Source organism: Paramagnetospirillum sp., from assembly GCF_058402745.1.
The window spans coordinates 53,997-165,766 of the sequence record NZ_JBZVFI010000008.1 but is presented as its reverse complement, the minus strand read 5'-3'; the positions used below and the strand labels follow the sequence as shown (position 1 = coordinate 165,766).

The following is a 111,770-nucleotide window of genomic DNA, read 5'->3' as shown; positions in this document are numbered from 1 at the left end:
TTCCGGCCTTGCTCCGGTGGCGGAATTCGGCCAGCTGGCCGTGCCGGTGCCCGCCGGATCGCGGGTCGAGCAGATGGTGGTGGCCGGCGAGCGGGTGGTGCTGCGCCTGTCCGGCGGCGGGCCGGAACGCATCCTGGTGCTCGATCCCGGCCAGGGCAAGGTGGCGGGCAGTTTCGCGCTCACCCCCGAGCCGGCTGTCCGCTAAAGGGCGGAGGAGGGGCGCATGCTGATCCTGTCGGCGGAGCAGATGGCCGACATCGCCACCGCCGCCGAGGCCGCCTGGCCGGCCGAAGGCTGCGGCCTGCTGATCGGCCGGGGCCGCCGGACCGTCACCGTCACCCGGGTGATGCACGCCGAGAATCTGCTCAGGGCGGACGGCAACGACCGCTTCGAACTGGACCCGGCGGTCCGCTTCGCCGCCGAGCGGTCGGTGCGCGGCACCCCGGAGCGGGTGGTCGGTCATTGGCACTCCCACCCCGACGGCAGCGCCCGGCCCTCGGCCACCGACCTGGCCCAGGCCTGGGAGCCCGATCTGCTCTGGCTGATCGTCGGAATCGCCGCCGACCGCCAGGGCCGCCCCCAGACCATCCAGATGCGCGCCCACCGCCTGGACCGCGACGCCGGCAAGGTATTTGCGGTCCGCCTGGAAACAGCGGAAAAAAGGGCTTGCCAGGCCGCCCGCTTTCCGACATAAAGCGGGCCTCGCGCCTCGACGTCCCCATCGTCTAGAGGCCTAGGACACCGCCCTCTCACGGCGGCAACCGGGGTTCGAATCCCCGTGGGGACGCCATTCTCTTAAAGAAAACTGGCTCTATAGATATGACGTAGCCTTGGAAATCCAAAGGCTTTGCGCGGTTTTCGCATGTCTATGTGCTGACGCGGGCCTGCCGAAAATGGGCCAAATTCTCTCTCTATAGCGGTTTTTTCTCCATACCTATTGACACGCCGATTTGTATCAACAGGTCGGTAAGTCGTTGTATTTGCGGCGATGCAAGAAATATGTTGCGGCGTGTAGTTTGGGCGGGTTGATGGGGGTGGATGGAGTCTGGTGGCGGAAGAGTGCGGGCCAGCAGCCATCGCCCGCTTTGCCAGGAATATCTCCGCTACTGGCATGACAATCTGCACACTTTATGGTAGATGCTGTTGCGGATAAATATCGCGGTGGCGACCATGTTTAACCTCTTGATGTTTAATGTTGATTGGCCGTCTGGTCGGGTCGTCATCCCCATGGCGCGGATGTTCGAGTACACCGATGACCATATTGCAGACCAATTTCGGCGCGATGGTAGCCCCCTATTGGATCGCCTGACCACACTGCCGTGCCTCTTCTGCGAAGAGGGGACGACAGATGAGCTTGCTTACGTTGGCCAGATCAACCGAACTCGAATTAGCGGCAGCGACCTGTCTCTGGAGGTCAGTTTTGACCCAGAAGTGCCGACGCTGCAAAACTGCATGATCTACGCGAATCGTGGGGAACTGGACATGCCCCGTGATTTCGAGTTTTCGCGGAACCATTGGGCCGTGAAGGAAGTAGACCTTTACCGCTTCCTGCTCAGAAATGTGCGGCCCCGCCGTCAACGCCCGACGGTGTTTCAGATTCCAGAGCACGAAAACATTGAGCCGACCCTCGCGTCGGCAATGATGCCCTTCGATGCAGGGTTCAATCCCGTGTACGACAGCATCAAGCTAGCCGCTGAAAACGTGGGTCTTCGGTGCCGACGGGCTGATGATATCTGGGAGAATGCCGCCATCATACAGGACGTAGTTGCCCTCATCGACCGATCCCGGATCGTCATCTGCGACTGCTCAGGTAGAAATCCGAACGTGTTCTACGAGGCGGGAATCGCCCATACGCTCGGGCGCGAGGTTATCCTCATTACTCAGAGCGAACACGACATTCCGTTCGACCTGCGTCACCTTCGCTACGTCCGGTATCACAACAACGGAGAAGGACGCGCAGCCCTGACTAAAGCCCTACAAAGCAGGATGCAGACGCTCCTCGGGCACTGACGAAAATCGGGCAAATATGGATGCGGACTTACCTGGGAAAGCGGAGAATTTGACAATGGAAGTGTCGCATAGAGACGTGATTGCGATCTGTCGACATCCGGGATGTGGCGAGCGCATCCATGTGTCGATCGGCCGCTACCCAGGTGGCATGAATGATCGCGGCGGTTTCGTCATCGCGTGCGATGGTTGCGGAACGAAATCCTTCATGCGTGTAGCCAACCCTCATGACGCATCTCGAGTAGTCAGCGGAGGGACGGTCGTCGGCGTCTGGGATGACGATCTCGAAAACATGGGTGACGTTCTTACTGCGCACGGCCTTTCTACCGGCGACGAACTCTCGGACAGCATGCTCGTTATACAGAGCGGTCAAAAGGACGACCATGGTATGTTCGACTTGGCGGAGCGGGCAATCTACACATGCCCCGCGTGCGGTGAGGATATTGAGAACACAGCTTATCAGGAACTCGCGCGGGCACTGAATGCCGTCAACGATGCGCTTGGGCGACACATCACCGCCTACTTGAAGGGGTACGAGACCAAAGCGGACGCTATCCGAATCACCCTTGAGGCTCGATGCGGCTGTTCTGCACACGATGTCTCGTTCGTCCATGATTACGTCGAGGCCGACGATTTCCCTAATAAGGCGTCGAAGTTCGTCCTAGCAGGGCCTGATGATACGACGCAATTGACGGACGTTGACGGCATCTATTCGCGGGACCAGTGCATCGAGATATTCAAGAAGCTTCTCTTAAGATGGCGAGCCAGAAATCAAGTCGTCATGCTGGTGGTTCCGTTCATCGGCCTGGACTATCGCGGTCGTGAAGAAGACCGGATGGACCTTTGGAATCTCGTCCTGGGGCACACGGATCCGCGCCGGACCATACTCGTCACGCGACGCGGAACCTGGAACGGCTTCCTGAAGGCGGCAGAGCACACTGGCCTGGATATCGCCACGCTTCGAAAGTTCGGCATCCTCGCGCCAATGCTGGAGCAACTTCATTCGGACGACGCATTCTTCAAGCAGCAGTCACACGCAAAGTTTTACGCCGCAATTGGTCTGGAAAAAACCGAAGTTCTGAGCGGATCATTTAACATCCATAGCGGTGGTTATGCCGAAAATTTAACTTTCAGGGCATATGAAACGGCCGATTTCGTTCGGAGATACCTGTTTCCGCTAGGCGTCACGTTCGACCTCCGCCAGATCAGGGATGAACGCCAGATTCTCAATATCCGCATCCAAGGTGAAGCAGTGGTGTCGAGTGTCTGCGAGAAGGCTGCATAGCTGACGGCTCGGACGAAGGCGATACGCAATCATACCAATATTGCGACGATCCAACTGCGTGGGGTGCCCATCAAGCGAGAGCCGGCCGCTTTCTTGTGCAATCCAATATGTGGTGGAATAACTCACGCATCCAGACTTAACCCCCGCCTCTGCTCCGTCCAGTCCACTGGAAAGGGCCCCAGCAGCGTCCGCACTGTCAGTCTCTCAGGCTGACGCCCCGCCAGAATAGCCTCAACAATATCTGGGGCCAGCAGGGTGAGCCGCAGGACGCGGCTGGCGAAGGCGCGGTCCACCCGTTCGGCCTTGGCCAGTTCATTGATCGAGGCGTGCTGCCCGGATTCCAGCATGCGTCGCCAGCGGAAGGCTCGTGCCAACGACCGGACAATAGGGTTGTCCACTGGCACCCGTGTTTCCGGGTTATAGAGGCTGCCATCGGGCAGGATGATGCGCTTGCGCCCACCGATGCGGCGGAAAGTCATGGGCACGAACACGGTGGTGGTCATGCCGCCGCCCTCCGCCCCTTGGCGGGTTTCAGTTCCCCGGCAAGCAGGGCCAACCCGTCGGTGCGCAGGCTGATATTGATGCCCTGGGGCGAGAGATCGACCCGTTCGACCAGAAGCTGGACGATGCGGGCCTGCTCGGCGGGAAACAGTTCGTCCCAAAGGGGATCAAGCTGGCCCAGAGTGGTGGCGATCTCCCGCTCGGTCATCGCCTCGCTCTCGGCGCGGACACTTTTCCATGTGCGAGCCACCACCTCCGGCGTGCGCAGCAGCGAGCGCAACTGGTCGATCACCGCGTTCTCAACCTGGGCGGCAGGAACGCGTCCCACCGGGCAGGCATCGGGGCCTTCCTTGATTACGTTCATGGTGACGTAGTAGCGGTAAAGCTTCCCGCCCTTGCGGGTATGGGCGGGCGTCATCGCCCGACCGCCAGGGGCGAAGATGAGCCCCTTCAGCAGCGCCGGGGTCTGCGCTCGGGTGCGGCTCGCGCGAGTACGCGGACTGACCTCCATCACGGCGCGGACCTTGTCCCACAGGGCCTGGTCGATGATCGCCTCGTGTTCGCCGTCATAGGACACGCCCTTGTGGACCGCCTTGCCGATATAAAGCGGATTGGCCAGCAGCTTATAGAGGCCGCCCTTATCCAGTTTCTTGCCCCGACGGGTGATGCCCTCCTCGGCCAGTTCCTTGACCAGCAGGGTGGCGGAGCCGATTCGGATGAACCGCTCGAAGATCATTCGCACGGTGGCGGCTTCATCCTCGACCACCAGCAGCTTGCGGTCGGCGCAACGGTAGCCGAACGGCACCGGCCCGCCCATCCAGATCCCCTTGCGGCGCGACGCCGCCACCTTGTCGCGGACACGTTCGCCGATCACCTCGCGCTCGAACTGGGCGAAGGACAGCAGGATATTGAGCTACTCCCCGTTGGCTGGACAGATTTCGGGGAAGTTTAAGCTACTCTCCGGGCCTGCTGATCGGTTTGGTTGATGGTGTTCCAGTAGACCACGGCAGGGGTTCTGCCGCCATGGGCGGCGTGAGGCCGTTGGTGGTTGATGTCGGCGCACCAGACCTGATTGGGCCGGTCGATCCGCAGGCCCCGCAGCAGGTAGGGATAGGTCTTGTGGCCCTTGGCGGGCTTGCTGGTATTGGGCTTCTGGTAGATCGGCATCAGGCCCATGAGCCGCATCAGCCGCCGGACGCGCTTGACGTTGACCGGATGGCCCTCGTTCTGGAGATGCCAAGCCATCTGACGGACACCATAGAACGGCGTCTCCAGGAATTGGCGGTCGATCTGCCGCATCAGGTCCAGGTTGGTCTCCGTCTCGCCCTGGGGCTCGTAATAGAACGAGGAGCGTGCAATCGACAGCAGACGGCATTGGGCGCCGATCGACAGCGCCGGGTGTTTCGGCTCGATCATGGTCCGCCTCACTTGCCGGTCCACGGCTTGAGCTTTCGAGACAAAAAATCGTTGGCCACGGCCAGCTCCCCGATCTTGGCGTGCAGGGACCGTACCGTGTCTTCGTCCACCTCGGCCTTCTTCTTGCCGCCGCGTTCGAAGATATCAGCAGCCCCGTCCAAAAGGGCCTTCTTCCATTGATGGATCATGGTCGGATGGACGCCGTAGGCGGGCGTCGTGTTGTTGGAATTAATCCGGCCTGAAGCAGTGCCGCGAGATTTATTTTCCGCCCCAGTCCCAAAGCCTCCCACCCATCTGATGCAGGCACTGGATGCGGTCAATGCCAAATTTGGTCGCGGAGCTTTGGCATTTGGGCTTTCACGGCAAGATGCTCCATGGAAGATGCGCCAGGAGAGGAAAAGCCCGTCTTATACGAGTCGGTGGGAGGATATCCCGAGGGCGTCGCTGGATGCCCGGTGCCTATGATTTCGGATCAGAGGATGTCCAGAGAACTCCACTTGGCCACATCCCTCATCCAGAGATTGATACACATGGCTAGCCGTGAGGCAGACCGAAGGCCTGTGGACTGCCCTCGGACGGCACATGTAGAAGCCCGCTCCAGGCTTTGAACGCCCCCACCTGGCAGCCCATAAAGGTAGGTCAAAACCACCCGAAGCGAAGGTAAGTTACGTTTCCCCGTCATCAGACGTGACAGAACCGGTTGCGCGGCTGTACCATCCGCCTTATAAGTCTCGCGCTCAAAAAAATCGCTTCCCAAAAATGAGAGCGAGTTTAGTACCGAGCGTAAGAGGGTCGAAAGGCTTTTCAATGGACGAGAATAAGAGCGGCTTGTCGAAGGAGCAGGTTGAGAAGATCAACCGTCCCTATGCGCATAACACCGCCCCGGCCACCGATTTTCGCCGCGTTGCCGAAGTTCTGCATAGCAATGCCGCTGGTGAGGGTGCTGCATGGGGAGCTGTTGCGCAAATGCTCTCAAAGGCACAAGATTAGTGTTCGATACTGCCGATCTTGAGGCTGTCAGAGAGGCATTCTCTGCAGCACGAAACCGTGTTGCCGAAGATTGGGGCTGCCAAATAGTGGCGGACTGGGAAATCGTCGAAGAGGTGGCCCGGAAGGCTAGCGCGCACCTTACGGCCATTCCCGGGATAGATTTCCCAAATCCTTACAAGGTGGCGGGTGCTTACGCATTCTGGCTGCGGAAGCTTAAGCCCTTTCGCGTCTTTCGCCTTGCCCATTTCGTGGAGATGATGGATGAGCACAAGATCGCTCATCCGTTTGGTAACCAAAGCCCAACCACAGCTAACCCGCTTTGGCTTTTCGTCAACGAGTTCGTGGCGATGCGCCTCGCCTACGCGATCTTAGCGGCGGATGGTATCAACCTGGAAATCAAGCCAGAGTTGGTCCATGACCTGATCGTCTCACTACGTCATCATTCGATATCCCCTAACGCCATGAGGATTATGCTGGAAAGCATGTCCTCATAACGTTGAAGGGGGCATCGCAGCACCGATATCCTGCCGGCCTGGGCCTGGGCGCACCGATAGTTGAGGGTTTCCGCCGAGCCAGCCGACGAATTACAGCCTTACCGTCTCCCACCGGAATGCATGCGTTACATTCCGGTCATTGGGCAGTTGATGTGATTAATCTCACACGGTCCGTCATGGCCGTATTGACGGCATAGGATGATGTAGATTCCATTCGGATCCCCAAAACACAAAATGCGGCCGACCAGGGTTTCCCCCCGGTCGGCCGCGTCGTGCTCAATCTGATTTGAACTATCTGCCAATCGGCGGCGCCTGCGCCAGCAATGTGCGGGTCTGCTCCGAATCCGCCGAACCGCCGAACTCGAAATCGAAGGCGGTGGCGAACTTGCCTGCCAGCAGCGTCACCACCGAGATGATGCAGCCGCCAACGGCGGTGTTGCCGTCCACATGGCCGAACACCATGAATCCAATCCCGCCGACGATGCCCGCCCCAGCCGTCACCAGCAGGACGTTGGCGCGGGTGTTGCTGCGCCCGGTTTTGATGAATTCGGTGTCGCGGGCACGGGCATTCTGGCGGTCGGCCAGGGTCGCGGTCAGGGTGGTGAGCGCACCGGCCATCTGCTGCATGCGTTCGGCATGGGCGAATGCCTGAGCCTGGGAGCGAAGCTGGAATACCAGATTGGGGTCGGTCAGCGCCTCGCGGGCCTTGTCGGGATCGTCGGTGCCGGTGATGGCGCGGACGGTGTCGGCCAGCTTGCCGACGGCCTTTTCGGCATCGTCGCCGAACAGGCTGGCGATGTCCGGCACAACGTCCAGCGCCACCTTGGCAAGCCCGACGACGGGATTGGCCGCGATGGCGGCGGCATCGCCGAGCAGATCGAGCAACTTCACGGTCAGGCCCTCCCCAAGCACGTCGCCGTGGTGGCCGACCACCTCACCGCCCTGGCCCCAGCGGGGCATGTCGTGGGTGATGGCGACCAGATCGCCGTAGGTGGGGATCATGCCCTCCAGCTCGGTGCGGAAGGTGACCAGGCGGCGGCGGTAGCGGTTGTTGGCGGCGATGTAGAGGCCTTCCCGCTGGGCATGGTCCTTGGCCGTGCAGCCGAACAGGTTGACCTTGGCCGGACTATCGCCCTGGCTGTCGGGCAGCTTGGCCGTGGTCTCGTCGGGCTTCCAGGTCCGCGACGAGAAATACTCCACCGTCACCGCGTCGGCGGTGTCCTCGCCGGGCATGACGTATTTGATCTTGAACGAGCCCTTGACGATGTTGCGCGGCCCGAACATGGCCACCGGCATGGTCTGGGGCGCATCACGGATGATGCGGACGATGCCGCCCTGCTGGATGGGCACGGCCCGGCCGCAGCGGGCAATACGGGTCAGGGCTTCCCACACCGTCATGCTGGTGTCGAACACCGCGTCGAAGGAATCGCCACGCCCTTGCCAAACGGCATCCAGGGTGGCAAGAGCCTGCAGGTCGATGCGGGCATCGGCCAGCTTGCCGCCGTACTGGGCCTTGCAGGCATCGGCGAACGCCCAGGCGATGGAACGGGTCGGCTGAGGGGCCGACCAGCCGCTGGACGGGGACCACACCGGCAGCTTGCGGGTGGCGATGACGTTGATCATGCGGCTGGAGCGCTGGGTCAGGTTGTCCGTAGCCCGCATCTTCACCGCCAGCAGGGTGACGGCGCCGAAATCGGGCTGGCCGACGAGAGTGGCCCGCAGCGCCGCCCAGCGGATTTCATGCCCGGCTCGCTCGGCGGTGTCCTTGGTATCCAGGCGCTTGAGGCGCACCTCGTAACGGCCCGGACTGACCGGATAGCGGAAGGACAGACGGATGGGGGAGTTGGTGGCGGCGGTTCGGCTTTCATTGCCCAGCACCGACCACTGGGCCAGCGGATCGCCGTTGTCGTCGATGGGGCGGGTATCGACGCGCCACTGAACCGTGCGGGCATCAAGGCTGCCGGAATCGTTAGCGTAATAGAGGCCGCGCGGCATCACCACGTCGATGCCCAGCGCCCCCGCAGAAGTGTCCACCGGGTTGGCGGTGAACGGGCCGACGAAACCGTCGGCGCCGGAGGCCACCAGATTGGGGGCTATCAGTTCCTGACCTGCCACCTCGGCGGCGGTGATCACGTCGGGGTCGAACAGCGTCACCTCGCCGCCGGGCGGCACGATTTCGGTCTGCACCTCCTCGAAGGAGGAGATGGGGGTGTCCTCGATCCGGATTTGTCCGATCTCGTATTCGCCCTGGCCGACGACGTGAAGCTGATAGAGGAACTGCTCGCCGCCCACATAATCCTGGTACGGCTCGCATGCCAGGTCGGGATAGATCAGGTGGCGGCCATAGATGACCGGGATGGGTTGGCCAAGTCGGGCCTGGTTGCCCTGGGCCTGCAGGCTGTAGGTGGGGCTGGCCGCCGGAATGGCGCCGCTGCCGCCCCAGCTCATGGAGGGGATGGAGGGCTTGGGGGCCGGGACCACGGTGTTGATCAACGCCGTGCCGGCCAGGGTGATGGCTCCCGCGCCGATGGCGGTGGCGGCTTCCATGGTCAGGCCGATGCCGGCCTCGGCGAAGGCGGAGCCGACATAGGGAGCCAGGGCCGCGCCGCCATAGAAGGCCGCCACCATCACCGCGATGGTCAGCACCACCCGCATGGGGTTCTTGCCCCCGCCACCACCGCCGCCGCCACCCATGGGCCAGCGGATCACGGTGACGATGTCGCCCGCGCCGATCACCCGCAGGGCATAGACGTCCGCCGACACCATGTCGGTGCCGATGCGGATTTCCGGCCCGGTGGCCCAGCTTTCCGCGGCGATGCCGCATTCCAACAGCAAGGCCCCTACCGTCATCCCCGCCTCGACGGCATGGACGGAGCGACTGGTCACCGGCTCGAACGGATTGGTGACGATAATGACGGAAGCATTCATGGCGAAAACCGGTAGAAGCCCTCGATCGCCCAGCCATTGAGGCGCAGCGCGTCGGGGCGTTGGAACACCACCCCAGAATCCTCGGCGCAGTGCAGGACGCCGCCGCCATCCAGGGCGAGCCAGACGCCCACATGGATGGGATGGCGGGAGCGGCGCAGCAGGACGCAATCGCCTTCCTGCGGCACGTCGACCTTGACCCAGCGCCGCCGTTCCGGGTGATCGCGGAAGATGCGGCCCATGGCGAGGGTATCTTCGGGATTGGCGATGTCGGGCAGGACCCTCCCGAAATGCTGGGCCTGCACCATGCGGACGAATTCCCAGCAATTGAACAGGTCCGGCCCCCGGCCATGGGGTGACCATGGCAGGCCGATCATGGCGGCAGCCCAATGCATGAATTGCCTCTTCGGGAACGGGGTCCAGGGACAAGTCCCTGGCGGGTGCAGGGCAGCGCCCTGCGGCAATTACCGCGCCAATCCGGGAAACCGCCGGGCGGTGTGCCGTCCGCTTGCTCCAGGTGCAGCTTGAACATCACACCACCTCGACATTGACGTCGGCGAGACCGGAGAAATGCCGGAAACCGAGCTTGATCTTGAACCTGTCGCCGGGCCCCAGGCCCAGGGCGCCGACCTTGAACGAGGCCATCCCATCGGTCAGCCGAACACGCCGCATGGGCAGATAGCCCCCGGTCTCGGCCAGATAGAGATCGCAGACGGCCGAGGAAATCAGCATTCCCTGCCGATCCACGACCTGGATGGGGATCGTGGTATAGCCGTCGGCGACAACCTGCACGGCACCGGCTACCTTGACCCGCGGCAGTACCGCCGAGCGGGTCGCCTCGACCTCCTGCTCGACCGGGCTCTGGTCGATGACCAGCGGCCAGTCGGGATGTGTCATGATGTGCAAGGCGCAGTCCGCGAAGGTCGATGACAGGAACGGTACGTAGACGTGCAACGGCGCCGTCTCCATGTTTCGCGGACTTTCCTCCCGGTCACGCCGGGTTATGGCTGTCTCGGCGAAACGGTTGAACCAGATTCCCAGCGGTTTGTGGATATCGAACGGATCGAGGGTGGAGCACCAGAACCCATAGTCAGAGAACTCGCGGCGACCCTGGATCTCGGCGAAATCAAAAATGACCGGGGGCGAGACGATCAGGTCTCGCCCGGCCAGGACACCGGCGACCGAGGCTCCGTCTATTTTGCTGTCCTCGGAATGCGTGCCATCAACCCATTGCCGGTAGACCGACGCGGTGAAGCCGCCTTCGGAAAGGCTGACGATGAAGCCGACCCGATAGCCAAGCCGTTTGGAGTAAGCGATGAGCATGACGGCGTCTCTATCCCATGCAATTGCAGTTGCAGTTTTTGGTCGTGTAGAGAACCACCTGCGTCCCACTCGACCCCAGGGAGACAGAGGTGTAATTGCCGGCGCCATCGCCGCCGGCGGAGGTTCCCGCCGATTGCAGGGCCGTATAGCTGGCGGCTTTGAACAGCGTCGCCAAGTCGGCGCCGCTGGCGATCTGGAAGCCGGTGGCAGCGGCGGTGCCGCTGGACTTGAAGACGGTGCCGGCAAGCGGGCCGGTCATGGAATCGCCGGTCTTGGCGACACGGGTGGAGAGATCGATGGCCGGCAGCACGGATGCGGGAAGCTTGCCGTCGGCCTGAACGTCAGGGATGGCGCCGGGGCCAGTGCCGACATTGCGGGCCGCCACGCTGCCCAGCACGCCCGCCTGGATGTCGGTGGCCTCGACCTTGCCGCCGCCTTTCAGCAGCTTGCCGGTGGCGCCGTCAAAGCGGACGAGATCACCATCCGCCGCCCCGACGGGACCGTTGACGTCGCCGCCGCCGACATAAAGCTCGTAGGCATCGCCCGCCCCATTGACCCGGATTCCCTTGAGGGCGTGGGCTGGGGCCACGTCGGGGATCTTGGCCGCGCGTTCGCTTGCCGTGGCGGCGCTGCCGGCGGCGGCCAGGGCGGAAGCCGAAGCGGCCTGGGCGCTATCGGAAGCGTCGGCCACCTTCTGGTCCAGTTCCGCCCGGCTGGCGGCGATGGCAGCCTCGTTGTCGGCGATGGTCCCGGCCACGGTCTTGACCGGGCCGTTCTCGGTCTCGACATTGGATGCCGCATCGCCGTGGACGATGGCGTGCAGCTTGGCGCTGGCGGATGCCGCCTTGTCGACGGCCGCCTGCAGGTCGGTCTGCATGGTCATGAAAGGCTCCTACCAGGAGAGGGGGCCGGGAAGGCTGATGTGGACCAGTCCATGCAGCCGGTCGATGGTGGCTGACAGCGCCGCCATGTCGGACTCAAGGGCGATGGCCAGGGCGTCCGGAGTCAGCGTCGGCCGCTCGCGGATTTCCAGTTCCGAGGTGATTTCCCACAGGACACGGTTCGCCGGCTTGGCTTCGAACTGGCGGGTGAAACGGGCCTCGTGGGTGGTGAGCCCGATGCCGCCCAGCAGGTCGATCGCGAACCAGGCTCCGCCTTCCTGGGCGTGCCAGCGATACCAGGCCTCGAACAGGGCGAACTGTTCCGGCTTCATCCGCCAGCGCACGGACAGGCGTGACGGCACTTGGGTGAAGCGCCGCCGTTGCCGCGCCGGTCCTGCCTCCATCTCGGTACGCAGGATCGCTTCGCCCGGGCGGATGCCGTAGCCCTGGATGGACGGCAGGGGCAAGGTGGCGGGCCATGTGGTCGTCATTTCCACCGCTCCTCGCCTCTTGGTTCATCGATAGCTTCCGGCGGCCGGGTTGAGGCCATAGCGGTGTTCCAGCACCGGGGCCATGCCTTCGCCGCGGGAGAGGCGGCGGCTGATCCGTCCCTCGATTTCCTCGACGAAGATGTCGATCTGGATGCGGCCATCTCCGCCTTGGCTCCATTGCGCCTTGGCTTCGGCATTAGCGGCATTGTTGTGGACGGTGATCTGCACTTTGGCGGCATCGGGACGGGACAAGGCCGCGCCCAGCAGACGGTCGGCATTGTTCATCTGCCGGGGCGTGAAGATGCCTTCGCCGTCCTGGGCGATGATGGGCCGCTCACCCCGCAGGATGCCGCCAGCATGATAACGCGGCGCCCCAGACCACAAGGTGGGATCGACCCGGCGGCTAAAGGTCGGCTTTCCACCCACCATGCCGCCGGCATGAAAGCCGCCGACCGGAGCCTCGGACATCAACGGCCCGACATTGGAGGCATTGTCATAGACCTGCACCGCGCCGGAACCACCGGCAAAATAGCTGCCGATGCCGGTGAGTAAGCTGCCAAACAAGCCGCCTTCGGCCCCGCCGAAGAACGGTGTGACCACCGCCATACGCCAGGCGGCGCGCAGTGCCTCTTCGGCCAGACTGTTGAATAGATCCTGCCCGGCCAGCTTGCCGGTGGTGGCCCATTTGACGAAAGCATCCTCGCTGGCCCGCAGCGCCCCAGACATGGCCCGCTCGGCAGAGGCAGCTGCATTGCTGGCTTCGTCGGCATAGGCGCGGGCGGCACGGATGGCGCCATCCTGCCAGTCGCGGCTGGCGGCCAGTTTGTCCTGCTCCAATTCCCGATAGCGGCGAGTATAGGCTTCCTCCGACAAGGCCCCGCTGGCCCGCTGCTCGTTGAGCTTGGCCAGTTCGTCTTTGAAGCGCAGAGTGGCGTCATAGGCCAGATTGGTCTGCTGAGCCTCGTCCTTGACCGCCTCGGCATATTGGCGGGATCGGGCGGCCCGATACTCGCCCGCCTGGGGATCGTCCTCGGCCAGCTTATGGCTGCGGGCGAACTTGGCCACGTCGGTGTCGATGGTCACGTCGCGGGCACGATTGCGGTCGCCGCTGCGCAAAGCCTCGGCCAGTCGCATTTGGGCGTCGATCTCGCGCTCCAGATCGGCGACGGCACGAGCCGCTTCGCTGTTGGCGCGGGACTTCTGCACCTGGGCATAGGACTGAGCCAGTTCGCCATTGGCGTCGGTCAGACCCTTGGCCGCCTGCTCGGCCAGCCAGTTGGTCCGTTCCGCCAGAATGATGTCGGCCACCGAGCCCTTTGCGGCCTCGGCCAGGCGGTCATTGGCGGCGGATTCCTGCTCCAGCGAGCGGATCAGGCCGTTCTTCTGCTCCAGCAGCTTGGCGTCGTCGATCCGGCGAAGCGCCTGGTCATAGGCGGCGACGGCGACACCGCCGTTCTTGAAAGCGAATTCCAGCACCTTGGCGGCACGGGCGGCGTCGATCTGGGCACGGCCACCGTCGCGGGCGGCTTGGGCGAGGCGCTCCTGGCCACGGGCCTGGATGTCGAGGCCCAGAACCTCGGCCTGAGCCTGGGCGGACATTTCGCCCGCTCCCTTGGCGGTGGCTTCGCGGGCCAGAAGCCCGCGGATTTCCTGTTCCTTGGCCGGGGTGCGATAGACGCCACCTTGCTGGAACAGTTCCTTTTCAAGCTGCTTGAATCCTTTGGCGGCGTCGTACTGGGCCTTGGCGCGGGCGAATTCGGCATTGCCGGCGGCGCGGGCGGCATTGAGCTTTTCCTGCCATTCCACCTCAAACTTCAGGTCGGCCAGTTTCTCCACATAGGTGGGCTCGCGCTGTTCGGCGCGGATCTGATCCCGCTGCATCTTGGCATGGGCTTCCATGCCCGCCCGCTTGCGGGTGATCTCGTCGAGATCGTCGGAAATGACCTGGCGCTCCGCCAGCAGACGGCGCAGTTCCTCGTTTTCCTGCTTTAACGCCTGCACCACCACCGAATGGGTGCCGGCCGGCAAAGGCTTATCGAGCGCCTGCTCGCCACCAAGGGTGGCGATGCGCTTGTCCAGGGCGGCCAGGCGGGTTTTGAGGGAATTGTCCCCCGGCGTCAGCGATTCCAGCGCCGCCGATCCGGCATTGGCGCCACCCGACAGGATGCCGCGCAGCCAGGGAGCATTGGTGAAGCCCTGCCAGGCGTTGGCCATGCGGGTGAAAGCCCGCTCGGCGGTGTCGGCACTCTCCAGGGCCGCGGCATCAAAGCCCCGGAGAGCCTTGATCAAGGTGTCGCGGAAGAAATCCGCCGTGACCTTGCCCTGGGTCACCATCTGGCGGAACCCGCCCGAGGGCAACCCGGCGGCACGATCCAGGGCCTGCAGCAGGCCCGGCATCGGCTCGACGATCTGGTTCAGTTCCTCCGCCCGCAACGTGCCCGACGACAGCCCCTGCGCCAGACCGAACAGGGATTGCTCCAGCTGCTCGGACGACGCCCCCAGCGCAATGGCGGTGGACTGGAAGCCCTCCAGCAGGGCGCGAGATTCGCCCGTGGTGATGATCCCTGCCTTCTGCAACGCCGCCAGCCGGGAATAGGCCCCGATCACCGTTTCCAAGGCGGTGCCGGTCTTCTGCGCTTGGGCGTAGAGATAGGTGGTGGTTTCGGTCAGGGCCGCGGCGCCCACCAGCCCCTTCAGCCGGGCCTCCAGGCTTTCCACCTTGATGGTGGAATCCACCATGGCCTTGCCGAACAGGCCGATAGCCGCGCCCGCCGCCAATCCGGCTGGTCCCAGCGCCATCATCACCGAACCGATGGGGCCGAGGCGCGAGGCGAAAGCCGCCATGCCGCCCTGGATGTCCTGGCTGGCGGCATTGATGGCCAGCAGTGATCGTGAAGCCGGTTGCGCCGCCTCTTCGATCCGCGCCAACGCCTTTTGGCCGTCCTCGCCCAGTTTCAGCAGGGCACGGCGGACGGTTTCGCCGTCCTGGAGGGACAGGCGGATGGAGACGGATTTGGTGGCCATGGGATCAGGTCTCGGTTTGAACCTTGGCGGCACCGGCCACCATTCCCCGCTCGGCGAAAGGCAGCAGCCGCGCCAGCAAAGGCTGGTCGTAACCCAGCGCCTGGGCCTGGATCAGCAGGGCCGGAAGGTCGAGGCCGGTGATGCCGCCACGGGGGCTGAGGCGGATGGTGCCGAAATTGCCGGTCAGCAATTCCCAAGCCTGCCAGCCCGCTTCGGTCAGGGGAGCGTTGTGGTCGTAGGGGCAGTCGCAGTTTCCGCCGCAGCCTCGGCAGTATTCCGGCCCGCCGCCGAAGTGCCATTCGGCGCGGGCCTGGAGACGTTTCCCTCGGCGATCACCGCTTCATGAGTTTCGGTGTATTGGACGACGAAGCCCTCCGCCATGCGGGGCAACTGCATCAGCTCGGCGATGGCGGCATCGGTGATCTCGGCGGGCTGGTCATCGCCGTCCAGCACGCCGTCCCACTTGGTGATGGCCGAGCGGGCCAGACCCTGGGCGAACAGCATCTGAGACAGCCCGGCCAGTGCGTCCTCGTCGGACAGATCCGGCAGACCGGTGATATCGGCCCCGGCAGCCTTGAGATCGGCATGCTCGGCGGCGATGGCGCGGGCCATGCGCCAGCCCCTGGCGCGTGCGGCCTCGTACACCGCCGTGGTCAGGGGACGGACGAACACCCGCACGCCATGGGGCAGATCAATCCAGTAGGGTTCCTTGGGAATGGTCAGGCGGATCATGGTCAGTACCCCGCCACATCGTTGACCAGGGTGACGCGCAGCAGATACCCGGCCACCGGGTCGCGGGCCGCCCGCCAGTCGTAGCTGGCCTGGATACCGCCGGGGCCTTTGATCTCCTGCTTCTTCTTGGGCAGGAAGACGCGGGGCAGATGGAAGGTCAGGGCAAAGGCCGAACCGGGGATGGTGAAGCCGTATTCCATCTCCACCGGGCTCTCGGCGGCGATGGCGGCGGTCAGTGTGGTGTCGGTGCCGAAGCGGATGTCCACCGAACCCTCGGCGGTGGCCTCGGTCTCATCCACGCCGTCGATCAGGCCGTCGGCACGGATGGTCTCGACCCGTTCCAGATTGTTGGAAAACGACAGTTTGCCGCCCACCACATTGGCCAGTTGCCCGCCGCCGACCCGGATGGTGCCGCTACCCTGGTTGAACCGCTTCAGGGCGAAGGTTGCCGGGGTGGCATCGATAGTGGCGGCGGCTTCGGTCTCGCCCTGGGCGATTACCCCGATGCTGGCATTGGCCGCGCCGGAGCGGGCCATGTCGAAGGACAGCTTGTCCAGCTTGGCCCCGCCGTGGCGGAAGAATTTCGGCACCGCCAGTTGGGTATGACCGATCTCGATGGCGAGGCTGGGCAGCGTGCCGCCCGAGGTGAAAACATGGTCGAAGGTGCCGTCACTGTTATCGGCGGTGGCGGGCGCGCCGAACAGGCCCTTCAGCCAGAAGCCCAGCGCCCGCACATCCAGCGGCACGCCGATATCGCCCTCGTCCTTGATCGCCTCATAGAAGGGGTCCTGGGCATCGCGCCCCTGGCCCAGCAGCGGGTCGTAACCCAGCGGACGCTCGGCCCCCAGGCTGCACTCCTTGAACGACAGCCGGGTGTAGCCGTCGGCCGGAAGCGTGCCGTAGCTCGCCTCGAAGGCAGCCAGCAGCATGCAATCGGCGCCGTAAGCGCGCGTCTTGCCCATGTCAAAGCTCCGATTGGAAAGGATCAGCCCAGCGGGTCGTCGCTGGCGTAATGGATGGTGACCGGCACCGTGGCGCCGCGCAAAGAGGCGGCGCCGTCGATGGCGAGGCCGGAGGTCTTGGGGGCGCCCCAGTCCAGCCATTCCGCCAGACCGCCGAGGGAGCGATCGGTGGACAAGGCCGCGCCCACCGCCATCAGCAAGGTGTCGAGGGCGGCGCTGTCGTCACCCTGGCCGCGCTGGAGGATGACCTCGATCTCGGTCTGGTGTTCCCATAGGTAGGAGACTGGCGACAACACCACTTCGGGATCACCGGGATCTCCGTCGCGTAGGATGATCAGCCCACCGAAGGGAACCGTCTCGGGCAGCGTCGCTTCCCGCTTGGCCGTGGCATCGGGCACGGCCTCCAGCCGCACCAGCAGGGCGGCAAGGATCTGTTCGCGGATGGACGGCATGGAGCCTCCCCATGATTGTTCGCTGGCACCCCACACATTTGATTGCCACGGCAATTTATTGAGCGCATTGTTTCTCTGGAAACATTGGAGGGCGTCATGGCACGTACTCGATTGGCCGCCGCAGCTGACGCAGGATCGACCTTGTCAAAGGCGGTGGTTCGGGCTGCCGGGTTGTTGCATTTCAGCCAGGCCGCCCTGGCGGAGATCATTGGGATCAGCACATCCACGGCATCGCGGCTCTGGTCCGGGGGCTACGTCCTTGACCCAAGCCGAAAGAAGGAATGGGAGCTTTCGTTACTGTTCGTGCGGATGTTCCGGTCGCTGGATGCGATCCTCGGTCATGACGAACAGGCGAAACAGTGGCTGGATGGTGAAAACCTTGCCCTGAACGGCCGCCCTGCCGAACTTGTCCGCTCTGCCGAAGGACTGATCCGTGTCATCCACTATCTGGACGCCTACCGCGGTCGCATCTGAGGCGGTATCTCTCCGCTTCAATCTGTGGCGGGCTGTCGAGGTACAGCACGCCGTTTCCACCATGGTGTTGGTCGACACCCTGGAGGAACAGGATTTGCTGGAACAGTTGCTGGAGGGATCGAAGCCCCCGGCTCCGGCCAGTGCGAATGGTCTGCATTGGCTGCTGTTCACGCCGTTCCGCTATCCACCGTTGCCCAGCGGATCGCGTTTCCGGGGACCGCTTGACCCTGGGGTATTCTATGGCGCGGACGAAATCGAAACCGCATGTGCCGAGCTTGGCTACTGGCGCTGGTGTTTCTTGATGGAAAGCCCGGCGTTGGAAGCCATCGCCCCCAAGCCGCAAACGCTTTTCCAGGCTGAAATCGATACCCTGACCATCGACCTTCGCGCCGCCCCATTTTCGGAATGGCGAGACAGATGGGTGGCCCCATCCGATTACACGGCGACACAGGAAATTGCCCGGTTGGCCAGAGAGGTCGAGATTGGGGCTATCCGCTATGAATCGGTTCGTGCTCCCAACCACGGCGGATGCGCGGCGGTGCTGTTTCCGACCGCTTTTGCCGTGAGCCAGCCTCAGAACGCGCAGACATGGTGGCTGTCGGTGAATAAGGAACGGGTTATATGGCAACGTGACGATGTGCTGCGGAAGGCATCGTTCGAATTCGACACGCAGACGTTCGGATCGTAATCACGTCCTATTTCCGCCAGTTGCCCACGATCAACCCCGGCAGGGCGTCAGCCCATCGCTCGGCGGCGGCATCCACATCCAGGCGTTTTTTCAAACTCACCTGCGGCACCAGGATGAACATCACCACGGTGGCCAGCCCGCGCCCGGTGCGCAGCGCCGAGGCACTGCCCTTGGCGAAGCCGCCCCGCTTGCCGGTGCGTGCCCGCATGTTCTCTGCCACCAGCAGCGAGGGAGTGCCGCGGCGATAGATGAACCGCAGCCGGGCACCATGTATCTGTTCCCAGAGGCCGGGCGTCATGCGCTTGCCTCGGGCACCGGTGCCGGCGGCGGGCGTGGGGATCGCCAGCCAAAAACCGTGCCTGGACTTGATCACCGCACCCTGGTCAAAAGCCCGGATGATGGTGGGGGCCTTGGTGAAGACGAAGCCCGCCGCCTTGATGCTTTTCCGGCCCTTGGGATACAGCTCGGCCCGCCAGGTGTTGGCGAGACGCTGGCCCATGCCCGCCTCGGTAACCTGACGGCGGAGATCCGCCTTCAACCCATCGGCGGCCTGACGCATTGCGGCGGTGACGGCATCCTCGGCGGCCTTGACCTCCTCGGCCATGATCTTGCGCAGATCGCCGGATATGGCCGCCGCCAGTTTCATGCCGGACTCGTGTCCAGGGTCCAGATCAGCCGTTCGGCATCCAGGCGGGGTTCGCCCTGAACGACGAAACTGTCGCCGTCATGGAGGATGATGTGCCCGGCCTGGGGTTCAGGAATATCCCGCCGCCGGATCTCGAACAAAGCCGTCGCCGTGTGAATGGTGATGTCGGCGAAGTCGAGATCGCGGTCGGGGCGCCGCACCAAGGCGCGGATAGCCTGGCCCTGATACGTCACCGTGACGGCCAGGTTCGGATCGGCGAACAGGTCGTCGAGGGCGTCGGCAAAGGCGGTCACGCTCAGTTGCCCGAGAACAGACGCACCGCCAGACGCGGCCGCTTGTTGACCGGCAGGATGGACGCCTCGGTCTTGACTTCGATGGCGCTACCGTCCTGGCGGGCCAGTTGCCGGGCATACATGGGCACGCCCAGGGTGTTGACCGTCTCGATCAAATTGGCGGGGGCGCCATAGGTGACAAAGGTGTCCATGGTGCCCAGCGGAAAGGCGATGCCTTCGCCCGCCGGGATCAGGGTTTCGGTCTGGCCGGTGGAAAGGGTGACGGTGGCGCTGTATTCCTCGAACACCATGCCGGCGAAGGGGAAGCGGCGGCGCACGTCTTCCCTGAGCGGTTGGGCGCCGGTCGAGGAATAGTACTGGTATGCCTGCTCGACCTTGGCATGGCCGATCAGCTTGTCGAAGAATTCCGGGGAAACCAAGGCCAGCACGCTGGTCATGGTCTCGCCCTTCAGTTCGGTCTCCACCTTGCGCAACACGTCGCGGATCTTGGCCTGGACGTTGGTGGTGGCGGTGCCGAGGGCGAAATCCACCTGCTGGCGGCTCAGGCCGAACTCGCTGAAGTAGTCGTACAGGGTAGACCCGCCGCCATCGCGGACGATGCCCTTCAGCGCGTTCACCTCCATGAATTCACGGGTCTGGGCGTGCTTGCTCCGCATGCGGGTCAGCTTGCGCTCCATCACCGTGGCGAGAGGATCGGCGGCATCGGCGACGCCGAATCCGCGCACACCCTGGACGTCCTGGGGCGTGATGGAATCGTCATGGGGAATCCACGGCACCGTGAAGGAGCGCATGGCGCGGCTGTCGCGGTTGGCGACGGTGGCCGGGCCGCCCAGCGGCACGGTGGGCAGCAGGTTGAGGATTCCCTCGGCCTGTTCGATGATGACGCTGCGCTGGGTGACGCCCTCGAAGCGGAACAGCCCCATCTGGCCCAGCCGGGTGTAGAGGTTGGGCAGCAGGTTGATGGCCTGGGTCATTTCGGCGAGCGAATAGCCGCCCGCGTCGAAGGGGTTGATGATGGCGTTCATGGAGAACCTCAGACGGTGGTGCGGGCGACGAGGCCCAGTACGGCGAGTTGGGTCAGCTTGGCGGCTCGTTCGGCGGGCTGATCGACCGAGGCATCGAAGGCCAGGGCACCTTCGGCCAGGATGACCGGGCCACGGGCGGCGATCAGGCCGGTGACGGCGGCATCGGTGGCATCGACGGCCTGCAGCAGCACGGCGACGGCAGTCTCGGCGCCTTCGTCCCCGACCACCTCGGCGGCGGGCGACAGGCGGTATTCACCGCTGGCGGTGATGCGGCCCAGCACCGAACCCAGGGGATAGGACGTGCCCGCTTTCAGCGTCACGGTTTCGCGGGTGTAGCTGGCGTTCAGTTCGAACTTCAGCAGATCGCCCAGGGTGGGCGAGGCAACGAGGACGGGCATGGTCAACCTCCGCGACGGCTGGCGGCTTCACGGGCACGCCGAACGATGGGGCTTTCGGTTTCGGCCTTGGGCGTGGCCCCCGCCGGGGCAGCCGCCACCAAATCGGCGGCATCGGAACGCTCGGCCAGTTGATCCAGCACGGTGCGGCGCAGGGCTTCCGGGCGGATGCCCTTGGCCATGGCTTCTGCCGGGTCGATGGTCACGCCCAACCGGGCGGCCTGGTCGGCGATGGCGCTGATTTCGGCATATTCGGCCCGCAGGCGCTGTTCCAGATCGGCGGTGGGCACCTGCGGCTGCGGCACGGCAGCCGTGACGGGGACATCCCCCTGGTGTTCGGACATCGGGACTTCCTTTCGGGCGGCGATGGGATGGGAAATGGTGGAGCGGGCCAGAACGGCGCCCAGGTCGGCCAGGGCGACCCGCAGGGTGCCGACCTTGTCCGCCAGCCCGGCCGCCACCGCCTGATCGCCGCGATACACGGCGGCTTCAGTGGCACGGATCGTTTCGGGCGGCTTCTTGCGGCACTGGGCTACCAGATCGACGAACCGGCCATAAAGCGCATCCACATCGGCCTGGAGACTGGCGCGGGCGCTGTCGGACAACGGCTGGTGGGGATTGCCGTCCACCTTGCAGGCTCCGGCATGGACGAAGGTCCAGGCCAGCCCAGCCTGGGTATCGGCCCCGGATTCGTCGCGGTGGACGGCGACCACGCCGATGGAGCCGATCTCGCCGGTCTGGGTGACGTACAGGCGGTCGGCGGTGCAGGCGATGGCATAGGCCGCCGACAGCGCCGCTTCATCGGCCACCGCCCAAATGGGCTTGCCGCACTGGGCGCGGATGGCCTGGATGTGGTCGACCAGATCGAACAGGCCACCCACCTCGCCGCCCGAGGAATCCACGTCCAGCAGAATGGCCCGGACACCGGGATCGGTGGCAGCCGTCTCAATGGCATCGGCGATGTCGGAATAGGCGGTCAGGCCGCTTGCCGAGCCCAGATAACCCGACCGGGCCACCAGGGTGCCGATCACCGGCACGATGGCGATGCCGTCAGGTGTCGCCACCGTTCCGGCGAAGGGGGCGGCATCCGCGTCGAGGAAGGTGCCCTGTCCGGCCAGTCGTGGAGCCAGAGCACCCAGGATCACATCCAGTTTGCTGCGGGCGAGCAGCAGCGGCGTCCCGTACAGACGGGCCGCGAGATGGGGCAGATCGTGCATGGATCAGCTTTCAGGCTCTTCGTGAAGAGAATGGTCAATGGCCGGCATGCGCGAACGGGCGCACCCGATATCGCGACCGGCGAAAACGATCAGAAATTTGGGGGGGTGTTGGGGTTAGCGCCGGACCCAGTACAATGGCCAGTTATGGAGTACGGAGCCCCTGAAGGTTTCCAGCGATATCCCGAGTTTGGACTGAATATCTGCACCCGCTGCCGAGTAGGTGGCGCGAAGCTGATCTACCGAGGTGTTTTCGCTGACCAGGAGCAGCTTCATGGCGTTGTTAAAGAGGCGGAGTGCTTCCGGCTGCAGCAATCCCGCATCTTGTGCCGCGCGGAAATGACAAAGATTTTCCCGTACCTTGCCGATTGGGGAACGAAAAACGGCATCCTCGAATTTCAGCGCCCTTGACGCCTTGCTTGGTCCACTCCATTCGCCATCATACGTGTTGATGTCGACGTAAAGGTTGGCGTCTCGCAGGAAGAAGGTGTCGTGGGGCATGTCCGGCTCGCCGCTTTCCAGATCACCGGGCCACCATTCCTTGGCCTGAATGCGGAAATAATGCTGAACCTGCGGCAACTCCCAGATTCCAGCGTAATCATTTGCGGACAGGTCAAAATAGACGTGCTTGAGTACGTGGCTATAGAATGAGCTGCACAGGTGCCGCAAAACATGCTGGTGGCGGGCGAGGTCAACGCGGCACATATCCAATAAGATGTATGCTTTTCCCATTTCTTCCGTGGCTGTCGCGGCCAGGAAGTCTGCCCGGTCGTACCGCTGCACGTCGGCAAGAAGTGTTGCGTCCTCGATCAGTCCCTCTGCGTTATCGAGCATGGCGATAATCCCCTCCGATAGGAGTTTGAACGCCACGTCCGCATTCCCTGCAAAGAGGCACTGAAACAGCTCAGCCGGTCTTTTGGGTTTGCCATCCTTGCCAACGCCGGATTCCCGCTCAGATCGGGCGAGATAGTCGGAGAGTGCTTCCTGGATGATATCTCCGCCGGTCACGGAGCCATCCAATTCCGATCGAGATCGTGCGATATGCTCAAGTTTTTCAGCCAATTCCGCCGGAAGGGTGAATCCATATTCGGTTGGCGCGGCATCGTTCGGCATGTCCTGCTCCTGAGCATTCCGGCAAGGGAGTCTACAGTCTGCAGGACCAAGATCAAACCGGGGACGAAGCCTTCCGAGAGGTCGTATTGGCAGTCCCCGCAACCACCGTATTTCCAAACACCAGCCCCAACCGCTGTTCGCGAGCCTTGTCGGCGGCGATCTCCGCATCCACCTGTTCGGCGTCAAAGCCGCGCTCGGCCAGGGCCTGGGTGCGGCTCTTGAGACCCGCCTCGATCTGCTCGATCTCGGCGCGGGCGTCCTTCAGCGGATCGACCCAGTCCCATTTCGGCGGCAGCCACGAGCAGGCGATGAAGTCGGCCCGGTTCGGCTCATAGCCCCTGATGGATAGCGCCCCGGACATCACGGCGGTGTCCATCCACCGCTGCCAGACGGCCCGACAAAGCTGGTACACCATGATTGCGTGCTGCCAGGCGTCGATGCGGCGGCGGAACTCCAGCAGCGCCAGCCGGGAGTTTGAGTAATTGGCCTTCAGCATGTCGTTGCTGAGGTAGGCGTAGGGCACGCCCAGGGCGGCGGCGATCTGCAACAGCGTGCGGTACTGGAACGCTTCATACGACCCGCCCACGTCGGCGGGGGCCGAGGTCTGGATCTGCTCGCCCGGTTCCAGCATCACCACCTGGCCGGGCTGCACATCCATGGTGCGGTCGCCAGAACCGCCATCCTCGGCGATGTCGAAGGTTTCGCCAGGGCTGGGGGTGGTGACGAACAGCGCGTACATGGCCGCCACTTTCTTGCGGTCCAGTTCGGCGTCATCGTACTGGTCGAGCAGGAACAGTTTCACGATGGCTGGGGCGAAGCGGGACACGCCGCGCAACTGCCCGGCATCCACCGGGTCCATGACGTGGATGATCTCGGAGGCAGGAATCCGCACCGTCTCGCCCGCCAAACCGGGATCGGTGCAATCGCCGGGATGGCGGCGCAGGAAGTGATAGGCGACGCGGCGGCCGATGCGGTCGAACTCGATGCCCTGGCGGACGACGTTACCGCTGGCCAGTGTCTCGTTCCTGGTCAGCGGCAGCATTTCCGATGGCAGCATCTGCAATTGCAGCGGCACCACCAGGCCGTCCTCGGGCCGACGCGGGCGGAAGTCATATCTCCACGATCAAACATAATGTCTCGACCAGCCAACGCTGGCGGCGCAACGGCCATACTGGTGGAATTCTGTGGCTGACCGGCCTTTCTGCCTCAGGGAAGTCGACCTTGGCGATGGCGCTGGAACTGGATTTGTTCAACCGCAACTGGCAATGCGTGGTTATCGACGGTGACAATCTGCGCCAAGGTCTATGCGCAGATCTCGGTTTCAGTCTAGACGACCGAGCCGAGAACGTCCGTCGTGCCGGGGAGATGGCGCGGATGCTGGCCGAGAGTGGCATCATTGTCATCGTCGCTCTGATATCTCCCTATCAGTCTGATCGTGACCGTATCCGAAGATCTGCAGGCTCCTTGTTTCATGAGATATGGCTTTCTGCCGGGATTGATGTTTGCGAAGCTCGAGATCCCAAGAATCTTTACAGGAAGGCACGAGCCGGAGAGATCAGCGAGTTCACAGGGATATCGTCGCCATATGAGGCCCCTAATGCTGCTGAATTGACGATCGATACCGGTACGTTAAACTTTCAGGAGAGCCTCAAGGCCTAAGCTCACGATCGAAGTGCAACACCCGCTATAATGGGTGCTGCGATGGGACAACGATACAATCAGCTCAGTCTGGATGAGCGGTGCGAGATTTACCGTCTGCATGCAGACGGTAAATCTCGGCGAGCCATTGCCCGGGCCTTGGGCCGGGCGGCGTCAACAATCAGCCGAGAGCTGGAGCGCAACAGTGGCGCCCAAGTCGGCTACAAGGTGGATTGGGCGATGATCCAGGCCCGCGCCCGGCGGCGGCGCAAGCTTTACAAACTGGAGCGCTCGAGCGCGCTCAGGAAACTGACCTTGGACGGCCTTGCGATGGGATGGTCCCCGGAGCAGATCGCCGGGCGGCTCGAGCTTGAGCAAGGTAGGCCGGTGATCAGCCACGAGTCAATTTACCGCTACATCTACTGGCGCGTGAACAGCCACAAGGACTATCTGCACCGGCTGCTGCCGCGCGCCAAGTTTCAGCGTGGCTGGCGTGGCCGCAAGGGCGGCAGCTCGGTGCATTTCATTCCCCAGCGAGTGCCGGTAGCCGAGCGTCCCGCCGAGGTCGCCGACCGGCGCCAGACCGGCCACTGGGAAGCCGATCTGATGCTGTTCTCCCGCTATCGCCAAGCCGTCCTGGTGGCGCACGAACGTAGCTCGCGCCTGCTTCTGCTCCGGCATCACCTCAGCAAAGCCGCCGAGCCAATCGCCGACAGCCTGACCGCCATGCTGCGGCGATTTCCTGCCGAGCAGCGCCGCACCATCACCTTCGATAACGGCTCTGAATTCGCGGCCCATCGCCGCCTGAAGACAAGGCTTCGCATGAAAACCTATTTCTGCGATCCCCATAGCCCCTGGCAGAAGGGCGGCGTCGAGAACGCCATCGGGCGAATGCGGCGGGGACTGCCGCGAAAAACAGATCTCGCGGCAGTTTCCCAGGCCGATCTGGACGACCTGGCCATGGACTACAACCTCACCCCGCGAAAGTGCCTCGGATATCGAACTCCGCTTGAGGCTTTCCTCGGAAAAGCCATCGATCTCGGTGTTGCACTTGAAATGTGAGTCCATCAGGTTCTCAGAGACTACGTTGAGCGTTTCGCATTTCTATGAAGCGAGGGCAGTTTCGGCTTGGCGAGGGGATCAGTGGGCAGCTTGCGGCAATAGTCCTTGCCTGCGGGGATGCCCCGGTGCTATCCACGAAGCGAAATGTGATTCCCAAAAGGGCAAAAAATGCCTGGGAACGGGAGAAGTGGCGCAATGCCTACATTAAAAGAGGTCGCGGAGTGCCCTGCGGCTCTGAACGCTTCAATTGAGCGGATGTGTGATCCGTCACCGATCCGGGAAGAAGTTAAGCTTAATCACGGTATCCGCTCGGTCGCGGAGTTACGCGCTTTGGTGTGCGGACCCGCGTTTGAGAATGGTACAGAGGTTTCTGACGCAGTGGATGCCTTCAAGAATGGCGGACGCTGAAGACCTCTCCGCAATCCGAAAAGCCGTAATTACCGCTTTCGCCCAAACCCTGATGAGGGTATGTCGTCACTTTGGCTATGACTATGACGATGTAAGCTATAGTGAGCGAGAGTTAAGACTCGCCCTAGAAGAAGCGGAAATTGACGTTCAGGCATTGCTGAACAGACGTAGCCGAGAAAATGGCGTTTCGGAAGGGAAGCTGGCAGGGGTTTACGCCTACCGCCTTTCGAGGTTCAAGATCGTCCACTTTGGCACCAAATACCATGACGACAAATATTCATATGCTGTGCAGGATATTTCATCGATTCTGACTGTTGAGCGGATAATTTTGAAAGCTCATATCGGAACCGACAGGCTTAAGGAACTGGCCTATCAAATGGCCCGTCGTCATGCAAACCAAGAGACGCTTGGGCTCTGTTTTGACGTGATCAAGGACGCATATAAAGCGGGGCTTTTCCAAAAGGGATAAGTCCCGGCCTACGGCAGGGAAATCCTGCAGTTTGGCTTCCATGCATAGACGGAACTCCGATATCGCCCTCTTTCTCGCAATGGATGGCAAGGAGAGAACCATGGCGGAACGGCGCGGCATGTGGGTCAAGGGGTTGACCAAGGACGACAAGGCGTCAATCGCGGCCACCTGCGAGCGGTTCATCGCCGAGGTGTTGATCCCCCGTTTTCTGCCCGAGATCCGCCCCACGGAATTCAACTATCCCATCGCCATCTCCGGCAAATGGCGCGGCGACAAGTACAGCTTCATCCAGCGCTACCGTTCGGGCTTTGCCGACAATGCTGGCGAAGAGTTTGATTCCGCCTTCGCCCGCCTCGATCACATCAGCGGGGATCGCTTTGATCTGATGTGGCACCGCCATACCGGGCAGTGGCTATGTTTCCGGGCGTGCGTATCTCTCGCTGACGCCTTACGGCTGATGGAGGTCGAGGGGCTGTTGCAGCCAAATTGACCAGATGGACGCTGCATCGGCTCGATGTTGATGAACTGATTCATCGAAGCGAAAAGCCACATTTCGGCATTTCACCCATGTATACGTCATTGCACCAACGTGCATTCGACCGCATTCTACGTGCTACTGAGAGGCGGTTACTTGTGAGTCGCCTTTCCTACGCCAAGCGAATTTTTCCATTAAAATTCAATGACTTGATGGGTTCTGTGGGAGCCGTTGTGGGATCTTTTGTGGGAACTTCCCCACATGGGTTTGCGCGCCTGTGTGATCTCATTGATGGCTTGCCGGGGTGTTCAGTCTGGTCTAAAGAAAACGACGGCAGAGGTTTCCCTCAGCCGTCGCGTCTGACCGATGCGGTGAAGTAGGGAGCTGTTGCCTCAGCTTCCTACTTCTTCTTGATGGTCTCGACCACATGGGTCTTCGGATGCTCCTTGGCGGTTTTCACCGAAGTGAACTGACCGCTGCCGGCATTGCGCCCGATCTTAGTCGTGGTGCCTTTGCTCGCCATCTAACCTCACCTCCTTTCAGCCCCCAGTTGGGACAGAATCGACCATAAGGCCGGGAAGGGGTTGGCGCAAGATTTAGTTGGTCTGTGGATAACGAGGATACCGGTTATAGTTCCAGAGGGTTGCTGAGCGGCTCTAAAGCGCCTTATCAACGCCGCTCGATAGTCCCCACCCGGCGCCCCCGGGTGTCCCTGACGATCATTTCGCCGCCCCATCCCTGTTCGATGGTGCCGACGCGGCGCCCGCTGGTGTCGCGCTGGGTCAGGGTGCCGCCGGGCGCCTCTTCGAGGGTGCCCGTGCGGCGACCCCGTTCGTCCCGGAGGACGTAGTCGCGCCCCTGGTCCCGATCCACGCGGGGCACCAACAGGTCATCCCCGAAGTCATCCGCGTAGACAGGCAGGGGCGCGAGGAAGCCCACCAGGAGGACGGCGGCAAGCCGGGTGCGGTTGCGGGTCATGGTGGGGCTTCCTCTGTCGTTCAATTCAGGTTCATCGCGATCAAGAGCACCTTTGCGCTCTCCGCATCGGCAAGTGCCGCCCTAAGCGCCTTCTCTGAGGCGGCAAGTTCCGCCAATTCCCAAGGGGCAAGCTGTCCGAGACGCCTGCCATCGGACAATTCCCTTTCGCGAAGCCCCCGAGCCTCATTCTTGATCCGACGGATCGTGGCGTTGAATTGTGCGTTGTCCATAGCGGCCCTCAGCAACCGTGGGGGCCGGGCAGGAACGCTGTATGAAGTCCTTGACCTCGCCGTCCAGATGGCTGGCTTCCTCGATCAGGCCGTTGGCCTTTTCCAGCATGTCGTTGGCGACCTTGCTCGATTGGCCGGCCTTGTCGTTGACGCTGGCGATGTGCCCCACGACCTGGCGGGTTCCGGTGGAAGCCTGCTCGATGCTGCGGGCGATCTCGCCGGTGGCGGCCTGCTGTTCCTCGACGGCCGAGGCGATCATGGTCGAGGACTGGCTGATCTCGTTGATGGTGCCGAGGATTTCCTTGATGGCGGCCACCGCCTGATGGGTGGCGCCTTGCACCTCGCCGATCTGCTGGCCGATTTCCTCGGTGGCGCGGCCGGTCTGATTGGCGAGGTTCTTGACCTCGCTGGCCACCACGGCGAAGCCCTTGCCGGCGTCGCCCGCCCTGGCCGCCTCGATGGTGGCGTTGAGCGCCAGCAGGTTGGTCTGGCTGGCGATGTCGTTGATCAGGCTCACCACCTCGCCGATCTTCTGGGCCGAGGTCAGCAGGCTCTCGACGATCTCGGTGGTGCGTTCCGCCTTGCTCACAGCGGTGCCGGCGACTTGGGCGGCGCGGGCGACGTGGCTGGCGATCTCGTGGATCGAGGCGGAGAGTTCCTCGGCGGCGGCGGCCACCGTCTCCACGTTGGAGGATGCCAGTTCGGCCGCCTGCCCCGCCGCCACCGCGTCGTCCGACGTCGATCCGGCGGTGAAGGACATGATGCGGGCACTGGCATGGATGGTGTTGGACGCGGTGTTCACATGCTGGGACAGCGCCCCCATGTGGGCCTCGAATTCCTTGGAGAGCGCCAGCATGGTGGCATGGCGTTCCGCCTCGTTGGACTGCCGGAGCTCTTCCTGCTGCCGCTTCAGTTCGGCGACCCGGCTGGCGTTCTCGCGGAACACCTCGACGGCGTGGGCCATGGCGCCGATCTCGTCCTTGCGCTCGACGCCGTCGATGCGGATGGCCAGGTTGCCCTCGGCCAGCCGGATCATGGCGTCGCGAAGCCGGTCGAGCGGGCCGATGATGCCGCGCGACAGGATCACCACCAGGGCGACCACCACCACCACGATCAGCAGGCCGAAGATGATCGGGCGGCTGGCCGCCGCCGCCAGTCCCTCGTCCTTGGCGGCCAGGGCGGCGTGGTAGTCGTTGGCGAGAACCGTCCGGATGGCGGCCAGCTGCTGTTCCGCCCTGGCGGCGGCGGCGGCGAATTTCTGCTCGTCATCCACCGAGGGATTGTCCTGCACCTTCTTCACCACCACCGACATCTCGTCGAGGGCGGCGGCCAGGGCGGCCTTGGCCTCGGCGGACGCCCCGTCGATGCGGCCGCTCCGGTCGCGGATGTCGGCCAGCCGGGCGTCGCTCAGCGCCTTGAAGCGGGCGGGAAACATTTCATAGTTCAGGCGCCGGCTGACCAGGACGGACAGGTTGGACAGGCCCAGCTCGGCCTCCTTGGCGACGATGGTCGCCGCCTGTCGCTGGTCGGCGCGGAGCGCGGCGGCGGTGCCGGTGCCGAGGCTGAAGGACCCGGTGGCGATCACCAGGGCCAGGGCGGCGACGGCGACGGCGCCGATCAGCATCAGGCTGCGCTGGATGCCGATGCTGGGCATGAGGGCGGAGGTCGTCATGGCGGCATTCCTCACTTGAACTTCTTGCGGGCGGCGTCGGTGCGCAGGAAGGCGATCAGCCTGGCCGCCTCCGGGCCGGGATCGCCCTTGGTGACGATGGCCAGCGGGCGGGCGATCTTTTTGGAGCGCACCACCTTGATCTCGATGGGGTCGCCATCGCGACGGGCCTCGTCGAAATAGGCCTGGACGAATCCCGCCGACACCGCGCCGATGGCCCCGGCGTGTTCGGCCACCATCACCATTTCCTTCTTGGTGGCGTAGACGATTCGGGCCGAGCGGGCGTAATCCACCTTCTTGCCCATGACCTGTTCCCACACCACCTCGCGGGTGGCGGATTCGGAATGGCTGGTCACCACCTGGACCTTGCGGTCGGGGCCGCCGACGTCCTTCCAGTTCTTGATGACACCGGAATAGAGGTCGCGCAGCTGGTCCCAATCCAGGGTCTCGACCGGGTTTTGGGCGTTGACGATGGGGGATATCTCGTCCTCGGCCAGGACATGGAGCTGATAGGTGCCGTCTTCCGGCAAATTCTGGGCCTTGAGGATGCCTTCCAGCGGACTGGACACGATGGCCACCGGGACTTCACCCGCCACCAGCCGCTTGATCCCGTTGCCGCTGCCCACGCCCTCGACCTTGATGTCGAGGCCGGTCGCCTGCCTGATATCGGCGGCCAGGGGGTCGAGGATTCGGGTCTGGACCGTGGTGGAGCCCGACAGGACGAACTCGGCGGCCAGCGATTGACCAGTAAACACGAATACGGTGACAAGTAAGCATACAATTTTAATTATATGCATATCAACTCCTGGCCAAAGATAATAAGCCAACAACTCCCATCAGGTTATTCCTCCGCAAGGAAACAATCATTATGCCAATAGGCATTGTGGTCATATCCCAGCCGCCGCGATGCGTAACACTCTCCCGGCTTTCTCCGTCCAACGGACATCACACCCCGTTTCCGGAGGAAGCCATGCCCATGATGTCGTTGGAAAAGGAACTGGTGGCGCTTGCCATCTCGGTGGCGGCGGGCTGCCGCCCCTGCGTCACCCATCATCTGGTGGAGGTCCGCAAGGCGGGCGCCGGTGACGACGACGTCGAAAAGGCCGTCGCCGTGGCCGTTCGCGTGCGCGAGGCCGCCACCGAGGGCATGCGCCGCCACGCCCTTGGCCTGGACCCGGCCGCCGAGGGTTGCGGCGGAACCTCCGCCGAGCCCCTGGCCGAGCTGACCGCCCTGGGGGCGGCGCTGGCGGTCAACTGCACCGTCGAGACCGACCGGCATCTGGCGGCGGCCCGCGCCCTCGGCGTGGGCCGGGACCGCCTGGACGAGGTTCTGGCCCTTGCCGCCCTGATCCGCTCCAAGGCCATCGGCCATGCCGAGGCCCGTTTGGGCGGCGCCGGCCCGGGCAATTGGGGCGAGGCCCCGAAGGCGGCCCGCTGCTGCTGATCGCCAGGGGACGCACGCGGGGCGGCATCTTCGGATGCCGCCCCTTTTTCATTGGCAGAACATCAGGCCCGTCAGCAGGAGATCGGTCTCGGGCCGCCGGTAGGCGGACCAGACCAGGGCCAGGATGGCCAGCCCCAGCCCGAGCCCGGCGATCCTCACGCCGCCGCCTCGGCGGGCCGGGCCGCCTCCTCGCGGATGGGCAGGTTGAGCAGGGCGGCCAGCAGGCTGAGACCGATGGCCACCATCCAGGCTCCGTCATAGCTGCCCAGGCGGTCGTACAGCACGCCTCCCAGCCAGCCGCCGAGGAAGGCGCCCAATTGGTGGGCCAGGAACACCACGCCGCCCAGCATGGACATGTTGCCCACTCCGAACAGGGCGGCGACGGTGCCGTTGGTCAGCGGCACGGTGGACAGCCAGACCAGCCCCATGGCGGCGCCGAAGGCATAGGCGCTCCACTCGCTGACCGGCAGGAAGGCGAAGGCGGCGATGATGGCGGTGCGCGCCAGGTAGAGCCAGGACAGCAGCATGGGTTTGCGCCATTTGGCGCCCCACAGCCCGGCGAAATAGGTGCCGGGAATGTTGAGCAGGCCGATCAGCGCCAGCACGGTGGAGCCGATTCCCGCCGTCAGCCCCTTGTCGGACAGGAAGGCCGGCACGTGGGTGGCGATGAACACCACCTGGAAGCCGCAGACGAAGAAGCCCAGCGCCAGCAACTGGAAGCCGCGATGGCCCAGCGCCCGACGGATGGCCTGTCCCGCGCTCACGGCGGTGGCCGGGGGCGTGTCGCCGCCCCGCTCCATCAGTGGCACCGCCAGCGGGGCCATGGCCAGGGCGAGGAGCGCCATGGCGGCCAGCGCGCCCGACCAGCCCAGCAGGCCGATGCCGCCCAGCGCGCCGGGCAGCATGACGAACTGGCCGAAGGCGGCGCCGCCCATGGCGAGGCCCAGGGCCAGACTGCGCTTCTCCGGGCTGGTGGCGCGACTGACGGCGCCCAGCACCAGGGGATAGGTGGTGCCCGACAGGCCGAGGCCGACCAGCAGCCCGGTGCCCAGGATGAAGGCGGTCTCGCCCTGGGGCAGGGCCATCACCAGCAGGCCCACCACGTAGAGCGCGGTGCCGGCGATGATCATCCGCCCGGCGCCGATGCGGTCGGCCAGCAGGCCGGCGAAGGGCTGGGACAGGCCCCAGACAAGGTTCTGCAGCGCGATGGCGAAGCCGAAGGCCTCGCGGCTCCAGCCGCCGGCCTCGGTCACCGGCTGGAGGAACAGGCCGAAGGAATGCCTGACGCCGAGCGAGATGGCCAGGATGGCCGAGGCACAGATCAGGACGGCAAGCGGGCTGTGGGGGGCGCTGGGCTGGGTGGATGGCATGGGTCTCTCCCGTCTGGGCGGATAGGGTTGGTCGAGGATGGGGACGCGCAAGGGGTCGAGGCTCATCTCAGGTTTTCTCGCGCGGACTGCAGGGGATGGCGTCGCGGCCGAGGTCCAGGCGGCAATGCCGGCCCAGACGCTCGCGCAGGGCGGCGCGGGCCCGGTGCAGCAGCACGCGGGAATGGCCCTCGGTGATGGACAGCGCCGCCGCCACCTCGGCATGGCCGGCGCCCCCCATGTCGTGCAGCACCAGCACCTCGCGCAGGCGGTCGGGCAGGGCGGTCAGGTGGGCGGTGATGCAGTCGCCCATCTCGGCGCGCATCAGGGTGGTGACGGCGTCGTCCTCCGGGGCGGGCAGGGCGGCGAGGCCGGCGGGGTCGGCGCTTTCCTCGCGTCGGGTGGCCGGCCGGCGGAAATGGTCGCGCAGCGCGTTCAGCGCGATGGCCGAGAGCCAGGTCAGCGGCCGCGACCGCCCGGCGAAGCCCTCGCGCCCCGCCATGGCCCGCAGCAGCGTTTCCTGGACGATGTCGTCGGCCAGATCGGCATTGCCGACCATGCCGAGCACGAAGCGGTGCAGCTCGCCCCGATGGGCCGTAAGGTCGAGAGTGGTCACGGTGCTGCTCTCCTGGTTGGGAAGGGGCGGGAGCGACCCTTCTTCCCGTTGGACGGAGGGGCGAGGCGTTACAATGTTTCCGTAATTCGAGAAATATGGAAGTATAGGGCGCGCCGAATCCGCCGCCGGGACAGGTTGGCCTCAGGGCTTGCGCGCCTCGATGGTGGCCGAGGCGACGTATTCCTCGATGCCCAGGCCCGGCGCCCAACTGGCGATCAGTTCGCGGCTTTCCGGCTTGGGTTCGATTCGGATGCCGGTGAAGCCGGCCTGGGCCAGCCAGTTGGACAGCTCGGCCACCGTGGCGGCGCCGCTGGCGCAGCCGGTCAGCAATTCCTTCATGGTGGCCAGCTCCGGCGGAAGGGGGCGCAGCATCACCACGTCGGAGATCGCCACCCGGCCGCCGGGCTTCAGCACCCGGAAGGCCTCGTTCAGGACGGCGGGCTTGTCCGGCGACAGGTTGATGACGCAATTGGAGATGACCACGTCGGCGGTGTTGTCGGCGATGGGCAGGTGCTCGATCTCGCCCAGGCGGAACTCGACGTTGGACAGCCCCAGTTTGGCGGCGTTGGCCCGCGCCTTGGCCAGCATTTCATGGGTCATGTCGACGCCGATCACCCGGCCGCTTTCGCCGACCTGCCGGATGGCGAGGAAAGCGTCGAAGCCCGCGCCGCTGCCCAGGTCCACCACCACCTCGCCGGGGCGCATGGCGGCGATGGCCTGGGGATTGCCGCATCCCAGCCCGAGATTGGCCCCGTCCCCGGCGGCGGCAAGGTCGGATTCGTCATAGCCCATGCGCTTGGCCAGGGCATCGGCATCGGGCGCCGGGCCGCAGCAGGAGGAGGAGGAGGCCGGAGCCGGCGTGCAGCAGGACGAGGCGGCGCCGGCGGCGATGGCGCCGTAGCGGCTGCGGACCAAGTCGCGGATCTGGTCGGGGGTCATGGTCGGGGTCTCCTCAGGAGCAGCAGGGATCGCGTGAGCAGCAATTCTCGGTGAGATAGCCCACCACCGCCCGCATGCGTCCGTATGCGGCGGAATAGATCAACGAGCGCCCGTCGCGTCGCACCGTCACCAATCCGGCATTCTTCAGATGGGACAGGTGGAACGACAGGGTGTTGGGGGTGATCGCCAGTTCCTCGGCGATCTGCCCGGCCGGCATTCCCGCCGGCCCGGCGGTCACCAGCAGGCGGAAGACCCGCAGACGGGAATCCTGGGCCAGGGCGGAAAGGGCGGCGATGATGTCTTGTTCTTCCATAATTCGAGATATATGGAATTAAATGCCCGATGTCAATACCCGGCTCGTCGTCGTCGTCGGGACGAACCGTGCCGGCGGCTATCGCTCCATGTCGTAGCGCCGCATCTTCTCCCACAGGTTCTTGCGCGAGATGCCCAGCAGGTCGGCGGCCTTGCCGATGGCGCCGTCGGCGCGGGCCAGGGCCGACAGGATGGCGGCGCGCTCGGCATCCTCGACGGCAGTTCTGAGGTCGGTGGGAGCGGGGGCGCAATCCGTCTCCGCCTCCGCCTCCGCCTCGAGATGATGGGCCTCCAGCTGCGGGCCGTCGGCCAATGCGGCCGCCCGCTCGACCAGCCGCCGCAATTCGCGGCCGTTGCCCGGCAGCCGGAGGGCGCGCAGGCATTCCTCGGCGGCGGGGGAAAAGCCGGTGACGCGCCGGCCGCTGGCCGCCGCCGCCTGGGCCAGGAACTGACGGGCGATGTGGACGATGTCCTCGGGCCGCTCGCGAAGGGGGGGAACCCGGATCTGGATGACGGAAAGCCGCCAGAGCAGATCGGGGCGAACGGCGGACTCGGTCTCGGCCCTGACATCCTCGCGCCGCGCCGCGATGACGCGCAGACCGGGCTGGGGGCGGCTGATCAGCTGAAGCAGCTGTCCTTGCAGCCGGTCGGGAAGCTCCGCCACCTCGTCCAGGAACAGCGAGCCGCCCGCCGCCCGCTCGGCGGCCGAGGAAAGGTCGTCCTCCACATCGCCATCGCTTTCCCAGGGGGCGCAGTTCAGCCTGATGAACGGTCCCGCCGCCCGTGGGCTGTTGTGATGGATCATGGCCGCCACCTGACGCTTGCCGGTCCCGCGTTCGCCGGAAATCAGCACCGGGGCATCCACGGTGCGGATGCGCGAGATGGTGCGTTCCAGCCGCAGAATCGCCGGGTCCTGCCCCAGCAGACCGGAACCCAGCCGAAAGCGTTCGATGGCGGGACCGTCGGCCAGCCGCATGTCGGCCAGGGTGGAAAGGGTCCGCCGCACCAGTTGGATGAAGGCGGGCAGATTGAAAGGCTTTTCCAGGTAGTCCACGGCCCCGGCCTTGACCAGGGCCACGGCGTCGGACACCGAGCCATAGGCCGTCATCAGGATGAAGGGCAGGCCGGGCTGAAGCCGTGAAATCTCCAGGAACAGATCGCTGCCCAGTCCGTCGGGCAGGCGAATGTCGCAGACCACCAGATCGACGCCTCCGGTTCCCAGCCACCAGCGGGCTTCCTTCAGGGTCGAGGCGCCGGTCGCTCCGATGCCCTCCAGCTTCAGGCGGTCCACCAGGGACAGCAGCATGATCTCGTCATCCTCGACCACCAGAACCCGCAGGCGCTCACGCTCCATTTCCGCCTCCTTCCACCGGCACGTGGAGACGGAACAGGCTGCCCTTGCCCACCTGGCTGTCGACCCTGATGCCGCCCCCCATGGAGGTCAGCAGCCGCAAGGTGATCCACAATCCCAGGCCGGTGCCCCCCTTTCTCGACGAATAGAAGGGGTCGAAGATGTGGCGAAGGTCATCGGGAGCGATGCCGATGCCGCTGTCCTCGATTTCCATGCGCAGCACACGTCCGTCGAGAAAAGCCGAGAACCGCAGGCGGCCGCCGTCGGGCATAGCCTGGGCGGCGTTCTTGAGCAGGTTGAGCACCGCCTGCTGCAATCGCGGCCGGTTGATCCGCACCTGGGCATCGACCCGGTTGTCCCAGTCGAGCGTGATGCCGCTGCCGTCCAGTTCGGCGGCCAGCAGGTCGCGCAATTCATCCAGGCAGGCCGGATCGCAGGCCTCGGAGGCATGCTCCGCCCGCTGCTCCACCAGCAGGTCCTGGACGATGGCGCGGATGCGGAGCAGTCCCTTCTCGATGGGGGGAAGGTAGCGGGTGACCAGATCGGGCTGCTCCGGGTGGTCCTTGATGGTGGACAGACAGTTCAGGATGCCGGCCAGCGGGTTGTTGACCTCGTGCGCCACGCCGGCGGCGATGCGGCCCAGGGCGGCGGCTTTTTCGCTCTGGGCCAGTTCCCGTTCCAGGCGCTGCTTTTCCGAAACCTCCGCCGCCATGCGATTGAAGGCTTCACCCAGCTGGGCGATTTCGTCGCCCCCCTTGATGGCGACCGGGGCGTGGTCGCCGCGGCCCAGCAGGGCCATGGCGTCCGCCAGCTTGCGCAAGGGACCGACGGCCCCCAGCGACAGCCAGATTCCGACCAGGCTCGCCACCACGGCCAGCCCGAGCGCCAGGCCAAGGACGATCAGCGCCGCCTCCTGGGTGGCCTCGGTCAGATGGTGGGTGGACAGCCTGACCCGGACGACGCCCAGGTACTTTCCCCCCGAGATCACCGGCGCCACCCCTTCGGTGAACTCTCCGTTGCGGCCCTGAAGGGTGATCGGGGCGCGGGCCGCCAGCGCCGCCGACAGCAATGCCCCTTCCTCGTCGTCGTGAACCGGAAGCGGCAGGCCAAGGGGATTGGCGCCGGGGTGAAGGTGGGCGGAAACCCTGCCGTCGCTGCCGAGCACCATGGCGGTGATCAGCTCGCTCCTGTCGTCCACCCCTTCCAGGGCGACCTGCCGCAATGTCCGGTAGACCGACCAGCTGTCGTTGCGCAGCATGGAATCGGCGGCGGTGGCGGCGACCCAGCGGGCCAGGAGCCGGGCCTTGTCCGACAGGGCGTCGCGCAATTCCATGCGGTCCTTGCCGACCACGCCGGCGCCGATCACGCCGGCCACCCCCATGACCACCAGGCAGACGATGACCGGAAGCTTCAGCGACAGGCTCCAGGTGGACGGGCGCAGGGCGCTCATCGGATCGGTCGTGCCGATTGCAGCGCCCGGACCGTGTCGTAATGGGAGGCCGGAAGGGTGGTGAAGCCGTCCAGCATCATTTCCCCCAGCAACCGGCGGCCTTCGGCATCGGCGGCCATGTTGAGAAGCGCCTCGGAAAACAGCGAGCGCAGGCCCGGATCGATGCCGCGCCGCGCCACCATGGGGGGGAAGCCGAATTCGTCCGATCGCTGGATGATCCGGGTTCGCTCGGCGACCCTTGGCCGTTGGCTCGCCATGTATTCCCAGACGTAGGAATCGACGGCGGCGCCATCGGCCACCTTGTCGGCGACGGCTTCCACCGCCTGGCCGTGGTCCCAGGTGAAGAAGGTGGTGCGGAAGAACCGGTCGGGGCTGCGTCCCGCCTCCCGCAGCATGACTCGCGGCACGATGTAGCCGGTATTGGAATCGGGATCGGTATAGGCGAAGGACGTTCCCTCCAGATCCATCAGAGTGATGGTCGGCTTGTCGCTGTGGACGATGATGTAGGAGCGGTAGAGCGGCCGTCCGCGAAAGACCGGGGTGGCCACCAGATCCACCAGCTCGGCGTCCCAGGCCTGGACGAAGGAGTAGCTGCACACCCACGAGAAATCCAGCTCGCCGGTCCGCAGCATCTCGATGACGTCCCGGTAGCTGCGCCGCTGGATGAACTCCACCGGCCGCCCCAGCTTGCGTCCCAGATAGGCCGCCCAACGGTCGTAGAAGGGCAACTCGTCGCGGATGGCCGCCGCGGTCAGCGCGATGCGCACCGGAGCCTCGGCGGCGGCGGGAGGAGTAGGAAGAAGATACACGACAGCCGCCAGGGCGGCATATCCCAGCCACTGCCGGGCCAGGATGCAAAATGCCGATATGCGTTCCCGAGGATCGTGCATGCCGCCAATCTAGCACCGGTCCCCGGCCGGGGGTAGGTCGAGGAAAAACAGGCGAGGGGAATGAATGTTACCGGGCGGTTACCCCTGACTGAAATTCAGAGGCATTGTCGGTAAGGGTGGTTACCAATTGGTAACAACTCATTGTTTTCAATGGGAATTTTTCAAATCAGGCGCTCCATTGCCCTTGCGGCGCGGGATGTTCCGCCACAGAATACCCGCAACTTTCGTATGGAATTTCCGGCTCGAAAGGGTAGTCGGGAGCTTTCCATCCTTGCATGGCCCACGACAGGGGAGCGCCTGAGATGCTTGCTACACGTCGAGACTTTCTCATGGGGGCGGGGTCGCTTGCCGCCATCGCCGCGGCTTCCGGCATCGTCCCGGCCTATGCCAAGGTCGGAGGCGGCGCGGGCGGCAAGCTGGCCGAGGAAAGCGTCAAGTCGGTCTGCGTCCACTGCGTCAATTTCTGCGCCATCGAGGCACGCAAGGTGGGGGGCGTCGTCCGTTCGATCCAGCCCGACCGCGCCCGGCGCGACATCTACAATCACGGCATCTGCCCCAAGGGCGTGGCGGGCGGCTTTACCGCATACAATCCCTATCGGGTCAAGACTCCGCTGAAGCGGACCAATCCCGCCAAGGGGCTGGACCAGGATCCCAAATGGGTCGAGATCAGCTGGGACGAGGCCTTCCAGACCATCACCGACCGTCTGGCCAAGATCAAGGCGGACAACCCGTCGAAACTGATCTGGCAGCACGGCCACGGCAAGTACCTGATCGGCGACAATTTCCCCAAGGCCTTCTGCAAGGCGTTCGGAACCCCCAACGTCATCCATCGCACCACCACCTGCGAATCGGCCCGCCACGTGGCCGACGACATCACCTGGGGCTATCACGGCTTCCTGCCCGACATCGAGAACTGCAACCTATTCGTGGTGTTCGGCTCGAACTATTTCGAGGCCGAGCAGTTCGCCCGCTGGATGGACCATGCCGTGACCCGCGCCAAGGAGCGCGGCATGAAGATCGTGGTGGTGGAACCCCGGCTGTCCCATCCGGGCGCCAAGGCCGACATGTGGATTCCCATCCGCCCGGGCAAGGACGTGGTGCTGGTGATGGCGCTCACCAAGCTGCTGATCGACGACGGCAAGATCGACGAGCCCTTCCTGATCACCTACACCAACGCGCCGCAACTGGTCGGCGCCGATGGCCGCATCCTGCGCGACGGCGAGGGCAAGCCCCTGGTCTGGGACACCGCCAGCAAGTCGGCCAAGCCCTTCGTGGAGGGGGTGATTCCCGCCTTGCGCGGTACCTACACCGTGGATGGGAAGCAGGTCCGCACCGGCTTCGACGCCTATGCCGACAGCCTGAAGGACATGACGCCGGAGGCCGCGGCCGAGATCGCCGGCGTTCCGGCCGAGACCATCCGTGAACTGGCCGCCATGATCGGCCGGGAAATCCGGATCGGCACCACCACGAAGCTGGGGGATTTCTCCCACCGTTACCGGCCGGTCTCGCTGCACACCTGGCGGGGCATGACCGCCAAGGAGCATGGCGTCCAGACGTGGCGCTCGGCCCTGATGCTGCAGATGATCCTGGGGATTCCCGACGCCATCGGCGGCCACAAGCTGGGCAAGGTCCTCGACCACCCGGAATACATGGAGCCGGCCAAGTGCGAATATCCGCCCAAGCGGGTGGATCTGGCCAAGAGCGTCTACTTCCCCAACGGCCACCACGACGTCTGCCAGCAGGTGGCGCTGACCGTGCTCGACCCCAAGGCCTATGGCCTTCCCTACGAGCCGGAGATGCAGATCTTCTACGCCACCAACCGCCCGGCTTCGACCTCGGATACCGCGACCCAGTACAGGTCGATGGAAAAGACCTTCAACGTCACCATCGAAGTGCACATGAGCGAGACGGCCTGGATGTCCGACATCGTCCTGCCCGATCTCAACTATCTTGAATCGTGGCACATGGCCCCGACCCGCTCCAGTCCCCACGCCAAGCATACCGGCATCCGCCAGCCGGTGGTCAACGCCTACAACCTGAAGCACGACGGCTTCACCATCCTGTGGGAACTGGCCAAGCGCCTCAACATGCGTGACGCCTACGCCGAGGCCATCAACGGCGCCTGGAAGCTCAAGGATCACAAGTTCGAGAAGGGGCGCGACTACACCCCGCGCGAGGCGGTGGAGATCCTGTGGGCGGAAGCCACCAAGGGCAAGCCCTTCGACGTCGCCCTGAAGGACGGCTTCGTCGGCAGCCAGCTCGCTCCCGCCGATGTCTACACCAAGGGGATCGAGGCCAAGTGCAAGGGCCCCGGCAAGCCGAAGATGCAGTTCTACGGCGATTCCATGCTGGGAACCTTCGCCAAGGTGAAGGCCACCGTCGAGAAGTCGGGTATCAAGAATATCGACCTTGAACGCTACAAGATCGCCTATTCCCCCGTCCCGCTGAAGGACCACGCCTTCCCGACGCCTCACCGCGAGGCGACGAACCTGCCCTTCTACCTGATCACCTTCAAGCGCATGTACCGCAACCAGACGGCTTGCTCCAACACCAATCCCATCCTGAACTTCGCCATCGGCAAGGACACCCAGGACAACGCCATCATGATCAACACCTCGGCGGCAACCAAGCTGGGGATCAAGGACGGCGACACGGTGGCGGTCACCACCCGCATCGGCAAGGTCACCGGCAAATGCAAGCTGACCGAGGGCATCCGCCCCGACACGGTGGGCATCTCCTACCACTACGGGCACGCCCATGCGGGATGGCCGGAATACGCAAAGAAGGGCGTGGACGTGAATCGCGTCCTCGAGCTTCATCCCGACCTGCTGTCGGGCATGAACTCGTTCAACGACACCAAGTGCAACGTCACCAAGGCGTAAGGAGCGGCAATCATGAAGCTGGTTCGTGTCATCGATACCAAGCGGTGTATGGGCTGCCGGTCCTGCGTCGCGGCCTGCGCGGTGGAAAACCATTTCACGCCGGGGTCTCCCTGGAACGTGATGATCGAGTCCGAGGGTGGGACTTTTCCCAACGTCTACCGCACCTTCGTCACCATGAACTGCATGCACTGCGAGCACCCGTCCTGCAAGACGGCCTGCGACAAGGCGGGGTTCAAGGCCATCTCCAAGAACGATCTTGGAATCGTGCTGATCGACTATGACAAGTGCACCGGCTGCGGCTATTGCGCGGCGGTCTGCCCCTATGGCGTGCCGCAGATCAACGGCAAGGCACTCGACAACCTCTATCCCGGCCAGGCCGCCACGCCGCCCGAGGCGGTGTCGGGAGCGGACCGCCATCCCACCCATCGCAAGCGGCCCAATGTCGCCGAGAAGTGCACCTTCTGCTGGCACAAGCTGGAAAAGGCCGTGGCCGACGGCAAGACCGACCGCATCGGCAAGGACCCGCAATACACCCCAGCCTGTGATCTGGTTTGTCCGGTTGATGCGCGGGCTTTCGGCAATATCGAAGATCCGACCTCCACCGTCGCCAAGCAGGTGGGCGCCAAGAAGGCCAGTCAATTGAAGCGCCAGTTCGGCACCAAGCCGCAGGTTTACTACGTTCTGGAAGGGGGAGATGCGTGATGAAGACCATCCTGCTCGCGGCCCTTCTGATGGTCGCCACCGCACTGTCTCCCGCATTCGCCCAGCAGGCGAAGGAGAAACCCGCCGGTGCCGGCATCATTGCGGATCAGATCCGCGAAGGTGAACTCTCTCCCGGCGACAAGTACAACCTGGAGGTGGGAAGCCGCTTCCACCGGATTCATACCAAATTCATGGCGATCGGCTGCCAGACCTGTCATGCCGGGGTCAAATTCCCCGAGAACATCCAGTTCCTGCGCCGCGAGGAGTTCCCGCTGGCCGCCTATCCCGGCGCGGTCGATCGGGGCACCTGCCTGGGCTGCCATCGCGGCGAGGACAATCTGGCGACCGAGTTCTACAAGGTGCCGCCGAAATGACCGCCCTGGACAGAGCCCCGGAAAGCCGGCAGCGGGCGGATGCCTACTGGTTCCTCTCGACCCTGTTCGCCGAGGCGCCGGCCGAGGAATGGCTGGCCCGCATGGTCGCCGTGGCCGAGCAGGGCCGGGGCGAGCCGGCGGGAATCGGCGGCGCCATCCTGGCCGCCCTGGGATCGGAGACCGACATCGCGGCCCTGGCCCGGCGTCTGGCGGTCGAGCACGCCCGCCTGTTCCTCGGCATCCGCGAGGGCTATGGCCCGCCGCCGCCCTACGAATCCCTGTGGCGCGAGGGCCGGATGATGGGGGAATGCACCATCGCCGTCCTGGCCGCCTACGCCGATGCGGGGTTCGAGCCCGACGGACGCTGGGGGCCGCCCGACCATCTGGTCGAGCAGCTGCGCTTCATCGCCAGCCTGGCCAATGGCGAGGGTGATGCCTGGGGCGCGGGCCGGGAGGATGACGCCCTTTGGGCGCGCGAAAGGCAGACCGCCTTCATGACGCGGCATCTGCACGCCTGGATGCCCGCCTATTGCAGAGCCGTCGAAGCCCAAGCCACCGAGCCGCTGTATCAGGCCCTTGCCCGCGTCGCCGCCGAGATCGTGGCCGACGACGCCCGCTATCTGGGGCTTGCCTGATGTCTGGATTTACCGGGGCCGCGACAGGCTCCAAGGGGGACAGATGACCAACGCTCTGCGCCGTCGCCCGGTCGGGGCCGCCCTGCTGATCCTCGCCGTCCTGCTGATGGCATGGCCGGCCTGGGCGCAAACCAAGGGAGCCGTGCCCAAGGATCCCGAAACCATCGAGCAGATCCGCAAATGGAACGCGGAATGCTTCGACTGCCATACCGAAGCCGCCCTGCACAAGCCGCCGCGCCCGGACATGGACATGGCCAAGCTGGCCCAGGCCCTGACCGATCCGGCGGCCTACGGCAAATCCAATCATGCGGGAATGGCCTGCCGGACCTGCCATCTGGACACCTACCGGGACTATCCCCACGCGGTTGCCGGAAAGCCGAAGCCCGAGACCCTGGCCTGCAACGAGTGCCATGCCCAAAAGGCGTGGCGCGTGGAAGATCAGGTGGCCAAGAGCGTCCACTCCAAGAATCTCAGCGGCAAGTTCACCTGCAACACCTGCCACAACGCCCACGTCTACACCAAGGCCGAGCTCCTCAAGGATCCGGCCAAGGTGGTGGCCCAGGACAACGGCATCTGCCTGAACTGCCACGAGTCGGACAAGAAGTTCGCGGAATTCGGCGGGACGCTGACTCCGCAGAAGAAGCGCCCCGACATCGACGCCATACATGCCTGGCTGCCCAACACCAAGCGGCACTGGCAGGCGGTGCGCTGCATCGATTGCCATACGCCGGCCTCGACCAACCGCACCCTGGCCATGTCGCACGAGATCCTCAACAAGGACAAGGCCCAGCGCGACTGCGTCACCTGTCACACCAAGGACAGCGCCCTCAGGACCCGTCTTTACAGACACATGGCGGAGACGGAGACGGCCAGCCTCGGATTCCTCAACAGCGCCGTCATGGGGGAATCCTACGTGATCGGCGCCACCCGGAACACCTATCTCGACCTGCTGGGGTTGGGAATGGTCGGCCTCACCCTGGCCGGTGTCGTCGGCCACGGCCTGATCCGCATCCTGATCGCCCGGCGCAGGAGGGACAAATGAGCACCCATCGCATCTTCATCCTGCCGCTGTGGATCCGGCTTTGGCACTGGACCAACGCCCTGCTGATCATCACCCTGGCGGTGACGGGGGCGAGCCTTCATTTCGCCGATCCGACCCTGCCGCTGGTTCCCTTCGCCTCGGCGGCGAGGCTGCATGACATCGCCGGACTGTCCCTGGCCGGGCTCTACGCCTTCTTCGTGGTCGCCAACATCGTGACCGGCAACTGGTGGCAATACGTCCCCAAGCCCGGCGGTTTCCTGGAGCGCTGCGCCAAGCAGACCCGGTTCTATTGCTGGGGCATCTTCCGGGGAGAGGATCACCCCTATCCGCCGACCAAGGAAGCCAATTTCAACTCGCTCCAGCAGATCGTCTACTGGATCATCATGTACTTCTTCATGCCGCTCCTGGTGCTGACCGGCCTGATCTTCCTGTGGCCGGACCTGGCGCCCAACCGCGTGTTCGGCATGGACGGCCTGGTGCCGGTGGCGGTGCTGCACTATCTGGTCGGACTGGTCGTCGTGACCTTCATGATCGCCCACATCTATCTCGGCACCACCGGGGTGAAGGTCACCAGCCTGTTCAAGATGATGATCACCGGATGGCACGAGGAGTAGGAACGCGCCATTTCGGGATCCGTGGACTGCCCCGGCCTTCCTGCATTGATGGGCCATGGCCTCGCTCAGACCGGCGAAAAGCCCAGGCTTGTATGCATGAGGGGCGTGCTTTCCATTGATTTGTGGCGCGCCGACCTGAATGATGGTCGAAATGCATGCGCAGAAGGCTTTGCACCGACCATGAGCCGCCTCCCCAACAAAGGAACCCGCACCGAGGATCTGCGGCGCCAGCTCGCCGACGAGATCCTCGAGGGCCGGCTCGCCCCCGGCCAGCACCTGGACGAACAGGAGGTGGCGGCGCGGTTCGGGGTGTCCCGTACTCCGGTGCGCGAGGCGCTGCGGTTGCTGGCCGCCACCGGGCTGGTGCAGGAACGCCCGCGCAAGGGCGCCGTGGTGGCGGTCATCACCCAGGAGCGCATGGCCGAGATGTTCGAGACCATGGGCGAGATCGAGGCGGCCTGCGCCCGCTTCTGCGCCCAGCGCATGACCGAGGCGGAGAAGCGGGCGCTGGCCCGGCTTCATTCCGGCGCGACCGGGCTGGTGACGGATGCCGATCCCGGACTCTACGACCAGTTCAACACCGAGTTCCATTCGGCCTTGTATAGCGGGTGCCACAACGGCTTCCTGGAGGAGACCGCAAGGGCCATGCGCCAGCGTCTGCGCCCCTTTCGCCGCGCCCAGTTCCGCGTCTCGGGCCGGGTGGAGCATTCCTGGGCCGAGCACGACGCGGTGGTCCGCGCCATCCTGAGGGGCGACGGCGAGGCCGCCTACTACACCATGCGCGCCCATGTCTCGGCGGTGGGCGATGCCTCGGCCGACCTGCTCAGCCGTCTTGGGAAGCGATGAAGGCCCGCCAGCCGCCGAAGCCGGAAATGTCCCGGGCGCCCTCCACGGCGCAGGCCTCGCAGAGGAAGCCGCAAACGGTTCGCCCATCCGCCAGTTCAACGGCGCCGACGCCCAGGGGGGCCGGAATGGCGGCGACGAACCGGCCGAACGCGGCGTGGGTCATCTCCCACACCTCGCCCTCCACCGATACGCCGGTGCCGTCGGACCGGCGGACCATGCCCGGCCGGCGGGGTGTTCCCGGCAGGGCGTGAAGCCCGTAGACCGGGGCGGTCCGGCAGCTTTCCACCAGCCGGGCCCCCAGGCCGGTCAACTGGCCGTTCAACGGCTGGCCGGACAGATGCCCGCCCACCACCAGCAGGCGGGTCAGGCCATCGCGGCCGTATTCCATGCCGCGTTCCGGGGGAAGGTGGCGGCTCGCCCCCATGGGCAGCCCGGCCGCCCGGTGCATCCGGGCCGCCGCCTCGGCCAGCATGGCCTCGGAAAAGGCCGGCGCCATCAGGGTGACGCCGCAGGGCAGGCCATCGGCCCGCATGGCGGCCGGAATGGCGATGGCGCACAGGTCCAGCAGATTCACGAAATTGGTATAGGCCCCCAGATTGGTGTTGGTCGCCACGGGATCGGCCCGGACCTGGCCGATTGTGTAGATGGTGCCGCTGGTGGGCAGCAGCATCATGTCCATGCGCGCCCATTGCTCTTGGGCGAGGTTCCGCAGTTCCTCCAGGCGGTAGGCGGCGCGGAAGGCCTCGACCGCCGTCTTGCCTCTTCCTCCCATGATGATGGCGCGGGTGACGTCCAGGGCGCTGGCCGGATGCTCGGCGATGAAATCCCCCACGGCGGCGGTCCGCTCCGCCACCCATGGTCCGGAATAGAGCAGGCCCGCCGCGTCTGCGAAGGGCGCGAAGTCGATCTCCACCACCTGCCAGCCCAGGGTCCTGGCCCGCTCCACCGCCAGGGCGTAGACGGCCTCGGCGTCCTTGTCGCCGAAGAAGCGCAACTGGTTCGCCGCCGGAACGCCGAGACGGCCGCCCTTGGCCGGAGCCGGCGCCATGGCCGGGGCCGTCCGGCTGTATCCGTCGCCGGGATCGTGTCCGGCGAGAACCTCGAGGACGCTCATGCTGTCCTCGACGGTCAGGGCGAACACCGACACGCAATCCAGCGACCGGCAGGCGGGCACCACGCCCCGCGCGCTGACCAGGCCCTTGGTCGGCTTCAACCCGACGATATTGTTGAAGCCCGCCGGCACCCGCCCCGATCCCGCCGTGTCGGTTCCCAGGGAAAAGGACACCAGCCCCGCCGCCACCGCCACCGCCGAGCCCGAACTGGACCCGCCGGGAATGTAATCGGCATTGAAGGGGTTGCGCGCCACGCCATAGGGCGAGCGCACCCCCACCAGGCCGGTGGCGAACTGATCCATGTTGGTCTTGCCCACCAGGATCGCTCCGGCCGCCAGCAGGCGGCGGACGGTCTCGGCATCGGCTCCGGCCGTGTATGCATAATCGGGGCAGCCGGCGGTGGTCGGCATTCCGCCCACGTCGATGTTGTCCTTCACGGCGAAGGGAATGCCGTACAGGGGCAGTTCGGAGCGCCGGGCCGCCGGAACCGCCTCCAATTCGGCGGCGCGCCGCAGCAACGCGGCCTCGTCCACCCTGGCGATCCACACCTTGTCGTCGACGGCGGCCTCGATCCGCGCCAGGACCTGCGCCACCACCTGGGATGGGGAAAACGAACCCGATGCATAGCCGGCGGCCAGGGCGGCGATATCCAGGCTGGAAGAGGACGACAGGGTCATGGCGGTGATCCTTGGGCGGAAGTTGTGCATGCACGCATGCATGCAAATGCCGCGCCGATCGGGAATATCGGCGATTTCAGCGCGAAAAGCCGCTGCTCGTGCATGCAAAAGCCGGATTTTTGGTCATAGCTGCGTAATTTTTAATCATGTGGCCGAATCTGGCTATTTTTATTGCATTCATCGCCGCTCCCATCGTCGTCCGCACGGAAGAACGTGAGTCTCCAGCTTAGTTTATAGGCAGATGCCCCGCCAGCCCCACCCCCGTCCGGCAAGGCGGGAATCGCCTTTTTCCGCCGGAAACGCCGGGGTTTCCAGGCTGGCACGGAGATTGCCTCTGTCTTGCATACATGCAGGCGGTCCGCCGCCCCGATCTGATCCGCGAGGAGGGAGTTCATGAACGCTTTGCTGCGCACCACCGGACTGGCCATGGCCCTGGCACTTTGCTCCGTGCCCGCCATGGCACAAAGCCGGGACGAGTCCCTCCTTGTCGTGGTGGAATCCGGAACCAACAGCCTGGACATCCACGCGGTCGGCGCCAATCCCGCCAGCTACGGCGTCGCCTGGAACATCTACGACCGCCTGCTGACCTACGGGACCAAGACGCTGCCGGACGGCACCCTGTCCTACGACTATTCCAGCATCAAGCCCGAGCTGGCCGAGAGCTGGGCCTTCACCGCCGACGACGAGATCACCTTCCGCCTGCGCAAGGACGCCAGGTTCCACGACGGCACCCCCGTCACCGCCAAGGACGTGAAGTGGTCCTTCGACCGCATGGTGGCGGTGGGCGGTTTTCCCACCTTCCAGATGAAGGCGGGGTCGCTGGAAAAGGCCGAGCAGTTCATCGCCGTGGACGACCATACCTTCAAGATCAAGCTGCTCAGGAAGGACAAGCTGACCGTGCCCGATCTGGGGGTGCCGGTTCCCGTCGTGCTGAACTCCGAGCTGATCAAGAAGCACGCCACCGAGAAGGACCCCTGGGGCCTGGAGTGGAGCAAGAACAACGACGCCGGCGGCGGCGCCTACAAGGTCGAAAGCTGGAAGCCGGGCGAGCAGCTGGTGCTGGTCCGCTTCGACGAATGGAAGAGCGGCCCGCTGCCCAAGATGAAGAAGATCGTCATCCGTGACGTCCCCTCGTCGGGCAACCGCCGCGCCCTGGTGGAGCGGGGCGACGTGGACCTGTCCTTCGACCTGCCGCCCAAGGACGCCCAGGAACTGGCCAAGGCGGGCAAGGTCAAGGTGGTGGGCGCCCCCATCGAGAACTCGCTGTGGTACGCGGGCATGGGGGTCAAGCAGCCGCCCTTCGACAACGTCAAGGTCCGCCAGGCGGTCGCCTATGCCCTGCCTTACCAGAAGATCATGGACGCCGTGGTCTATGGCCGCGCCATTCCCATGTTCGGCGGCCCGGCCCAGCCGTCCAAGGCCGTCTGGCCGCAGCCCTCGCCCTACACCACCGACATCGCCAAGGCCAGGAAGCTGCTGGCCGAGGCCGGCTTCCCCAACGGCTTCGAGACGGTCATCCACATCAACCAGGGCGTCGCCAGCCTGTCCGAGCCCATGGCCACCCTGACCCAGGAATCCCTGGCCCAGATCGGCATCAAGGCCACCATCAACAAGGTCCCCGGCGCCAATTGGCGGGCCGCCATGCTGAAGAAGGACATGCCGATGTTCATCGACACCTTCGCCGGCTGGCTGAACTATCCCGACTACTATTTCTTCTGGGGCTATCACGGCCAGAACGCGGTGTTCAACGTCATGAGCTATCAGAATCCCGAGATGGACAAGCTGATCGACGCCGCCCGCTTCGAACCCGACCGCGCCAGGTACGAGGAGCAGGTCAAGGGCTTCGTCAAGATCGCCTGGGACGACGTGCCGCGCGCGCCCTTGTTCCAGTACTACCTGGACGCCGCCATGCAGAAGAAGGTCCAGGGCTACACCTACTGGTTCCACCGGGCCATCGACTTCCGGTCCATCTCCAAGAACTGATTGCCCCAACGGAGGCGGCCGCGCTCGGCCGCCTCCCCTGGCGGGAGCCATCCCATGCCGCCTGTCATCCTGCTGATCGCCAAGCGAGTCCTCGGTGCCCTGCCCAGCATCGCCGCCGTTGTGGTCGTCACCTTCGTCCTGACCAGGGCCCTGCCGGGCGATCCCGCCGCCTATTTCGCCGGCCCCGCCGCCAATCAGGACTCGGTCGAGGAAATCCGCCGCAAGCTGGGACTGGACAAGCCGCTTCCCGTCCAGTTCGTCGCCTATCTGGGCGACCTCGCCCAGGGAAATTTCGGCACCTCCCTCACCACCGGCCAGCCCGTCGCCGCCGACATCGCCCAGCGCCTGCCCGCCTCGGTGGAGCTGACCCTGTGCGGCCTGCTGCTGGCCCTGGTGATCGCCCTTCCGCTGGGTATCGCCGCCGCCACCCGACCGGGATCCTGGGTCGATCATCTGGCCCGGGTGATCAGCACGGCGGGGGTGTCGTTGCCGGTGTTCTTCACCGGGCTGCTGCTGGTCTACGTCTTTTACTACCTGCTGGGCTGGGCGCCGGCCCCCATGGGGCGGCTGGACCTGTTCGCCACCGCGCCGCCCACCCTGACCGGCTTCTACCTCGTCGATTCCCTGATCGCCGGGGACGGAGCGGCCTTTCGCGCCAGCGCCGCCCAGCTGGCCCTGCCGGCGCTCACCCTGGGCCTGTTCGCCCTGGCCCCCCTGGCCCGCATGACGCGGGCCTCCATGCTGGGGGTGCTGTCCTCGGACTTCATCCGCACCGCGCGGGCCAGCGGTCTGTCGCGGGGCACCGTGCTGGTCACCTACGCGCTGCGCAATGCCCTGCTGCCGGTGGTGACCACGCTCGGCATGGTCTTCTCGTTCCTGCTGGGCGCCAACGTGCTGGTGGAAAAGGTGTTCGCCTGGCCGGGCATCGGCTCCTACGCCATCGAGGCGCTGGTCGCCTCCGACTACGCTCCCGTCCAGGGCTTCATTCTCACCATGGCGGTGTTGTACGTGGCCCTCAACCTGATGATCGACATCCTTTACGGCCTGATCGATCCGCGCGTGAGGATCGAGGGATGAGCGAGACGGCCCGCCACATCCGCTACGTCCTGGCCGAGAACCCGGTCACCGCCGGAGCCTTCGCCGGATTCGCGCTGCTGATCCTGCTGGCGCTGTTCGGCCCCGCCCTGGCTCCCTACGACCCGCTGGCCAGCAATACCGATCTGGCGCTGAGCCCGCCCAGCGCCCAGCACTGGTTCGGCACCGACCATCTGGGCCGCGACATCCTGTCGCGGGTCATGGTGGCGGCCCGCCTGGACATGCAGATCGCCCTGGCGGCGGTGGCGCTGTCCTTCGCCTTCGGGTCGCTGCTGGGATTGCTGGCGGGCTGGCACGGTGGCCGCGTCGACAGCCTGATCGGCCGGGTGGTGGACACGGTGATGGCCTTTCCCCTGTTCGTGCTGGCCATGGGCATCGTCGCCGCCCTGGGCAACACCGTGGGCAACATCATCTATGCCACCGCCATCATCAACATGCCCTTCTACGCCCGCATGGCCCGCGCCGAGACCGCCGCCCGGAGGGACGCCGGTTTCGTCGAGGCGGCGCGGCTGTCGGGCAATTCCGACCTGCGCATCCTGGCCTTCCAGATCTTTCCCAACATCCTGCCGCCCATGATGGTGCAGGCCTCGCTGAACCTGGGCTACGCCATCCTGAACGCCGCCGGCCTGTCGTTCATCGGCCTGGGCGTGCGCCCGCCCACGCCGGAATGGGGCATCCTGGTGGCCGAGGGCGCCACCTACATCGTCTCCGGCGAGTGGTGGGTGGCCCTGTTCCCCGGCCTGGCCCTGATGGCGGCGGTGTTCTGCTTCAACCTGCTGGGCGACGGGTTGCGCGACATCATTGACCCGCGCAGGAGGACATGATGCTGCTCGCCGTCGAGAACCTGTCGCTGGAATTCCGCACCCGCTCGGGCGCCGTCAAGGCGCTGGAGGACGTCAGCCTGTCCCTGGCCAAGGGCGAGACCCTGGGCGTGGTGGGCGAATCGGGGTCGGGAAAGTCGGTCCTGTCCTTCGCGGTGATGGGCATTTCCGACGCCGCCGCCACGGTGACGGGGGGCAGCATCCGCTTCGAGGGACTGGACCTCCTCACCAGCGACGGCGATTCTCTGGACGAACTGCGCGGCGCCGAGATGGCCATGATCTTCCAAAATCCGCGCACGGCGCTCAACCCCATCCGACCGGTGGGCCGTCAGATCGCCGACGTCCTGCTGCGCCATGGCGGCGTCACCCGCGCCCAGGCGAAGACGAGGGCGGTGGAAATGCTGGCCAAGGTGCGCATCCCCGATCCCGAGCGCCGCGCCCTGGCCTATCCCTTCGAGATGTCGGGCGGCATGTGCCAAAGGGTGATGATCGCCCTGGCGCTGGCCTGCGGTCCCAAGCTGCTGATCGCCGACGAGCCCACCACCGGCCTGGACGTGACCACCCAGGCGGCGATCATGGATCTGATCGGGGACCTGGCGCGGGAAAGCAACATGGCCACCCTGCTGATCACCCACGACCTGGGGCTGGCGGCGGAGCGCTGCCACCGCATCGCGGTGATGCATGCCGGCCATGTGGTGGAGGTGGCACCGGCCGCCGAGCTGTTCGCCCGTCCGCGCCATCCCTACACCGCCCGGCTGATCGCCACCACTCCGCGGCCGGGCGCCAGCCTTGCCGGGCTCGAGCCCATTCCCGGCTCGCTGCCCGATCTGCGGGGGGCGCTGCCTCCCTGCCGCTATGCCGGGCGATGCGAGCGCCGGATCGCGGAGTGCGACCTTGGGCCGCTGCTCCGCCGGGGCGATGCCGAGCGCGGCGTCGCCTGCCGCAACCCCATCCTGGGAGACGCCGCATGAGGCCGCTTCTCGACGTCGTCGACCTGTGCCGTCGCTTTCCCGTGGGCAAGGATTCGGTCCTGCACGCCGTCGACCAGGTCAGCCTGAAGGTCATGCCGGGCGAGGCGGTGGGGCTGGTGGGCGAATCCGGCTGCGGCAAGTCGACCCTGGTGCGCATGCTGACCCGCGTCCTCGACCCCTCGGAAGGCTCGATCCGCTTCGAGGACAAGGAGATCGGCTACATCCCGGCCTCCCGCTTCACCCGGTCGCCGGACCGCGCCCTGATCCAGATGGTGTTCCAGGACCCCACGGAAAGCCTCAACCCCCGCTTCACCGCCTTCGACTGCATCGCCGATCCCCTGTTGCGGCTGAAGGGGAAATGGACCAAATCCGCCTTGGCGGCGCGGGTGGAGGAACTGGCCGCCATGGTCGGCCTGCCGTCGGCGCTGCTCGGCCGCTTTCCCCATCAGCTGTCCGGCGGCCAGAAGGCCCGGGTGGGCATCGCCCGCGCCCTGGGGCCCGAGCCCCGCCTGCTCATCCTCGATGAGCCCACTTCGGCGCTGGACGTGTCGGTGCAGGCGGTCATCCTGAAGCTGCTGGACGATCTGCGCCGGCGGCTGGGTGTCGGCTACCTTTTCGTCAGCCATGATCTCAACGTGGTGCGCCTGCTGTGCGAGCGTGTCGTGGTGATGTATCTGGGCAAGGTGGTGGAGACCGGCCCGGTGGCGCGGGTCTTCGGCGCGCCCGCCCATCCCTACACCCGCGCCCTGCTGTCGGCGATTCCCGCCGCGCCCGGAGCGGCCGCCCTCAGGACCCGGCTTTCCGGCGAGCCGCGCAGCCCCATCGACCCGTCACCCAATGTTTGCCGGTTCTTTGGCCGCTGCCCGGAAAGTCATGCCCGCTGCGAGGCCGAGATGCCGCCGCTGGCCGATATCGTCCCCGGGCATCGGGCGGCCTGTCACGGAGCCCTCCCCTCCGTTTGACGGAAGGCGGTTGGGGCCTCACCCGATTCCACCTCTCCCCCGCCCGTTGCCTTCCGCTTGGATGCCGACGGCCGTGAACCCGAAATGACGTCGTGGCTGCCCCGAGGGTGAAAAGGAATTTCCGTATATAGACTGTTGATATATCCTTTAATAATAAGCAGGCCATCATCGGCCTGGGGATTCGGGACGGCTCGGATGCGCGCCATGATTGGGCTGATTGTTGGGAGGCCGGCCCTTGCCTGGGTGGTCGTCACGCTTCTGTCCGTGCTGGGCGGCGGCACGGCCGGCTGGCTGGCTCTCGCCCTGCGCCATGACGAGCACCTTTCCCACCTGAATGTCGAGGCCGAGCGGCGCGGCGTGGAAATCATGTCGCAGACCCTGAACGGAAACATCATGGGGGCGCTGTCGTTGCTGGGCTCCGTCGCCCAGGACATCAAGCTCGACGCCCGCGGCGACACTCCCGCCAATCTGCCGCGCATCGCCGGCCTGCTCGAGGATGTGGGCCGCGCCCATGACGCCCAGGGCGTGTTCGTGGTCGGCGGTGACGGCTACGTCCATTCCTCCTGGGACAGCAGCGGGCGGCCTTCCACCGGGACGGATGTGCGGTTCCGTCCCTATTACAAGATGGCCATGCAGGGCAATGACAGCGTCTACGCCGCCGTCAGCCTGGCGCGGGGCGACCGTTCCCTGTACTTCTCCGCGCCGGTGCGGACCTCCACCCATCGCGGCAGCGCCGCGCTGGGGGCGGTGGTGGCGCGCACCGGGCTGGAGCGGGTCGATCACCTGCTCAAGGAGCGGGCCGGCCTGGTCCTGCTCCTGTCGCCGCAGGGCGTGGTGTTCGCCAGCAGCCGGGAACAGTGGGTCGGGCATCTGGCGGGGGCGGCCACTCCCGAGCGGCTGGCCTCCATCCGCGAGCTCAAGCAGTTCGGCGCCATGTTCGAGAAGGCGGATCCCCCGGTCCTGCCGTTTCCCACCGACCCCGGCATCGTGCGCATCGGGGGCAAGAACCATGCCCTGGCCAGCGCACGGGTCAAGTGGAACGACCCTTATGGCGATTGGGTCGTGGTGCTGGCCGACGACCTCAGCGCCACCAGTGCCGTGCGCGATGCGGTGGCGGCCGGTCTGGTGACCGGCCTGGTGGTGCTGGTCGTGGTCTGGCTGCTGCTCAATCTGGCGCGGGGGCATCGGCTGCAAATGGCGGCGTCGCGGCGTATCGAGCAATACGCCCGCGAGCAGGAGGAGAGCGCCGAGCGCAAGAACCGTCGGGCCGAGGCCGCCATGAAGCTTCAGCGGACCAAGAGCCTGGGCGACCTGTGCCGCGTGTTCCTGGCCGAGGCCCATGACATCCTCGGCGCGTTGCAGGGCGCGGTCTACGTCTTCGAGCGCGATGGGGCGCCGAGCATGACCCTGCAGGCATCCTACGCCGCCGCCGCCGATCTGCCCCCCGAACTGGTGCCCGGGGCGGGGTTGCTGGGCCAGTGCGCGATTGACCGCGCCGGACGGGTGCTGGCGGGCGGGCAGGTGGCCGGGTGGTCCATCCGCTCGGGCCTGGGCCATGCCCGGCCGGGCGGGGTGATGATGGCCCCCTTGATGCTCGATGATCGGCCCCTGGGGGTGGTGGAGGTCGCCGTCCTGGCGGTGCCCTCCGCCGTCTCGGCCGCCCAGTTCGAGGAACTGGCGGCGCTGCTGGCCCTCAATATCGAAATCCTTCGCCGTCAGGGGACCGCCATGGGTCCAAGTGAGGCAACGCCATGAATCGCCTGCTGAACGCCCTGGAGCCCTTGGCGCTGCGGACCAAACTGCTGATGGGCTTCGGCCTGTTGCTGCTGCTGACCATCGTCCTGGGGGTGGGGGGGATTCACAACCAGCGGGTACTCAACACGGGGTTCCAGCGGCTTCACCAGGACGAGCTGAAGGGTATTTCCAATCTCAAGGATGCCAGGGTCGAACTGGCCAAGATGGGGCGTGCCGTCCGGCAGGCGATCCTGGCGCAGCAGCCGTCCGAGCGGGACCGGGCGGCCAGCCAGCTTGCCGAGGCCGAAGCCAGCCTGCGCCGCGAGATTCAGGAGGGCCGCTCCCATGTCTTCAGCGAGGTCAGCAGGCGGCACCTTTCCCGGTTCGACGAGAAGTTCCGGGCCTACAAGACCAATGTGGATCAGGCCATGGCCCTGCTTCGCAACGGCACACCCGAGGCGGCGGCCTTCGTTTCGACCCCCGAGTTCCAGCGGGTCGCCAGCGAGACCGATGAAGCCCTGAACATTGCGGCCGAGTACAAGGAGCAGCAGGCCAGGATCGATGCCCTTGCCGCCGCGGAAGCGGCCGAGCGGGGCATCCTCGTCACCATGGCGCTGCTGGTGGGAGCCGTGGCGGCCAGCCTGCTGGCCGCGATCCTGGTCAGCCTGTCCATCCGCCGGCCCATGGCCCGTCTCAGCGAGGTGGTGGAGCAACTGGCCACCGGCAAGCTGGAGCTCGAGGTTCCCGGCACCGCGCTCCCCAACGAGGTGGGGGGGCTGGCCCGCGCCATCGACGTGCTGCGCGCCGATTCGCGCCAGATGGAGGAGCAGCGCTGGGTGAAGACCCACCTGGCGGCCATCTCCGCCGAGCTGCAGACCACCGGCAATCCGGGGGAACTGGCGCGGGTGCTGTTCTCCATGCTGGCTCCGCTGCTGAAGCTGGGCCAGGCCGCCTTCTACCTGATGAACGAAGACGGCAACCACCTCTCGCTGCTGGGCGGCTATGCCCACCGCGAGCGCAAGTCCCTGGAGCAGGGTTTTCGGCTGGGCGAGGGACTGGTCGGCCAATGCGCGCTGGAACGCCAGCCCATCACCATCACCCAACCGCCCCCCGACTATATCCGCATCGGCGGGGCCACCGGCGACATGGCGCCCAAATCCATCGCGGTGGTTCCCGTCCTGCGCGGCGAGAGGTTGCTGGCGGTGGTGGAGTTCGCCGCCCTGGAAGGCTTCGGCCCGCGCGATCAGGCCTTGCTGGACGGCATCATGCCGGTCCTGGCCATGAGCCTGGAGATCATCGAGCGCACCAGCAAGACCCAGCAATTGCTGGCCGAGTCCCAGGTCCAGGCGGCCACCCTGGCGGCGTCGGAGCGCCAGCTGTCGTCGCGCAAGGCGGAGCTGGAGGCCATCAACGAGCAGATGGCCGAGCAGGGGCGGCTGGTGGAGGAGCAGGCCGAGGAACTGGGGCGCGAGCGCTCGCTGCTGCGCTCGCTCATCGATTCCATTCCCGACATCATCTTCGTCAAGGACATGCTGGGCGTCTATCTGGTCGGCAACCAGGCTTTCGCCGACCTGCTGGGCAAGAAGGTGGAGGAAATCGTTGGGCGCAGCGATTTCGACATCTTTCCGGCGGACGTGGCCGAGCAGTTCCGCGACCGCGACGTCGCCACCCTGGCCGAGGCCCGGCCCATCACCAACGAGGAAAGCGTCACCTATCCCGATGGCCGCGTCGCTCACCTGGAAACCACCAAGGTGCCGCTGCACGGGGCCGACGGCGCTCTGATGGGCCTCATCGGCGTGGCCCGCGACATCACCGGGCGCAAGCTGGCCGACATGGCCCTGGCCGAGGCGGAGGAGCGGTCGCGCCTGATCCTGGGCTCGGTGGACGAGGGCATCTGCGGTCTCAATCCCGACGGAACCATGTCCTTCGTCAACCCGGCGGGCGCCCGCATGCTGGGCTACGAGCCCGAGGAACTGGTGGGCAAGACCATGCACGCCCTGGTCCATCACACCTTTCCCGACGGGCGGGACTTTCCCCAGGAATGCTGCCCCATGTTCCTCACCAGCCGGGATGGCACCCCCAGGAACGTCGAGGACGAGGTGCTGTGGCGCAAGGACGGTACCAGCTTTCCGGTGGAATACGGCACCACCCCGGTGGTCAAGGACGGCAAGGTGGTCGGTACCGTGGTGTCGTTCCGCGACATCACCGAACGCAAGGCGGCCGCCGACGCCATCCGCGATCAGGCCGCCTTCCAGGAAGCCCTGGTGGACACCATTCCCTATCCGCTGTTCTACAAGGGGCCGGACGCCCGGTTCCTGGGATTCAACCGCGCCTACGAACGGACGTTCGGGGTGGCGCGCGAGGCGCTCATCGGCAAGCGGGTGCTCGACCTCGACTATCTGCCGGAAGCCGATCGCATCGCCTATCAGGCCGAGGACGAAGCGGTCATCGCCGACGCCTCGGAAGTGCACAGGGAGATGCCCATTCCCTTCGCCGACGGCAAGATCCACGACACCCTTTATTACGTGTCCGGCTTCCGCAAGGCCGATGGCAGCCCGGGCGGGCTGGTGGGAACCTTCGTCGACATCACCGAGATGAAGCGGGTGGAGGCCGAGATCAAACGGGCCAATTTCCAGGCCGACATCGCCCTGGAGCTCACCGGCTCGGGATACTGGCACGTGGATTACGACGATGCCGAGTACTATTACCAGTCCGAGCGCGCCGCCACCATCCTGGGCGAGCCCCTGAAGGCGGACGGCCGCTACCACCTGGCCGAGGAATGGTTCAACCGGCTGGTGGAGGCCAATCCCGAGACCGCCAGGCTGACCGAGGAGCGCTATGTGGGCGCCATCGAGGGGCGCTACGACCATTACGATTCGGTCTACGCCTACAAGCGCCCCATGGACGGCAAGGTGGTCTGGGTCCATGCCGCCGGCAAGCTGGTGCGTGATGAGAACGGCAAGATCCGCTACATGTACGGCGCCTACCAGGACATCACCAGGCAGAAGGAAGCCGACGACCTGCTGCATCAGGCCCTGGAGAAGGCCGAGGCGGCCTCCCAGGCCAAGGCCGACTTCCTGGCCAATATGAGCCACGAGATCAGGACGCCCATGAACGCCATCATCGGCATGAGCCATCTGGCCCTGAAGACCGAGCTCAACCCCCGCCAGAAGGATTACGTCCGCAAGATCCAGCAATCGGGACAGCACCTGCTGGGCATCATCAACGACATTCTCGACTTCTCCAAGATCGAGGCGGGCAAGCTGTCGGTGGAGAACACCGAGGTCCATCTCGACAAGGTGCTGGACAACGTCGCCAACCTGATCACCGAGAAGGCCACCGCCAAGGGGCTGGAACTGGTGTTCGACGTGGGCACCGACGTGCCCAACGACCTGGTGGGCGATCCCTTGCGGCTGGGGCAGATTCTCATCAATTACGCCAACAACGCCGTCAAGTTCACCGAGACGGGCGAGATCACCATCCGGGTCCGCCTGGGCCAGGACCTGGGCGGCGAGGTGATCCTGCGCTTCGAGGTGAGGGACACCGGCATCGGCCTGACCGAGGAACAGAAGGGGCGCCTGTTCCAGAGCTTCCAGCAGGCCGATACCTCGACGACGCGCAAGTACGGCGGCACCGGCCTGGGGCTGGCCATCTCCAAGAAGCTGGCGGAACTGATGGGCGGCAGCGTCGGCGTGGAGTCCGAGCCGGGCAAGGGCTCGTCCTTCTGGTTCACCGCCACGCTCGGCAAGGGCAAGCCGCGCCGCAAGCTGCTGCCCAAGCCGGACCTGCGCGGGCGGCGCATGCTGGTGGTGGACGACAACGAGAATGCCCGCGCCGTTCTGGTGGACATGCTGGCCTCCATGTCCTTCAAGGTCGACGACGTGGACAGCGGCCCGGCGGCGGTGGAGGCCATCCGCAAGAGCGTGGGCGGCGATCCCTACGAGATCGTCTTCCTCGACTGGCAGATGCCCGGCATGGACGGTATCGAGACCGCCTATGCCGTCAAGGGGTTGGGCCTGACCGTGACGCCCCACATGATCATGGTCACCGCCCATGGCCGCGAGGAAGTCATGAAGGGCGCCGAGAGCGCCGGCATCGAGGAGGTGCTGATCAAGCCGGTCAATCCCTCCATCCTGTTCGACGCCTCCATGCGGGTGCTGGGGGCCGCGCTGGACGACGAGCCCGAGGAGGTCGCCGGCGGCAAGGCGCCCGACCTGGATCTCGCGGCGCTCGGGGGGCTGAGGGTGCTGCTGGTGGAGGACAACGATTTCAACCAGCAGGTGGCAACCGAATTGCTGGCCGATGGCGGCCTGGTGGTGGAGATCGCCGAGAACGGCGCCGTCGCCGTGGACAAGGTCAAGGCCAATGCCTACGACTTCGTGCTGATGGACATGCAGATGCCGGTGATGGACGGCGTCGCCGCCACCGTCGAGATCCGCCGGCTGGGCTTTGCCGATCTGCCCATCATCGCCATGACCGCCAACGCCATGCAGGCCGACCGGGAGAGGTGCCTGGAGGCGGGCATGAACGACCATCTGGCCAAGCCCATCGATCCCGACGAGATGTTCGAAACGCTTCTGAAGTGGCGTCGCGTCACGTCCGTCCAGGCGCCTCGGCCGGTGGAGGCGGCCACGGCGCCGGCTTCGGACGGCGACATTCCCGCCGGCATCCCCGGACTCGACACCGAGGCCGGCCTGAGGCGCGTGCGGGGCAAGCGGGCGCTTTACCGCGACATGCTGCGCAAGTTCGCCGCCGGCCAGAAGGGGGCGGTGGCGGAAATCCGCGCCGCCCTGGGCGCGGGCGACACCGGCACCGCCGAGCGCCTCGCCCATACGCTGAAGGGGATTGCCGGCAACGTGGGCGCCACCGGCCTTCAGGCCCTGGCCGCCGCCGCCGAGGCGGCCATCAGGGCGGGCGGCGATGCCGGGGCCGAACTGGCGGGGCTGGAACCGGAACTTCTCGCCATCACCGGCCAGGTGGAGGCGGCACTGGCCCCCATGGTGGAGACGGCCCCGGCGGAAGGCGACGCCACGGCGATCATCGAAAGGCTGCGCGCCCTGCTGGCCGACAGCGACGCCGAGGCCGAGGACCTGGTGGTGGCCAATATGGGCCTGCTGCGTTCCGCCCTGGGCGAGCGTGCCGGGCGCATCGCCCGTCATGTGGGCGATTTCGACTTCGACGAGGCCCTCGCCCTGCTGGATCAGCGGCCCGATGCCGCCGCGCCGGCCTTGCCCGGGATCGATCCCGACGTGTTCGACCTGGAGCAAATGGGCCCCATCTACAAATGGGACATGGCGCGCCTGCGTCCCATCCTCGCCGCCTTCCTCGAGGATGCCGGGGCCAAGGCCGAGCGCATCGGGGGGGAAAGCGATCTCGCCAGGCTCCGCGACCTGGCCCATGGCCTCAAGGGAACGGCCAATACGGCCGGAGCCACCCGTCTCGGCCGTCTGGCCGCCGACGTGGAGGAGGCCGCCAAGTCCGGCAATGCCGGGGCGGTGGCCATGCTGGCGCCGCTGCTGCTTCCCACGGTCCATGAACTGCGCGACGCCCTCGCGCCCCTTCTCCGTGACAAAGGTGCCCCATGAACGCTACGGACCTGCGCCGCATCAAGGTATTGCTGGTGGATGACGAGCCCTTCATCCGGGTGACATTGCGCCAGATCCTCAACCAGATCGGCATTCCGCCCTCCAATCTCTACGAGGCGGGCGACGTCCGGGCGGCGATCTCCGAGACCCTGCGCATCCGCCCCTCCATCGTGCTGTGCGACATCCACATGCCGGGCGACGACGGCTTCGCCTATGTGGCGACGCTGCATGGCGCCCCCATACCCGAGGTGGCGGCCACGCCGGTGGTGATGCTGACCTCGGATTCGGGGGAGGAGGCGGTGATGACCGCCAAGGGTCACAAGGTGGCGGGGTATCTGGTGAAGCCGGTGTCCATCGCCAACGTCAAGAAATCCATCGAACGCGCCCTCAAGGTGACCTTGCCATGAGCGAAGACAACCGCCCCACCATCCTGGTGGTGGATGACACCCCCGACAATCTGAAGCTGATGAGCGGCCTGCTGAAGGACCGCTACCGCGTCAAGATCGCCAACAGCGGCGAGAAGGCCCTGGCCATCGCCGCCGCCGAGGACCAGCCCGACCTGATCCTGCTGGACATCATGATGCCCGGCATGGACGGGCACGAGGTCTGCCGCCGTCTCAAGGCCGGCAGGGCCACCCGCGACATCCCGGTGATCTTCCTTACCGCCATGAGCGCCGCCGAGGACGAAGAGGCGGGGCTCCGGCTGGGCGCCGTGGATTACGTCACCAAGCCCATCAGCCCCGCCGTGGTGATGGCCCGGGTGGAGACCCACCTGAAGGTCAAGGCCAGCGCCGATTTCCTCCGGGACAAGGCCCAGTATCTGGAATCCGAGGTGGCCCGCCGCACCCGCGAACTGGCGGCCATTCAGGACGTCACCATCCTCGCCATGGCGTCTCTGGCGGAAACCAGGGATTCCGACACCGGAAACCACATCCGGCGCACCCAGCATTACGTGCGCGTCCTGGCCGAGAAGCTGCGGCACCATCCGCGTTTCGCCCCATCGCTGGACGATTCGGTCATCGACATGCTGTTCAAGTCGGCGCCACTGCACGACATCGGCAAGGTGGGCATTCCCGACCGCATCCTGCTGAAGCCCGGCCGATTCGAACCCGCCGAGTTCGAGATCATGAAGACCCACACCACCCTGGGGCGCGACGCCATCGAACATGCCGAGAAGTCCCTGGGGACCCCGGTGGCCTTTCTGGCCATGGCCAAGGAAATCGCCTACGCCCACCAGGAGAAATGGGATGGCAGCGGCTATCCCCTCGGCATCGGCGGCGACGACATTCCCGTCTCGGCCCGCCTGATGGCCGTGGCCGATGTCTACGACGCCCTGATCAGCCGGCGGGTCTACAAGGAGGGCATGCCGCACGACAAGGCCGTCGGCATCATCCGGGAGGGGGCCGGATCCCATTTCGACCCCGACATCGTCGACGCCTTCCTGGCGCTTCAGGACGAGTTCAAGGCCATCGCCCAGCGCTTTGCCGACAGCAATGCCGACATGGAGAGGAAGAGGGACTATCTCGATCAGGCCGCCGTCTGACGCTTCGGGCCCGCCGGCTTCGACCGGGGCCGGCCTTCAGGCGGGAGGAACGGCGCCGCCATCGGCGCGACGGCGCGAGGTCTCGTGGATGCAGTCCCGCAAGACGGGGCTGACCGCCAGCAGGGCGTCGAAGTCGCGGGCCTGAAGCACCAGCAGCGAACAGAATCCGAGCGACACCACGTCGGCGCTGCGGCGGCGCCGTGACACCAGCGCCATCTCGCCGAAGAAGTCGCCGCTGCCCAATCGGATCGGTGTCGGCGCCACCCGGACCTCGACCGCGCCCGAGGCGATGAAGTACATGGCGTGGCCGGGATCGCCACGCCGCAGGATGGTTTCGCCCGGAACCGTGACCAGCGGGCGCAGGACCCTGGTGATCTGCGATACCTGCTCCGGCGGAAGGCCGGTGAAGGCGGGCACCCTGGCGACCATGCGTTCCGGGCTGAGCTGCAGGTCGATGGGCAGCCGCCTGGCCAGCCGGCGCGACCGCTGATCCAGGTCGGCGAGAAGGTCGTTCAGGACCTCGTGGCTGATGGCGACCTCGGCGCGCAGACGCCGGTACTCGGTCTCCTCGATGCGGACGGCGGCCCGCTCCAGATAGCGGAGTTGCAGGGCCCGCGAGAAATCGGCGTATTGCAGGCGCAGGGCCGACAGCGCCGTGTCCACGCTTTCCAGGCGCCGCTCGATGGTGGCGGTGACCACCACGGCGGCATCGTGACGGATCATCAGGGGCATCTTGGCCCAGGCGAATTCCAGCAATTCGCGCAAGGCCGCCTGGACCATCAGCAGCACCTCGAACCGATTGGTGATCTCGTCGGCCAGGAGGGCTTCGAATCCCGTCCGGCGCTGCAGCGCCAGCGCCAGCCGGAAACGCCAGGAGAACGACAGGAACGAGACGTGGCCGGCATCGTATCCCGCCTCTCCGCCGGTCTTGACGCCGTCCTGCAGCCGGGCGGCGCCCGCCAGCAGGGTGCGGGTGATCCGGCCCGAGACGGTGCCCTCGCGATAGTGGCGCAGATAGCAGGCCTGTTCCCGGCCGGCCAGCATCATCAGCCCGCTGCGGATCTCCTCGTCCAGGCTGAGCGTCGCCGCGCCCGCCACCTGTATCTCGGCCGCTCCCAGGCGTTCGGTGTAGCCGTCGGCCAGTTCCGCCGCCAGGGTGCGCTCGATGCCGTAATCGGCGGCGGCGTCGGCGACCTTGCGACGGACTTCGGTCAGGGCGGTGGCGATGGCGCGCCCCCGCACCGCCATGTCCGACGGCGACAGCCGGTCCAGTCCCAGCAGGCGGATCATCGGCCGCAGCAGCGGCGCGTTGACGAACAGGGTGAACAGGACGAAGGCGGTGCACATCACCGAGACGAAGGATTTCACCGGCGCCGGAATCGCCGGGTTTTCCACCACGGCCAGGGCCAGGGCCAGCGAGATCGCCCCGCGCAGCCCGCCCCACAGCACCACCGCCCGCAGCGGCGCGCTTACCGGTTCGGCCCAGCCCAGGGCGGCCAGGCCCGGGAACAGGCCGAACAGCACCAGGGCGCGGGCCGCCAGGGCGGCGGCGATCAGCACCGCCAGGCTGATCAGGTCGCCGCCGCTCATGCCGGCCAGCATGTCCGGGACCCGCATGGTGGCCAGCAGGAAGATCAGCGAACTGGCCCAGTAGCCGATCTGCTTCCAGATATCGACCAGACCGGTCCAGGTTTCGGGCGAGACGCGGGTGCGGCCGTCATAGCTGACCACCAGGGCGGTGGTCACCACCGCGACGACGCCCGACACATGCAGGTAATGCTCGCCCAGCAGGAAGACCAGATAGGCCGCCGCCACCGTCAGGGTGATCTCGGCCGCGCTCTGGCCGCGCAGCAGGTTGAAGCTCAGGCACACCAGGCGTCCGCAGGCATAGCCGAAGGCCAGTCCGCCGGCGAAGCCCCGCCCGAAGGCCAGGACGCCGTCCACGACGTCGGCCTGACGCTCGCCGGTCAGCATGCCGACGAACAGGGCGAACAGCGAAATGGCGGCGGCGTCGTTGAACAGGCTCTCTCCCTCCACCAGCAGGTTCAGCCGGTGGGGAACGCCCAGGTCGCGGAAGATGCCCACCACGGCGATGGGATCGGTGGTCGAGACGATGGCGGCCAGCAGCAGGCAGGCGATGATGCCCATCTCGGTCACCGCGGCCAGCGAGAAGCCGACCACGAAGGTGGAAACCAGCACCGCCACCACCGCCAGGACCAGGATGGGGGCGATGTCGTCCATCAGGCGGCGGACGTCGATGGTGACGGCGGTCTCGAACAGCAGGACCGGCAGGAACACCAGGATGAAGGCTTCGGACGACAGGTCGAAATGGCCGAGAGCGGCGAAAAAGTCGTTGACCGGGCCTCCCAGGCCCAGCTCGGGCACGGTGCCGACCAATCCGCCGAGCGCGATGCCGGCGGCGGCCAGCACCAGCGAGAAGGCGACATTGGCCCGCGCGGCCACCGGCACCATCAGCGTCACCAGCGCCAGAAGGCCCGTCACGCCGAGCATTACCGTCCCTATGCCATGCATGGTGCCTACCCGCCCCCTGATCTCGAAACCCCGGTCACTCCCATCCGAAGGAATATCCCGTCCGCCCGTGCCGACGCCATACTTTTGCCGAGTGCTTCCGCCACATCCAGAAGAATTGTCGTCGGGACCGGTTCTGGCAACGAGCGGCGCGGTTCGCGTCCCGGCGCCCCTCCGCATGGCGATGGGGCCGGGGCCGGGGCCTGAAAAGGCGAAAGGCCCCAGGTTTCCCTGAGGCCTTTCATGGTGCTGCCGAATGGAATCGAACCATCGACCTTACCCTTACCAAGGGTATGCTCTACCGACTGAGCTACGGCAGCAATTCTTTTCGTAGGGCGGGCGCCCCGTGAAGAGGGGCGCTTTATGCCACACTCGATATGCCGACGCAAGCGTCTTTCCGGGGCTCTTGACGCGCTTTTCTCCAGGGCTCAAAACTGGCGGCCATGAGCGACGATACCAATCCGAAATTCTCGGCCCGCGGCCATGCCGAGGCCGCCGCGCGCCAGCGCCGGCAGGCCGAGGCCCTGCGCGCCAATCTGGCCCGGCGCAAGGCCCAGGGCCGTGCCCGCGCCGAAGGGGAGGGGAGCGATGGCGGGGGCGAGCCTTGCCCCGCCTCCGGCCCTGGAGTACAAAAAGCCGAGAGTTGAAAAAGGGGGAGTGCCCGATGTCCGTGATGCCGGATACCTGGATCCGCGAGATGGCGACGACCAAGGGCATGATCGAGCCCTTCACCGAGAAGCTGCAGCGTGAGGGCGTCATCTCCTACGGCCTGTCCTCCTACGGCTACGACGCCAGGGTGGCCCCCGAGTTCAAGATCTTCACCAACGTGGATTCGGCGGTGGTCGATCCCAAGGCGTTCGCCGCCAACAGCCTGGTGGACCGCGAGACCGACGTTTGCGTCATTCCCCCCAACAGCTTCGCCCTGGCCCGCACGGTGGAGTATTTCCGCATTCCCCGCGACGTGCTGGTGATCTGCCTGGGCAAGTCCACCTATGCCCGCTGCGGCATCATCGTGAACGTGACGCCGCTGGAGCCCGAATGGGAAGGCCACGTCACCCTGGAATTCTCCAACACCACGCCGCTGCCCGCCAAGATCTACGCCAACGAGGGCGCCTGCCAGTTCATCTTCCTCAAGGGGCACTCGGTGTGCGAGACCTCCTACGGCGACCGGGCGGGCAAGTATCAGGGGCAGCAGGGTGTCACCCTGCCCCGGCTCTGAGGCCGAAGCCTTCCTCGCCGAGTCCCGCGCCCACGCCGGCGCGGGGGTGGAGCGCATCGACACCCATATCTCGACCCTGTTCCTGGCCGGGGACCGCGTCTTCAAGCTGAAGAAGCCGGTGCGCCTGCCGTTTCTCGACTTCACCACGCTCGCGGCGCGCAAGGCCGCCTGCGAGGCGGAGGTGGAGATCAACCGCCGCGCCACGCCCGACCTCTATCTCGGCGTGCGGGCGCTGACCCGTTCCGCGACTGGCGGGCTGGAACTGGACGGCCCGGGCGAGGCGGTGGAGTGGGCGGTGGAGATGCGCCGCTTCGACCAGGATACCCTGTTCGACCGGCTGGCCCGCCGGGGCGAGTTGGACCGTGAGCGCTGCAACGCCCTGACCGAGGCCATCGCCGCCTTTCACCGCGCCGCCCCGGTGCGCGACCAGAGGGGCGGGCGGGCCGGGCTGGAGTGGACCATCGCCACCAACCGCCTGTCCATGCGGACCCAGGTCCCTGCCATCCTGCCGGCCGACGAGGTGGAGGACCTGGCCCGGGCCTCCTTCGCCGCCCTGGAGCGTTTCGCCCCCCGGATGGAGGAGCGCCGGGCGGCCGGCTTCGTCCGCCAGTGCCACGGCGACCTGCATCTCGGCAACATCTGCCTGTGGCGGGGGCGTCCGGCGCTGTTCGACGCCATCGAATTCTCCGAGGACATCGCCTGCATCGACGTGATCTACGACCTGGCCTTCCTGCTGATGGACCTGGACCATCGGGGCGCGCGGCGACAGGCCAACTGGGTGATGAACCACTATCTGGACCTTACCGCCGATTTCGCCGGCATCGCCCCCATGCCGCTCTATCTGTCGGCTCGGGCCGGGGTGCGTGCCCATGTGTGCGCCACCATGGCCGCCGGCGCGCAAGGGGAGGGGCGCGAGCGTCTGGCCGCCGACGCCCGTTCGTATCTGGCGGCGGCACGCGCCTATCTCGATCCGCCCGCGCCCCGGCTGCTGGCGGTGGGGGGGCTATCGGGCAGCGGCAAGTCGCGCATGGGCCGCGAACTGGCCCCCTTCCTGGCGGTGCCCGGCGCGGCGGTGGTGAGGAGCGATTCCTTGCGCAAGCACCTGATGGGCGTTCCCATCTCGGAAAAGCTCGGCCCCGACGGCTATACGGCGGAGGTGACCGAGCGCACCTACCAACGCCTCTACGACACCTGTGCCGCCCTGCTGGCCGACGGGCACGGCGTGGTGGCCGACGCCGTCTTCGCCAAGCCCGAGCAGCGCGAGGCCATCGAGCGGGTGGCGCGGGCGGCGGGGGTGCGCTTCGACGGGCTGTGGCTGGAGGCTCCGGCGGAGCTGTCGAAACGGCGCATCGCCGAGCGCAAGGCCAATGTCTCGGACGCCACGCCCCAGGTGTTGGAGCGGCAATTGTCCTACGATTTGGGCGCCATTGCCTGGACGCGCATCGATTCCTCGCCGCCCAAGGACGTGACCCTGGAAGCCGGCAAGGCCGCGCTGGGGGTATAGGTCCCGTCGGAGTCTGCGGATTTCCAAGCCGCCGGTTCGGGCGCATAATATTCCGCATGTCGTGACAAGGAGAGCCGTCATGTCCGCCTTCAAGTCCATTCTGGTCCCGGTCGAGGACGAACTGTCCGCCGCCATCCCCCTGGATACGGCGCTGCGTCTGGCCGGGCGCTTTTCCGGGCATGTGGTCGGCCTGCACGTGCGCCCCGATCCCACCGGCGCCGTGCCGCTGGTGGGCGAGGGCATGTCGGGGGCCATGGTCGAGGAGATGATCGGCATCGCCGAGACCCAGTCGGCCCAGCGCGCCAGGCAGGCGCGGGCCGCCTTCGACGTTGCCCTGGCCCGCAACGGAGCTCCCCTGGCCGCCGCCCCGCCGGTGGACGGCCCGTCCGCCGAATGGGTCGAGGTGGTCGGGCGCGAGGAGGACGTGGTCACCTGGCGCGGCCGGGTCTCGGACCTGGTGGTGTTCGGCCATCCCGGCGGCGAGGCCGAAGTGGCGGCCATGATCACCCTCAACACCGCCCTGATGGCCTGCGGCCGTCCCTTGCTGCTGTGCCCCGCCGAGCCGGCGCCGCTGCCCGGCACCAATGTGTGCATCGCCTGGAACGGCAGCGCCGAGGCGGCCCGCGCCGTGGCCTTCGCCATGCCCTTCCTCGAGGGAGCGGCGTCGGTGAGCATCCTGACCGTGGCCGAGCATGCCGGCGGACCCGTCCCGGCCGGAGAGCTGGAGGCCTATCTGGCCTGGAACGGCATTGCCGCCGGCACCACCGTCATCCAGGCCCCCAGCGCCCATGCCGGCGAGGAATTGCTGCGCCAGAGCCGCAAGGCCGGGGCCGATCTGCTGGTGATGGGGGCCTACACCCACTCGCGGCTGCGCCAGCTGATCCTGGGCGGCGTCACCCGCCACGTCATCGCCCACGCGCCGCTGCACGTGCTGATGTGCCATTGATGGACGGAAAGCCCTCGGGGCGGCGGGCCGATTACCGCCGCTACCGGGAATTGGTCGCCACCCGGCCGGAGCTGTTCCAGCGGCCGGCCGGCGGCATCCATATCCTGTTGGACGAAGCCGACATCGCCGCCGCCTCGGCGGTGGTGGCGGGGCGCAACCGCGCCAGGGGGCTTCCGTCCGCTTCCGCCTCGGTGGGCGTGCTGGTGGAGGACGCCTACATCCTGGTGCTGCGCGACGCCATCCGGTTTCCGGACGGGTCGCTCGGCACCCACAACCGGGTGGTCTACGCCAATGGTGCCCGGGGGGTGGGCGTGCTGCCGCTGTTCGAGGGGCGGATCGTCCTGCTGCGGGTGTTCCGCCACGCCATCGGCCGCTTCCTGCTGGAAATTCCCCGGGGATCGGTGGAGCCCGGCGACGGGCTGGAGGAGACCGTGCTGCGCGAGATCGCCGAGGAGGTGGGGGGCCGGGTCACCGGCGCCACCCATCTCGGCCGGACCTTCTGCGACACCTCGCTGTCCAATGCCGGGCTGGATTACTTTCTGGCCCAATTGGCGGACGTGGGGGAGCCGCAACTGTCCGAGGGCATCTACGACATCGTCCAGGTGACACCCGACCGCTTCGCCGGGATGATGGCCGAGGGCGGCATCGAGGACGCCCACGCCGTCAACGCCTTCTGCATGGCGCGGCTGCGAGGTCTGCTGTGATCAGATCCGCTCGCTGAGCCAGATGGCCAGGCGGCAGCCGCCCTTGATGGCGGCCGACAGCACGGGATAGGCGGGGGCCTGCTCGGCGCCGTGCTCCAGCCCGATGTCGCGGTGCTCGATCTCGTCGTCGCGGAATTTGAGGATGGTGTTCTTCAAGGCCGCCTCGTCCTCGCCCAATTGCTCGGCCTGGCGGGCGTAATGGGCGTCGATGGTCTCCTCCACCGCCACGGTGCAGGCCATGGCCGCCTTCTCGCCTAAGAGCGCGGTGCCGGCCCCCAGGGCGAAGCCGGCCAGATGCCACAGCGGCGACAGCATGGTGGGGCGGGTGCGGCGCTCGGCGATCAGGCGGTTGAAGGTGTCCAGGTGCTGCTGTTCCTGTTCCGCCATGCGCTGGAGCAGCGGCGCGGCCTTGGCGCCCTTGCGCCCCAGGACCGCCCGCTGGCCTTCGTAGATGCGCACGGCGCCCAGCTCGCCCGCCTGATTGACCCTGAGGAAGCGATCGATCAGCGCGTCGTGGTTCAGGTCGCCGGGGATGGGGGGTCTCATCGCGAAGCCTCCGAACGCTTGACCGCCCACAGCACCGCCAGGCCGAAAAGGCCCGAGAACGGCACGTTGAGGACGGCCATGGTGATGCCGTGGAACGACCATGCGGGGGTGTCGCACTGGGCTTCGGCCGGCTTGCTCATCTCGGCCAGCAGGTCGGACACCGCCACGGCGCCCTGCGGGCTGCCGGAACAGACCGCCGAGGCCCACCAGTACTGCTCGACCCCCACATGGTAGAAGGCGATGCCGCCGTTGACCGCCAGGGCGATGCCGGCCAGGCGCAGCAGGGTCGCGGCGGGCCAGCCGTCCTTGAGCGCCGCCAGGCCCAGCAGGGCGGCCAGGGCGAAGGGCACCCGCTGGATCAGGCAGAGATTGCACGGGCGCAGGCCGAACCCGTACTGGGCGACCAGGGCGAAGGCCAGGGCGGCGAGGCAGAGGCCGGCCACCAGCAGGGCGGTGGGATGCAGGGCGGTCTTCATCGCGCCGCACTATAAAGGTGATGCGCGGCCTTGACCACCCCGTCGGGGGCGGGGACAATCGCCGCCCCAGTCCGAAGGAGACGACGTGACCCTCGACGACATCCGGGCGGGCGGCAAGGCCGCCCTGGCCCGCGCCCTGGCCGAACTGGAACGCTTTCCCGACGCGCCCGCCACCGTGGCGCTGCTGGACCGCGCCTATGCCGAGCCCCGCGCCCACGTGGTCGGCATGACCGGGCCGCCCGGCGTGGGCAAGTCCACCCTGATGAACGCCCTGATCGCCGCCTGGCGCGGCGCGGGGCGCCGTGTGGGCTGTATCGCCGTCGACCCCTCGTCCCGGCGTTCGGGCGGCGCCCTGCTGGGCGACCGCACCCGGCTCTCCACCGACCCCGAGGACCAGGGGGTCTTCGTGCGCTCCATGGCGGCCCGCGACCGCCTGGGCGGGCTGGCCGGGCTGACCGTGTCGGCCATGGTGCTGATGCGCGCCCTCTACGACGTGGTGCTGATCGAGACGGTGGGGGTGGGCCAGAGCGAGACCGACGTGGTCGGCGTCGCCGACACCGTGCTGTTCTGCGTCCAGCCGGGCTCGGGAGATTCGCTGCAGTTCATGAAGGCGGGCATCGCCGAGATTCCCCACGTGGTGGTGGTGACCAAGGCCGACATGGGGGCGGCGGCGGTACGCGCCCGCGCCGACGTGCTGGGCGCCCTGGGCCTGGGGGGCGGCGGCCACGAGGGCTGGGAGGTTCCGGTCCTGATGGTGTCCTCGGCCCGGCGCGAGGGGGTGGAGGAACTGGTCGCCGCCATCGACGCCCATGCCGCCGCCCTGGGCGAGCTGGGGCGGCTGGCCGCCATCCGTCATGCCCAGGCGGAGGCCTGGCTGGAGGAGGCGGTGCGCGAGCGCTTCGGCCGGGAAGGGGTGCGCCGCGCCGGCGATCTGTCGCTGCCGCCCGGCGCGTCGCCCTTCGCCCGTCTGTCGGAGTTGTCGCGGCAACTGGGGTTCGACTCTAAAGGTTGATTAATGTGGGCGTCTGCCCTCGCAGATATTGACAACCCCTGCCATTCGACCGACCATCACCAAACTATCGTCATGGGGGAACCGAGTGCCCTCGTCCGCCGTCGCCGTCTCCAAGACCGGAAAGGTCAATGTGGAACACGAGCTGCTCGAGCTCGTGTCGGCGCTCGTCTGCATCCTGCGCCAGGGCCAGGTGATCTTCATCAACCAGGCCGGGGTCCGGGTTCTGGGCCTGGGCTCGCAGGACGACGCCATCGGCATGGCCTTCGTGGAGTTCGTCGAGGCCGATTACCGCTTCCTGGTGGAGGCGGGCTGGGAATTGCTGGCCGAGGAAGAGTTCCTGCCGCTGAAGCTGATGCGTCGCGACGGCACCCTGTTCGAGGCGGAAATCCGTGTCCGCCTGATTCCCGGGCCTGACGAGACCTTCCTGGTCGAGGCGCGCGACATCTCGAAATTCGTCAAGTCGGCCGAGGCGCTGCGCGAGCGCGAGGAACGCCTTCAGGGGGTGCTGGCCTCGGTGGCGGAAGGCATCATCACCGTTGACGAGCACGGCCTGATCGAGACCGCCAATCCGGCGGCCGAGCGCATGTTCGGCCACCCCAAGGGCAAGCTGGTGGGCCAGCATATCGGCGTGCTGATGGGCTCGGACCTGCAGGAGCAGCATCAGGCCCTGTTCTCGCAATATCTGGCCGGTTCGGCCAAACTGATGGGCCGGGCGGTGGAAAGCATGGGCTATCGCGCCGACGGTTCCCACTTTCCCATGGAAATCTCGGTCAGCGAATTGCGTTACGGCAAGGGCCGCCTGTTCACCGGCATCCTGCGCGACATTTCCGAGCGCAAGGAGAACGAGGAGCGCATCAAGCGCCTGGCCCACCACGACACCCTGACCGGCCTGCCCAACCGCAACCTGCTCAACGACCGCATCAGCCACGCCCTGGCCCGCGTGCGGCGCCACGGCGGCCGCATGGCGGTGCTTTACGTCGATCTGGACAAGTTCAAGCCCATCAACGACACCCTGGGCCACGAGGCCGGCGACGCGGTCCTGCGCGAGGTGGCGCGGCGGCTGAACAATTGCGTCCGCAGCTCCGACACGGTGTCCCGCGTCGGCGGCGACGAATTCGTGGTGGTGGTCGAGGAGATCGGCCGGCCCGGCGAGGCGGCCATGGTGGCGCGCAAGATCATCGAGACGCTGGGCTCGCCCATCCCCTACAACGAGCACGCCTGCCTAGTGGGGGCGTCCATCGGCATCGCGGTGTTCCCCGATGACGGAAACACCATGGACGAGGTCAGCAAGGCCGCCGACATGGCCATGTACCGGGTCAAGCACTCGGGCCGCAACGGCTATTGCTTCTACTCGGATTCCATGCCGGCCGACGAGATCGACCTGGACGACGCTCCGGCCGGCGACTGAGACTCAGGGCGATCCTGGATCTGTCGGATTTAAGTTGATGCACATTCTCTCGTCGTCCCGGGCTCGACCCGGGACCCAGGAATTACCAACGATGATGTTTGAGGTTGGTCCCCCTGGACCCCGGCTCAAGGCCGGGGTGACGGACGAAGGCGCTGCATCGGTTCCGCTAAACCCGGACAAACTCTAGGAGCGGTTCATCTCGGCGATCAGCTGCTCGCGCGCCACTTCCAGCAGCACCGCCATCTGGTGGCGGATGGCCGTTTCGTCGATGGCGATTCCGCTGGCGATGAAGTCGCGGGCGATCTTGTGCCCGGCATCGCGGTCGGTGGCGTCGAATTCCACATCGACCACCGACAGGGCGTAGGTCTTGGCGGCATCGCCGGCAATACCCATCTGCTCGGCGGCCCACAGCCCCAGAAGCTTGTCGCGGCGGATCTTCGCCTTGAATTCCTGTTCCTGGTCCAGCCGGTACTTGGCCTCGAAGGCTTTCTCGCGATCGTCGAAGGCAGTCATGGCGCGCCGCGTTCCATTCCCTTTGTTACGGTTGGCGTCCGCAGTTGAAAGCCGCGGGCGCAAGCCGTGTTATAACGGGCGAAAGCGCCGCTAGAAACGGATTTTTGCGCATGTGCACCCTTGTCCTGCTTCGCAGGCCCGGCCACCACTGGCCCCTGATCGTCGCCGCCAACCGCGACGAGATGAACACCAGACCCTGGAAGCCGCCGGGTCGCTGGTGGGACGACCGGCCCGAAGTGGTGGCCGGGCTGGACGAACTGGCGGGCGGCACCTGGCTGGGCGTCAACGACACCGGCGTGGTGGCGGCCATCCTCAACCGCATCGGCACCCTGGGGCCGGCTCCGGGCAAGCGTTCGCGCGGCGAACTGGTGCTCGAGGCCCTGGACCACGCCGACGCCGCCGACTCGGCCGAGGCCTTGGCCCATCTGAACGCCGGCGCCTACCGGTCGTTCAACATGGTGGTGGCCGACAACCGCGACGCCTTCTGGGTGCGGGCCGACGGCAGCCGGCTGGAGGTGCGTCCCATCGCCCCCGGGCTGCACATGCTGAGCGCGCTCGACCTGGACGACCGGAGCAGCCCGCGCATCGCCGCCTATCTCGACCGCTTCGCCGCCGCCGCTCCGCCCGCTCCCGATCCGGCCCATCCCGAAGGCGGCGAGTGGGGAGAATGGCAGGCGCTGATGGCCGATACCGGCGGGCGCGGTCCCGACGGCGAGGAGACGCCCGCCATGTGCTTCCTGCGCCCCGACGGATTCGGGACGGTGTCGGCCTCGCTGATCGCCCTGCCGGCCCCGGAGACGGCCGAGGCCGGGCGGGTCTGGCGCTTCGCCGCCGGGCGGCCGGACCGGACGGCGTACGGCGGAGTGGGCTGACGGGGAGGGCGGACCCGCTTCCGCTTCGTTTCATTGTTTCCAGGGACCGAGCCTGCTATACCAAGCTCGAAACACGGGTGACGGACCTGTCCGCCGCCCCTTCGCCGTCCGCGCCGTTCCCCGCCCGACCTCCGTGGGGGATGCGAAGCGGGCGCCATCGATTTGGATTTTTCCATGGCAAGACGCAGACAGATTTACGAGGGCAAGGCCAAGGTCCTGTTCGAAGGACCCGAGCCCGGCACCCTGGTGCAGTACTTCAAGGATGATGCCACCGCCTTCAACAACAAGAAGCGCGGCACCATCACCGGCAAGGGGGTCCTGAACAACCGCATTTCCGAATACCTGATGCTGCGCCTGGGCGAGATCGGGGTTCCCACCCATTTCGTCCGCCGCCTGAACATGCGCGAGCAGCTGGTGCGCGAGGTGGAGATCATTCCGCTCGAGGTGGTGGTGCGCAACGTGGCCGCCGGCTCGCTGGCCCAGCGCTTCGGCCTGTCCGAGGGCACGCCCCTGCCGCGCTGCATCATCGAGTGGTACTTCAAGTCCGACGCGCTGAACGACCCCATGGTCTCGGAGGAGCACATCACCGCCTTCGGCTGGGCCACCACCCAGGACCTGGACGAGATGATGTCCCTGGCCCTGCGCATCAACGACTTCCTTTCGGGCCTGTTCCTCGGCGTCGGCATCCGCCTGGTGGACTTCAAGATCGAGTTCGGCCGCCTTTACAACGGCGACGACATGCAGATCGTGCTGGCCGACGAGATCAGCCCCGATTCCTGCCGCCTGTGGGACATCCGCACCGGCGACAAGATGGACAAGGACCGCTTCCGCCGCGACCTCGGCGGGGTGGAGGAAGCCTATCAGGAAGTGGCCCGCCGCCTCGGCATCCTGCCGGAAGGCGGTCCCCGGGATCTCAAGGGTCCCGCGATGATGCAATAGGGGCCTTCCCCCTTTACGTTCCCTCGTACAAAACGGAAAGACCGACGTGAAAGCCAAAGTCCATATCACCCTCAAGAACGGCGTTCTCGATCCCCAGGGCAAGGCGGTGCAGCACGCGCTGGGCTCGCTCGGCTTCGGCGGCGTCAACGACGTGCGCCAGGGCAAGTACATCGAACTCGACCTGGCCGAGACCGACCGGGCCAAGGCCAAGGACGCGGTGGAGCAGATGTGCAAGGGCCTGCTGGCCAACACCGTGATCGAGAACTACGCCATCGAACTGGTGGACTGAGCCGGCTGTGGCGGCGCGGCGGCTTCTTCCCGGCCTGATCCTCTGCCTGGGCATGGCGTCGGCCATGCCCGTCCGGGCCGAGGATCCTGCGATCCGGACCCAGCCCCTGGACACCGAGCTGTTCGAGGACCTCATCGACGGTATCGGCAACGTGCTCGGCGTGCTGGTCGGCCCGCCCATTTCCAGTCCGTCCCCCCATCTCAATACCCCCGACAACCAGGTTCCGAGTGCTCCGCCCGCCCCGGTCCAGCCGGCGGTGGTAGCCGTGCCCCCCCCGGCTCCGGTTCCGGCTCCGGCTCTTGCCTCTCCCCCGGCTCCGGTCGCCGCGCCCATCGTGGTGCCCTCGCCGGCCCGGGAAGCGCCGCCGCCTCCGGCGGTCAAGGTGGCTGCGCCGCCTGCCCCGCCCCCACCGCCCGCTCCGGCGCCGAGGCCGGCCGCTCCGGTGGTGGCCGCTCCGCCCGCCGCGCCGCCGCCCGCGCCCCTGGCCGCCGCCAGCCCGGCCTGCGCCGCGCGGGTCGCCGCCACCGCGACCCTGGAGCAGATGCGCCGCCTGCCGAAATGCCCGTGATCTTTCCCTGATTTCGCCACAAAGCGGTCCCAGGACCGCCATGCTCGTCCGTCATGATGCGATTCATGGCCTCCCCGTCTTCCCTGGGGTGGCATTCGTGGAGAGCAAGATGGCCTATCCCCTGTTCGACAGCGGCTACACCCTGTGGGCCGCCGATCTGGAGACCCGGTTGAAGGATCAGCTGGGCAGTTCGGCCCGCGCGCTGGGCATCGACCAGCGGTTGCTGCTGCAAAGCTACTATTCCGGTTACACCGTCACCGCTGCCCTGGCTCTGCTGGCATCCCGCTACCCCGCCGCCGGGCTTTGACCTTTTCCCCACCTTTCCGCATTGCCGGTCCACATCCGGGGTTGACTGGGGACGCCGGGCACGGCGTCATACTGGAAAAGACTAAAATACGGCAATGGTCGAGGAGGGGTGTCCGTGGCGGTCAAGTGGCGAGGCCCGTTTCCGTGGCTCGCGGCGGCGTTTGCCGCCGATGTGGCGGTTACCGTCGCGGCGGGATATTTCATGTCCCAGGGCGTGGTCGACCGCGAGGAGCTGATCGCCCTGGTGATGGTCTCCCTGGCCGGGGCGGCGGTGCTGTTCGCCGTGTCGTGGAAAGCCATCGACTTCCTGGTGGTCCGCGCCATCAAGAAGATGGCCGCCGAGGTGCGCGCCATCGCCTATGGCGGCGGCGGGCGTGACCGCGTCGATCCCGAACGCTATTTCATGATCGCGCCGCTGCCCGAGGCGGTGAACGAGGTCTGCTCGCGCATGGTCAAGGCCCGGACCGAGCTGGCCGAGGGCCTGTCCGCCGCCACCCGCAAGTCCGAGGAGAATTCCAACCGCCTGGCCGCCATCCTCAACGACCTGCACGAGGGTGTGCTGGTGTGCAACCAGCGCCACCAGCTGGTGCTCTACAACCAGGTGGCCTTCGACATGCTGCGCGAGACGGCGGAGCTGGGGCTGGGGCGCTCGCTGTTCGAGACCATCGCACGCGAGCCGGTCATGCACATGATGGACATCCTGGCCAATCGCGGCGGCACCGCCGAGGGCGGATTGCCGTTCCTGGCCGGGACGGTGGACGACCGCATGCTGCTGCAGGCCCGCATGACCCTGATCCGCAACGACGAGGGCACGGTGACCGGCTACGTGGTCACCCTGGTGGACGCCGGGCCGCAGCTGGCCGCCCTGGCCGGGCGCGAGGCCCTGCTGCGCGAAGTGGCCGAGGACGTGGAGATGCCCCTTCGCCGCATGATGCTGTCGGCGGGCGATTCCCACACCATCCGCCATGAATGCATGGTGATCTCCGACGCCATCCGGCGGGTGACCAAGGGCTATCACGCCATGCTGGCCGGGTGGTGGCCCATGGCCGACATCAACTCCACCGAGCTGCTGACCTTCGTGGCGTCCCGCCTGGGCGAGGACATGACCGCCACCGTGGTGGGTCTGCCCGTCTGGCTGCACGGCGATTCCCATTCCCTGGTGATGGCCATCGAATCCCTGATCTGGCGGGTGGCCGACCGCAGCGGCGCCACTCAGTTCGACCTGTCGGGCGGCGCCGACGACCATGGCGCCTGGGTGGAATTCGCCTGGGAGGGCGAGGTGGTCGAGCAGGCGCAGCTGGACCGCTGGCTGGCCCAGTCGCTGGTGGCGCTGGGCGGCATGACGGTCAAGGACGTGCTGGAGCACCATGCCGGCACCGAACTGGTCCGCGGCCGCCACGAGGGCGGCGGCAGCCTGCGCATTCCCATGCGCAAGGGGGTCGAGCAGCACGGCCACGGCCGCCAGGTGCTGCCCGGCCGTCCCGAGTTCTACGACATGACGCTGCTGGAGCAGTCCCGCGATACCGGCGCCATGGGGGCCCAGCCGCTGCGGTCGCTGACCTTCGTGGTGTTCGACACCGAGACCACCGGGCTGCACCCCTCCCAGGGTGACCAGATCGTCTCCATCGCCGGGGTGCGCATCGTCAACGGCCGCATCCTGTCGGGCGAGAGCTTCAACCGCATCGTCAATCCCGGCCGGCCCATTCCGGCGGAATCCATCCGCTATCACGGCATCACCGACGAGATGGTGGTGGACAAGCCGCCGGCCGGCGTGGTGCTGCCCCAGTTCCGCTCCTACGTGGCCGACGCGGTGCTGGTGGCCCACAATGCCGCCTTCGACCTGAAATTCCTGCGCATGCGGGAAAAGGACATGGGAATCCGCTTCGACAATCCGGTGCTGGACACCATGATCCTGTCCAACTTCCTGGACGGGCCGGAAGCCGGGCATTCCCTGGACGACATCTGCGAGCGCTACGGCATCGAGATCACCGACCGCCATACGGCGCTGGGCGATTCCATGGTGACGGCGGCGGTGTTGCTGCGCCAGATCGAGGCACTGGAAGGCCGGGGCATCCACACCCTGGACGACGCGGTCAAGACGCTGGACATCGCCATGATCCTGCACGAGCGGCAGAGGGTGCTGTAGGTCTATTGGGCTATCGCCCAAACCTATCCGGGGCCGATGCCCCGGACCCCATTTTCATTCATGAATGAAAGGGAGGTTTGGAGGCATCGCCTCCAACCGGGGTTACGGGGCGGGAGCCCCGCTTCTACCCGCCGATGCCGCAGACGAATTTCAGCGTCTTGAGGCGGCGGAAGGCCCATTTCAGGCGGGAGCGGGTGCGCTTGTCGAGGCGCTTGGGATCGATCTTGGCCGAGGCGGGAATCTGCAGGGCGATGTCGGCCAGCTGCTGTTCCAGCATGACGCGCAGCACGACTTCCCGCACCTCGATGAAATCACGCAGGTCGTCCTCGTGCAGCACGCCGGATTCCTTCAGGGCGGCGAAGCGCTCGTCGGTGCCGGTGGCCGGGATGTGGGCGCGGATGGCCCGCATGCGCGCCGCGCTGACCAGGGGCAGCAGGCCGAATTTCTTGGCGTTGAGGCGGCCCTGCTTGGTGACGAAATTGCCGAACAGGCCGATGGAGCCGTCCATGCCCGCCACGTTCTGGGCGAGGTAGCGCAGGAAGAAGGCCGATTGGGCGGCCTTTTCCATGGCCATGCTCCGCAGCTCCTCGGCCAGGGCGCGGTCGCCCCACACCGGCTGGAAGTCGTAGAAGATGTCGCAATACATCACGGTCTGGTTCTCGACCGAGAAGACCCAGCCGTGGACCTCGTCCCGCCATTCGTCCAGGCTCTTGCGCCACTTGGATTCGCGGGCCATGACGCCGCCGTCGCAGAACGGGATGCCGGCCTTGTTCAGGGTGTCGTTGAGGCGCTTGCCCAGCTCGGCGAACCAGGGATCGTCGGACGGCTTGCCGTCGTGGACGATGGCGTTGTCCTGGTCGAAGGCCAGCAGGCTTTCGCCGCGTCCGCCCGATCCCAGGATCAGCACGGCGTAGCGGGCGGGGGCGGGGCCCCAGCCGTCGTCCAGCAGCGACTGCTCGGCCAGCTCGGCGGCCCGCGCGGTCAGGTCGCGCAGCACCAGGGCGATCACCGAGGCGATGTTGCGCGCGGTCACGCCTTCGCCCAGCAGGCCGCGGGCCAGCTTGGGCAGGTTGACCATCACCGCCTTCATCTCGTCGGCATTGGCGGCGCTCTCGGCCGAATCGCCCAGCACCAGCGCCTCGGTGGCGCGCACCTTGAGCAGCGCCCGGCCGGTGATCATGCCCAGCGGCCGGCTGTCGCCATCCACCACCACCAGATGCCGGAGGTCGAGGCGCGTCATCCGGGCCAGCGCCACGTAGACGTAGGCGTCGGCCGACACGGTGGCCACCGGCTTGGTCATGGTCTGGTCCAGCGTCAGCTCCAGGCCGGCGGGACCGGTATTGGACAGGATGCGCAGCAGATCGCGTTCGGTGAAGATGCCCAGCGTGCGTCCCTCGCCATCGATTCCGACGATGGACGAGACCCTGGCCTCGTACATGCGGTGGACCGCGTCGTGCAGGGTCACCGAGGCCAGCGCGGTGAGCACCGGAGTGCTCATCACCTCGCGCAGGCGATGGCGATAGGGAAAACTGTCAATGCGGGCGAGGGCGGCAATGTCGTTCATGGCGCGTGTACGATAGTGGCGGAGGTGGAAAATTCAACCTATTTCAGCCTGAAAAGCGACCCCATGGTAAAAGTCTAAATGTGCCGGTCAATTCTCTCCGAGAACACGATAGGGTGTTTACTCTAGGTGGGTTGGCCGGCTTCGCCTCATCGCGGCGAAAGGGTCAAGTGACATTTTCTGTAATCTGAACAGAAACTGAAAGGGAATTTGGCGTCGTCTTGAGAAAAGCTGGTGAAGGTTCGAAACGAATACCTAATTTCTCATTAGAATAACCTATTGAATAAATCAGGTGCTTTCAGTTGGTGTTGACGCCAAAGGAAGCGGATGTTAATGAGGTCCGTCGCCTCAGGCAAGCTGCGGGCGTATGACGCGTACGCATAGGTGCCCTCGTGCGCCTGCACGCTTAAAAATGCTGAATCCGGCAACAAGACCGGGAGCTGAAAACAACAATCGTCCGCCTCTTTCCGGTGGCGGCGATGACAAAGTGGAGGGTCAAAGTGAGCTCACATAACGCACCTTCGGCTGCGAATCTCGCGAGCGCCGAGCACATTCGGAACAATCCGAAGTTCAAGGAACTGGTCGCCAAGCGTAACGCCTTCGCGTGGACGCTGTCGGTGATCATGCTGATCATCTATTTCGGCTTCATCCTCATCATCGCCTTCAACAAGGCTTGGCTCGGCACCCTGCTGTCGGCCGCCGGCGTCACCACCATCGGCTTCCCCATCGGGGTGGGCGTCATCCTGTCGGCCATCGCGCTGACCGGTGTCTACGTCTACCGCGCCAATGGCGAGTTCGACGAAATGAACCGCCAGATCATCGAGGAATCCCGCTGATGAAGATGACCAAGACCGCAATCGCGTCCGCGCTCGCCTTCGGCGGCACGGCGCTCCTCGCCACCGCCGCCCTGGCGGCCGGCGCCGACATGGGCGGTGCCCAGAAGCAGGCCACCAACTGGCATGCCATCATCATGTTCGTGATCTTCGTGGGCGCGACCCTCGGCATCACCTACTGGGCGGCCGGCCGCACCAAGACCGCCGCCGACTTCTACGCCGCCGGCGGTGGCATCACCGGCTTCCAGAACGGCCTGGCCATCGCGGGCGACTACATGTCGGCCGCTTCGTTCCTGGGCATTTCCGCCCTGGTGTACGGTTCGGGCTATGACGGCCTGATCTTCTCGGTGGGCTGGCTGGTCGGCTGGCCGATCATCCTGTTCCTGATCGCCGAGCGTCTCAGGAATCTGGGCAAGTACACCTTCGCCGACGTGTGCGGCTATCGCCTGGCCCGCACGCCCATCCGTACCTTCGCCGCCACCGGTTCGCTGATCGTGGTGATCTTCTACCTGATCGGCCAGATGGTCGGTGCCGGCCAGCTGATCAAGCTGCTGTTCGGCATGGACTACCTGTACGCGGTTATCGTCGTCGGCGCGCTGATGATGATCTACGTCACCTTCGGCGGCATGGTCGCCACCACCTGGGTGCAGATCATCAAGGCCTGCCTGCTGCTGGGCGGCGCGACCTTCATCGCTCTCGGCGTGATGTACAATTTCGGCTTCTCGTTCGAGAAGATGTTCGTCAAGGCCATCGAGGTTCATCCCAAGAAGGTGGCGATCATGGCGCCGGGCGCCCTGGTCACCAATCCGGTGGACGCCATCTCGCTGGGCATGGCCCTGATGTTCGGCACCGCCGGCCTGCCGCACATCCTCATGCGCTTCTTCACCGTTCCCGATGCGCGCGAGGCCCGCAAGTCGGTGTTCTACGCCACCGGCTTCATCGGCTACTTCTACATCCTGACCTTCATCATCGGGTTCGGCGCCATCACCCTGGTGGCCACCAATCCCGAGTATCTGGCCAAGGGCCTCGGCTCCCTGGACCTGAAGGGCGGCAACAACATGGCCGCGGTGTGGCTGGCCCACGCCATCGGCGGCAACCTGTTCCTCGGCTTCATCTCGGCCGTGGCCTTCGCCACCATCCTGGCGGTGGTGTCGGGTCTGACCCTGGCGGGCGCGTCGGCGATCTCGCACGACCTGTATGCCAGCGTCATCATGCACGGCCAGGCCACCGAAGGTAAGGAAGTGACCGTCTCCAAGATCTCGTCCATCGCTCTCGGCATCGTCGCCGTGCTGCTGGGCCTGGTCTTCGAGAAGCAGAACGTGGCGTTCATCGTGGCGCTCACCTTCTCGGTCGCGGCTTCGGCCAACTTCCCGGTGCTGATCCTGTCCATGTTCTGGGGCGGTCTCACCACCCGTGGCGCCGTGCTCGGCGGCATGATCGGCCTGCTGATGTCGGTGATCATGGTCGTCCTGTCCAAGGCCGTGTGGGTGCAGAGCTTCGGCTTCAAGGAAGCCCTGTTCCCCTACGCCTATCCGGCCCTGTTCTCGGTGCCGGGGGCCTTCTTCTTCTCCTGGCTGTTCTCGGTTCTCGACAACAGCCCGCAGGCCCAGGCCGAACGCGCCGCCTACGAAGCCCAGTCCATCCGGTCCGAGACCGGCCTGGGTGCCGAAGGCGCCGCCAGCCACTAAGGCTGATACAGGCAACACACTTTTTGACTGGGCCGCCGGATTTCCGGCGGCCCTTTTCTTTTGGGTGGTGCGAAGGAGCGGGCGCCGGCCGGGCGGGCGGGCCCTGCGCCGGACGCGGCGCACGGTGGCCTGGATCTATTTTTTTGAGCGCGCGGCCTTCCGGCCGCCGGGCCGCCACCCCGAAGGATGGCCGGCCACGGATCAGGCCGTGCTAGAGCGGCGTGCGTTTAATCTGAAACATACCCGGCTTCCCTGAGGTAGTTCCAGCATTCGTCTGGGGTGTAGAGATCGCAGATATTGCCGACGGCCTTCCAGAGGTCGTCGATGGTGCGCGCGCCGATCCGTCGGAGATGAGCCTTGAGTTTGGCAAAGGCCATCTCGATTGGGTTTAGGTCTGGGCTGTATGGGGGTAGGAACAGGAACCAGGCGCCTCTCTCCTTGAGGATGGCCTTGGCCTTCTCGCTTTTATGGCTGGAGAGGTTGTCGAGGATGACGACGTCGCCCGGCTGGAGCGTCGGGGCCAGTTGGGTCTCGACGTAGACCTCGAAGGTTTGTCGGTTCATGGGGCCGTTTATGATCCAGGGTGCCGTCAGACCGTCACAGCGCAAGGCGGCGATGAAGGTTTGGGTTCCCCAGTGGCCGAATGGCGCGCGGGCCTTGAACCGTTGCCCTCGCGGTGCCCGTCCCCGCAACCGGGTCATCTTGGTGGTGGTGGCGGTCTCGTCGATGAACGCCAGCCGGTGAGGCTCCTGGCACATCCGGGGCTGGCGGTGGCTCAGCCAGGTCCGGCGCTCCGCCACCACATCATCGCGACCGGCTTCGGTGGCCAGCAGCGTTTTTTTTGACGCTGAAGCCTTGCCCGATCAGAAACCGCGAGAGTGACGCCGGGTGGGCCGTGACGCCGCATTCGGCCTTCAGCTTGGCCGCCAGTTCCGGCATCGTGATGTCGCCTTGCGCCTCCACCCAGCCGGTCAGAAGAGCGGCAAAGGCCGCCAGCTTACCACCGCCCGGCGGACGGCCTTGCCGCAAGGGCTCCAACGAACCCGTCGCCGCCATCCGTTGTGCAAGACGGACGCTGGTCGCGGCGCTCACTCCAAAATGCCGAGCCGCCGCTCGCCGCGATTCGCCGTGTTCGATCTTACCGTAAACACGGACCCGAAGATCTGATGATAGCCATTTGCCCATGATCCACCTCCAATGAGGTTGAATCACTTTTTCGCCTACAAGGGAATCCCCTGCGATTCAGATTTCAGGTCCGATGCTCTAATCGGAATTGTGCCGGTGGTGGTTGCCGTGATCCTCCACCTCGGCGACGCGCAGGATATTGGTGGTGCCCGAGTGCCCGAAGGGCACGCCGGCGGTGATCACCACCCGGTCGCCCACCCGGGCGAAGCCTTCGCTTTGAGCGAAGTTCACCGCCTTGCTCACCATCTCGGTGAAGCTGCGCACATCCTTGGCCATGATGGAATGCGCTCCCCACACCAGGGCCATCTGGCGGGCCACCTCGATGTCGGCGGTCACCGACAGGATCGGCTGCTCGGGCCGCTCGCGGGCGGCGCGCAGCGTGGTCGAACCGGACGAGGTGAAGGTGACGATGGCCGCCGCGCCCAGGGTATGGGCCACCTGGCGGGCGGCCGCGCTGATGGCGTCGCGGGTGGTGTGCTCGGGATCGAGGCGGGAAGCCTCGGTGATGATCTGATAGTTCTTGTCGTGCTCCACCTGCTGGATGATGCGGTCCATCATGGTGACCGCCTCCACCGGGTACTCGCCCGAGGCGGTTTCCGCCGACAGCATCACCGCGTCGGAGCCGTCATAGACGGCTGTGGCCACGTCCGAGGCCTCGGCCCGGGTGGGCGAGGGCGCATGGACCATGGAATCCAGCATCTGGGTGGCGACCACCACCGGCTTGCCCGCCCGGCGGCAGGCCTTGATGATGCGCTTTTGCAGGATGGGAACGGTCTCGGGCGGGCATTCGACGCCGAGATCGCCGCGCGCCACCATCACCGCGTCCGACCATTCGATGATCGAGGCCAGGTGCTCGATGGCCGAGGGCTTTTCCAGCTTGGACAGGATGCGCACCCGCGAGCCCACGTAGGAGCCGATCAGGCGCCGCGCTTCCTGCACGTCGGAGGGCCGCTGCACGAAGCTGAGCGCGATCCAGTCGGCGCCCATCTCCACGGCGAATTCCAGGTCGCGGCGGTCCTTCTCGGTCAAGGGCGAGATGGGCAGCATGACGCCCGGGACGTTGACGCCCTTGTGGTTGGAAATCTCGCCGCCCACCGCCACGCGGGTCTCGGCGAAATCGGGGCCACAGGTCTCCACGGTCAGGCGCAGCTTGCCGTCATCGATCAGCAGATCGCTGCCGGGCTTCAAGGCCGCGAACACCTCGGGATGATGGAGCGGAGCCCGGGCGGCGGTGCCCAGCGCGTCGTCCATGTCCAGGCGGAAGGCGGCGCCGGTCTCCAGGCGGGCGCGGCCACCCTCGAAATCGCCGACGCGGAGCTTGGGGCCCTGAAGGTCGGCCAGGACGGCGATGGGCCGCTTCACCTTCCGTTCCAGTTCGCGGATGGTGAAGATGCGGCTCTTGTGGTCGTCGTGGCTGCCGTGGCTGAAATTCAGGCGAAAAACGTCGGCCCCGGCCAGGAACAGGGCCTCGATGGCCTCGGGAGTCGAGGAGGCCGGGCCGAGAGTGGCGATGATCTTCGCATTGCGTGCGCGTCGCATATGAATCCCCATGGTACTTCCCGCCGCCCAGCATAGCAGAGGCGCCGAAGGCGGCAACCACGCCCATGGCTTCACCTTGTGACGGAATTCCGAAATTACAACGTCTGTCGGGTATAGCGGGTCAGCACGAAGCCCAGATGGGCGCGCATGGCCGCCTCGGCCGCTGCCGGGTCCTTGGCCTTGACCGCCTCGAAGATGGCGCGGTGCTGTCCCAGGATCACCTGATCGTCCTGGCGCGAGGGAAACAGCTGGTAGCGGTGGTAGTCCACCATCTGGTGCAGGATGCCGCGAATCACCGCCATGATGTGGAGATAGATTCCCGACCCCGACGCCTTGGCGATGGCCAGATGGAAGCAGACGTCGTTCTCGCTCTTGTGGGCGCCGCCGGCGATGTCGGCCTCGGTGGCCGCCATGATGCGGGCCAGTTCGGCCAGATCCTCGTCCGAACGGTTCAGCGCGGCGCGCCCCACCGCCCAGGCCTCGAGAATGGCGCGGATTTCCGCCAGGTCGTGCAGGTTGTCGCGGCTGACCCGCACCAGTTCCAGCATGCCGGGGTCCATGGCGGCCGAACTGGCGATCACCCTGGTGCCGCCGCCCTGGACGGCGTCGAGCAGTCCCTGGGTCTTCAGCGATTGCAGCGCGGCGCGGATCGAGACGCGGCTGACCCCCATCTCCTCCGCCAACTGCCGCTCGCCGGGCAGGCGATGGCCGGGGCCCCACTCGCCCGAGGCGATGCGGGCGAGAATCCGGTCGGTGACCTGATCCGATATGCGCGTGCCGTTTCCGGCCTTGGGCTTGGAGTTCATGATCCATGCCCCCCATTTCTTTGTTATGCTTGCGATGGTGCGCCCACCCCGAGGCGGCGTCAAGCCGTGGCGAGCGCACTTTCGGACTTCGCTTTTACGTAATTCGGTACTACAATACCGACAAAAATAAGAAGTGATTCGCCTGGATAAATCATACGAAGTGGGAGGAACTTCATGAATTGGAAGCGTACGGCCGGGGCTGCCCTGGCGGTGATGACCGGTGTTTGCGCGGCGACCGCCGCTTTCGCGGCCGAACCCATCAAGATCGGCATGTTCCTGTCGGTCACCGGGCAGATGTCGCCCATGGGCGACCCCCAGAAGCGCACCTTCGACTACATGATCGACAAGGTCAACGCCCAGGGCGGCGTGCTGGGCCGCAAGATCGAAGCCATCATCTATGACGACGGGTCCGAGCCGGAAAAGGCCGCCACCTTCGTCAAGCGCCTGATCGACAACGACAAGGTGGACATCATCATCGGCGGATCGGGCACGCCCACCTCCATGGCGGTGCTCGGCCTGATCGAGCGCGCCGAGATTCCGTACATGTCGCTGGGCGGCGGCACCGCCATCGGCGATCCGGTGCGCAAGTGGACCTTCAAGTTCCCGCAATCGGACCGGCTGGCCGCCGAGAAGGTGCTGGCCGACCTGAAGAAGCGCGGCCTGACCAAGATCGCCCTGCTGTCGGAAAACGTCGGCTTCGGCAAGTCGGGCCATGACCAGACGGTCAAGCTGGCGCCCCAGTACGGCGTCGAGATCCTGATCGACGAGGTCTACTCGCCCAAGGACCCCGACGTCACCCCGCAGCTGACCAAGATCCGCGGCACCCCCGGTGTCCAGGCCCTGTTCATCTTCGGCACCGGCACCGGCCCCGCCGTGGCCACCAAGAACCTGAAGCAGCTGGGCCTGACCCTTCCGGTCTACCAGTCCCACGGCGTGGCCTCGAAGGAGTTCCTGCGTCTGGTCGGCACCGCCGCCGATGGCACCCGCCTGCCGGCCGGCGCCCAGGCGGTGGCCGAGCAGCTGCCCGCCAACGATCGCCAGAAGGCCATCACCATGGCGTTCAAGAAGGAATACGAGGAGCGCAACAAGCCGCTGGAAGTCAGCCCGCTGCCCGGTCACGGACTCGACGCCCTGATGATGGCCGTGGACGCCTTCAAGCGGGCCGGCACCACCGACAAGGCCAAGGTCCGCGACGCCATCGAGCAGACCAAGGACTTCGTCGCCACCACCGGCATCTACAACTACTCGCCCACCGACCACATGGGTCTGGGTCTCGAATCCTTCAAAATGGTCGAGATCAAGAACGGTGACTGGGTCCTGGTGGAATAGTCGGACATCGACACGGGCGGGCCGCCCCGGTGGCCCGCCCCATTTTCTGGAATCGCATCATGAATGCTGCCGACGACATTCTCGGCCCCAGCCTCGGCTCGGGCCGCGGGGAGAGCCTTGCCATCATCTGCGGTGAGCGGACCCTGACCTACGACCAGCTGAACCGCTTGGCCTGCCGCTTCGGCAACGCCATGCTGGCCGCCGGGGTCCGGCGCCAGCAGCCGGTCCTGCTGCTGCTCGACGACGGCCCCGAACTGGTGGCCGCCTATCTGGGCGCCATGAAGGCGGGGCTGGTGGCGGTGGCGCTCAACACCCGCCTGGCGGCCAAGGACCTGTCCCACGCCCTGGGTGACAGCGGCTCGCCGCTGCTGCTGGCCGAGAACGCGCTGAAGGACCTGGCGTCCGAATCCCTGGCCCTGGCCCATGCCTCGGCCCGCATGGTCACCACCGACCAGTTCGACGCCTTCCTGGACGGCGCCCCGGACCAGTTGGCCTCGGCGGACATGGGGGCGGAGGATTCGGCCCTGTGGATGTACACCTCGGGCACCACCGGCCAGCCCAAGGGCGCCGTTCACGTCCACGGCTCCATCGCGCTGGGCGAGCGCCACGTGCGCGAGAATCTGGGCCTCGAGCCCGGCGACCGCATCTTTTCCACCTCCAAGCTGTTCTTCGCCTATCCCCTGGGTCATTGCCTGATCGGCGCGCTGCGGGTGGGCGGTACCCTGGTGCTGCATCAGGGCTGGCCCGACGCGACCGCCGCCGCCGAGGTCATCACCCGCACCCGGCCCAAGGTTGTGCTGTCGGTGCCGTCGCTTTACCGCATCATGCTGAAGGACGGAGTGGCATCCTCCGAGGCCTTCAAGGGCGTGCGCACCTGGGTCTCGGCGGGTGAGAACCTGCCGGCCGAGCTGTGCCGCCGCTGGATGGAGGAGACCGGCGGCCTGATGCTGGAAGGCATCGGCGCCACCGAGGCGCTGTTCCTGTTCATCGCCAGCACGCCCAAGGCCATGAAGCCCGGCGCCTGTGGCCGGCCGCTGCCCTGGGCCGAGGCCCAGCTGCGGACGCCATCGGGCGAGATCATCACCACGCCCGACACCCCCGGCGATCTGTGGGTGCGCATGGCCTCCCTGTTCCGCCGCTACCACAACCGTCCCGACGTCACCCAGCGGGTGCTGAAGGACGGCTGGTGGAAGACCGGCGACGTGTTCAGCGTCGATGCCGAGGGCTGGTGGAGCCCGCAGGGGCGCTCCGACGACATGATCAAGGTCTCGGGACAGTGGGTCAGCCCCGCCGAAGTGGAAGAGGCCGCCCTGATGGTTCCCGGCGTCGCCGACGCCGTGGCGGTGGGCATTCCCAACGAGGACGGGCTGGTGCGTCTGGTGCTCTACGCCGTGCCGGAGCCGGGCGAGCGCGAGCCGGTGCTGGAACAACGCATCGTCGAGACCCTGCGCTCCAAGCTGGCCATCTACAAATGCCCGCGCAATGTCCGCTTCCTGGAGGTCATCCCCCGCACCGCCACCGGCAAGGTGCAACGGTTCAAGCTGCGGGAGGCGGGGGCTTAGGAAGACACGGGGCTCCCGCCCCGGCCCCGGTTGGAGGCAAGCCTCCAAGCCTCCCTTATTTTTGAATATAAATGGGGGCCGGGGCATTGCCCCGGATGGGTCCGGGCGATAGCCCGATAGGAAGGAGTCCCGCCATGAAAGCCATCCTCTGCGACCGGTTCGGTGGGCCCGAGGTGATGCGCCTCGACGAGATCGGGACGCCGTCGCCCGGACCCGGCGAGGTGCTGATCCGCATCCATGCCGCCGGGGTCAATCCGGTGGACTGGAAGATCAGGGAAGGCGGGCTGGCGCGGCTGTTTCCCTGCAAGTTCCCTCTGATTCCCGGCTGGGACGCCGCCGGCACCATCGCGGCGCTGGGGGACGGCGTCACCGGCCTGTCCCTGGGTGAGCGGGTGTGGGCGTTCTGCCGCAAGCCCGACATCCAATGGGGCACCTACGCCGAATACGTGGTGATGAGCGCCGACGGCGTCGCCCCCATGCCGGCCAATTACACCTTCGCCCAGGCCTCGACCGTGCCGCTGGCGGCGCTGACCGCCTGGCAGTCCCTGCTGGAGGTGGCGCAATTGCGTTCCGGCCAATGCGTGCTGATCCATGCCGGGGCGGGGGGAGTGGGCGGCTTCGCCGTTCCCATCGCCAAGTGGGTGGGGGCGAGGGTGATCGCCACCGCCCAGGCCGCCAATCACGATTACGTCCGGGCACTGGGCGCCGACCACGTCATCGACTACGCGGCCGAGGATTTCGTCGCCGCCACCCGCGCCCTGACGCCCGAGGGCGTGGACATGGCTTTCGGCACGGTGGGCGGCGAGGTGCTGACTCGATCCTACGAGACGGTGAAGCCGGGCGGCATCCTGGTCTCCATCACCGACAAGACCGACAAGGATCTGGCCGAACGTCTCGGCATCCGCTGCAAGTACGTCTTCGTCAAGCCCGATGCCGGCCATCTGCGGCGCCTGGCCTCGCTGGCCGAACAGGGTGTGCTGCGGGTCCCCGACATCGTCGAGATGCCGCTCGCCCGGGCCGCCGAGGCCCTGGACCTGTCCTCCACCGGGCATGTGCGCGGCAAGATCGTCCTGACCATCGGCTGAAACGCCTCATGTCATCCCGAGCATGTGCGAGGGATCTCCGCCTGGACCATTGGGGCCGGTTCGGATTAGCCGCCCCAGGACGAGATCCCTCACTGCGTTCGGGATGACAAATCAAGTCTGCGGTATCATACCAGCCGGCAAATGAATTGACCTGTCATGCTGAGGCGAAGCCCACTGCCGTCCGGTTCAATTGCCTGGGTGCTGGCGGACGTTTTTTTTTCACCACCAAGACACCAAGGACACCAAGGGGACATTTCAGGTGCGTCGTGCCCGGACTTGTTCCGGGCATCCACGCCCATCCGCCGGGACTATTGTTTCATGAGGCATTCCAGCGGATCCGCGTGGATGGCCGGGACGATGCCCGGCCATGACGGTGAGGTTGGGCGGGGCGATCAGCTCCGTCCTCTTGGTGTCTTGGTGTCTTGGTGGTTGTAGAGGCTTTTTCCGTATCCCCATTCCGGTGGAGCCATCTCAAACCAAGCCTGGGCAAGGCAAGAGACCAGTGCTTGCAGAAGTAAACCGAACACCCGTGGGCGAAGCCGAAGCATCTTTCAGGTGCAAGCGGTTCCGTCTGCGGCTGAAAGATCCTTCCGCCCTTTGGGCGTCAGGATGACAGGACGGGGCACTTCAAAGGCCGTTTGGAATCACTCGCCCTTGAAATAGGTGCGATACAGCATGTCCTCGCCCAGGATGTGTTCCAGCAGCCAGGCCTTGAGGAAGGCGGTCATCTCGGTGGTCAGGGCGTCCGGGGTCTCGCCGGCCAGATGGCGGTCGCGGAAGGCCATGACCGAGTCCTTGAGCCGGACGTGGTCATCCTGCTGCTTTTCCAGGCGGGGATAGTTGCGCGACTTCAGCGCCATTTCCTCGGCGGCGAAATGGGTGTCGGCATAGGCCAGCAATTCATCGAACAGCCAGCCCAGCTCGGCGATGCTCTCGCCGCCGTGCCAGGCGTCGTACAGGCGGTTGAGCAGGCTGATGAGCTTTTGATGGTCGGCGTCCATGCGGGCCGAACCGACACTGAATGACGGGTCCCATTCGATCAGAGACATCGCCCCACCTTGCTCCCGACTGGATTCGACCTGTCCAAGAGTCTTAGGTCAAGTGCCGCCCGGCGGCAAGCCTCTCCCGCGCCATATGTTTAACGGTTGCGAAAAGGCCCGGCGCCCACCATGATCCGCCGCCGAAGCAACCCCGGACGGATCCATCATGCTCGCCATGTTCGAAGCCCTTCTCCTCGGCGTCGTCGAGGGGCTGACCGAGTTCCTGCCGGTGTCCAGCACCGCCCACCTGATGCTGGTGGGCGATCTGCTCGGCTTTCAGGGGTCGTCGGGCAAGACCTTCGAGATCGTCATCCAGCTGGGCGCCATCCTGGCGGTGTGCTGGGTGTTCCGGGAGCGGCTGTGGGACGTGGCGGTCACGCTGAACCAGCCGCGCTCCTTCGCCTTCGTGCGCAATGTGCTGCTGGCCTTCCTGCCCTCGGCGGTGGTCGGCGCCGTGGCCTACAAGTACATCAAGCAGATGCTCGATTCGCCCCTGGTCGCCGCCGTGGCCCTGGTGGTGGGCGGCTTCGCCATCCTGGCCGTCGAGCGCCTGGCCAAGCGCGCCCGCGTCCACGACATCGAGGACATGTCCCCGGCCTTGTCGCTCGGCGTGGGGCTTTGCCAACTGCTGTCCATGGTTCCCGGCGTGTCGCGGGCCGGCGCCACCATCCTGGGCGCCATGCTGCTGGGCCTCGACCGTCGCGCGGCGGCCGAGTTCTCGTTCTTCCTGGCCATTCCCACCATGTGCGGCGCCTCGGCCTATTCGCTGTACAAGAACTGGGCGGACATCTCCTTCGACGGGGCCGGCCTGATCGCCATCGGCTTCGTGGCGGCGTTCTTCTCGGCCCTGGTGGTGGTGCGGGGGTTCATCGGCTTCGTCGGGCGCCACGGCTTCTCCCCGTTCGCCTGGTACCGCATCGCCTTCGGCTCGGTGATGATGGTGCTGATCCTCGCCCGCTGACTGAGACGACTTCGCAACGAAATGCCGTTGGTCAGGAGTAGGAGAGCGGGCCGCCGGGGCCGGACAGGGGGACGTGGCGGGACGGCGCGGCGTGAAGGGTGACGTGGCGGCCGTGGAAGCTGAGGCGGCCGGCCTCGGCCAGGCGCCGCAGCAGCCGCGAGATCACCTCGGGGCCGGTCCCCACCATGGCGGCCAGATCCCGCCACGAGATGGGCAGCGTTAGCGACAGGTCGCCGTTGGCGTCCCGCCCGCCGGTTTCGGTGGCCAGGGTGGCCAGGGTGGACAGCACCCGGTCGGGCAGGTCGGCGCTGCACAGGCGGAAGATGGCGTCCTCGTTCTCGCGGATTTCGGCGGAACTGAGCTTGAGCAGCGCCAGACCGACCGAGGGGTCCTCCTGCAGGGCGGTGTTGAGGCGTTCGGCCGGGACGAAGCAGCCGGTGATTTCGGTCAGCGCGCGGGCCGAGCTTTCGTGAATGCCGCCGCCCAGCATGTTGGCGCAGGGAAAGAAGGCGCCGGGATGAAGGATCTTGAGGATGACCAGATCACCGTCTTCGTCCACCCGCTCCAGCGCCACCATGCCGGCGGCCAGGGAATAGGCGCCCGCCACCAGATCGCCCTGATGATAGAGGTTCTTGCCCTTGGCCAGGGAAAAGCGCGACGACAGGGTGGGGAACGGGCAGCGCATTCCCAGCACCTCGCGCATCGGCTCGCGTCGAGGCGAGGACCACGCCTCACATCCGCTGCAAGTCTTCGACGCGCCCATTCCGCTCTCCCTCGTCAGGAATATAGCCTGGCAGATGTCAGGATGATCGGCGATTCAAATCAAGCAAAAAATATTCGATAAGGAATAGTTCTAAAATCATACGGACGGCCTAGTCTTGTGCGGTGCAAAAAAAGGGCAAAAATCATCGGATGTTCAACATTGCGGCGAGATTACATTTTAATCTGAATTTTAACGATTCTCGATGGAATCGGGCCGGCAAATCCCTGGCCGCCGTCAGTTTGGAAGTGGAGGGCGGGCGCTTCAACCATATTCTGCCTGAGGGATTTGACGGATTCGTGATGCGGCACTTCCATCGCGCTTGCGGCCTCGCCGAATCACTCCATATCAAGCGGAGACAAGACAACCGCCTGGATCATCGCCTATCTCAAGGGGTGAGCCAGCCGCCGCTCGAACGATGAGGGCAACAATGGATTTCGAGAAGTTCACCGAACGCTGCAAGGGCTTCATTCAATCGGCCCAGACCCTGGCGCTGCGCAGCGGCCACCAGCGCCTGACCCCGGAACATCTGGCCCAGGTCCTGCTGGCCGACAGGGAAGGCCTGGCCGCCAACCTGATTCGCGCCGCCGGGGGCGACCCGGCCAAGGCGCTGAAGGGGATCGAGACCGAACTGGGCAAGCTTCCCAAGGTGGAAGGTCCCGGCGCCGGCGGCGTCCACCTGACCCCCGAACTGGCGCGCCTGCTGGATCAGGCGGTGCAGCTGGCCGACAAGGCCGGCGATTCCTTCGTCACCGCCGAGCGCCTGCTGCTGGCCCTGACCCTGGCCACCGGCACGCCGGCCGCCAAGGCGCTGGCCGATGCCGGGCTGACGCCCCAGGGTCTCAACCACGCCATCGAGGATGTGCGCAAGGGCCGCAAGGCCAATTCGGCCTCGGCCGAGGACAGCTACGACGCCCTGAAGAAGTACGCCCGCGACCTGACCCAGGCCGCCCGCGACGGCAAGCTGGACCCGGTGATCGGCCGCGACGAGGAAATCCGCCGCACCATCCAGGTGTTGAGCCGCCGCACCAAGAACAATCCCGTGCTGATCGGCGAGCCCGGCGTGGGCAAGACCGCAATCGTGGAAGGGCTGGCCAGCCGCATCGTCAACGGCGACGTGCCCGAGACGCTGAAGAACAAGCGCCTGATGGTCCTCGACCTCGGCGCCCTGGTGGCCGGCGCCAAGTTCCGGGGCGAGTTCGAGGAACGCCTGAAGGCCGTCCTGACCGAAGTGACCGCCGCCAATGGCGAGGTCATTCTGTTCATCGACGAGATGCACACCCTGATCGGGGCGGGGGCGGCGGAAGGCTCCATGGACGCCTCCAACCTGCTGAAGCCGGCTTTGGCGCGCGGCGAGCTGCACTGCATCGGCGCCACCACGCTGAACGAGTACCGCAAGCACGTGGAGAAGGACGCCGCCCTGGCGCGGCGCTTCCAGCCGGTCTTCGTCTCCGAGCCGGGGGTGGAGGATACCGTCTCCATCCTGCGCGGCCTGAAGGAGAAGTACGAGCTGCACCACGGGGTGCGCATCGCCGACGGCGCCCTGGTCTCGGCGGCGACCCTGTCCAACCGCTACATCACCGACCGCTTCCTGCCCGACAAGGCCATCGACCTGGTGGACGAGGCGGCATCCCGGCTGCGCATGCAGATCGATTCCAAGCCCGAGGCCCTGGACGAGCTGGACCGCCGCATCGTCCAGCTGAAGATCGAGCGCGAGGCCTTGAAGAAGGAGAGCGATGCCGGATCGCGCGACCGCCTGGGCAAGCTGGAGGTGGAGCTCACCCAGCTGGAGAAGGAATCCTCGGAGATGTCCGAGCGCTGGCGGGCGGAAAAGAGCCAGCTGGCCGATTCCACCAAGATCAAGGAACGGCTGGAGGAAGCCCGCCTCGAACTGGCCAATGCCGAGCGCTCCGCCAACTGGGCCAGGGCCGGCGAGCTGAAGTTCGGGGTCATTCCCGATCTGGAGAAGCGTCTGGAAGGCGGCGGCGCCTCGGGCCAACGCATGCTGACCGAATCGGTGACCGAGGAGCACATCGCTTCCGTGGTTTCCCGCTGGACCGGCATTCCGGTGGAAAAGATGCTCCAGGGCGAGCGCGACAAGCTGCTGGGCATGGAATCCCGCCTCAAGACCCGGGTGGTCGGCCAGAACGAGGCGCTGGTGGCGGTGTCCAACGCCGTGCGCCGGGCCCGTGCCGGCCTGCAGGACCCCAACCGCCCCATCGGCTCGTTCCTGTTCCTGGGGCCGACCGGCGTGGGCAAGACCGAGCTGACCAAGGCCCTGGCCGAGTTCCTGTTCGACGACGAGACCGCCATGGTCCGCATGGACATGAGCGAGTACATGGAAAAGCACTCGGTGGCCCGCCTGATCGGCGCGCCGCCCGGCTATGTGGGCTACGAGGAAGGGGGCGCGCTGACCGAGGCGGTGCGGCGCCGGCCCTATCAGGTGATCCTGTTCGACGAGGTGGAAAAGGCCCACCCCGACGTCTTCAACGTGCTGCTGCAGGTCCTGGACGACGGGCGGCTGACCGATGGTCAGGGCCGCACGGTGGACTTCCGCAACACCCTGATCGTGCTGACCTCCAACCTGGGTTCGGAGATTCTCGCCAATCAGGAGGAAGGCCACGATTCGGCCGAGGTCCGCGCCGAGGTCATGGAGGTGGTGCGCGCCAGCTTCCGCCCCGAATTCCTCAACCGCCTGGACGAGATCCTGCTGTTCCACCGCCTGGGACGCGGCGACATGTCGGGCATCGTCGACATCCAGCTCAAGCGCCTGCGGGTGCTGCTGGCCGACCGCAAGATCACCCTGGCGCTCGACACCGCCGCCATGGAATGGCTGGCGGAAAAGGGCTACGACCCGGTCTACGGCGCCCGGCCCCTGAAACGGGTGATCCAGCGCGCCCTGCAGAATCCCCTGGCCGGGCAGATTCTGGAAGGGACGGTCAAGGACGGCGACACCGTGGCGGTCACGGCGGGCGAGGGAGGGCTGCTCCTGAACGGAAGAATTACAGATGCTCAGGTGTGAATATCCGACCTGCACGGAAGGACATAGCTGCTATTCCGGTATGCGGTAGCTGAATTTGTGGCGCAGCTTTTCCCGCTCGTGCTAGAAGCCGGGTTCCAAGTCTTGCCGGTGCTCCTCTCCCCCCCCATCCCCCCCGGGAGTACCGGTCTGGTCGGGCCGTCGCGAAAGCGGCGGCCCGATCGCCTTTTCGGGGGGCTCGATTCCAGCAGTTTGAATTCGTCATCACCGGGCTTGACCCGGTGATCCACGTGGTGCCAGGGCTTTGCCGTCCGCGTGGCGGACAGGCGTGGATGCCCGGAACAAGTCCACGGGTGCCCGGTTTAATTCGGCCAGCACTGGTCTCTTGCCTTGCCCAGGCTTGGTTTGAGATGGCTCCACCGGAATGGGGATACGGAAAAAGCCTCTTCAACCACCAAGACACCAAGGACACCAAGAGGACGGAGCGGATCGCCCCGCCCAACCTCACCGTCATGGCCGGGCATCGTCCCGGCCATCCACGCGGATCCGCTGGAATGCCTTATGAAACAATAGTCCCCGCCGATGGGCGTGGATGCCCGGAACAAGTCCGGGCACGACGCACCTGGAATGTCCTCTTGGTGTCCTTGGTGTCTTGGTGGTGAAAAAACCCGTCCGCCAGAATCCAGGCAATTGAACCGGACAGCAGTGGAACAAGTCCGGGCATGACGATTTCAGGAATTAAAGGGGTGAGGGCCCCTACCGCGCCGCCATGGGCCGAATCTCGCTCAAGGCGACGAAGCCGGGATGGGCGTCCTTGAAGACCTTGAAGGTCTTGACGCCACGCCCTTCGGCGAAATCCTCGTAGGCTTCGATCAGGGCGGCGCGGCACACCGCCTCCACCTCGTATTCGGCCAGACCATCCAGATCGGCGCTGCGCAGCACCTCCTTGAAGCGTTTCAGGATGTGCAGGCGGCTGACATTGACCACCGAGGGATCGAAGGGCACGCGCAGGGTCTCGAAGAACTGCTCGGCGGAAGACAGGGACGCGAGGGTGTCGAGGATCATGACAGGGCTCCCATGAGGGCGGTGGCGGTGCCGGCGAAGCGGCGCAAATCGTCGGCGGTGGGAACGGTCTTGGTATTGGAGGCATGGCGGCGCACCTCGGCCAGCATGGCGCGGGCTTTCGCCGTATCCACTTCCAGGCCGATCTCGCGGCAGGCGTGCAGCACCGAGGTGAGCCCCGAATGCTTGCCCAGGACCAGCCGGTGGTCGCGGCCCAGCTCGGCGGGGTCGAGCGCCTGATAGGTGCGGGGATCGCGCAGCAGGCCGCTGACGTGGATACCCGATTCGTGGGTGAAGATGTTCTCGCCGACGATGCTCTTGTCCACCGGCACCGGGCGGCCCGAGGCGTCGGCCACCAGACGGGAAACGCGGCCCAGCTGGCGCTTGTCGATGCCGGTCTCCTTGCCGTAAAGGTGGCCCAGCGCCACCACCACTTCCTCCAGCGGCGCGTTGCCGGCCCGCTCGCCCAGGCCGTTGACGGTGGTGCTGACATGGGTGGCCCCGCCCCGCACGGCGGCCAGGGAATTGGCGGTGGCCAGCCCCAGATCGTCGTGGGCGTGGATTTCCAGCTCGATGGAACAGGCGGTCCGCAAGGCCTTGAAGGCGTCATGCACGGCGAAGGGGTCCATGATGCCCAGGGTGTCGGCGAAGCGGAAACGCTGTGCTCCCGCCGCCTCGCAGGCCCGCACCACCTGGGCCAGGAAGGCGGGATCGGCGCGCGAGCTGTCCTCGCCGCCCACCAGCACCGCGAAGCCCATGGCGCGGGCCTTGGCCACCATGATTCCGATATGCTCCAGCGCCCAGGCGCGGTCGCGGCCCAGCTTGGCGGCCAGCTGCAGATCGGAGACCGGGATGGACAGGTTGACGGTGGCGATTCCGCACGAGGCGGCCGCCTCCAGGTCGTCGTCCAGCATGCGGCACCAGGCGATCAGGCGGGCGTTGAGGCCGAGACCTGCCACCTTGCGGATGGCGGCCTGCTCCTCGGGTCCCATGGCGGGAATGCCCACCTCGATCTCGGGAACGCCGGCGATGTCCAGCGCCCTGGCGATGTCCAGCTTTTCCTCCAGGCTGAAGGCGACGCCGGCGGTCTGCTCGCCGTCCCGCAACGTGGTGTCGTTCATGATCACCGGGGCGGGCATGGCCGCTCTCCTCAGCCGCAGGTCTTGATGCCGCAGGAGCAGCCGCCGCCCGAGGTGGCGGTGGGGGCGGGGGGCTGGTTGGGATTGTCGAACACGAAGCCGGACCCCATGGACGAATTGTCCACGTAATCCATGGTGGCGCCCGTCAGCCACAGGGCCGAGCCGGGGTCGAGGAACACCTTGACGTCGGAGAATTCCAGGACCTGATCGCCCTCGGCGGCGGCTTCCTCAAGGCCCATGTTGTAGGAGAAGCCCGAGCAGCCCTTGTTGACCATGATCCGAAGACCCTGGAACTCGCCGTTGCAGACCTCGCGGATGACGTCGATGGCCTTGTCGGTCAGGTTCATCATGACTTTGTCCTCCTAGCCGGATGGAATGTCTGTGAACCTGGATTAGCAAGAAAGGTGCCAAGTACTAAGTCATTGAAATCAAATGCTTCTCACCGGGGCGGAATCCGACATTGTCGGCTTTGCGACAAGCAGTGCCACGCCGTCCTCGGCCCCGAAGCAATGGGCGTGGTCGGTGCAGACCTCGCAATTGGGCGATTTGCAGATCACGACGCCTTCGCGCTGGCACAGTTCGCGGTAGAAGAACTTCTTCCACTTCATGTCGCGGCTGTTCAGCTCGGCCAGGCCGAGGAAGTGGCGGCGCATCAGCCCCGAAAGGTCGGCGCGCCCGGTCAGGCCCAGATCCTGCCACAGATGGTTGGAACCCAGGCAGCGCCGCGCCACGATATGGGCCAGCCATTCCTCCTCGATCAGGCCGCGGGTGCGGTGCTCCAGCAGCAGGGAACGCAGGTCCGGCTCCTCGATGGTCAGGGGCTCGTCGCCGTGGCCGTCCAGCGACAGGCCCGACAGCAGGCCCGGGGCGTGCGGGAAGTGCCGTCCCACCAGGGCGGCCAGGCATTCCTCGGAAAGCCCAAGCCCGACGGTCAGGCTCTCCCCCGGGCTGGACAGGGCCATGGCGATGGCGCAGGCGAACAGGTGGCGGTCGAACGGGTCGCCGCTTCCCGGGCCGGACATCAGGCGGGAGTAGGTTTCCTTGGCCATCGCTGTCCTCCTTGCTTCGTCGCCGTTCTTCCTGATTTCGTCACCCCCGGGCTTGACCCGGGGGTCCATGGATGGCCGGGTCAAGCCCGGCCATGACGACCTTGACGGCAGGTCAGGCCGCGACCGCCTCGTGGGTCTGGGCGTTGGTGCCGCAGACCGCCTGACACGAACCGCAGCCGATGCAGCTGCCGGGCTTGTCCATTGTCATGACCTTGCGCACGATTTCCTCCGAATCGTCGAAGGGGTCGCACATCTCGTCATCCTCGTTGATGCCCATCAGCTTCATGACCGCCTGGGTGCAGACCTTGAAGCAGCGGCCGCAGCCGATGCACAGCTCGTCGGAGATGGCGGTGAGGTACTTCGGCACCCAGGGAGTGCCATCGCGGGTGGTGAAGGTACGGAACGACATGGCAAGACCCTCTCTTTGCTTAAGGTTGGTTCAGGCGGCGGCGACTTCGGGGAATTTCGCGATGGTGGCGACGCCCTCATCGATGTATTTCTGCGCCCGCGCGGCCATCTCCTCGACCGAGTCGAAGCCGAAGCGGTGCAGTTCGCGCAGATAGGCGTTGACCGCCACCAGCTTGCCGGCGGTGAGGATCACCCGGCCCCAGCCTTCATGATGAATCTTCATGATGGGGGCGACGGCATGGCCCGACTGGGTCTCGATGGCCATGGCGATGGCGTTGAAGAACTGCTCCACCCGCCACAGGATGTCGGGGTCGGGATCGCCGAACAGGGGGATCTCGCGGCGCTGTTCCTTGGACAGGATATAGGGTTCCAGCACCACCTCGTCGGGCTCGGATTCCCAGGCGCCCGACTGGTCGTGGGCGCGGATGAACATCAACAGGCTCTTGATGAAGGCGGGCTGCGTGGCGGCGGTGGCGGTCATGGGCGGAACTCCTGGGGCTATTCGTCGTCGTCGATGAAGCGTTCGTCGCCGGCCTCGCCATCGCGCATGGCCTTCCTCAGCCAGGGCGGCGGGTTGCCCTTCAGCATGGTGCTGATCCGGTCGATGACGTCGGAGATGGCCTCGTCGGTGGGCAGCTTGATGGGATGGACGCGGGCGCGGACCACCCGGGCGGCGGCCGGGCCGCCGATGGCGCGGCAGAACAGCAGCGACGCGCCTTCCAGGGCGTTGATCTTGATGGTCAGCCGATCCTCGCCGTCCTCGCGGTGAACGCCGCTCTCGTCGCTGACGTCATCGAACTGGATGGCTTCCAGGAAGGTATGACCCTCGGGGCCGACATCGTAGAACATGAAGGTGCGGGCGCCGTTGAAATGGGCGTCCACGCGCTGGCGGTCGTGGGTGGCGACGGCAATTCTCATGTGACCTCCTTTGATCTTCGGTCGCGATCCTGTGGCGGGAGCGGCTGGATCAACCAGCCGCAGCACTCTGGTGGCCATGGGCGTGCTCCGGCGTCTCGTGGGCATGTCCGGGGCGCTCCATCAGGATGTTGCCCAGCTGGGTGATCAGGTCGCGGGTGCCCCGGTAGCCGGCCGTGGTCAGGTGGGCGGCGCCCAGACGGTCGAATACCGGAAAGCCGGCGCGGAACAGCGGAATGCCATGATGGGCCGCCACCTGGCGGCCGTTAGAATTGGCGATGATCAGGTCGGCCCCGCCGGCCTCCAGGATCTGGTCCTCCAGATCCTCGAAGTCGCCGACGATCACCCGCTCGGCGGCCAGTTCGGCCAGCATGGGGACGGGCTGGGTGGTGACGGCGGCGGCGATGGTGGCGCCCATGTCGGTGGCGAGCCGGCCCATGCTCCACAGCAGGGCGGGCTCGGCGGCGATGGCGACCGACCGGCCGCCGAAATAGAAGTGACCGTCCAGCATGGCATCCACCAGCTGCGAGCGGGCGCGGCGCTGACGGGCGGGAACCGGGATGCCGGCCACGGTGGACAGGCAGACCATCAGGCGGTCCACGGCGTCCAGGCCGGTGACCCGGTCGAGCACGATGGAGGGAACGCCGGTGATGTCCTCGGCGGTCCTGGCGGCGATGCGCATGTGTTCGCCGATGGCGATGGTGAGGCGCGCGCGGCCCATCTCGCGCACCCCGGCGATGGGGGTGCCGCCCAGCGTGGTGGGGGTGTAGGCATCGGGGACGTGGCCGTCCAGCGAGTCCGAGAGGTCGGGCAGCACCATGGCTTCCAGGCCGAAATCGGCGATGATGTCCTTCAGGGCCTCGACATCGCCGGGAGTGAGGTGGGCGCCGGGCAGCAGGTTGACCCGGTCCAGCTTGGCGTGGTTGCCGGCGGGGCGCGCCAGGGACTTGATGATGGCGGTCACCGCCTTGCCCCAGCCGGTCTCCAGCGAGCCGGAGAAGTCGGGGGCCGAGACGTCCACCACGGCGATGTCCGACAGCTCCTTGTTGCGGGCGCGGATGACCTTGACGTCGCCGGCCATGTCCTCGCCCCTGGTCTCGGTCAGCGCGGTGGAGATCAGGCCGATGATTTCCGGCTTGGCGCGCTTGGCGATGTTGAGCAGCCCTTCCTCCACCTGGTCCATGCCGCCCAGGATGGTGCTGATCTCGTTCATGGCGGTGGTCTGCAACGGGATGGCCTCGCGGAAGTGCCTGACCATCATCACCAGGGCGAAGGCGGTGCAGCCCTGGGAGCCGTGGAACATGGGCAGGCAGCCCTTCATGCCCATGAAGGCCAGGGCGGCGCCCAAGGGAGCGCTGACCTTGAGAGGGCTGGTGGAAAGCGCCTTGTTGTGGTCGACGATGAGGGCCATCACGAATTCTCCCAGGGGGCGGGGGCGCGGACCTGCGCCCAGATGGGGCTGTTGATGGACAGATCGATGGCGCGCACCAGGGCGACCATGCCGTCATAGGCGGCGTAGCCGTGGTGGCGCTCCTGATTGATGTCGATCCAGGGGGTGCGGGCCTTCAGGGCCACGAACTGGGAACGCCCGCCCGACAGCATCATGTCGGCCTTGCCCTCCTTGAACATGGCGTACATGTCGCGCGGCGTGATGGCGTCGGCCAGCTTGTCCTCGTCGCCGCCCAGGCGTTCGAGGGCCTTCTTCTTGTCTTCGCCGGTGGCCTTGCGCACCGACGAGCCCACCACTTCCATGCCCACTTCCTGCAGGGCCTGAATCACCGACCAGCTTTTGACGCCGCCGGTGTAGAGCAGCACCTTGCGGCCCGCCAGACGGGCCTTGTAGGGCTCGAGCCGCGCCCAGGCCTTGGCCTCCTCCTCCTTGATCAGCGCTTCGGTGCGATCGGCAAGCGACGGATCGGCGCCGCGCTCGATCAGCATGCGGGCGATGTTCCTGAGCGCGTCGGAGGTGTCGGAGATGCCGTAGAACGAGCCTTCGAAGTAGGGGATGCCCCACTTCTCCTTCATCTTGCGCGCCAGGGTCACCAGCGCCTGGGAGCACAGCACCATGTTGGCCCTGGCGGTGTGGGCCGCCGCCACCTCGCGGTAGCGGGCGTCGCCGGTGATGGAGGCGCGCAGCCGGATGCCGAGCTTGGCCAGCAGGGGGCGGAACTGGTCCAGCTCACCCGCCACGTTGTATTCGCCCAGGATGTTGATGTCGCAGGGGCCGGAATCGTCGGGCTCCACCGTGCCGATCACATGCTCGAACAGGGCGTCGCCGCCCAGACGGTTGCCGAGATTCTTGGAGCCGACGAAGCCGGGCGAGTTGATGGGGATGACCGGAGTCCCCAGGCGCTGGGTGGCGGCGCGGCAGACGGCGTCCACGTCGTCGCCGATCAGCGAGCCGACACAGGTCTGGTAGACGAACACGGCCGGAGGATTGTGCCGGGCGATGGCCTGCTTGATGGCCTTGTAGAGCTTCTTCTCGCCGCCGGCGATGATGTCCAGGTTGGTGAGGTCGGTGGTGAAGCCCTTGCGGTAGAGATCGCCGCCGGTGCTCCACGAATTGCGGCCGTCCCAGGAATTGCCCTCGCAGGCGATGGGGCCGTGGACCAGATGGACCACGTCGGTGATGGGCTGCAGCGCGATCTTGGCGCCGTCGAAGGCGCATCCGCCGGCCGCGGCGCCCGGCGTCAGCGACTTGCCGCAGCCCTTCTTGCGCTCACCCTCGGACTTGGCCTGGTTCTTGGCGCAACCGGGCTCGTTCATCAGTTCGGCGATCTTGGCCTTCAGCATGGTGGGCCTCGCTTGAAACGGTTCGAGGTCCGACTCGCAAGGGCCGTGCCACCATCAGGAATGGCGGAAATGCTGGGGGGCGCTCAAATGCCAACCGGCCATTGTCGCAAGTGCGACAATGGCCGGTGTCGGGATCATTCCCGGAAAACAGGTCAGCCGGGAGCGTCCGGATTGAGGGTGGTCTGGGTGTTCGCCCCACCGAAGCTGAACGGCCTTATGATGGCCTTGCACTCGTCGTTCCTGGCAAGGGTGGTGGCGGAATCACCGGGCAGGGGCTGGCCGGAGATGTAGGCCCACAGCCCGATCCGGGCATCGATGTCGGTCAGCCCCAAGGTGACCAGGGCGTTGTTGAGCCTGCGGCAGAACGTGGTGGCGTCGGGGTTCTTGGCGTCCTTGGCGGCCTTGGTGGTCGCCACGCCGACCACGTCCTCGTCCTTCAGATAGGTGGCGACGGTCTTGCCGGCGCCCACCGGTTCACTGAGGACGCGGGCGGGGGTGAGCTCGTTGATGACGTCGGTGGCGCATTTGGCATCCAGGCCGCGCAGCAGGCAGGAATTCTCGGAAAACAGCGAGCGGCGCCAGTCATTGATGCCGACGCGCCATTCCCCGATCTTGCGGGTGGGGTCCAGGGTCTCGGCCTGGCCGGGGGCATAGACGGTGAGGACGCCGCACGACTTGTTGCCGACCTGCGAAGGGCTGGTGATCACCCGGAGGGTCTCGCTGGCATTCTGCGAGAACAGCTCTCCCAGGGCGGCATCCCACAGCTTGGCTTCGGTTTGCAGGCGGTTCTGGTTGAGGGTGGTGAGAATCTTGGCCTCGGGGGCGATGGCGCCGGTCGCTACCTTGGCGACGCGCAGGCCGGCACTCAGCGCCGCGGTCTCCACCTTGTCGGAGACCTTGCCCTCGAACTGGACGTTGAGGGTGCTGCCGGGCTGCACCTTTATGAAGGTGTTCTGCCACATCATTTCCAGGTTGGTGGCGAAGCTTTCCCCCTTCTGCCCGCTCTCGTGCGACACGACGTAAAGGGGAACCGTGACGTTGCTGTAGGCGGGCTGGCTGTCCACGTTGATGATCGCCGACAGCGAGAACGAGGCGTTGGTGGACCACAGCGCCCGGATGATGGCGGGGCGGGTGCGGCTGTCATAGGACATGGAGGCGGGGGTGCCGGCGCTGGAATAGATCGCCCCCAGGCGGATGTAGTAGCTGCCCAGCTGGGAATTCAGCTTGGTGTCGGGGGTGACCGCCGAGCATTTGTTGCCCTCGTCCACCTTGAACCGGATATAGGGCATCGAGGCCTTGACGGCCCCCTTCTCGCCATCGGGCGCCAGCCGCTCGCCGGAGTGGGTGGCGCAGGCGCCAAGCAGCAGCGCCGGCAAAATCAGTGCAACTTTCATGTGTGCCATCTCTCCCTCCTGCGAGTGGTCATTCATCCGATGGACGACTCTTCACGCGTATTGGGAGGTGATCAACACTTTTGCGATTGTCTTCTGGTGTAAATCAACAAAAAGAATGTTCGATCACATTCCGTCAGCCAAAAGAAGAGCCCCGGAGAGGGCGGGTTCCTCTCCGGGGCGGTCCTCACACGCTTTTTGGAAGGGTTGGGAGATCAGCGCGTGAGGTCGAAGGAGATATCGCTCGAGGCGTCGGTGGCCTCGAAGATACGGTCCAGGATCTCCACCAGGACCCGCAGCGCGCCCTGGTAGCCCAGGGTGGGGAAGCGGTGGTGGTGGTGACGGTCGAAGATGGGGAAGGTCAGGCGGATCAGCGGAATGCCGGTGTCCTTCTCCAGGTACTTGCCGTAGGAGCTGCCGATCAGCAGATCGGTGGGCTCGGTGAACAGCAGCGAGCGCATGTGCCAGAGGTCCTTGCCGGCGTAGACCTTGCAGCCGGCGCCGAAGGGCGAGGAGGCCAGCAGGGCTTCCATGGCGGCGGTCCATTCCTTGCCGCCGTTGGTGGCCAGGCAGTGCAGGGGCTCGCAGCCCATTTCCAGCAGGAAGGCGGCCATGCCGTAGACGAAGTCGGGATCACCGAACAGGGCGACCTTCTTGCCGTGCAGGTAGGCCTGGCTGTCGGCGATGGCGTCGACCAGGCGGCCGCGCTCCTTCTCGATGCTCTCGGGGATCGGCTTGCCCGACAGTTCCGAGAACTTCATCAGCAGGGCGTCGGTGCCGGCCACGCCCATGGGATAGCGGAAGGTGGCGGTGGGCTGGCCCTTGGTCTCGATGTATTCCAGCGACTTGACCGAGCAGTCGTGCTGCAGGCCGATGGTGGCCTTGGCGTCGATGGCCTTGCGCACGTCGTCCAGCTTGGTGCCGCCGTCATACATGCGGTAGGTGCCGTCGGAGGGGGTGTCGTAGATGTCCGACACGTCGGAGATGAAGGTGTATTCGACGCCCATGGTGTCGAGGTAGCGCTTCAGCTCGCGGTTGTTGGCGACGGCATAGCCGTCGAAGCCCGGGATGATGTTGATCTTCTCGGTGACCTTGCCGCGGGTCTTCTCGGACTCGCGTTCCCAGAAGTAGTTGAGGATGCCCTTGATCATGTTGTCGTAGCCGGTGGTGTGGCTGCCGACGAACGAGGGGGTGTGGGCGAAGGGGACGGCGAAGTCGGCCGGGACCGCTTCCTTTTCCTTGGCGGTGGCGATGAAGGCCGACAGGTCGTCACCGATGACTTCCGCCATGCAGGTGGTGGAGACGGCCACCATCTTGGGCTTGTAGAGGCTGGTGCAGTTCTGCAGGCCGTCCACCAGGTTGTTCAGGCCGCCGAACACCGCCGCGTCCTCGGTCATGGAGTCGGACACGCAGGGCACCGCCTCCTTGAAGTGGCGGGCGAGGTGCGAGCGGAAGTAGGCGACGCAGCCCTGGGAGCCGTGCACGTAGGGCATGGTCTCCTCGAAGCCCTGGGCGGCGAACACCGCGCCCAGCGGCTGGCAGGCCTTGGCCGGGTTGATGACGGCCTTCTCGCGGGCGAAGTTCTTCTCGCGGTATTCCCAGGTCTTGGTGTACTCGGCCTGGGCGGCGACCGCCTCGTCGGTGGGGCGGCACTCGAACTGGGCCTTCTTCTCGGCGAACATCGTCTTGTATTCAGGCTCGCTGAACAGCGTGACGTGATCCTTGGTCTTTTCGGCGCTCTGAGGCATGACTTCTCTCCTTCTCAACTCCCCGCACCCCCGGCTTTTGGGCGGTGCGGGGAGGAGTTAAAGCAAAACAACGCGTTACAGGTCAGGATCGGAGGTTCAGGCGGCCTTCCAGGGGGCCTTGAACTTGCTCCAGACCGGGCTGTTGATGGCCATGTCCATGTCGCGGGCGAAGATGGCGAAGCCGTCATAGCCGTGATAGGGGCCCGAGTAGTCCCACGAGTGCATCTGGCGGAAGGGCACGCCCATCTTCTGGGTGGCGTACTTCTCCTTGATGCCCGATCCGACCAGGTCGGGGCGGATCTGCTCGATGAACTTCTCCAGCTCGTAGCCGGTCACGTCGTCATAGATCAGGGTGCCTTCCTTGACGTAGTGGCCGGTGCGCTGATAGTCGTCGTTGTGGGCGAATTCATAGCCGGTGCCGACGATCTTCATGCCCAGGTCTTCGTAGGCGTTGGCGACGTGACGGGGGCGCAGGCCGCCCACGTACAGCATCACGGTCTTGCCTTCCAGGCGGGCCTTGTACTTGGCGATCACGCTGTCGACCAGGGGCTGGTACTTGGCGATGACCTCTTCGGCCTTCTTCTGGATGGTCTCGTCGAACTGAGCGGCGATCTTGCGCAAGGACGCGGCGATCTGGCTCGGGCCGAAGAAGTTGTATTCCACCCACTTGATGCCGTACTTCTCTTCCATGTGGCGGCAGATGTAGTTCATCGACCGGTAGCAGTGGATGAGGTTCAGCTTGGCCTTGGGGGCGCGCGCCATCTCGGAGAGGGTGGCGTCGCCGGACCACATGCCGATCACGCGCAGGCCCATCTCTTCCAGCAGCTTGCGGCTCGGCCAGGCGTCGCCGCCGATGTTGTAGTCGGCGATCAGGTTGACGTCGTAGGGGCCGGGGACGAAGGCTTCCTCGGGCTGGGGCTTGTCGAAGACCCAGTCGCGGATGGCGTCGTTGGCGATGTGGTGGCCCAGCGACTGGGACACGCCGCGGAAGCCCTCGCAGCGCACCGGCACGATGGTCTTGCCGGTTTCCTTGTGCTTCTTCTTGGCGACGGCCTCGATGTCGTCACCGATCAGGCCGATGGGGCACTCGGACTGGATGGAGATGCCCTTGTTGAGCGGGAACATGGTGTCCAGCTCGTCGATCATGGCGTCCAGGTTCTTGTCGCCACCGAACACGATGTCGCGTTCCTGGAAGTCCGAGGTCACCTGCATGGTGACGAAGGAGTCGATGCCGACGGTGCCGTTGAAGTAGTTGCGGCGCTGGGACCAGGAATACTGGCCGCAGCCCACGGGGCCGTGGGAGATGTGGACCATGTCCTTGACGGGGCCCCACACCACGCCCTTGGAACCCGCGTAGGCGCAGCCACGGATGGTCATGACGCCGGGGATGGACTTGATGTTCGACTTGACGCCGCAGGAGGTGGTGCCTTCCTCCTCGGTCGGCTTGGCGACCGCGAGGTGCTTGGAACGGCGCTTGGCGGCCTTCTCCGGATACGCTTCAAGGACTTCCTTGATCAGCGCCTCGGCGGCGGCGGTATCGTTGGTGTAATCGAGGCTCATGGCCCTCTCCTTCAGTGTTTGAGTGGGCCCTCCACCCTTTAGGAGGGCCCGCCGTTTACCTGTGGATCAGCCCGCGCTGCAGAGGGACTTTTCCTTGGCCTGGAGCTCGGCCAGGGCCTGCTCGTCGGTCTTCATGATGCCGAACTCGATCAGCATGTCTTCCAGCTCTTCCATGGTGATCGGGGTCGGGATGGTGCCCTTGCCGCCGTTGGCATGGATCTTGGTGGCCAGCTGACGATACTCTTCAGCCTGCTTCGAGTCGGGCTTGTACTGGATCACGGTCTGGCGACGCAGCTCGGCGTGCTGGACGATGTTGTCGCGCGGCACGAAGTGGATCATCTGGGTGTTGAGGCGCTTGGCCAGGGTCTCGGCCAGATCCAGCTCGCGGTCGGTCTGACGCTCGTTGCAGATCAGGCCGCCCAGGCGGACGCCGCCCGAACCGGCATACTTCAGGATGCCCTTGGCGATGTTGTTGGCGGCGAACAGGGCCATCATCTCGCCGGACATGACGATGTAGATTTCCTGGGCCTTGTTCTCGCGGATCGGCATGGCGAAGCCGCCGCACACCACGTCGCCCAGCACGTCGTAGGACACGTAGTCCACATCGTCATAGGCGCCGTTCTCTTCCAGGAAGTTGATGGCGGTGATCACGCCGCGGCCGGCGCAGCCGACGCCCGGCTCGGGACCGCCCGACTCGGTGCACTTGATGCCCTTGTAGCCGATCTTCATCACGTCCTCGAGCTCGAGGTCTTCCACCGAGCCGGCCTTGGCGGCCAGGTGCAGCACGGTGTCCTGCAGCTTGGTGTTGAGGATCAGACGGGTGGAGTCGGCCTTGGGGTCGCAGCCGACGATGAGGATCTTCTGACCCATCTCGACGAGAGCGGCCAGGGTGTTCTGCGAGGTGGTGGACTTACCGATACCGCCCTTGCCGTAGAAAGCGATCTGACGAACCATGGGAATTTCCTTTCACTGGTTGGCCTTCAAAATTTGCTCGGCGAGGACTTGGTCACCGCCACGGCCTCCTCATCGCAATGGGCGTGCCAAGTTTATGTGCGGCGCAGCGGAAAAAATTAGTCGGCCAAAAACAATGCATTAGCCAGGTGTGTCGGGCTTCTGCCTGCTTTTTGTGCGTCTGTGCGGAATCCGACAAACCCCCGTTCCTGTGTTGCAACCCCAACAGGATCAGGGTTTTTCAGCCTTTCGCCCCGCTTATGCCAAAAGGTACGGGTCTTGCATGAGACGGTGCTGAACAACGGGGGCGAATCGGTTCATGAACGACGCGCGGGCACACAGCATCGGCCACAGCACCAACCTGATGGGTCTGTCCACCAGCCTGCTGGGCTCGGCGGCCTTCAACGAGGACCCGCGCGAGCTGCACATTTCCGGCGTGCGCGAGATGAACGGCCAGCTGTTCGAGATGCTGGGGCAGTCGGACGGCCTGATGGACGCCGGCGATGCCTTCTATAAGTACATGATGGCCATGTTCGGCATCGATCCCGAGCAGCAGGAGGAACTGAAGGGCTCGCGGCGGCGCTACCGCTCCAGCTTCCTGCGTCTGCTCAAGGGGTGGGGCTACGATTCCAACGGGCCCGAGGGCGCCGTGCTGAAGGGCTGGGTGGAAAGCCGCTTCGGGCTGTTCCCCACCTTCCACAAGGAGATGATCACCCGCTTCTCGACCCAGGGCTGGGCGACCTATGTGGACGAGAAGATGTCCAGCCGATTCCACAACAACTCCATCTATTGCCAGCTCGACATGCTCTACGAGTTCTGCCAGTGGGCCCTGGCCCGCTTCGCGGCCCCGGGCGAGCGGCACGTCACCTTGTACCGGGGCATCAACTCCTTCGACGAGCATCAGGTGGTCGAACGCCTGGACCGCAAGACCGTGGTGATGCGTCTCAACAACCTGGCGTCGTTCTCGTCGGACCGCGAGGTCGCCGACTGTTTCGGCGACACCATCCTCACCGCCCGGGTGCCGACGGTGAAAATCCTGTTCTTCAACACATTGCTGCCCGTCCACCCCCTGAAGGGCGAGGGCGAGTATCTGGTGATCGGTGGCGATTATCAGGTCAACGCGGCCTATTTCTGATTGGAACCTCCATGCGATTGCCATTCCTCGACCGATCACCCGCATCCGGCCCGACCCTGGAGGAGCGCGCGCTCGGCGCCTATCTGGGCTTCGCCGTCGGCGACGCCCTGGGGGCGACGGTGGAATTCCTGACCAAGGGCGAGATCCGCGAAAAGTACGGCCTGCACCGCAAGATGATCGGCGGCGGCTGGCTTCATCTGGCGCCGGGCCAGGTCACCGACGACACCGAGATGAGCCTGTGCCTGGGCCGCTCGCTGATGCGGAAGGGCGGCCTCGACCTCAAGGACGTGTGCGAGGAATTCGCCGCCTGGCTGAAGACCGGGCCGGTGGACGTGGGCAACACCTGCCGGCGCGGCATCCGCCGTTTCATCACCAACGGCAGCACCGAGGGCGGCTATTGCGAGGGTGACGCCGGCAACGGCGCTGCCATGCGCAACCTGCCCACCGCCCTGGCCACCTTGGGCAATCCGGCGCTGTTCGAGGAATGGACCATCGCCCAGAGTCACATCACCCATCACCACCCGCTGTCCGACGACGCCACCCTGGCGCTGGGGCGGATGACCCAGGCGCTGGTGGCGGGCCACGGCATGAAGGCGGCGCGCGACGAGGCCAACAGCCTGGTCGAGAAGCACAAATGCTTCAAGTTCGAGACCTTCCGCGGCCAGTCCACCGCCTACATCGTCGATACCATGCAGACGGTGCTGCACTTCTATTTCCTGACCGATTCCTTCCGCAACTGCCTGATCGAGGTGGTCAACCAGGGTGGCGACGCCGACACCACCGGGGCCATCGCCGGCATGCTGGCCGGGGCCACCTACGGCGTGCGGGAGATTCCCGCCGCCTGGGCGGGCAAGCTGGACAAGGCGGTGGCGGACGAGATTCGCGCCCAGGTGCCGGCCCTGCTGGCCCTGGCCGACACGCTCAAGAGCAAGACCTGAGGGAGAAGCGGATGATGGCTCTGGTCGTCTTCTATGAAAAGCCGGGCTGCAGCAACAATACCCGGCAGAAGCAATTGCTGTCGCGTTCTGGACATGACGTGGTGGCGCTCGACATTCGCGCCCAGGGCTGGACGCCCGAGGCGCTGCGGCCGTTCTTCGACGGCCTGCCGGTGGACCGGTGGTTCAACCGCGCCGCCCCCCGGGTCAAGTCGGGCGCGGTGGTGCCGGAGGCCATGGGGGAACAGGAGGCGCTGGCCGAGATGTGCCTGGACCCGCTGCTGATCCGCCGTCCCCTGATGGAGAGCGGCGGCCGGCGCATGGCCGGCTTCGACGAGGCGGAGGTGGCCCAGTGGATCGGGCTGGCCCGGACCGCCGAGCCCATCCCGGAGACCTGCCCGCGCAGCGACGGCGTCTGCTCGGTCCCCGGGCGGTAGGGCCTGTCCGGCGAGCCTGAATCGCACATCTTTCCCGCCGTCGCCCCCGGGCATGACCCGGGGGGCTGGATTGCCGGGACAAGCCCGGCAATGACGGCAAAAGGCGAGGGGGCCCCCCGGTCACACCGCCTTGACGCTGGAGAGGAAGGTCTCCACGTGCTTGCCCAGGCTGGTGCCGGATTCCTCCAGCACTTCGGCCACCTTGTACATGTTCGACGCCATCTCGCCGGTCAGGTGGGCGGCGGACGACACCTCGGTGATGTTGCTGGTCACCTCGTGATTGCCGTTGGCGGCTTCCTGGACGTTGCGGACGATTTCCTGGGTGGCGGCGTTCTGTTCCTCGACCGCGGCGGCGATGGAGGACACCACCTCGTCCACCCGGGCGATGGCGGCGCCCACCGTCTTGATGGCGCTGACGGCGCTTTGGGTGGTGGCCTGGATGCCGCCGATCTGTTCGGCGATCTCGCTGGTGGCCTTGGCGGTCTGGGTGGCCAGGTGCTTGACCTCGTTGGCCACCACGGCGAAGCCCTTGCCCGCCTCGCCGGCCCTGGCCGCCTCGATGGTGGCGTTGAGGGCGAGAAGGTTGGTCTGGGCGGCGATGTCGTTGATCAGGCTGACGATCTCGCCGATCTTCTGGGCGGCGGTGGACAGGCCCTCCACCGTGGCGTCCGCGGTCTGCACGCCGTCCACCGCCTCCTGGGTGATGCGGGTGGTGTCCTGGACCCGGCGGCTGA

The 111,770-nt window shown here is 66.0% G+C and carries 111 protein-coding genes and 2 tRNA genes (2 of these 113 cut by a window edge); 55 read left to right on the top strand and 58 right to left on the bottom strand.

Annotated features, from left to right (window positions below; genetic code table 11):
• The 5 genes from ACV4UZ_RS06665 to ACV4UZ_RS06645 all read left to right on the top strand — a co-directional run.
• Positions 1-205, top strand: the 3' portion of a protein-coding gene (locus tag ACV4UZ_RS06665) for a hypothetical protein (protein WP_491600122.1). 125 nt of this gene lie to the left of the window's left edge; 205 of the gene's 330 nt are visible here — the last part of the coding sequence; the start codon falls outside the window, past its left edge; the stop codon is at positions 203-205.
• 18 nt (positions 206-223) lie between these two features.
• Entirely contained in the window at positions 224-694 is a 471-nt protein-coding gene (locus ACV4UZ_RS06660) for a M67 family metallopeptidase (RefSeq protein ID WP_491600121.1), read from the top strand.
• 20 nt (positions 695-714) lie between these two features.
• Positions 715-790 (top strand) — tRNA-Glu (locus ACV4UZ_RS06655).
• A gap of 371 nt (positions 791-1,161) precedes the next feature.
• Positions 1,162-2,010 carry a hypothetical protein gene (locus ACV4UZ_RS06650; RefSeq protein ID WP_491600120.1) on the top strand — a complete coding sequence of 283 codons (849 nt, stop codon included), beginning with the start codon at positions 1,162-1,164 and terminating at the stop codon, positions 2,008-2,010.
• 55 nt (positions 2,011-2,065) lie between these two features.
• The gene (locus ACV4UZ_RS06645; RefSeq protein WP_491600119.1) at positions 2,066-3,292 is read left to right on the top strand and encodes a hypothetical protein; all 1,227 of its coding nucleotides are present in this window, start codon (positions 2,066-2,068) and stop codon (positions 3,290-3,292) included.
• 122 nt (positions 3,293-3,414) lie between these two features.
• Here ACV4UZ_RS06645 and ACV4UZ_RS06640 read toward each other — a convergent pair whose 3' ends face one another.
• The 4 genes from ACV4UZ_RS06640 to ACV4UZ_RS06625 form a co-directional block, all read right to left on the bottom strand.
• On the bottom strand, positions 3,415-3,795 hold the full coding sequence (locus ACV4UZ_RS06640; protein ID WP_491600118.1) for a hypothetical protein: 381 nt from the start codon (positions 3,793-3,795) through the stop codon (positions 3,415-3,417).
• On the bottom strand, positions 3,792-4,667 hold the full coding sequence (locus ACV4UZ_RS06635; RefSeq protein WP_491600117.1) for a recombinase family protein: 876 nt from the start codon (positions 4,665-4,667) through the stop codon (positions 3,792-3,794). Before ACV4UZ_RS06635 ends, ACV4UZ_RS06640 begins: the two co-directional genes overlap by 4 nt.
• 74 nt (positions 4,668-4,741) lie before the next feature.
• Positions 4,742-5,209: an IS3 family transposase gene (locus ACV4UZ_RS06630; protein ID WP_491600116.1), complete on the bottom strand. Its 468-nt coding sequence runs from the start codon at positions 5,207-5,209 to the stop codon at positions 4,742-4,744.
• An 8-nt stretch (positions 5,210-5,217) separates the two neighbouring features.
• Positions 5,218-5,397, bottom strand: coding sequence for a hypothetical protein (locus tag ACV4UZ_RS06625; RefSeq protein ID WP_491600115.1), 180 nt, complete (start codon positions 5,395-5,397; stop codon positions 5,218-5,220).
• 109 nt (positions 5,398-5,506) lie between these two features.
• On the opposite strand from ACV4UZ_RS06625, the gene ACV4UZ_RS06620 reads away from it, so the two are divergent.
• The 3 genes from ACV4UZ_RS06620 to ACV4UZ_RS06610 all read left to right on the top strand — a co-directional run bounded on the left by ACV4UZ_RS06620 (position 5,507) and on the right by ACV4UZ_RS06610 (position 6,693).
• Positions 5,507-5,674: a DUF4113 domain-containing protein gene (locus ACV4UZ_RS06620; RefSeq protein ID WP_491600114.1), complete on the top strand. Its 168-nt coding sequence runs from the start codon at positions 5,507-5,509 to the stop codon at positions 5,672-5,674.
• 342 nt (positions 5,675-6,016) lie between these two features.
• The gene (locus ACV4UZ_RS06615) at positions 6,017-6,199 is read left to right on the top strand and encodes a hypothetical protein (protein ID WP_491600113.1); all 183 of its coding nucleotides are present in this window, start codon (positions 6,017-6,019) and stop codon (positions 6,197-6,199) included.
• Positions 6,199-6,693 carry a hypothetical protein gene (locus tag ACV4UZ_RS06610; protein ID WP_491600112.1) on the top strand — a complete coding sequence of 165 codons (495 nt, stop codon included), beginning with the start codon at positions 6,199-6,201 and terminating at the stop codon, positions 6,691-6,693. The genes ACV4UZ_RS06615 and ACV4UZ_RS06610 overlap by 1 nt, the downstream gene beginning before the upstream one ends.
• 291 nt (positions 6,694-6,984) lie before the next feature.
• Here ACV4UZ_RS06610 and ACV4UZ_RS06605 read toward each other — a convergent pair whose 3' ends face one another.
• The 10 genes from ACV4UZ_RS06605 to ACV4UZ_RS06560 form a co-directional block, all read right to left on the bottom strand.
• Positions 6,985-9,621: a host specificity factor TipJ family phage tail protein gene (locus ACV4UZ_RS06605; RefSeq protein WP_491600111.1), complete on the bottom strand. Its 2,637-nt coding sequence runs from the start codon at positions 9,619-9,621 to the stop codon at positions 6,985-6,987.
• Entirely contained in the window at positions 9,618-10,013 is a 396-nt protein-coding gene (locus ACV4UZ_RS06600; RefSeq protein ID WP_491600110.1) for an NlpC/P60 family protein, read from the bottom strand. The genes ACV4UZ_RS06605 and ACV4UZ_RS06600 overlap by 4 nt, the downstream gene beginning before the upstream one ends.
• Before the next feature lie 136 nt (positions 10,014-10,149).
• The gene (locus ACV4UZ_RS06595) at positions 10,150-10,941 is read right to left on the bottom strand and encodes a hypothetical protein (protein ID WP_491600109.1); all 792 of its coding nucleotides are present in this window, start codon (positions 10,939-10,941) and stop codon (positions 10,150-10,152) included.
• A 10-nt stretch (positions 10,942-10,951) separates the two neighbouring features.
• On the bottom strand, positions 10,952-11,824 hold the full coding sequence (locus ACV4UZ_RS06590; RefSeq protein WP_491600108.1) for a hypothetical protein: 873 nt from the start codon (positions 11,822-11,824) through the stop codon (positions 10,952-10,954).
• Positions 11,825-11,833: 9 nt separating this feature from the next.
• A complete protein-coding gene (locus ACV4UZ_RS06585) occupies positions 11,834-12,313 on the bottom strand; it encodes a hypothetical protein (RefSeq protein WP_491600107.1) in 480 nt (159 codons plus the stop codon).
• Between the two features lie 24 nt (positions 12,314-12,337).
• Positions 12,338-15,337, bottom strand: a complete 3,000-nt coding sequence (locus ACV4UZ_RS06580) for a tape measure protein (protein ID WP_491600106.1) — start codon at positions 15,335-15,337, stop codon at positions 12,338-12,340.
• A 4-nt stretch (positions 15,338-15,341) separates the two neighbouring features.
• Positions 15,342-15,527, bottom strand: coding sequence for a DUF7697 family protein (locus tag ACV4UZ_RS06575; protein WP_491600105.1), 186 nt, complete (start codon positions 15,525-15,527; stop codon positions 15,342-15,344).
• Between the two features lie 26 nt (positions 15,528-15,553).
• On the bottom strand, positions 15,554-16,069 hold the full coding sequence (locus ACV4UZ_RS06570; RefSeq protein ID WP_491600104.1) for a hypothetical protein: 516 nt from the start codon (positions 16,067-16,069) through the stop codon (positions 15,554-15,556).
• Between the two features lie 2 nt (positions 16,070-16,071).
• Positions 16,072-17,031 (bottom strand): phage tail tube protein, encoded by a 960-nt coding sequence (locus tag ACV4UZ_RS06565; protein WP_491600103.1) that lies wholly within the window; start codon positions 17,029-17,031, stop codon positions 16,072-16,074.
• Positions 17,032-17,054: 23 nt separating this feature from the next.
• Positions 17,055-17,483, bottom strand: coding sequence for an acyl-CoA transferase (locus tag ACV4UZ_RS06560; protein WP_491600102.1), 429 nt, complete (start codon positions 17,481-17,483; stop codon positions 17,055-17,057).
• A gap of 96 nt (positions 17,484-17,579) precedes the next feature.
• Between ACV4UZ_RS06560 and ACV4UZ_RS06555 the strand changes: the two genes are divergently transcribed.
• Both ACV4UZ_RS06555 and ACV4UZ_RS06550 read left to right on the top strand, forming a co-directional pair.
• The gene (locus ACV4UZ_RS06555; RefSeq protein ID WP_491600101.1) at positions 17,580-17,957 is read left to right on the top strand and encodes an antitoxin Xre/MbcA/ParS toxin-binding domain-containing protein; all 378 of its coding nucleotides are present in this window, start codon (positions 17,580-17,582) and stop codon (positions 17,955-17,957) included.
• On the top strand, positions 17,917-18,645 hold the full coding sequence (locus ACV4UZ_RS06550; RefSeq protein WP_491600100.1) for an RES family NAD+ phosphorylase: 729 nt from the start codon (positions 17,917-17,919) through the stop codon (positions 18,643-18,645). Before ACV4UZ_RS06555 ends, ACV4UZ_RS06550 begins: the two co-directional genes overlap by 41 nt.
• Positions 18,646-18,652: 7 nt before the next feature.
• On the opposite strand, the gene ACV4UZ_RS06545 is transcribed toward ACV4UZ_RS06550, so the two are convergent.
• The 7 genes from ACV4UZ_RS06545 to ACV4UZ_RS06515 all read right to left on the bottom strand — a co-directional run bounded on the left by ACV4UZ_RS06545 (position 18,653) and on the right by ACV4UZ_RS06515 (position 24,406).
• Positions 18,653-19,291 carry a DUF6441 family protein gene (locus ACV4UZ_RS06545; protein WP_491600099.1) on the bottom strand — a complete coding sequence of 213 codons (639 nt, stop codon included), beginning with the start codon at positions 19,289-19,291 and terminating at the stop codon, positions 18,653-18,655.
• Positions 19,288-19,584 carry a head-tail joining protein gene (locus ACV4UZ_RS06540; protein WP_491600098.1) on the bottom strand — a complete coding sequence of 99 codons (297 nt, stop codon included), beginning with the start codon at positions 19,582-19,584 and terminating at the stop codon, positions 19,288-19,290. The genes ACV4UZ_RS06545 and ACV4UZ_RS06540 overlap by 4 nt, the downstream gene beginning before the upstream one ends.
• 2 nt (positions 19,585-19,586) lie before the next feature.
• Positions 19,587-20,609, bottom strand: coding sequence for a major capsid protein (locus ACV4UZ_RS06535; RefSeq protein ID WP_491600097.1), 1,023 nt, complete (start codon positions 20,607-20,609; stop codon positions 19,587-19,589).
• Between the two features lie 8 nt (positions 20,610-20,617).
• Positions 20,618-21,007 (bottom strand): head decoration protein, encoded by a 390-nt coding sequence (locus ACV4UZ_RS06530; RefSeq protein ID WP_491600096.1) that lies wholly within the window; start codon positions 21,005-21,007, stop codon positions 20,618-20,620.
• Between the two features lie 2 nt (positions 21,008-21,009).
• Entirely contained in the window at positions 21,010-22,221 is a 1,212-nt protein-coding gene (locus ACV4UZ_RS06525; RefSeq protein WP_491600095.1) for a S49 family peptidase, read from the bottom strand.
• A 114-nt stretch (positions 22,222-22,335) separates the two neighbouring features.
• On the bottom strand, positions 22,336-23,331 hold the full coding sequence (locus tag ACV4UZ_RS06520) for an AbiV family abortive infection protein (protein ID WP_491600094.1): 996 nt from the start codon (positions 23,329-23,331) through the stop codon (positions 22,336-22,338).
• 52 nt (positions 23,332-23,383) lie between these two features.
• On the bottom strand, positions 23,384-24,406 hold the full coding sequence (locus ACV4UZ_RS06515) for a phage portal protein (RefSeq protein ID WP_491600093.1): 1,023 nt from the start codon (positions 24,404-24,406) through the stop codon (positions 23,384-23,386).
• Here ACV4UZ_RS06515 and cysC point away from each other — a divergent pair.
• From cysC to ACV4UZ_RS06495, 4 genes are all read left to right on the top strand, one after another.
• Positions 24,379-24,990: an adenylyl-sulfate kinase gene (gene cysC / locus ACV4UZ_RS06510; RefSeq protein WP_491600092.1), complete on the top strand. Its 612-nt coding sequence runs from the start codon at positions 24,379-24,381 to the stop codon at positions 24,988-24,990. The genes ACV4UZ_RS06515 and cysC overlap by 28 nt on opposite strands.
• Before the next feature lie 30 nt (positions 24,991-25,020).
• The gene (locus ACV4UZ_RS06505; protein WP_491599453.1) at positions 25,021-26,031 is read left to right on the top strand and encodes an IS30 family transposase; all 1,011 of its coding nucleotides are present in this window, start codon (positions 25,021-25,023) and stop codon (positions 26,029-26,031) included.
• Between the two features lie 394 nt (positions 26,032-26,425).
• Positions 26,426-26,908 (top strand): hypothetical protein, encoded by a 483-nt coding sequence (locus ACV4UZ_RS06500; protein WP_491600091.1) that lies wholly within the window; start codon positions 26,426-26,428, stop codon positions 26,906-26,908.
• Between the two features lie 100 nt (positions 26,909-27,008).
• A complete protein-coding gene (locus tag ACV4UZ_RS06495) occupies positions 27,009-27,398 on the top strand; it encodes a DUF3024 domain-containing protein (RefSeq protein WP_491600090.1) in 390 nt (129 codons plus the stop codon).
• A gap of 385 nt (positions 27,399-27,783) precedes the next feature.
• Here the strand turns inward: ACV4UZ_RS06495 and ACV4UZ_RS06490 are convergent, their stop codons facing one another.
• The 4 genes from ACV4UZ_RS06490 to ACV4UZ_RS06475 form a co-directional block, all read right to left on the bottom strand.
• Positions 27,784-27,906 carry a hypothetical protein gene (locus ACV4UZ_RS06490; RefSeq protein ID WP_491600089.1) on the bottom strand — a complete coding sequence of 41 codons (123 nt, stop codon included), beginning with the start codon at positions 27,904-27,906 and terminating at the stop codon, positions 27,784-27,786.
• 146 nt (positions 27,907-28,052) lie between these two features.
• Positions 28,053-28,361 carry a hypothetical protein gene (locus ACV4UZ_RS06485; RefSeq protein WP_491600088.1) on the bottom strand — a complete coding sequence of 103 codons (309 nt, stop codon included), beginning with the start codon at positions 28,359-28,361 and terminating at the stop codon, positions 28,053-28,055.
• 183 nt (positions 28,362-28,544) lie between these two features.
• Positions 28,545-30,263: a methyl-accepting chemotaxis protein gene (locus tag ACV4UZ_RS06480; protein ID WP_491600087.1), complete on the bottom strand. Its 1,719-nt coding sequence runs from the start codon at positions 30,261-30,263 to the stop codon at positions 28,545-28,547.
• Between the two features lie 11 nt (positions 30,264-30,274).
• The gene (locus ACV4UZ_RS06475) at positions 30,275-31,015 is read right to left on the bottom strand and encodes a substrate-binding domain-containing protein (RefSeq protein ID WP_491600086.1); all 741 of its coding nucleotides are present in this window, start codon (positions 31,013-31,015) and stop codon (positions 30,275-30,277) included.
• A gap of 215 nt (positions 31,016-31,230) precedes the next feature.
• On the opposite strand from ACV4UZ_RS06475, the gene ACV4UZ_RS06470 reads away from it, so the two are divergent.
• Entirely contained in the window at positions 31,231-31,704 is a 474-nt protein-coding gene (locus ACV4UZ_RS06470) for a carboxymuconolactone decarboxylase family protein (protein ID WP_491600085.1), read from the top strand.
• A gap of 155 nt (positions 31,705-31,859) precedes the next feature.
• Here the strand turns inward: ACV4UZ_RS06470 and ACV4UZ_RS06465 are convergent, their stop codons facing one another.
• The 7 genes from ACV4UZ_RS06465 to ACV4UZ_RS06435 all read right to left on the bottom strand — a co-directional run bounded on the left by ACV4UZ_RS06465 (position 31,860) and on the right by ACV4UZ_RS06435 (position 38,548).
• Positions 31,860-33,074 carry an MFS transporter gene (locus ACV4UZ_RS06465; RefSeq protein ID WP_491600084.1) on the bottom strand — a complete coding sequence of 405 codons (1,215 nt, stop codon included), beginning with the start codon at positions 33,072-33,074 and terminating at the stop codon, positions 31,860-31,862.
• A 67-nt stretch (positions 33,075-33,141) separates the two neighbouring features.
• On the bottom strand, positions 33,142-33,687 hold the full coding sequence (locus ACV4UZ_RS06460; protein WP_491600083.1) for an RNA polymerase sigma factor: 546 nt from the start codon (positions 33,685-33,687) through the stop codon (positions 33,142-33,144).
• A gap of 141 nt (positions 33,688-33,828) precedes the next feature.
• Positions 33,829-34,626 (bottom strand): arsenite methyltransferase, encoded by a 798-nt coding sequence (locus ACV4UZ_RS06455; protein ID WP_491600082.1) that lies wholly within the window; start codon positions 34,624-34,626, stop codon positions 33,829-33,831.
• Between the two features lie 13 nt (positions 34,627-34,639).
• Positions 34,640-34,939: an ArsR/SmtB family transcription factor gene (locus ACV4UZ_RS06450; RefSeq protein WP_491600081.1), complete on the bottom strand. Its 300-nt coding sequence runs from the start codon at positions 34,937-34,939 to the stop codon at positions 34,640-34,642.
• Positions 34,940-35,017: 78 nt separating this feature from the next.
• Entirely contained in the window at positions 35,018-36,292 is a 1,275-nt protein-coding gene (locus tag ACV4UZ_RS06445) for a sigma-54-dependent transcriptional regulator (protein ID WP_491600080.1), read from the bottom strand.
• Positions 36,282-37,739, bottom strand: coding sequence for a sensor histidine kinase (locus ACV4UZ_RS06440; RefSeq protein WP_491600079.1), 1,458 nt, complete (start codon positions 37,737-37,739; stop codon positions 36,282-36,284). Before ACV4UZ_RS06440 ends, ACV4UZ_RS06445 begins: the two co-directional genes overlap by 11 nt.
• Positions 37,736-38,548, bottom strand: a complete 813-nt coding sequence (locus tag ACV4UZ_RS06435) for a substrate-binding domain-containing protein (RefSeq protein WP_491600078.1) — start codon at positions 38,546-38,548, stop codon at positions 37,736-37,738. Before ACV4UZ_RS06435 ends, ACV4UZ_RS06440 begins: the two co-directional genes overlap by 4 nt.
• Positions 38,549-38,931: 383 nt before the next feature.
• Between ACV4UZ_RS06435 and ACV4UZ_RS06430 the strand changes: the two genes are divergently transcribed.
• The 7 genes from ACV4UZ_RS06430 (at position 38,932) to ACV4UZ_RS06400 (ending at position 45,724) form a co-directional block, all read left to right on the top strand.
• On the top strand, positions 38,932-41,511 hold the full coding sequence (locus ACV4UZ_RS06430) for a molybdopterin-containing oxidoreductase family protein (RefSeq protein WP_491600077.1): 2,580 nt from the start codon (positions 38,932-38,934) through the stop codon (positions 41,509-41,511).
• Positions 41,512-41,523: 12 nt separating this feature from the next.
• Positions 41,524-42,213 carry a 4Fe-4S dicluster domain-containing protein gene (locus ACV4UZ_RS06425; RefSeq protein ID WP_491600076.1) on the top strand — a complete coding sequence of 230 codons (690 nt, stop codon included), beginning with the start codon at positions 41,524-41,526 and terminating at the stop codon, positions 42,211-42,213.
• Positions 42,213-42,587 carry a hypothetical protein gene (locus ACV4UZ_RS06420; protein WP_491600075.1) on the top strand — a complete coding sequence of 125 codons (375 nt, stop codon included), beginning with the start codon at positions 42,213-42,215 and terminating at the stop codon, positions 42,585-42,587. Before ACV4UZ_RS06425 ends, ACV4UZ_RS06420 begins: the two co-directional genes overlap by 1 nt.
• The gene (locus tag ACV4UZ_RS06415; protein WP_491600074.1) at positions 42,584-43,222 is read left to right on the top strand and encodes a TorD/DmsD family molecular chaperone; all 639 of its coding nucleotides are present in this window, start codon (positions 42,584-42,586) and stop codon (positions 43,220-43,222) included. The genes ACV4UZ_RS06420 and ACV4UZ_RS06415 overlap by 4 nt, the downstream gene beginning before the upstream one ends.
• A 43-nt stretch (positions 43,223-43,265) precedes the next feature.
• Complete coding sequence (locus tag ACV4UZ_RS06410; protein ID WP_491600073.1) at positions 43,266-44,264, top strand: cytochrome c3 family protein; 999 nt, start codon at positions 43,266-43,268, stop codon at positions 44,262-44,264.
• Positions 44,261-44,878 carry a cytochrome b/b6 domain-containing protein gene (locus tag ACV4UZ_RS06405; RefSeq protein ID WP_491600072.1) on the top strand — a complete coding sequence of 206 codons (618 nt, stop codon included), beginning with the start codon at positions 44,261-44,263 and terminating at the stop codon, positions 44,876-44,878. Before ACV4UZ_RS06410 ends, ACV4UZ_RS06405 begins: the two co-directional genes overlap by 4 nt.
• 180 nt (positions 44,879-45,058) lie before the next feature.
• Positions 45,059-45,724, top strand: coding sequence for a GntR family transcriptional regulator (locus ACV4UZ_RS06400; RefSeq protein ID WP_491600071.1), 666 nt, complete (start codon positions 45,059-45,061; stop codon positions 45,722-45,724).
• On the opposite strand, the gene atzF is transcribed toward ACV4UZ_RS06400, so the two are convergent.
• A complete protein-coding gene (gene atzF, locus ACV4UZ_RS06395; protein ID WP_491600070.1) occupies positions 45,702-47,513 on the bottom strand; it encodes an allophanate hydrolase in 1,812 nt (603 codons plus the stop codon). The genes ACV4UZ_RS06400 and atzF overlap by 23 nt on opposite strands.
• Positions 47,514-47,906: 393 nt before the next feature.
• Between atzF and ACV4UZ_RS06390 the strand changes: the two genes are divergently transcribed.
• The 9 genes from ACV4UZ_RS06390 (at position 47,907) to ACV4UZ_RS06350 (ending at position 62,207) form a co-directional block, all read left to right on the top strand.
• Positions 47,907-49,496 (top strand): ABC transporter substrate-binding protein, encoded by a 1,590-nt coding sequence (locus ACV4UZ_RS06390; protein ID WP_491600069.1) that lies wholly within the window; start codon positions 47,907-47,909, stop codon positions 49,494-49,496.
• Between the two features lie 54 nt (positions 49,497-49,550).
• Positions 49,551-50,573 carry an ABC transporter permease gene (locus ACV4UZ_RS06385; RefSeq protein ID WP_491600068.1) on the top strand — a complete coding sequence of 341 codons (1,023 nt, stop codon included), beginning with the start codon at positions 49,551-49,553 and terminating at the stop codon, positions 50,571-50,573.
• A complete protein-coding gene (locus tag ACV4UZ_RS06380) occupies positions 50,570-51,415 on the top strand; it encodes an ABC transporter permease (RefSeq protein WP_491600067.1) in 846 nt (281 codons plus the stop codon). Before ACV4UZ_RS06385 ends, ACV4UZ_RS06380 begins: the two co-directional genes overlap by 4 nt.
• Positions 51,412-52,383, top strand: coding sequence for an ABC transporter ATP-binding protein (locus ACV4UZ_RS06375; protein WP_491600066.1), 972 nt, complete (start codon positions 51,412-51,414; stop codon positions 52,381-52,383). Before ACV4UZ_RS06380 ends, ACV4UZ_RS06375 begins: the two co-directional genes overlap by 4 nt.
• Positions 52,380-53,345, top strand: a complete 966-nt coding sequence (locus tag ACV4UZ_RS06370; protein WP_491600065.1) for an oligopeptide/dipeptide ABC transporter ATP-binding protein — start codon at positions 52,380-52,382, stop codon at positions 53,343-53,345. The genes ACV4UZ_RS06375 and ACV4UZ_RS06370 overlap by 4 nt, the downstream gene beginning before the upstream one ends.
• 243 nt (positions 53,346-53,588) lie before the next feature.
• Positions 53,589-55,100, top strand: a complete 1,512-nt coding sequence (locus ACV4UZ_RS06365; protein ID WP_491600064.1) for a GAF domain-containing protein — start codon at positions 53,589-53,591, stop codon at positions 55,098-55,100.
• Entirely contained in the window at positions 55,097-60,664 is a 5,568-nt protein-coding gene (locus ACV4UZ_RS06360) for a PAS domain S-box protein (RefSeq protein ID WP_491600063.1), read from the top strand. Before ACV4UZ_RS06365 ends, ACV4UZ_RS06360 begins: the two co-directional genes overlap by 4 nt.
• Complete coding sequence (locus ACV4UZ_RS06355) at positions 60,661-61,071, top strand: response regulator (protein WP_491600062.1); 411 nt, start codon at positions 60,661-60,663, stop codon at positions 61,069-61,071. The genes ACV4UZ_RS06360 and ACV4UZ_RS06355 overlap by 4 nt, the downstream gene beginning before the upstream one ends.
• Positions 61,068-62,207: a response regulator gene (locus tag ACV4UZ_RS06350; protein WP_491600061.1), complete on the top strand. Its 1,140-nt coding sequence runs from the start codon at positions 61,068-61,070 to the stop codon at positions 62,205-62,207. The genes ACV4UZ_RS06355 and ACV4UZ_RS06350 overlap by 4 nt, the downstream gene beginning before the upstream one ends.
• A 36-nt stretch (positions 62,208-62,243) precedes the next feature.
• On the opposite strand, the gene ACV4UZ_RS06345 is transcribed toward ACV4UZ_RS06350, so the two are convergent.
• Positions 62,244-64,709: a cation:proton antiporter gene (locus ACV4UZ_RS06345; protein WP_491600060.1), complete on the bottom strand. Its 2,466-nt coding sequence runs from the start codon at positions 64,707-64,709 to the stop codon at positions 62,244-62,246.
• 271 nt (positions 64,710-64,980) lie between these two features.
• Positions 64,981-65,056: transfer RNA gene (locus ACV4UZ_RS06340), tRNA-Thr, on the bottom strand.
• Positions 65,057-65,179: 123 nt separating this feature from the next.
• Between ACV4UZ_RS06340 and ACV4UZ_RS06335 the strand changes: the two genes are divergently transcribed.
• From ACV4UZ_RS06335 to ACV4UZ_RS06315, 5 genes are all read left to right on the top strand, one after another.
• Entirely contained in the window at positions 65,180-65,383 is a 204-nt protein-coding gene (locus ACV4UZ_RS06335) for a hypothetical protein (RefSeq protein ID WP_491600059.1), read from the top strand.
• Between the two features lie 17 nt (positions 65,384-65,400).
• Positions 65,401-65,955 (top strand): dCTP deaminase, encoded by a 555-nt coding sequence (dcd, locus tag ACV4UZ_RS06330; protein ID WP_491600058.1) that lies wholly within the window; start codon positions 65,401-65,403, stop codon positions 65,953-65,955.
• On the top strand, positions 65,933-67,459 hold the full coding sequence (locus ACV4UZ_RS06325) for a bifunctional aminoglycoside phosphotransferase/ATP-binding protein (protein WP_491600057.1): 1,527 nt from the start codon (positions 65,933-65,935) through the stop codon (positions 67,457-67,459). The genes dcd and ACV4UZ_RS06325 overlap by 23 nt, the downstream gene beginning before the upstream one ends.
• Before the next feature lie 79 nt (positions 67,460-67,538).
• Positions 67,539-68,405 (top strand): universal stress protein, encoded by an 867-nt coding sequence (locus ACV4UZ_RS06320; RefSeq protein ID WP_491600056.1) that lies wholly within the window; start codon positions 67,539-67,541, stop codon positions 68,403-68,405.
• Complete coding sequence (locus ACV4UZ_RS06315; RefSeq protein WP_491600055.1) at positions 68,405-69,109, top strand: NUDIX hydrolase; 705 nt, start codon at positions 68,405-68,407, stop codon at positions 69,107-69,109. The genes ACV4UZ_RS06320 and ACV4UZ_RS06315 overlap by 1 nt, the downstream gene beginning before the upstream one ends.
• Here the strand turns inward: ACV4UZ_RS06315 and ACV4UZ_RS06310 are convergent, their stop codons facing one another.
• Together ACV4UZ_RS06310 and ACV4UZ_RS06305 are read right to left on the bottom strand one after the other, a co-directional pair.
• Positions 69,110-69,655, bottom strand: a complete 546-nt coding sequence (locus ACV4UZ_RS06310) for a demethoxyubiquinone hydroxylase family protein (protein ID WP_491600054.1) — start codon at positions 69,653-69,655, stop codon at positions 69,110-69,112.
• On the bottom strand, positions 69,652-70,131 hold the full coding sequence (locus ACV4UZ_RS06305; protein WP_491600053.1) for a disulfide bond formation protein B: 480 nt from the start codon (positions 70,129-70,131) through the stop codon (positions 69,652-69,654). Before ACV4UZ_RS06305 ends, ACV4UZ_RS06310 begins: the two co-directional genes overlap by 4 nt.
• An 85-nt stretch (positions 70,132-70,216) precedes the next feature.
• Here ACV4UZ_RS06305 and ACV4UZ_RS06300 point away from each other — a divergent pair, with 85 nt between their 5' ends.
• Entirely contained in the window at positions 70,217-71,143 is a 927-nt protein-coding gene (locus tag ACV4UZ_RS06300; RefSeq protein ID WP_491600052.1) for an ArgK/MeaB family GTPase, read from the top strand.
• An 85-nt stretch (positions 71,144-71,228) separates the two neighbouring features.
• A complete protein-coding gene (locus ACV4UZ_RS06295; protein WP_491600051.1) occupies positions 71,229-72,551 on the top strand; it encodes a diguanylate cyclase domain-containing protein in 1,323 nt (440 codons plus the stop codon).
• 183 nt (positions 72,552-72,734) lie between these two features.
• Here ACV4UZ_RS06295 and ACV4UZ_RS06290 read toward each other — a convergent pair whose 3' ends face one another.
• The gene (locus tag ACV4UZ_RS06290; RefSeq protein WP_491600050.1) at positions 72,735-73,064 is read right to left on the bottom strand and encodes a DUF1476 domain-containing protein; all 330 of its coding nucleotides are present in this window, start codon (positions 73,062-73,064) and stop codon (positions 72,735-72,737) included.
• A 110-nt stretch (positions 73,065-73,174) separates the two neighbouring features.
• Between ACV4UZ_RS06290 and ACV4UZ_RS06285 the strand changes: the two genes are divergently transcribed.
• The 6 genes from ACV4UZ_RS06285 (at position 73,175) to ACV4UZ_RS06260 (ending at position 78,184) form a co-directional block, all read left to right on the top strand.
• Positions 73,175-73,936 (top strand): NRDE family protein, encoded by a 762-nt coding sequence (locus ACV4UZ_RS06285; RefSeq protein WP_491600049.1) that lies wholly within the window; start codon positions 73,175-73,177, stop codon positions 73,934-73,936.
• Positions 73,937-74,110: 174 nt separating this feature from the next.
• Positions 74,111-74,875, top strand: coding sequence for a phosphoribosylaminoimidazolesuccinocarboxamide synthase (gene purC, locus ACV4UZ_RS06280; protein WP_491600048.1), 765 nt, complete (start codon positions 74,111-74,113; stop codon positions 74,873-74,875).
• A 46-nt stretch (positions 74,876-74,921) separates the two neighbouring features.
• Complete coding sequence (gene purS / locus ACV4UZ_RS06275) at positions 74,922-75,164, top strand: phosphoribosylformylglycinamidine synthase subunit PurS (protein ID WP_008619816.1); 243 nt, start codon at positions 74,922-74,924, stop codon at positions 75,162-75,164.
• A gap of 7 nt (positions 75,165-75,171) precedes the next feature.
• The gene (locus ACV4UZ_RS06270; RefSeq protein ID WP_491600047.1) at positions 75,172-75,732 is read left to right on the top strand and encodes a hypothetical protein; all 561 of its coding nucleotides are present in this window, start codon (positions 75,172-75,174) and stop codon (positions 75,730-75,732) included.
• 109 nt (positions 75,733-75,841) lie between these two features.
• Positions 75,842-76,039 carry a hypothetical protein gene (locus tag ACV4UZ_RS06265; RefSeq protein ID WP_491600046.1) on the top strand — a complete coding sequence of 66 codons (198 nt, stop codon included), beginning with the start codon at positions 75,842-75,844 and terminating at the stop codon, positions 76,037-76,039.
• A 114-nt stretch (positions 76,040-76,153) separates the two neighbouring features.
• Positions 76,154-78,184, top strand: a complete 2,031-nt coding sequence (locus ACV4UZ_RS06260) for a 3'-5' exonuclease (protein WP_491600045.1) — start codon at positions 76,154-76,156, stop codon at positions 78,182-78,184.
• A gap of 124 nt (positions 78,185-78,308) precedes the next feature.
• Here ACV4UZ_RS06260 and ACV4UZ_RS06255 read toward each other — a convergent pair whose 3' ends face one another.
• Entirely contained in the window at positions 78,309-79,748 is a 1,440-nt protein-coding gene (locus ACV4UZ_RS06255; protein ID WP_491600044.1) for a DUF294 nucleotidyltransferase-like domain-containing protein, read from the bottom strand.
• A gap of 476 nt (positions 79,749-80,224) precedes the next feature.
• Between ACV4UZ_RS06255 and ACV4UZ_RS06250 the strand changes: the two genes are divergently transcribed.
• The gene (locus ACV4UZ_RS06250) at positions 80,225-80,581 is read left to right on the top strand and encodes a DUF485 domain-containing protein (RefSeq protein ID WP_491600043.1); all 357 of its coding nucleotides are present in this window, start codon (positions 80,225-80,227) and stop codon (positions 80,579-80,581) included.
• On the top strand, positions 80,581-82,266 hold the full coding sequence (locus tag ACV4UZ_RS06245) for a cation acetate symporter (protein WP_491600042.1): 1,686 nt from the start codon (positions 80,581-80,583) through the stop codon (positions 82,264-82,266). Before ACV4UZ_RS06250 ends, ACV4UZ_RS06245 begins: the two co-directional genes overlap by 1 nt.
• A 227-nt stretch (positions 82,267-82,493) precedes the next feature.
• Here the strand turns inward: ACV4UZ_RS06245 and ACV4UZ_RS06240 are convergent.
• The 3 genes from ACV4UZ_RS06240 to ACV4UZ_RS06230 form a co-directional block, all read right to left on the bottom strand.
• Positions 82,494-83,451, bottom strand: a protein-coding gene (locus ACV4UZ_RS06240; protein ID WP_491599710.1) for an IS630 family transposase whose coding sequence is annotated in 2 segments (ribosomal slippage) — positions 82,494-83,121 and positions 83,120-83,451 — 960 coding nt in all. Because the reading frame shifts where the segments join, the coding sequence is not laid out codon by codon here.
• 78 nt (positions 83,452-83,529) lie between these two features.
• Positions 83,530-84,990, bottom strand: a complete 1,461-nt coding sequence (gene pyk, locus ACV4UZ_RS06235; protein WP_491600041.1) for a pyruvate kinase — start codon at positions 84,988-84,990, stop codon at positions 83,530-83,532.
• 95 nt (positions 84,991-85,085) lie between these two features.
• Positions 85,086-85,796 (bottom strand): FadR/GntR family transcriptional regulator, encoded by a 711-nt coding sequence (locus ACV4UZ_RS06230; protein ID WP_491600040.1) that lies wholly within the window; start codon positions 85,794-85,796, stop codon positions 85,086-85,088.
• Positions 85,797-85,970: 174 nt separating this feature from the next.
• On the opposite strand from ACV4UZ_RS06230, the gene ACV4UZ_RS06225 reads away from it, so the two are divergent.
• From ACV4UZ_RS06225 to ACV4UZ_RS06215, 3 genes are all read left to right on the top strand, one after another.
• Positions 85,971-87,125 carry an ABC transporter substrate-binding protein gene (locus ACV4UZ_RS06225; protein WP_491600039.1) on the top strand — a complete coding sequence of 385 codons (1,155 nt, stop codon included), beginning with the start codon at positions 85,971-85,973 and terminating at the stop codon, positions 87,123-87,125.
• Positions 87,126-87,184: 59 nt separating this feature from the next.
• The gene (locus ACV4UZ_RS06220; RefSeq protein ID WP_491600038.1) at positions 87,185-88,687 is read left to right on the top strand and encodes a benzoate-CoA ligase family protein; all 1,503 of its coding nucleotides are present in this window, start codon (positions 87,185-87,187) and stop codon (positions 88,685-88,687) included.
• A 134-nt stretch (positions 88,688-88,821) separates the two neighbouring features.
• The gene (locus ACV4UZ_RS06215) at positions 88,822-89,772 is read left to right on the top strand and encodes an NADP-dependent oxidoreductase (RefSeq protein WP_491600037.1); all 951 of its coding nucleotides are present in this window, start codon (positions 88,822-88,824) and stop codon (positions 89,770-89,772) included.
• A 644-nt stretch (positions 89,773-90,416) separates the two neighbouring features.
• Here the strand turns inward: ACV4UZ_RS06215 and ACV4UZ_RS06210 are convergent.
• Positions 90,417-90,821, bottom strand: coding sequence for a bacteriohemerythrin (locus ACV4UZ_RS06210; protein WP_491600036.1), 405 nt, complete (start codon positions 90,819-90,821; stop codon positions 90,417-90,419).
• Positions 90,822-90,978: 157 nt separating this feature from the next.
• Between ACV4UZ_RS06210 and ACV4UZ_RS06205 the strand changes: the two genes are divergently transcribed.
• Complete coding sequence (locus ACV4UZ_RS06205) at positions 90,979-91,773, top strand: undecaprenyl-diphosphate phosphatase (RefSeq protein ID WP_491600035.1); 795 nt, start codon at positions 90,979-90,981, stop codon at positions 91,771-91,773.
• 31 nt (positions 91,774-91,804) lie between these two features.
• Here ACV4UZ_RS06205 and ACV4UZ_RS06200 read toward each other — a convergent pair whose 3' ends face one another.
• Positions 91,805-92,476 carry a Crp/Fnr family transcriptional regulator gene (locus ACV4UZ_RS06200; RefSeq protein WP_491600034.1) on the bottom strand — a complete coding sequence of 224 codons (672 nt, stop codon included), beginning with the start codon at positions 92,474-92,476 and terminating at the stop codon, positions 91,805-91,807.
• Between the two features lie 209 nt (positions 92,477-92,685).
• On the opposite strand from ACV4UZ_RS06200, the gene ACV4UZ_RS06195 reads away from it, so the two are divergent.
• Together ACV4UZ_RS06195 and clpB are read left to right on the top strand one after the other, a co-directional pair.
• The gene (locus ACV4UZ_RS06195) at positions 92,686-92,955 is read left to right on the top strand and encodes a hypothetical protein (RefSeq protein ID WP_491600033.1); all 270 of its coding nucleotides are present in this window, start codon (positions 92,686-92,688) and stop codon (positions 92,953-92,955) included.
• An 8-nt stretch (positions 92,956-92,963) separates the two neighbouring features.
• Positions 92,964-95,555, top strand: a complete 2,592-nt coding sequence (gene clpB / locus ACV4UZ_RS06190; RefSeq protein WP_491600032.1) for an ATP-dependent chaperone ClpB — start codon at positions 92,964-92,966, stop codon at positions 95,553-95,555.
• A gap of 714 nt (positions 95,556-96,269) precedes the next feature.
• Here clpB and nifW read toward each other — a convergent pair.
• The 13 genes from nifW to nifH all read right to left on the bottom strand — a co-directional run bounded on the left by nifW (position 96,270) and on the right by nifH (position 108,538).
• Positions 96,270-96,578 carry a nitrogenase-stabilizing/protective protein NifW gene (gene nifW / locus ACV4UZ_RS06185; protein WP_491600031.1) on the bottom strand — a complete coding sequence of 103 codons (309 nt, stop codon included), beginning with the start codon at positions 96,576-96,578 and terminating at the stop codon, positions 96,270-96,272.
• On the bottom strand, positions 96,575-97,714 hold the full coding sequence (nifV, locus tag ACV4UZ_RS06180) for a homocitrate synthase (RefSeq protein WP_491600030.1): 1,140 nt from the start codon (positions 97,712-97,714) through the stop codon (positions 96,575-96,577). The genes nifW and nifV overlap by 4 nt, the downstream gene beginning before the upstream one ends.
• Positions 97,715-97,725: 11 nt before the next feature.
• Entirely contained in the window at positions 97,726-98,064 is a 339-nt protein-coding gene (locus tag ACV4UZ_RS06175) for a HesB/IscA family protein (RefSeq protein ID WP_085373212.1), read from the bottom strand.
• A 78-nt stretch (positions 98,065-98,142) separates the two neighbouring features.
• Entirely contained in the window at positions 98,143-98,763 is a 621-nt protein-coding gene (locus ACV4UZ_RS06170; RefSeq protein ID WP_491600029.1) for a nitrogen fixation protein NifQ, read from the bottom strand.
• A 112-nt stretch (positions 98,764-98,875) separates the two neighbouring features.
• Positions 98,876-99,172 (bottom strand): ferredoxin III, nif-specific, encoded by a 297-nt coding sequence (fdxB, locus tag ACV4UZ_RS06165; protein ID WP_491600028.1) that lies wholly within the window; start codon positions 99,170-99,172, stop codon positions 98,876-98,878.
• A 30-nt stretch (positions 99,173-99,202) separates the two neighbouring features.
• The gene (locus ACV4UZ_RS06160) at positions 99,203-99,652 is read right to left on the bottom strand and encodes a NifX-associated nitrogen fixation protein (protein ID WP_491600027.1); all 450 of its coding nucleotides are present in this window, start codon (positions 99,650-99,652) and stop codon (positions 99,203-99,205) included.
• 17 nt (positions 99,653-99,669) lie between these two features.
• A complete protein-coding gene (nifX, locus tag ACV4UZ_RS06155) occupies positions 99,670-100,089 on the bottom strand; it encodes a nitrogen fixation protein NifX (RefSeq protein ID WP_491600026.1) in 420 nt (139 codons plus the stop codon).
• A gap of 49 nt (positions 100,090-100,138) precedes the next feature.
• A complete protein-coding gene (gene nifN / locus ACV4UZ_RS06150) occupies positions 100,139-101,497 on the bottom strand; it encodes a nitrogenase iron-molybdenum cofactor biosynthesis protein NifN (protein ID WP_491600025.1) in 1,359 nt (452 codons plus the stop codon).
• Entirely contained in the window at positions 101,497-102,879 is a 1,383-nt protein-coding gene (gene nifE, locus ACV4UZ_RS06145; protein WP_491600024.1) for a nitrogenase iron-molybdenum cofactor biosynthesis protein NifE, read from the bottom strand. The genes nifN and nifE overlap by 1 nt, the downstream gene beginning before the upstream one ends.
• A gap of 152 nt (positions 102,880-103,031) precedes the next feature.
• On the bottom strand, positions 103,032-104,282 hold the full coding sequence (locus ACV4UZ_RS06140) for a hypothetical protein (protein WP_491600023.1): 1,251 nt from the start codon (positions 104,280-104,282) through the stop codon (positions 103,032-103,034).
• 203 nt (positions 104,283-104,485) lie between these two features.
• Positions 104,486-106,018, bottom strand: a complete 1,533-nt coding sequence (gene nifK, locus ACV4UZ_RS06135) for a nitrogenase molybdenum-iron protein subunit beta (protein WP_491600022.1) — start codon at positions 106,016-106,018, stop codon at positions 104,486-104,488.
• A 96-nt stretch (positions 106,019-106,114) separates the two neighbouring features.
• Positions 106,115-107,578 (bottom strand): nitrogenase molybdenum-iron protein alpha chain, encoded by a 1,464-nt coding sequence (gene nifD / locus ACV4UZ_RS06130; protein WP_491600021.1) that lies wholly within the window; start codon positions 107,576-107,578, stop codon positions 106,115-106,117.
• Positions 107,579-107,644: 66 nt separating this feature from the next.
• Positions 107,645-108,538 carry a nitrogenase iron protein gene (nifH, locus tag ACV4UZ_RS06125; RefSeq protein ID WP_491600157.1) on the bottom strand — a complete coding sequence of 298 codons (894 nt, stop codon included), beginning with the start codon at positions 108,536-108,538 and terminating at the stop codon, positions 107,645-107,647.
• A 310-nt stretch (positions 108,539-108,848) separates the two neighbouring features.
• Between nifH and ACV4UZ_RS06120 the strand changes: the two genes are divergently transcribed.
• From ACV4UZ_RS06120 to ACV4UZ_RS06110, 3 genes are read left to right on the top strand one after another with little or no spacing between them, the layout of a single operon-like run.
• Positions 108,849-109,664: an NAD(+)--dinitrogen-reductase ADP-D-ribosyltransferase gene (locus tag ACV4UZ_RS06120; protein WP_491600020.1), complete on the top strand. Its 816-nt coding sequence runs from the start codon at positions 108,849-108,851 to the stop codon at positions 109,662-109,664.
• A gap of 11 nt (positions 109,665-109,675) precedes the next feature.
• On the top strand, positions 109,676-110,602 hold the full coding sequence (gene draG / locus ACV4UZ_RS06115) for an ADP-ribosyl-[dinitrogen reductase] hydrolase (RefSeq protein WP_491600019.1): 927 nt from the start codon (positions 109,676-109,678) through the stop codon (positions 110,600-110,602).
• A 14-nt stretch (positions 110,603-110,616) separates the two neighbouring features.
• Positions 110,617-111,036 carry an ArsC/Spx/MgsR family protein gene (locus tag ACV4UZ_RS06110; protein WP_491600156.1) on the top strand — a complete coding sequence of 140 codons (420 nt, stop codon included), beginning with the start codon at positions 110,617-110,619 and terminating at the stop codon, positions 111,034-111,036.
• 120 nt (positions 111,037-111,156) lie between these two features.
• Here ACV4UZ_RS06110 and ACV4UZ_RS06105 read toward each other — a convergent pair whose 3' ends face one another.
• On the bottom strand, positions 111,157-111,770 hold the 3' portion of the coding sequence (locus ACV4UZ_RS06105; protein ID WP_491600018.1) for a methyl-accepting chemotaxis protein. Its footprint extends 1,408 nt past the window's final position; the window shows 614 of its 2,022 coding nt (coding positions 1,409-2,022); the start codon falls outside the window, past its right edge — the gene reads right to left on this strand; the stop codon is at positions 111,157-111,159.

Bases quoted from the DNA above. Each gene is read 5' to 3' on its own strand.
- ACV4UZ_RS06555 (WP_491600101.1), top strand. From the start codon at position 17,580: ATGGCACGTACTCGATTGGCCGCCGCAGCTGACGCAGGATCGACCTTG.
- ACV4UZ_RS06490 (WP_491600089.1), bottom strand. From the start codon at position 27,906: ATGGCGAGCAAAGGCACCACGACTAAGATCGGGCGCAATGCCGGCAGC.
- ACV4UZ_RS06585 (WP_491600107.1), bottom strand. From the start codon at position 12,313: ATGACGACCACATGGCCCGCCACCTTGCCCCTGCCGTCCATCCAGGGC.
- ACV4UZ_RS06600 (WP_491600110.1), bottom strand. From the start codon at position 10,013: ATGCATTGGGCTGCCGCCATGATCGGCCTGCCATGGTCACCCCATGGC.
- ACV4UZ_RS06380 (WP_491600067.1), top strand. From the start codon at position 50,570: ATGAGCGAGACGGCCCGCCACATCCGCTACGTCCTGGCCGAGAACCCG.
- nifK (WP_491600022.1), bottom strand. From the start codon at position 106,018: ATGCCTCAGAGCGCCGAAAAGACCAAGGATCACGTCACGCTGTTCAGC.
- ACV4UZ_RS06205 (WP_491600035.1), top strand. From the start codon at position 90,979: ATGCTCGCCATGTTCGAAGCCCTTCTCCTCGGCGTCGTCGAGGGGCTG.
- ACV4UZ_RS06525 (WP_491600095.1), bottom strand. From the start codon at position 22,221: ATGCACGATCTGCCCCATCTCGCGGCCCGTCTGTACGGGACGCCGCTG.
- ACV4UZ_RS06495 (WP_491600090.1), top strand. From the start codon at position 27,009: ATGGCGGAACGGCGCGGCATGTGGGTCAAGGGGTTGACCAAGGACGAC.
- ACV4UZ_RS06505 (WP_491599453.1), top strand. From the start codon at position 25,021: ATGGGTGCTGCGATGGGACAACGATACAATCAGCTCAGTCTGGATGAG.
- nifD (WP_491600021.1), bottom strand. From the start codon at position 107,578: ATGAGCCTCGATTACACCAACGATACCGCCGCCGCCGAGGCGCTGATC.
- ACV4UZ_RS06405 (WP_491600072.1), top strand. From the start codon at position 44,261: ATGAGCACCCATCGCATCTTCATCCTGCCGCTGTGGATCCGGCTTTGG.
- ACV4UZ_RS06320 (WP_491600056.1), top strand. From the start codon at position 67,539: ATGTCCGCCTTCAAGTCCATTCTGGTCCCGGTCGAGGACGAACTGTCC.
- ACV4UZ_RS06315 (WP_491600055.1), top strand. From the start codon at position 68,405: ATGGACGGAAAGCCCTCGGGGCGGCGGGCCGATTACCGCCGCTACCGG.
- ACV4UZ_RS06415 (WP_491600074.1), top strand. From the start codon at position 42,584: ATGACCGCCCTGGACAGAGCCCCGGAAAGCCGGCAGCGGGCGGATGCC.
- ACV4UZ_RS06520 (WP_491600094.1), bottom strand. From the start codon at position 23,331: ATGCCGAACGATGCCGCGCCAACCGAATATGGATTCACCCTTCCGGCG.
- ACV4UZ_RS06285 (WP_491600049.1), top strand. From the start codon at position 73,175: ATGTGCACCCTTGTCCTGCTTCGCAGGCCCGGCCACCACTGGCCCCTG.
- ACV4UZ_RS06485 (WP_491600088.1), bottom strand. From the start codon at position 28,361: ATGACCCGCAACCGCACCCGGCTTGCCGCCGTCCTCCTGGTGGGCTTC.
- draG (WP_491600019.1), top strand. From the start codon at position 109,676: ATGCGATTGCCATTCCTCGACCGATCACCCGCATCCGGCCCGACCCTG.
- ACV4UZ_RS06225 (WP_491600039.1), top strand. From the start codon at position 85,971: ATGAATTGGAAGCGTACGGCCGGGGCTGCCCTGGCGGTGATGACCGGT.
- ACV4UZ_RS06645 (WP_491600119.1), top strand. From the start codon at position 2,066: ATGGAAGTGTCGCATAGAGACGTGATTGCGATCTGTCGACATCCGGGA.
- ACV4UZ_RS06230 (WP_491600040.1), bottom strand. From the start codon at position 85,796: ATGAACTCCAAGCCCAAGGCCGGAAACGGCACGCGCATATCGGATCAG.
- ACV4UZ_RS06445 (WP_491600080.1), bottom strand. From the start codon at position 36,292: ATGGAGCGTGAGCGCCTGCGGGTTCTGGTGGTCGAGGATGACGAGATC.
- ACV4UZ_RS06530 (WP_491600096.1), bottom strand. From the start codon at position 21,007: ATGCCCGTCCTCGTTGCCTCGCCCACCCTGGGCGATCTGCTGAAGTTC.
- ACV4UZ_RS06375 (WP_491600066.1), top strand. From the start codon at position 51,412: ATGATGCTGCTCGCCGTCGAGAACCTGTCGCTGGAATTCCGCACCCGC.
- ACV4UZ_RS06170 (WP_491600029.1), bottom strand. From the start codon at position 98,763: ATGGCCAAGGAAACCTACTCCCGCCTGATGTCCGGCCCGGGAAGCGGC.
- ACV4UZ_RS06625 (WP_491600115.1), bottom strand. From the start codon at position 5,397: ATGATCCATCAATGGAAGAAGGCCCTTTTGGACGGGGCTGCTGATATC.
- ACV4UZ_RS06360 (WP_491600063.1), top strand. From the start codon at position 55,097: ATGAATCGCCTGCTGAACGCCCTGGAGCCCTTGGCGCTGCGGACCAAA.
- ACV4UZ_RS06570 (WP_491600104.1), bottom strand. From the start codon at position 16,069: ATGATCCGCCTGACCATTCCCAAGGAACCCTACTGGATTGATCTGCCC.
- ACV4UZ_RS06140 (WP_491600023.1), bottom strand. From the start codon at position 104,282: ATGGCACACATGAAAGTTGCACTGATTTTGCCGGCGCTGCTGCTTGGC.
- ACV4UZ_RS06210 (WP_491600036.1), bottom strand. From the start codon at position 90,821: ATGTCTCTGATCGAATGGGACCCGTCATTCAGTGTCGGTTCGGCCCGC.
- nifE (WP_491600024.1), bottom strand. From the start codon at position 102,879: ATGCTGAAGGCCAAGATCGCCGAACTGATGAACGAGCCCGGTTGCGCC.
- ACV4UZ_RS06400 (WP_491600071.1), top strand. From the start codon at position 45,059: ATGAGCCGCCTCCCCAACAAAGGAACCCGCACCGAGGATCTGCGGCGC.
- ACV4UZ_RS06425 (WP_491600076.1), top strand. From the start codon at position 41,524: ATGAAGCTGGTTCGTGTCATCGATACCAAGCGGTGTATGGGCTGCCGG.
- ACV4UZ_RS06630 (WP_491600116.1), bottom strand. From the start codon at position 5,209: ATGATCGAGCCGAAACACCCGGCGCTGTCGATCGGCGCCCAATGCCGT.
- purC (WP_491600048.1), top strand. From the start codon at position 74,111: ATGGCAAGACGCAGACAGATTTACGAGGGCAAGGCCAAGGTCCTGTTC.
- ACV4UZ_RS06195 (WP_491600033.1), top strand. From the start codon at position 92,686: ATGTTCAACATTGCGGCGAGATTACATTTTAATCTGAATTTTAACGAT.
- ACV4UZ_RS06245 (WP_491600042.1), top strand. From the start codon at position 80,581: ATGAAGATGACCAAGACCGCAATCGCGTCCGCGCTCGCCTTCGGCGGC.
- ACV4UZ_RS06605 (WP_491600111.1), bottom strand. From the start codon at position 9,621: ATGAATGCTTCCGTCATTATCGTCACCAATCCGTTCGAGCCGGTGACC.
- fdxB (WP_491600028.1), bottom strand. From the start codon at position 99,172: ATGTCGTTCCGTACCTTCACCACCCGCGATGGCACTCCCTGGGTGCCG.
- ACV4UZ_RS06250 (WP_491600043.1), top strand. From the start codon at position 80,225: ATGACAAAGTGGAGGGTCAAAGTGAGCTCACATAACGCACCTTCGGCT.
- ACV4UZ_RS06420 (WP_491600075.1), top strand. From the start codon at position 42,213: ATGAAGACCATCCTGCTCGCGGCCCTTCTGATGGTCGCCACCGCACTG.
- ACV4UZ_RS06215 (WP_491600037.1), top strand. From the start codon at position 88,822: ATGAAAGCCATCCTCTGCGACCGGTTCGGTGGGCCCGAGGTGATGCGC.
- ACV4UZ_RS06350 (WP_491600061.1), top strand. From the start codon at position 61,068: ATGAGCGAAGACAACCGCCCCACCATCCTGGTGGTGGATGACACCCCC.
- ACV4UZ_RS06305 (WP_491600053.1), bottom strand. From the start codon at position 70,131: ATGAAGACCGCCCTGCATCCCACCGCCCTGCTGGTGGCCGGCCTCTGC.
- ACV4UZ_RS06310 (WP_491600054.1), bottom strand. From the start codon at position 69,655: ATGAGACCCCCCATCCCCGGCGACCTGAACCACGACGCGCTGATCGAT.
- pyk (WP_491600041.1), bottom strand. From the start codon at position 84,990: ATGCGACGCGCACGCAATGCGAAGATCATCGCCACTCTCGGCCCGGCC.
- ACV4UZ_RS06175 (WP_085373212.1), bottom strand. From the start codon at position 98,064: ATGATGAACCTGACCGACAAGGCCATCGACGTCATCCGCGAGGTCTGC.
- ACV4UZ_RS06370 (WP_491600065.1), top strand. From the start codon at position 52,380: ATGAGGCCGCTTCTCGACGTCGTCGACCTGTGCCGTCGCTTTCCCGTG.
- dcd (WP_491600058.1), top strand. From the start codon at position 65,401: ATGTCCGTGATGCCGGATACCTGGATCCGCGAGATGGCGACGACCAAG.
- ACV4UZ_RS06430 (WP_491600077.1), top strand. From the start codon at position 38,932: ATGCTTGCTACACGTCGAGACTTTCTCATGGGGGCGGGGTCGCTTGCC.
- ACV4UZ_RS06335 (WP_491600059.1), top strand. From the start codon at position 65,180: ATGAGCGACGATACCAATCCGAAATTCTCGGCCCGCGGCCATGCCGAG.
- ACV4UZ_RS06160 (WP_491600027.1), bottom strand. From the start codon at position 99,652: ATGACCGCCACCGCCGCCACGCAGCCCGCCTTCATCAAGAGCCTGTTG.
- ACV4UZ_RS06580 (WP_491600106.1), bottom strand. From the start codon at position 15,337: ATGGCCACCAAATCCGTCTCCATCCGCCTGTCCCTCCAGGACGGCGAA.
- ACV4UZ_RS06290 (WP_491600050.1), bottom strand. From the start codon at position 73,064: ATGACTGCCTTCGACGATCGCGAGAAAGCCTTCGAGGCCAAGTACCGG.
- ACV4UZ_RS06595 (WP_491600109.1), bottom strand. From the start codon at position 10,941: ATGCTCATCGCTTACTCCAAACGGCTTGGCTATCGGGTCGGCTTCATC.
- ACV4UZ_RS06265 (WP_491600046.1), top strand. From the start codon at position 75,842: ATGGCCTATCCCCTGTTCGACAGCGGCTACACCCTGTGGGCCGCCGAT.
- nifV (WP_491600030.1), bottom strand. From the start codon at position 97,714: ATGCCCGCCCCGGTGATCATGAACGACACCACGTTGCGGGACGGCGAG.
- ACV4UZ_RS06355 (WP_491600062.1), top strand. From the start codon at position 60,661: ATGAACGCTACGGACCTGCGCCGCATCAAGGTATTGCTGGTGGATGAC.
- ACV4UZ_RS06200 (WP_491600034.1), bottom strand. From the start codon at position 92,476: ATGCGCGAGGTGCTGGGAATGCGCTGCCCGTTCCCCACCCTGTCGTCG.
- ACV4UZ_RS06560 (WP_491600102.1), bottom strand. From the start codon at position 17,483: ATGCCGTCCATCCGCGAACAGATCCTTGCCGCCCTGCTGGTGCGGCTG.
- ACV4UZ_RS06410 (WP_491600073.1), top strand. From the start codon at position 43,266: ATGACCAACGCTCTGCGCCGTCGCCCGGTCGGGGCCGCCCTGCTGATC.
- ACV4UZ_RS06535 (WP_491600097.1), bottom strand. From the start codon at position 20,609: ATGAACGCCATCATCAACCCCTTCGACGCGGGCGGCTATTCGCTCGCC.
- cysC (WP_491600092.1), top strand. From the start codon at position 24,379: ATGGCAGCATCTGCAATTGCAGCGGCACCACCAGGCCGTCCTCGGGCC.
- clpB (WP_491600032.1), top strand. From the start codon at position 92,964: ATGGATTTCGAGAAGTTCACCGAACGCTGCAAGGGCTTCATTCAATCG.
- ACV4UZ_RS06390 (WP_491600069.1), top strand. From the start codon at position 47,907: ATGAACGCTTTGCTGCGCACCACCGGACTGGCCATGGCCCTGGCACTT.
- ACV4UZ_RS06660 (WP_491600121.1), top strand. From the start codon at position 224: ATGCTGATCCTGTCGGCGGAGCAGATGGCCGACATCGCCACCGCCGCC.
- ACV4UZ_RS06450 (WP_491600081.1), bottom strand. From the start codon at position 34,939: ATGGAAGAACAAGACATCATCGCCGCCCTTTCCGCCCTGGCCCAGGAT.
- ACV4UZ_RS06480 (WP_491600087.1), bottom strand. From the start codon at position 30,263: ATGACGACCTCCGCCCTCATGCCCAGCATCGGCATCCAGCGCAGCCTG.
- ACV4UZ_RS06440 (WP_491600079.1), bottom strand. From the start codon at position 37,739: ATGAGCGCCCTGCGCCCGTCCACCTGGAGCCTGTCGCTGAAGCTTCCG.
- ACV4UZ_RS06110 (WP_491600156.1), top strand. From the start codon at position 110,617: ATGGCTCTGGTCGTCTTCTATGAAAAGCCGGGCTGCAGCAACAATACC.
- ACV4UZ_RS06640 (WP_491600118.1), bottom strand. From the start codon at position 3,795: ATGACCACCACCGTGTTCGTGCCCATGACTTTCCGCCGCATCGGTGGG.
- ACV4UZ_RS06545 (WP_491600099.1), bottom strand. From the start codon at position 19,291: ATGAAACTGGCGGCGGCCATATCCGGCGATCTGCGCAAGATCATGGCC.
- ACV4UZ_RS06565 (WP_491600103.1), bottom strand. From the start codon at position 17,031: ATGGGCAAGACGCGCGCTTACGGCGCCGATTGCATGCTGCTGGCTGCC.
- nifN (WP_491600025.1), bottom strand. From the start codon at position 101,497: ATGGCCCTCATCGTCGACCACAACAAGGCGCTTTCCACCAGCCCTCTC.
- atzF (WP_491600070.1), bottom strand. From the start codon at position 47,513: ATGACCCTGTCGTCCTCTTCCAGCCTGGATATCGCCGCCCTGGCCGCC.
- nifX (WP_491600026.1), bottom strand. From the start codon at position 100,089: ATGAGAATTGCCGTCGCCACCCACGACCGCCAGCGCGTGGACGCCCAT.
- ACV4UZ_RS06220 (WP_491600038.1), top strand. From the start codon at position 87,185: ATGAATGCTGCCGACGACATTCTCGGCCCCAGCCTCGGCTCGGGCCGC.
- ACV4UZ_RS06455 (WP_491600082.1), bottom strand. From the start codon at position 34,626: ATGACCCCCGACCAGATCCGCGACTTGGTCCGCAGCCGCTACGGCGCC.
- nifW (WP_491600031.1), bottom strand. From the start codon at position 96,578: ATGATCCTCGACACCCTCGCGTCCCTGTCTTCCGCCGAGCAGTTCTTC.
- ACV4UZ_RS06620 (WP_491600114.1), top strand. From the start codon at position 5,507: ATGCAGGCACTGGATGCGGTCAATGCCAAATTTGGTCGCGGAGCTTTG.
- ACV4UZ_RS06120 (WP_491600020.1), top strand. From the start codon at position 108,849: ATGAACGACGCGCGGGCACACAGCATCGGCCACAGCACCAACCTGATG.
- ACV4UZ_RS06590 (WP_491600108.1), bottom strand. From the start codon at position 11,824: ATGACCATGCAGACCGACCTGCAGGCGGCCGTCGACAAGGCGGCATCC.
- ACV4UZ_RS06615 (WP_491600113.1), top strand. From the start codon at position 6,017: ATGGACGAGAATAAGAGCGGCTTGTCGAAGGAGCAGGTTGAGAAGATC.
- ACV4UZ_RS06465 (WP_491600084.1), bottom strand. From the start codon at position 33,074: ATGCCATCCACCCAGCCCAGCGCCCCCCACAGCCCGCTTGCCGTCCTG.
- ACV4UZ_RS06470 (WP_491600085.1), top strand. From the start codon at position 31,231: ATGCCCATGATGTCGTTGGAAAAGGAACTGGTGGCGCTTGCCATCTCG.
- ACV4UZ_RS06385 (WP_491600068.1), top strand. From the start codon at position 49,551: ATGCCGCCTGTCATCCTGCTGATCGCCAAGCGAGTCCTCGGTGCCCTG.
- ACV4UZ_RS06500 (WP_491600091.1), top strand. From the start codon at position 26,426: ATGGCGGACGCTGAAGACCTCTCCGCAATCCGAAAAGCCGTAATTACC.
- ACV4UZ_RS06255 (WP_491600044.1), bottom strand. From the start codon at position 79,748: ATGAACGACATTGCCGCCCTCGCCCGCATTGACAGTTTTCCCTATCGC.